Source organism: Mesorhizobium sp. GW821-FHT04C10 (assembly GCF_059420305.1).
Genome location: NZ_JBWKTL010000001.1, coordinates 285507 through 400849 on the forward strand (window position 1 = coordinate 285507; position 115343 = coordinate 400849).

Here is a 115343-nt window from a genome sequence, read left to right on the forward strand (position 1 = left end):
CGAAGAGAATCACCGATTCCGACTGCCATGCCTTGAAGATCACCGTCGAGACGTGGCCGTAAAGCGTGCGCAGCATGATCAGCGATACCATCGCCGCCCCGGTGAAGCCGAGCTCGACAAGCGCCTCGACATAGGTGTTGTGGAAATGGAAGCCGGTGCGGGTGGTGATGTAGAATTCGTTCCACAGCCGCTCGGCCTCGGCAAAACCCTGCACCCAATAGGCGGCATAACCGACGCCGAGGATCGGCGAGCGCTGCGCGGCGTTCCAGCCCTGCTCCCACAGATAGGTCCGCCCGGTGAGCGTCGAATCCTTGCCGAAAAGGCCAAGCACGAAGTCCATGAGTCCGAGATTGAGGGCAACGAAGGCGACCACGACAATCAGGCCGGCGCCGACCAGGAAAATCACCCGGCGATAGCGCCGTGACAAAAGCTTGGTCATGGCAAGAAGCGCGATCAGCGCCAGGACCGCCGGTATCGAGGCCATCGAGGTGGCGGAATGCGAGACAACCAGCACATAGGCCGACAACAGCACGACGGGCACGGTCAGGATGAAGCTCAGCCGGCCACGCCGCAGGAAAGCAAGGAACACCACGGAGAAATAGATGCCGAGGGAGCCGACAAAGCCGATCTGGTTCTTGGAGGCAAAAGCGCCGACGAAATTGTAGGTGCCATCAAGCACGTCCTCGGAATAGCCGCCGACCTTGAGCGAATAGAGGAGGACGAAGAATATCCCGATCAGCGCGCCCAGCGTCAGGGTCCGCACGCTGACGGTGCGCGCAGCGACATAGGCACAGGCGATGTGGGAAAGGTACTGGATCGCCGTCCTGGCGGTGATGCCGGGTGCCTGCGACCAGAAGACGGAGAAGCAGACATAGGCCGCGAACAGCAGCGGCAGCCACGCGCTGGACAGCTGCCGCAGGAAGCGCCGGTAGTCGACCAGAATGAGCGGAAGCCAGACGGCGTAGTAGGCCAGGACCAGCACCTGGCCGAAAATGACGGAATAGGAGAACGCCCAGATCGAGAGGGCAACGGCAAACGCGCCATAGACCGAGTTCTTCTCGGGATCGACCAGCAGGGACTTTGGAATCTTCATCTCAGAGTCCCGTCGATGCGACCCAGGCCCGGCAGGCCGCAAGCCGGCCGGCATATCCGCGAACAGGGGCGTGCAATAAACGGCATCTCCATTGTGCAGTGCAATATAACCTATCGCACCGCATGCTCAATGGCAAATCCGGTCACCTTGTCTTACATCAGAGCAGTTCACCGTTTCACGGAAACGGCGAACTTCTCTAACTCTTTGTTTTTTAAGCAATTCCGGACGAAAAACCGTTCACACTTTTCCTGGAATTGCTTTAGCGAACGGGGAGAGGTCAGCCGGTGGCCCACCCAGCACGCTCGCCCGGACCAGGCGAAGAGAACGCTACCACAGGGCTCCTCCGGTGATCTGTATGTTTTCCATGGTGATACCTTTGGCAAGATCCGAGCACAGGAATACCGCCAGAGCGGCTATCTCCTGAGGCTGCAGCATGCGCTGCTGCGGGTTGCCCCTGGCAATCTCGGCCATGGCTTCTTCCGCCGTCCGCCCCTTGCCCTCGCGCTCGACGACTTGCGCCACATTGCGCCGCATCAGTTCGGTCTCGACCCAGGTCGGGCTGATCATGACGCAGGTGACGCCGTGCGCGGCCCCTTCCAGGGCCACGCAGCGGGTGAGTCCGAGAAGTCCGGCCTTCGACGCGCAATAGGCGGGGTTGTCCTTCCAGCCGACGGAAGCGGCGGTCGAGCCGATGTTGACGATGCGCCCCCAGCCGCGCCCGATCATGCCGGGAAGCACGGCGCGGGTGGCGCGGAAGGCGCCGGTCAGGTTGGTGTCGACGATCTTGTCCCACAGCGCATCGGAATGGCCGCAGACCGGCTGCTCGGCGGTGGTGCCGGCGGCGTTGACCAGTATGTCGGCAGGGCCAATAGCGGCTCCGGCTTCGTCGATGAAACGGCTGGTGATCTCACTGTCGCGGACATCGAGATGAGCGGCCTGAACCCTGGTGCCATAGGCTGACAGGGCCGATCGCACGCGCTCAATTTCGTCGGCGCCCGGATAGTAGGCGGCGTCGGATCTGTCGGTGTCCGCTGGCGCGATGTAGGAGCCGACGGCAACATTGGCGCCGGCTTGCGCCAAGGCCGTCGCAATGGCGAAACCCATGCCTGAAAACCCGCCGGTGACGATCGCGCTGCGGCCGGAAAGGTTTGTCATCGCGTGGTTCTCCGTTGGTTTGGGCAGGCAATCAGGTCCGGGAGTGTTTGTCGACGCGGTTCGCGGCTTCACCTCCCCTCAAAGAGGCTTGTCCAGCCATTCGCGATAGAAGCCTTCAAGATCCGGTTCGAAATCGTGCACGATGGGATAGCCGGGTGCCGCAGCTTCGACCTCGTGCATGGTGCCGCACTCAGGGCAGATGAATTCTCGGATCTCCATCCATTGCGGATCGGGGATATCGCTGTTGGGATAGATTTCGCGCAGCGATTCCTCGGTGTTGCGCACGATGATCGAAGCCTTCAGCTTCCAGTTCTTGCGATAGTCGCCGAACGAATGGCCGCATTCGCAGCGTGTCACCCTCTCGTCGCCGCTCTGGCAGATGAAGAGATGATCCGAGACCGGCAACAGGATCGGATCTTTCCAGCCTACACGGTCCTGCAGCACCGCGACATATTTGAAGAAACGGTCGTCGTCCTTGTAGGCGCTCATGACGCGGCGCGTCTGCGGCCAGGGCAGCGTGCCCGCGACCAGATCGGCAATGACTTCCTTGCTGTACGAGGTCATGGCTTTGCTCCCGGCATGAAGATCGATTTGGCGTCGACGTTCCAGAAATCGCTGAATTCCCTGGTGAAGCGCGACGACAGCTTGATCGCGCTGGCATACATTTTCTTCACCTCGGGTGCGAAGTCGGCCTTTTCGACACGGCCGCGTTCGGTCGCGATCCACTCCGAGACCGGCCTTGCCTGCGCGAGCCGCCTGGCGCGCATCTCGGCGCGATGACGCTTGGTGGCCTCGAGATTGGCGACGGGGTAGCCGTCCCCGTCCTCGTCCAGCATGATGCCGAAGATGCCCTCGGCTGCTTCCTTGGTCAGATAGCCGTTCTCGACATCCATCGCCGTCTTGATCGGGTCGCGCTCCAGCACATCGCCATAACCGCCGCCGCCATTGTAGGAATGGGTGAAGACGTCGCCGGTCTTGTGCGGTGCGGTGATGTAGGGCCCTTCCATCGTGACGTGCTCGCCCTGCAGCCGGACTTCGAGTTCGGAGCGATGCGGGTTGGTGCCGGTGTGGTGCGCCAGCGGCGCCCGCTTTTCGGCGAGTTCGAAGATGTTTGAGTCGCGCACCGCGCGATGCTTCTGGCAAGTCGGCGCCGGATAGCCGCCGCACATGCCGCCATTGTCAAACACACGCGAGGAATGCTCCGATGTAACCAGCCTGAGATGGTCGGTCTTCGAGACCAGCCATGTCGACAGGAAGGAGCAGCCGCCGCGATATTTGCCGGCGCCGCCGGAATTGGGAACGATCGAGCGGCCGATATAGACCATCGGCATGTTCTGTTCCCAGATCTCGATGTTTCCCATGTCGGATTCAGGGTTCCAGCCGACATAGGCAGTGTCCAGCCCATCCTTGATCGCCAGCGCGCCGGAACCGGCGGCAGCACATTCGAAATGCGCCATGCCGAACAGCTTGCCGTACTGGCTGGTGCCGCCCATCTCGATCATCGGGCTGTTGACCTGGCCGACGAAGGCTTCCTCGACAAAACCGCGGCCGATGAAAGAGCGCGACAAAAGCCGCTGGAACACGCCATAGGCAGGAAGCAGCAGGGCCCATGAGGTGGCGGTCGCAACCATCTCGTTGTCGGGGTTGGTCCAGGTGCCGTGCGGCAGTTTCAGTTCGGTCGCCATCCAGGCGCCGTCATTGACCAGGCCTTCGAAATTCATGTGCTGGGTGAGCGTCACGAACATGCCGCCATCCATGCCGGCCGGCGTGCAGTTCATCGAATGGTAACCCCAGGGCTGCGTGCCTTCGAAGTCCATGACGATCTTGCCGTCGGTGGTGATCTCCATCTCGATCGGTATGTTGTAGAGCCAGTCGGGATCGCCGAGCGGCTGGTAGCCCGGCTTGCCCTTGGTGACGTGGCCGTAGAAGGTGTGGCCGCGATAGATGCCGGGCACTGTCAGCTGGCGCGTGCGGGCGAGCTGGGCGCGGCGGCCTTCCTCGATGAACTCCTTCGACACCTGCATCCAGTAGTCGAGGCCGATCTCGTCGATCAGCGCCTTGACGCTTTCGCGCATGTCGATGCAAGAGGCGACCTTGGCCTTCTCGTCGAGCACCCAGTAGATCGGCATTCTGAGATTGCGCTCGCAGCGGATGACATAGTCGCGGCGGATCTCGTCGTTCTCGCCGACCTTTTCGGCGCAGACGAAAAGACCCTCGGTGAAGCGCTCCTGCGCCAGTGCCACGTCGCCGCCAGGCGTGATGCCGCCAGCCTCGAGTTCGTGGCAGACCGCGCCGGCCCAACCAACCAGCTTGCCCGAATGGAAGATCGGCACAACGTCCATCACGTCGGGCACCTGCACCGTGCCGATGAAGGCATCGTTGTTGGCGAAGATATCCCCGTCGCGGATGCAAGGGTTCTCTTCGTAGCCGTTGCGGATCATCCATTTGATGAAGCGGCTCATCGTGTGCACATGCACCATGATGCCGTTGGAGAGCGCGATCGCATCGCCTTCCGGCGTGTAGATGGCGACGACCATTTCACCGACTTCGCGCACGCCGGGCGAGGCGGAGATGCGGCGGGCCATCTCGCGCGCCGAGACGCAGTAGGCGCGCAGCTTGGTGTGCAATGTTTCGAACTTCAACGGGTCCTGGTTGCGCAGTTCGAGGTCGGTGATGCCGTCATAGCAGCCGGTCTCTTCCATGAGCCGTTCGGATTCGATCAGCCGTTCGCGGATGCGCAGCGCGGAGGCGGGTTTGTCCAGCATGGTAACAGCCCTTCTCAAGCGTGGGTGTAGTGCAGCAGCGTCCATTCATCGACATGGACGCGGTCTTGCGGGTGAACGACGAGCGTTGTCGCCGGGTGTTCGATGATGGCGGGGCCGATGACCTCGTGGCCGGGCTGCAGAAGGTCCATCTCGTAGAGGTTGGCCTTGTGCCAACGTCCGCCAATATAGGCATCGCGAACGCCCTTGTGGGCGGACGCCGGATCCGACTTGCCGAGCGGGCGCTTGAGCAGCACCGGCTTGACCTTGTCGGCGGTGGCGATGAGGCCGAGTTCGGTGATCGAGAAGCCGGCCTCGCCATAGCGCGAGACGCGATGGTTGACCTTGGCATAGACCGCCTCGAACTCGTCGATGACCCTGCGCATGTCTTCGGCCGAATGGATGGCCGACAGCGGCGCCATCACCTCGACGTCCTCTAGCTGGCCGGTGTAGCGCATCATCAGGAACGGCACGGTCCTGATCTTGTCGCGCGCATGGCCGTCCTCGATCATCTCGTCGACCGCCGCCTTGGTGAGGTCGTCCCAGACATTGGTGACCTTCTTGCCGAAGGCGAGCAGTTCGTCATCGCTGGCGCGCGCGCCAATGTCGTGCTGCGTCGAAACCGAATGCCGGCGCATGAAATCGGCTGTGGTGCAGCCAAAGGCCGAGAAGGCAGCGGCGAACTGGAAGGTGATGATGTCCTTGAAGCCGATGCCCCTGGAGCAGCCGGCCAGATGCAGCGGGCCTGAGCCGCCATAGGAGAGCAGCGTGAATTCCGAGGGGTGGATGCCTTGGCCAGAGATGACGCGGCGCAACGCATTGTTGGCGTCGGCCTCCAGCATGTCGATCATGCCTTCCGCGGCCTCCTCGACACCGACGCCGAGCAGGCGTGAGCACTTTTCCTCGAAGGCGGCTCTCGCCTTCTCGACCTGCAGCACGACCTTGCCGCCGAGGAAATAGTGCGGGTTGAGGCGGCCGAGGATGGCGTCGCAATCGGCGATGGTCGGCTCCGTGCCACCCTTGGCGAAGCAGATCGGGCCGGGGTCGGAGCCGGCGCTTTCCGGCCCGAGCGAGACTTTCCTGGTCAGCGGGTCGACCTTCAGGATCATGCCGGCACCGGCGCCGATCGTATCGAGATGCAGCGTCGGGACATTGAGCTTGAAGCGGTCCATCAGCGGCTCGTTCTCGATCCGGGTCTGGCCGCGGGTGATGACGCCCATGTCGAAGGAGGTGCCGCCCATATCCGAGCAGATCAGCGAATCATTGCCGATCAGCTTGCCGACATAGGCCGCACCGAGGATGCCGCCGATCGGGCCGGAGATCATGGTCTCGTGCAGGCGCGGGTGGTTGATGGAGGTCAGACCGCCGAAGGAGAGCAGCGTCTGCACGCCGTATTTGAAGCCGTATTTCTTCGCGACGTCCTCGATGCCCTTGAGCTGCTTGCGGCCACGCGAGGTGGCATAGGCCTCGATCAGCACCGAGTTCAGCCGCGACTGCTCGCGGATGACCGGGCGCACCTCATGACTGGTGTAGACGCGGATATCGGCGCCGGCAGCAGCGACTTCCTCTCGGCAAATCTCGGCAATGCGCTTCTCGTGCACCGGATTGACGTGCGAGAAGATCGTCATGATGCAGATGCCCTCGACCTTGTCGGCGATGAGCTTCCTGGCGGCGGCAACGACCTCATGTTCGTAGAGCGGCAGGATGATGTCGCCGAACTGGTCGATGCGCTCTGTGACGCCATGGGTGCGGCGGCGCGGCACAAGCGGATCGGGATGCTGATGCGTCACCGCATGGAGGCGGTCGGCATAGGAATAGTCGGCCCAGGCCTGCAGGCCGCGGCCCATCAGGATCATGTCCTCGAGGCCCTTGGTGGTGATCAGGCCAAGCCGGCGGCCGGTGCGCGACAACAGCGTGTTGAGCATGCCGGTGCCGGAATAGAGCACCACGTTCACGCCCGAAAACAACTGTTCCAGCGAGATGCCCCAGGCATCGGCCGCATCCTCCGCCGAGGCGAGGAAGCCCTCGGCCTCGTTCTTCGGCGTGGTCGCCGACTTGCCGATCTTGAAGTGGCCGTCCTGATCGACAAGGATGGTGTCGGTCATGGTGCCGCCGGCGTCGATGCCGATGACGATGGGGTTGGTAGTGATCTGGTCCACGGGTCGCCTTCCCTCTTCGAGAATGACCGCAGGCTAGATTCGATCGCGCGGATCGCGCCATATGCCTAAAGGCACAATGACGAGCGCGGACACGTCACCGACAAAGAGGCATGCGCATGGGCAATATCTGGGCGCCGCTCGCAAGGGCGATCGCCGCCACCGGCACGGACAAGCATGTCGACTGCCTGATCGATCTGATCGGCGCCGACATCGATCACGACCTTGTCACGGTGACACGCTACTCGACGACCCAGACGCCGGAATTCGTCAAGCACCGGCGCTTCTCCGACGAGATGGTCCAACGCTATCTCGCCAGCTACTACGTCTTCGACCCGTTCTATGCCTCCTGGCGGCGCGAGCGCCGGTTGGGCATCATGCCGCTGAAGCGGCTTGCCGACGACGAAGCCAAGCGCGGCCAGTACATAGCCGGCTTCCTGACGCAATCGGACATCTGCGACGAGGTCGGCATCATGCTCGCCGATGGCGGCGACTGGTGCCTCGGCATCTTCCTCGACCGATCGGCCAGCGCGTTCAAGGAGAGCGAGATTGCCCTTCTGGACGAGCGGCTGCCGGTGTTCGAGGCGCTGCACGCGCTCGACATCAAGGCGCGCGGGCGCGAGTTCTTTCGCACGTCGGCGCCAACCGGTCCGGGCGCCTCACCCCGGCAGGAGCCGACCATCCCGACGAGCCTGTGGCCGGAACTGTCGCTGCGCGAGCGCGAGCTTGTGCAGCTGATCCTCGCCGGCCATCCGACCGCCAACATCGCCGAGCGCCTCGGCATCACCGTCGGCACCGTCAAGAACCACCGCCGGCGCATCTATGAGAAGCTCGACATCACCACCGAGCGGGAATTGTTCCTGCAGTTTTTCCAGCACCGGGTCGACCGGTAGCCGGCCTCTACTGTCTGCGCCAAGTGGCCTCAAGTGCCGCCGAAACGATCCGATCACGCGCCTCAAAATTCCACTTGCGGAACCGCGTCGTCCCAGCTTAGTCTCGGCATCGCGCAGAAAATGAAATTTAATTCCATTTACCTGTCGAACCCCGCAAGCCACTTGTCGTGCCGAGAAAATAGCCTGACACAATCGACTGAGATAATATTTGATATATCATCTACCGAAACGGAACTAGCATAAATGGTTCAGCAGACAGCGATCCAGCCATCGGCGCCCTGGTTGCGGCTCGACGTCGACGAGTCCGACTGGAACGCCGCCGAGGTGTCGAACCTCGTGCGCTGGTATCACCAGATGCTGATCATCCGCCGTTTCGAGGAAAAGGTGCTCGACCTTGCCAATGCCGGACTGGTGCATGGGCCCGCGCACGCCAGTATAGGACAGGAGGCGACGGCCGTCGGCGCCATGTCGATGCTTGGCACCGGCGACCGCATCAACGGTACGCATCGCGCACACCATCAGGTGCTGGCCAAGCTCGTCAACGCGCAAACACCGGCTGGCTTCAACCCGCTGCACGACGCTTTCAGTGCGGACATGCAGGGGTCCGTGCGGGGCCTGATGGCCGAGATCATGGGGCTCAACGCGGGTTACTGCGGCGGCCGCGGCGGCTCGATGCATATGCGCGACGATGCTTCCGGCATTCCCGGCACCAGCGCCATCATCGGCGGCAACCTGCCGCATGCGGCGGGCTATGCGCTGGCCGACAAGCTGCTTGGCACCGGCAACATTTCGGTCGCCTTCTTCGGCGACGGAACAATGATGGCCGGACCGGCCTATGAGGCGATGAACATCGCCGCGCTCTACCGGCTGCCGGTGATCTTCTTCGCCGAGAACAATTTTTACGCCGTCTCCACCCATGTCAACGAACAGACGCGCGAGACGCGGCTGGCGTCACGTGGTCCGATGCTGGGCTTTCGCGGCATCGAATGCGACGGCATGGATGTGGTGGCGGTCCATCACGCCATGCGCGAGGCGCGCCGGGCCATCGAGGAAGACGGCGGGCCGGTCCTGGTCGAGGCGCTCTGCTACCGTTTCCTGCACCAGAGCGGCGCGCGGCCGGGCAGCGAATTCGGCTATCGCACACGCGCCGAGGAGGACGTCTGGAAGGCGCGCGACCCGCTCACGACGATGGCCGCGCGGCTGAAGACGATGGGCATCCTCAATGCCTCCGACCTCGCTACGCTCGACCAGCGCGTCGTGGAGGTGGTCAATACCGCCGCCGACTCGCTGACCGAAATGAGCGGCAACGCGTTGCGCATTCCCGACCATCTGTGGCCAAGCCCTGACGAAGTCGACAACCAGATCCGCGGCGACCTTTCGGAACTCAAGGACGAACGCTTCCTGGAGATCGAGGATGTGCCGCCGGCCGAGACCAGGCCGGTCAAATTCATGGTTGCCGCATCGGAAGTGATCGCGCGCGCCATGGAGCAGGACCCGCGCATCATCATCATGGGCGAGGATGTGCACCGGCTGCGCGGTGGTGTCTCCGGCGCCACCAAGGGCGCGCTGGAGCGCTGGCCGGAGCGCGTGCTGGCGATGCCGATCGCCGAGAACGGTTTCGTCGGCGTGGCGCTGGGCGCGGCCCTGTGCGGCCTGCGGCCGATCGTCGAGATCATGTTCGGCGACTTCTGCCTGGTCGCCGCCGACCAGCTTTTCAATGCGGTCAGCAAGGTGCGGCACATGTTCGGCGGCGGCTTCCCGGTCCCGATCGTGATCAGGGTGCGCGTCTCGCCGCACACCGGCTACGGCTCGCAGCATTCTGGTGACCCGTCCGGCCTGTTCGCACTCTATCCCGGTTGGCGCATCGTCGCACCGACGACGCCCTTCGACTATGTCGGCCTGATGAATTCGGCGCTGAAATGCGACGACCCGGTCGTCGTCATCGAGCATGTCGAACTGTTCCCGAGCGAGGGGCCCGTTCCGACCGATGACCGAGACTATTGCGTGCGGCTCGGCAAGGCGAAGATCGTCAGGCCAGGCAGTGCCTGCACTTTGCTCACCTCGGCCAGCATGGTGTCCGTCGCCAGGCAGGTGGCCGAGGAGACCGGCGTCGATGCCGAGATCATCGACCTGCGCAGCCTCGACCCGACCGGGCTCGACTGGAAGCTGGTGGAAGCCTCCATCCGCAAGACCAACCGCGTCGCCATCGTCGAGCAGGTACAGCGCGGGCTGTCGCTCGGCGGACGGCTGACACAGGAGATTCAGGACCGCGTGTTCGACTATCTCGACCACGAGGTCCTGCATGTGACGGGCAGCCTTTCGGCTCCCGTCGTATCGGCCCCGCTCAACCGGGCCGCACTGGGCGGCGCTGACAAGCTCAAGGCCGCTCTTCGATCCCTCACCGGCGTGAGCGGGTAGAGCTGATGCATTGCCACAAAGATCCGACAAGAAAATGGGAGAACTGACATGAACATCCTACCGAGAACCAAGACCAGGGCGACGATGCTGGCGGCCGTGCTTATGGCCACCAGCGCCCTCTGGGCGCCGTCGACCTTCGCTCAGGACGAGAAGCCGCTGGTCATCGCGCGCAACATCGACCTCAACTCGCTCGATCCGCACCGCGCCTTCTGCGACACCTGCCAGATCTACAATTCCAGCGTCTATGAATCACTGCTGACGCTGGACAAGGACAACAAGCTGGTCCCACTCTTGGCTTCCAAGTGGGAAGGCAATGCCGACCAGACCAGCTTCACCTTCACGCTCGACCCGGCCGCCAAATTCTCGGACGGTTCGCCGGTCGAAGCCAAGGACGTGAAATGGTCGTGGGAGCGGCTGAAGAACCTCAAGGGCAGCGCCTCGTTCCTGATGGACAATGTCGCCTCGATCGAGACGCCGGACGCACATACGGTCGTCGTCAAGATGGTCGCGCCGAGCTCGGAATTCCTGAATATCGCGGCGGCGCCCTATACGGCTGTCGTCAACAGCAAGGTTGCTTCCGAGGCCGGCGCCAAGGCCGGTGCGGACGCCTCGACCACGGACAATGCCGAGGCCTGGTTCCTGGCGCATTCGGCCGGGAGCGCGCCGTTCGTGCTGAAATCCTATGAGCCCAACTCGGAAGTGCGCCTGGTGCGCAACGACAAGTACTGGCGCAAGGCGCCGGCACTGAGCGAAGTCGTCATCCGCCAGACCAAGGATGCGGTGGCGCAGGCGCAGATGCTGCAGAGCGGCACCGCCGACATCGCCATGCAGATCGACCCGGATACCGCCAAGACGATGACGGGCAGCGACGTCAAGATCGAGACCGTGCCGTCCTACAACTTCATCTATGTCGCGCTGTCGCCCGGCGCCAAGGCCAACAAGGTGCCCTTGACGCCCGAGGTGCGCGAGGCGATCTCGCTTGCGCTCGACCGTCCGAGCATCCTCGACTTCACCATCGGCTCCGAGGGCCAGCTGATCAGTGCACCGATCCCGCTCGGCTTCCCCGGCGGCTCGGGCTTCGAGGCACAGCCCTATGATCTCGACAAGGCAAAGGAACTGTTGGCCAAGGCTGGCCACGCCGACGGCTTCGAGATGGAAGCGGCGTTCCCGGGCATGAACGTCTATGGCGTCGACCTGTCGCTCCTGATGCAGAAGGTCCAGCAGGACCTGGCCAAGGTCAACATCAAGCTCGATCTGCAGCCGATCCCCTTCGCCAACTGGCGCGAACGCATCAATGGCGACGGCATCCCGATGACCGCGGTGTTCTACGCGCCGGACTATTACGGCACCTCGCAGTACATCGAGTATTTCGCCATGACCAAGGGCAGCCCGTGGGCGCGGCGCGCCGGCGCGGAACGCGAGCCTTCGGTGCTCAACCCGAGGGAGTCCGAGCTCTACAAGGCGGCGCTCGCCGCGAGCGGCGACGAGGCCGCCAAGCTCTGGCATCAAGCCGGCGAGGAGATGATCAAGGACAGGGTCATCCTGCCGCTGGTCAGCCCGAACCTGATCCTGGCCTACAAGTCCGACGTCAAGGGCGTGCGCTACAGCGCTTGCTGCAACCTGCCGCTGGCCGAACTCAGCCACTGAGCGAAAAGATGACGGGGAGGCGCAAGACCGCCTTCCCGTTTCTGCCCCTCTGGAAGATCGCAAAATCCTGTTCTTCCAGTATTCAAAACTAATATATGATATATCAATGAGTGGAGACCTCGCCATGCCTTCCCTGATCAACTCCAAGGACCAGATGCTGCGCGAGCGCGCGGCCTCGGTCATTCCGGGCGGCATGTGGGGGCACATGTCCACGCGCTATCTCGGCTCCGCCTATCCGCAATTCTTCGAGCGCGCCGACGGCTGCAGGGTCTGGGATGTCGATGGGCGCGAATACATCGACCTGATGTGCAGCTGGGGTCCCAACATCCTTGGCCATCACCATCGCGCGGTCGAGGAAGCGGCGGCGCGGCAGCGCAGCCTGGGTGACGCCATGAACGGCCCGGGCGAAGTGCTGGTCGAACTCGCCGAACTGCTGGTCAAGACCGTGGCGCATGCCGACTGGGCGATGCTGCAGAAGAACGGTACCGACGCCACCACGGCCTGCGTGACCATAGCGCGCGCCGGCACCGGCCGGCGCAAGGTGCTGGTGGCGCGCGGCTCCTATCACGGCGCGGTCCCGTGGTGCACGCCCTCGCTCGCCGGCGTCACCGCCGAGGATCGCGCCCATCTGATCCATTTCGACTACAATGACGTTGCCAGCCTGGAAGCCGCCGTCGAGCAGGCCGGCAATGATCTTGCCGCTGTCGTCGTCACCGCCTTCCGGCACGACGTCGCCCGCGACCAGGAACTGCCGACCGCCGCCTTTGCCAGGCGCGCGCGGGAACTCACCACGGCCGCCGACGCGGCGCTGATCGTCGATGATGTCAGGGCCGGGTTCCGCATCGATCTCGCCGGCAGCTGGGAGCCCCTCGGCGTGCGGCCGGACCTTTCCGCCTTCTCGAAGGCTATCGCCAATGGCTATCCGCTGGCCGCCATCACCGGCACGGACCGGTTCCGCGAGGCCGCGACAAAAGTCTATGTGACGGGCTCGTTCTGGTATGGCGCCGTCGCCATGGCCGCGGCGATCGCCACCATCAAGACGCTGCGCGACTCCAATGCGATCGCCAGCATGAATGCCGCCGGTGAGCGGTTGCGCTCCGGCCTCGACGCTGCCGCCAGGAAACATGGCCTTTCGCTTCGCCAGACCGGGCCAGTGTCGATGCCGATGGTGCTGTTCGACGGCGATGCCGAGTTCAAGAAGGCCGATGCCTTCTGTTCGGCCGCCTTGCGCGAAGGCGCCTATTTCCATCCCCGGCACAACATGTTCCTGAGCGCCGCGCACACCGCCCGGGACGTCGACCTTGCGCTTCAGGCCGCCGATGCCGGCATGGCCGCGGCTGCGCAGGTGGCGTGAGCCGGTGCCGATGCGTTTGGGGAGAAAGGATCGCTCAGCCGGCCGCCGAGACCAGGCGGCCGTTCTGCGCGGCGCGGCGCAGTTCCTCCGGCGTGACCGAACCGTCGTTCAGCCTTTCCAGAACCTTGACCAGCAGTCGGCCGCCTTCGATCATGTCCTGCTGGATGCCCTTGCGCACACCGTTCTCGTCACGCGCCCGCAGCGCGTCGAGTATGTCGAGATGACGGTGGCGGCCGTCATAGGTCGGCCTGGCGTTCGGGTACTGGTAGTTGACCAGCGGGCCGTTGCGCAGCCAGATGCCCTCGATGATGGCGAGCAGCTCCGGCATGCCCGCGGCCTGGTAGATCGAGTGGTGGAATTCCCAGTTGTCGCGGACGGCCTCGAACCAGCGGCCATTGTCCTCGTCGTCGATCAGCCTCTCATGCACCGCCGTCAGGCGGTCGATCTCGCGCGGTTCGATGCGCGTCGTCGCCGCGGCACCGGCCATGCCTTCGAGATGCAGGCGAATGCTGCGCAGCTCCAGATATTGGGCGAGCGACAGCTGGGCGACGGTGATCGACCGGCCCGCCTCCATCTCCAGGCCCTTTTCACGGACCAGTTGCATCAACGCCTCGCGCACCGGCGTTTCGGAAACCTGAAGACTGGCGGCGAGGTCACGGATCTTGAAGCGATGGCCGGGCCAGAAACGGCCTTCCATCATGGCGCGGCGCAGCTCTTCGTAGACGCGTGTCGTCAGATTGTCGCGCGCGATCGGCGCGATGGAAGCAGTCACATCCAGTCTCCGTCCTTGCAGGGGCGCAGGCGTCGCCTGAGTCGAGCGGGCTGTGTATATGATATCACAAGCCGCCTGACCATCGACGTCGGACACGCAAAAATGAGACGAAGCGCATGACCGCGTCGACGCGTACCCTGTTGTTCGGCGCCATTGCCGACGATCTGACCGGTGGCACCGAACTGGCGTCGATGCTGGTGGCCAGGGGCATTCCGACCGGCTGTACGGTCGGGCTCGAAGCGGCGATCCCGTCGGGCAATCTTGCCCATGTGATCCTGCTGAAAACCCGCGTCATCGCCGCCGGCGAGGCGGTACGCCAGGTGCTCGAGGCCGCCGACCGGCTGGCCGAAGCGGGCGCGCGGCAGATCTTCTTCAAATATTGCGCCACCTTCGATTCCACGCCCGCCGGCAATATCGGCCCCTGCGCGGAAGCGCTGCTCGAACGGCTGGGCGGCGACATGACGCTGTTCACGCCGGCGTTGTGCGAGACCGGCCGCACCGTCTACCAGGGGCATATGTTCGGCGGTGCGCAATTGCTGGCCGAGTCGCCCAAGCGCTTCGATCCGCTTACGCCGATGACGGATTCCAACCTGGTCCGCGTGCTGCAGGCGCAAAGCAAGGGCAGAGCCGGGCTGGTCCCCTGGCTCACCATCGATGCCGGCCCGGAAGCCATCCGCGAAGCCGTGCGGGAGAAAAGCGCGCGCGGCGAGACGCTGCTGGTTACCGATACGCTGCGCGAGCGCGACCTGGCGGCGATCGCGCAAGCCGCCTTCGACCTGCCGCTGATGACCGGCAACTCCTCGGTCGTGGCGCATCTGCCGCCAGCCTGGATGGCATACGGGCTGCTGAACCGAGACGATCTCGTTGCGGCCAGCCTGCCGGCAGTCAATGGGCCGGCAGCGGTACTGGCCGGCAGTGTCGCCGATCGCACCATCGAACAGCTCGAACGCTTCGCGCAAAACAATCCGGTGCTGACGATCGATCTCGCCGAGGCCTTTGGCGGCAAGGACGTCGTCGCGGAAGCGCGCGCCTTTGCAGGTCGGCATCTGCCCGGTGCGATGATCGCGATTGCCACAACCGCACCGCAAGCGACGGTCGAGACGTTGCAGCAGGCGCATGGCCGCGACGCGGTGGCGGCGCGGGCGGAAGAGATACTGGCCGGGATTGCGCAAATCCTGGTGCGCGATTTCGGCGTGCGGCGGCTGGTCGTTGCCGGCGGCGAGACAGCCGGCTCCGTGGTCAAGGCGCTCGGCATCACCCGCATAGCCATGGGCGCCTATGAAGGCCCCGGCCTGTCGCGCGCCATCGCCGACGTCCCCGGCCTGCCCGACGATCCGCTGGCGATGATGCTGAAATCCGGGAAGCTCGGCGGCCCCGACATTTTCGCCGATGTGTTGCAGGACATGACGCGGGCCACCACCATCGCGCCCGCGATCGACACATGGCCACCGGCAAAGCCAACCATCGAGCCAAGGACTGGAAAGACTTCGTGATGAATACCGAAACCGTACGCGCCAAACTGATCGCCGCGACCGAGACGCTGGACGCCAGCGGGATGAATGTCGGCACCACGGGCAATATCAGCGTACGCACGGCAAGCGGCATGCTGATCACGCCGACGGGAATTGCCACGAGCGCGCTGCGGCCGGAACAGATGGTGGCGATGCGGCTCGACGGATCCTGGGACGGCGCCTTCAAGCCGTCGAGCGAATGGGAGATGCATGCCGAGATCTACAAGGCTTTCCCGGAGGCCGGCGCCGTGGTGCACGCCCATCCCGACCATTGCGTGGCGCTGTCCTGTCTGCGCGAAGGACTGCCGCTGTTCCACTACATGGTGGCGGGTTTCGGCGGCGACGATGTGCGCTGTTCGGACTATGCGCTGTTTGCGTCAAGCGAACTGGCCAAAGTTGCCGTCGCAGCGCTCAAGGACCGCAATGCCTGCCTGCTTGCCAATCACGGCATGATCGCCTTCGCTGGCGATCTCGACACGGCGCTGATCCGCACCATCAAGCTTGAAACCCTGGCACGGCAATATCTGCTCGCACGCGGCGCCGGCACGCCGGTGCTGATCGAGGGCGGCGAGCTTGCCGCCATTCGTGGGCGCTACAAGACCTACGGCCAGCAGAAGTAACCGGTCAGGTCAGTCTCTTCGGCTCAACGCAATTCCGGACGGAAAACCGTCTCACACTTTTCCTGGAATTGCTCAGTCGACCTGCAGGTGCGAGACGAACTTCGAGTTCAGATAGCTCTCCAGCGCGTCGGCGCCGCCTTCGGTGCCGTTGCCGGAATCGTTGATGCCGCCGAACGGAACCTCCGGCAGCGCCAGGCCATAATGGTTGATCGACACCATGCCGCTGGCGATCCCCGACGACATCTTCGCGGCACTCGCCGCCGAGCGGGTGAAGCCATAGGCGGCGAGCCCATAATTCAGCCGATTGGCTTCGGCCAGAGCCTCGTCCAGCCCGCTCACCGGCGTCATCAGCGCCAGCGGGCCGAACGGCTCCTCGTTCATGGCGCGGGCGTCGGTACCGACGCCAGACAGGATGGTCGGCTCGAAGAAATAGCCTGAATTGCCGATGCGTTTGCCGCCGGTGACGAGCTCTGCGCCTTTCTGCACGGCGTCGTGGACAAGTTCTTCCATCGCCTGGACGCGGCGAGGATTGGCGAGCGGGCCCATGGTCGTGCCTTCGGCGAGGCCGTCGCCGACCTTGATCCGGCTTGTCGCCTCGGCGAAGCGGCCGACGAAATCATCATAGACGGCGTGATCGACGAGGAAGCGCGTCGGCGCGACGCAGATCTGGCCGGCATTGCGGAATTTCGACGCCACCATCGCGCGCGCGGCGCGGTCGAGGTCGGCGTCGGGCAGGACGATGACCGGCGCGTGACCGCCCAATTCCATCGTCGCGCGTTTCATGTGCAGGCCGGCGAGCGACGCCAGTTGCTTGCCGACAGGCGTCGAACCGGTGAAGGAGATCTTGCGGATCACCGGATGTGGAATGAGATAGGCGGAGATTTCCGACGGCGTGCCGTAGACGAGGTTCAAGACACCGTCGGGCAGGCCGGCATCGACAAAGGCGCGCACCAGTTCGGCGGGCGAAGCCGGCGTTTCTTCCGGTCCCTTGATGATGATCGAGCAACCGGCGGCAAAAGCGGCGGACAATTTGCGCACCGCCTGGTTAAGCGGGAAATTCCACGGCGTGAAGGCAGCCACCGGGCCGACAGGTTCCTTGACCACTGACTGGCTTACCCCCTCAAGCCGCGCCGGCACGATGCGGCCATAGGCGCGGCGCGCTTCCTCGGCGAACCAGTCGATGATGTCGGCGGCGGCGAACGCTTCCATGCGCGATTCGGCAATCGGCTTGCCCTGCTCCAACGTCATCAGCGTGGCGATATGTTCGTTGCGCTCGCGCAGGAGGTTGGCGGCCTTGCGCATCAGCTTGGAGCGGTCGAAAGGCGAGACGCGCCGCCAGGCGTCGAACCCCTTCGCGGCGGCGGCGAGCGCTTCGTCGAGATCGTCGATGCCTGCATGGGCGAGCGAACCGAGTTCGGCCTCCGTCGCCGGATTGATCACGGGCATTGTGCGGCCGTCGCGAGCGGGGCGCCACGAGCCGTCTATGTGGAGATGGACGTCAGGATACATGGCGGGCTCCGTGAAAGGTCAGGCGGGAACAGGTTCGGCGGCGGGCGTGTAGATGCCGATGGCACCGGAGCCGGCCAGTTGGTCGATGGTCTCGGGGCTGTAGCCGAGGATGTCGGTCAGCACAGAGGCTGTGTTCTGGCCGAGCATCGGCGGTGCCGTGAAGTCGGCGGTCAGCTGGGCGGCCAGCCCCTGCGCGGGGCGCACCATGGCGACGGAACCCAGATGCGGATGCGGCAAGGTCTGGACGAGGCCGCGCTCGCGGACATTGGGGCTGTCGAAAACCTCTGGTATCGACTTCACCGTGCCGGCTGGCACACTGGCCGCGGCACAGGCCGCCATCCAATGGTCGCGCGGTTTGGTCCTGAAGACCTTCGCCAATTCGGGGATCAGCGCTTCGCGATTGGTGGCACGCGCCCCCGCCTTGATGAAGCGCTGATCTTTTGCCAGGTGCGGCAAGCCGACGACCTTTTCGCACAGCGCGGCGAATTGCTTGTCATTGCCGACCGCCAACGCAAAGCCGCCATCGGAGGCTTCGAATATCTGGTAGGGCACAACAGTCGGATGCGCGTTGCCGTAGCGGGCGACCTCGCGGCCGGTGTTGAGGTAGCCGCTGCCGACATTGATGAGCAGGCTGAGCGCACAGTCGATCAGCGACAGGTCGAGGAACTGTCCCTTGCCGGTGGTGGTGCGTTCATAGAGGGCAGCCAGGATCGACTGCGTCGCGACCATGCCGCAGACGATGTCGGTGATGGCGACGCCGACGCGCATCGGCTCGCCGTCGCTCTCGCCGGTGATGGCCATCAGGCCGCTTTCGGCCTGCATGACGAAGTCATAGCCGGGCCGGCCGGCGTCGGGCCCGGTCTGGCCATAGCCGGAGATCGAGCAGTAGATAAGGCGCGGATTGGACGCGCTGAGTTCCTGAAAGCCGACGCCAAGACGGTCCGCCGTGCCGGAGCGGAAATTCTCTACGACGATGTCGGCCTTGGCCGCCAGTTCGCGTACGATCGCCAGTCCTTCAGGGCTTTTCATGTCGAGCGCGATGCTCTGTTTGCCGCGATTGGCGCAGAGATAGTAGGTCGAGACGCCCTTGTAGCTCGGCACCGACCAGGCGCGGGTGTCGTCGCCACCATCGATGTTCTCGATCTTCCAGACCTCGGCGCCGAGATCGGCAAGGCTCATCGTTGCCCATGGACCGGCGAGCACGCGCGAGAGGTCGAGCACCTTTATGCCTTCGAGCGGCAGGCGCGGACGGCTTGCCTGGCCGGCATCCTTGGAGTGGTCTTCAGTCACGATCAAAATCCTTTGCGGCGGCGGCTGGCCTTGCGGCCCGTCAGACAGCCTTGAAGGCGTTGACGGGTTCCGGAAAATGGCAGGCGACGCGGTGCCTTTCGCCTGATGGTCCGAGCGGCGGTTCGACGGACGCGCAAATCGCCTGCGCCTTGAAGCAGCGTGTGCGGAAGCGGCAGCCCGATGGCGGATTGAGTGGGCTCGGCACGTCGCCCGACAGCACGATCCGCTCACGCTTGCGTTCCTTCTCGGGATTGGCGAGCGGCACGGCCGACAGAAGCGCCTGTGTGTAGGGATGCAGTGCTCTTGAATAGAGTTCGGCCGCCGGCGCGATCTCGACGATCTTGCCGAGATACATCACGGCGACATGATGCGAGATATGGCGCACGACCGAAAGATCGTGGGCGATGAATAAATAGGACGTGCCGAAGGATTGCTGGATGTCCTTCAGCAAGTTGAGCACGCCGGCCTGCACCGAGACGTCGAGCGCCGAGACAGGCTCGTCAAGGATCACCACCTGCGGGTTCAGCGCGAGCGCGCGGGCGATGACGACACGCTGGCGCTGGCCGCCGGAGAGCTCATGCGGATAGCGACGACCGTGCTCGGGATTGAGCCGCACCAGTTCGAGCAGCTCGGCGACGCGCGCGCGACGGTCGGCCTTCGACATGTCGCTCATGCGCAGCGGCTCGGCGATGTTGTCGGCGATGCGCATGCGCGGATGCAGCGAACCGTACGGATCCTGGAAGACGAGCTGGATGTAGCGCCGCATCAGGCGCATATCCTCATGGTTCAGCGCCAGAAGATTCTGGCCGCGGAACCAGCTTTCGCCGCTGGTCGGCTCGATCAGCCGCATCAGGCAGCGTCCGAGCGTCGACTTGCCGCAACCGGATTCGCCGACCAGGCCCAGCGTCTCGCCCGGTGCCACATCGAAGGAGACGTCGGCGACCGCCCGCACATGGGCAATTGCGCGGTCGAAGACGAGGCCGCCGCGAACCGGGAAGTCCTTGACCAGATGGCGAACCGACAGCGCAGGCGCTGTGTCCGATGCCGCGTCGGTCTTGTGTTCGGCCACTGCGCTCATGGGGTCACGCTTCCAGTCTCCAGGCCTGCCGCCGCCGGCGAGACGCCGTGGAAGGGCGGCAAGGTGGTCGCGAAATGGCAGGCCGAGAAGCGGCCGCCAATATCGTGCAGCGGCGGATCCTCGATCCGGCAGCGCGCCTCGGCATGGATGCAGCGCGGATGGAAGGCGCAGCCGCCCGGCAGACGGCCGAGCGCCGGCGGTGAGCCATCGATCGAAAACAGCCGCTCGCGGCTTTCCTCCAGATTGGGGATCGAGGCGATGAGGCCGCGGGTGTAGGGGTGGCGCGGATCGGCGAACAGCTCCGACACATCAGCCTGCTCTACGACACGGCCGGAATAGACCACCGCGACCCGGTCGGCATGGCCGGCGACGACGCCGAGGTCATGGGTGATCAGCACCAGGCCGAGGCCGAGCCGCTCCTGCAGCGAACGCAGTACCGTCAGGATCTGTGCCTGCACGGTCACGTCGAGCGCCGTGGTCGGCTCGTCGGCGATCAACAGATCAGGATCGTTGGCCACCGCCATGGCGATGACCGCACGCTGGCGCATGCCGCCGGAGAATTCATGCGGGTACTGGCTGACCCTGCGCTCCGGCTGCGGGATCGCCACAAGATTGAGCAATTCGACCGCGCGCGCCATGGCCTGCTTGTGGGTCAGGCGCTGATGCAGCCTGACCGCCTCGGCGATCTGCGCGCCGACCGTCATGACAGGATTGAGCGAGGACAGCGGATCCTGGAAGATCATGGCGATGCGCGCACCCCTGATCTTGCGCATCTCGCGCGCCGGCTTGCCGACCAGTTCTTCTCCCTTGAACCGGACAGAGCCGGTCACGACCGCGTTCTTCGAGGTCAGGCCGAGAGCGGCAAGCATGCCGACCGATTTGCCCGAGCCGGACTCGCCGACGATGCCGACGACCTCGCCCTTGGCGACGTCGAGGTCGATGCCGCGCACGGCCTCGAACTGGTTGCCCGCCTTGCGGAATCCGACCCGCAGACCGCGAATGGACAGCAGCGGCTCGCGCTCACCCGCCTTGCCGGCCGCGCCGGAACGCGCTGAATATAGCTGTGCGCTCATCGTCTAGTCCGACCTTGGATCGAGAATGTCGCGCAGGCCGTCGCCGATGAAGTTGAAGCCGAGCACGATGGTGAGGATGGCAATCCCGGGGCCGAAGGCGATCCACCACTGGTAGAAATGGACGGCGCCGTCGGAGATCATCGAGCCCCATTCGGGCGTTGGCGGCGTGGCGCCAAGGCCGATGAAGGAGAGCGATGCGGCAAGCAGCACGACCTGGCCGAGGTCCATGGTCGCGCTGATCAGCACCGGCGTCCAACAGAGTGGCAATATGTGCTTGAAGAGGACGCGGCTTGGCCGAGCACCTGCGGCGATCGCCGCCTCGACATGCTCGCGCTCCTTCACTTCCAGCACCTGCGCACGCATCAGGCGGGCGTAGACCGGCCACCAGACCAGCACCATGGCGATGGCCGCATTGCCGAGGCCCGGCCCGAGCGAGGCCGCGACGGCCATGGCAAGCAGCATCGGCGGGAAGGACAGAGTGACGTCGACCAGCCGCATGATCGCCGCGCCCGTCAGGCCGCCGACGAAGCCGGAAATGGCGCCGAGCAGCGAGCCGATGACCACGGCGGAGACGACGACCAGAACCGCGATCGGCAGCGAATGCGCCGCCCCGTGCAAGGTGCGGGCCAGCACGTCGCGGCCGAGCGCATCGGTGCCCAGCCAGTGCGCCCAGCTCGGCGGCTGCAGGCGGCGCGCGACCATTTCAAGCGGATCGAACTGCACCACCAGATTGGCGAACACGGTCATGAACAGCCAGAACAGGATGACGACCGTGCCGATGACCAGCGGTGCGGTCAGCCATTCGGGAATGCCGGCGGAGCGTGATTTGGTGACGACGGCCGACATCAGCTCAACCTCACCCGCGGATTGGCCACGACATAGAGGATGTCGGTGACGAGGTTGGTGACCAGGAAGGCGAGGCCGCCGACAATGGTGACGCCGATGATGGCCGGGAAGTCGAGCGCGCGGGCCGCCTCAACGGCATAGGAACCCATGCCGGGCCAGGAAAAGATGGTCTCGGTCAGCACCGCGCCGGTGATCAGATAGGCGAAGGAATAGCCGATGACGGTCAAGGTCGGCACCATGGTGTTGCGCAGCGCATGCACGATGACGACACGGAATTCGCTTGCGCCCTTGGCGCGTGCGGTAAGCACGAATTCGCGGCTCATCACATCGAGCATGTTGGCGCGCACCAGCCGCGAGATGGTTCCAGACACCGTCCAGCCGAGCACGAAAGCCGGCAAAAGCAGATGCCACACAGCGTCCTTGAAGACGGTGAGGTCGCCGGCCAGCAGCGAATCGATGGTCAGGAATCCGGTGACGCCGGGCGGCAGCGGCAGCCGGGCATCGAGCCGGCCAGGCCCCGGCAGCCAGTTGAGCATGACCGAGAAGATGAACAGCAGGCCAAGGCCCGACCAGAACACCGGCAGCGAGGAGCCGAACAGAGCGAACAGCCGCGCGCCGTGATCGATCAGGCTGTTGCGGAAATAGGCGGCCAGCACGCCAAGCACGATGCCGAGCGTGGTGCCGAAGATCATGGCGGCGAAGACCAGCTCCAGCGTTGCCGGCAGGCGATAGAGAATATCAGTGCCGACATTGCGCTTGGTGATGAAGGATGTGCCGAGGTCGCCGCTCAGCAGATTGCCGAGATATATCATATAGCGCTCGGGCAGAGGACGATCCAAGCCCCAGCGCGCCTTGGCGGCGGCGACCACTTCGGGATTGCTCATCTGCTGTTCGGCGACGATTGCCGTCAGCGGATCGCCCTTGGTCACCGTGGTGATCAGAAAAGCGATGGTGACGATGCCAAGCACCAGGAACGGCATCGCGATAAGCCGGCGCAAAATATAGCGGGACACGTGGCTACCTTCACAAGGACGGGCTTCGTAAGATGGCACAAGGCGCTGGAAGATACCATCGAGGGGCATATTGACAGGCTGCAAAAGCGGCTGTCAATATAAATGGAATTTAATTTCATTTTTGACTGCACCGCGCCGGCAAGACCGGCCCGACAGGTGGGCATTCCGCCAGAAAGACCGCCAGCGTGCGCAAGCGAGCGACCCGGGACGAGACGGAAGTTGATGGCGAAGGCGCGCAGCTTTCGACGTCGCTGGTGCGGGGGCTCGGCATCCTGCGCGCCTTCCGGCCAGGCGACGCCTCGCTTGGCAACCAGGACATCATCGCGCGCACCGGACTGCCCAAGGCCACGGTTTCGCGCATCACCTACACACTCAGCGCACTCGGCTATCTGCTCTATGACAAGGAGCTCGGCCGCTACAGCCTGGGCCCGGCGACCGTGGCGCTCGGCTATTCGGCGCTGAGCTCCAGCGCCGTCGTCCACATCGCAAGGCCGCTGATGCAGCCGCTGGCCGACTTGACCGGTGCGGCGGTGGCGATCGGCACGCGCGACAGCCTCAACATGGTCTATCTTGCCAACTGCCGGTCGGAGAGCCTGGTCACGCTGCGGCTCAATCCGGGCTCCTATCTGCCGATCTGGAAGACCTCGATGGGGCTGGCCTATGCGGCGGGACTTCTGCCCGAGGAGCGGACCAGCCTGGTACGGGCGCTGCAGGAGGCCGAGCCCGACAAGGCAGCGATGATCGCCACGGCGATCGAGGAGGCGATCGCCCAGTACGCCCAGCTTGGCTACGTGACCTCGTTCGGCGCCTGGCACAGCTACATCCACGCGGTCGGCGTGCCGTTTCGTCCGCGAGACGGCTCGCCGCTGGTCGCCATCACTTGCGGCGGCATCGGCGAGATCATCACCGAGCAACGCGCGCATGCCGAAATCGGACCGGCACTGGTGGCGATGGTGGAAGCGCTGCGCCGAGAGCTCGAGGGAAATTCGGCCTGATCCGCATTGGCCCAGAGAATGGGGCTCCATGACGGCTTGAACTTGCCCGGCCGTGACATCACAGTCGCCGCGGCCGATCAAGCCAGTTGCGGACAAGGGAGAAGCAAATGAACTTCGCGGGGCGCTTCGACGGTCGGACGGCTGTCATCACCGGTGGCGCCTCGGGCATCGGCCTGGCGGTCGCGCAAAGGATCGTCGCGGAAGGTGGACGCGCCAGCGTCTGGGACCGCGATCCGGCCCAGATCGAACAGGCGAAGACCATCATCCCTGGCCTGCATGGTGTAGCCATCGATGTTGCCGATGCCGCCGGCGTTGAAGCCGCCGCCAGACGGACCATCGAGGCCCTTGGCGGTGTCGACATCCTGGTCACCAGCGCGGCCATCACCGGGCCGAACATGACGACCTGGGCCTATTCGGCCGAGGATTGGCAGAGGGTCATCGACATCAACATCAATGGCGTCTTCTACTGCAACAAGGCGCTGGTGCCGCACATGCTCGAGCGCAAGTATGGCCGCATCGTCAACATCGCCTCGATCGCCGGCAAGGAAGGCAATCCCAATGCCTCCGCCTACAGCACTTCCAAGGCGGCGGTGATCGGCCTGACCAAGTCGCTCGGCAAGGAACTGGCCAAGACCAAGGTGACGGTGAATTGCGTGACGCCGGCGGCCGTGCGCACCGCGATCTTCAAGCAGATGAGCCAGGAGCACATCGACTTCATGCTGTCCAAGATACCGATGGCGCGCTTCGGCGAGGTCGAGGAGGTGGCGGCACTGATCTGCTGGATCGCCTCGGAGGAGTGCTCGTTCACGACGGCCGCCGTGTTCGACGTTTCCGGCGGCCGCGCCACCTATTGACGACAACTACAAATCCGCGTGAGCAGGCAACGAATGCGGTCTGGCCGGCGTATAGTCGGCAATGCAGAGCATACGACAGGCAGACATTCCCTCGGACAATTCCAAAGACGTGACCTTTCGCTGCGATCTCAGCGTCCAGGGCGAGGACTTCCCGCATTTTTGGGAACATACGGTCGGCAGCGGCCACGCGACGCTGGCGTTGCGTGCGGACTGGCAGGCGCAGATGCACCGGGCGCATGACGAACTCGGCTTTCGCCATGTTCGTTTTCATGGGCTGCTCGATGACGACATGGGCACGCTCATCGACCAGGATGACCAGCCGCTCTATTCGTTCTTCAATGCCGACCAGATTTTCGATTTCCTGCTATCGATCGGCATGCGGCCCTTCGTCGAGTTGAGTTTCATGCCGACAATGCTGTCATCCTCCGGGCAGATCATTTTTCATTACCGCGCCAATGTCAGCGTGCCGAAGGACTACGACCAATGGTCGACACTGATCTCGAGGCTCGTCGCCCATTGGGTCGATCGCTACGGCCTGCACGAGATAAGACAATGGTTCTTCGAGGTCTGGAATGAGCCCAATCTCGAGGCGTTCGGCAGTGGCAAGCAGGAGGACTATTTCAAGCTGTATGCCTACACGGCAAAGGCGATCAAATCCGTCGACATGCAGTTGCAGGTCGGCGGACCGGCCACCGCCGCCAATGCCTGGATCGATGAGTTTGTCACCTATTGCAGCCAGAACAACCTTCCGACTGACTTCATCAGCACGCATCACTATCCAACCGATGCCTTCGGCAAGCCTGGCGACGACACCGAAACTCTGCTTTCGGAAAGCACGCGAAGTGTGTTGCGGGAGGAGGCGCGGACCGCGCGGCAGCAGGCTGGTGACCGTCCGCTCTACTACACCGAATGGTGCACGTCTTCGAACCCGCGCGACCCCATGCATGACGAGCCGTATGCCGCCGCCTTCATCGTCAAGACGGTGATGGAGGCGAGAGGACTGGTCGAGGGCTACAGCTACTGGGCCTTTTCGGATATTTTCGAGGAGAACTATTTTCCGTCCGTGCCCTTCCATGGCGGCTTTGGCCTGATGAACCTTCACGGAATCGCCAAACCAGCTTACCGTGCCTTCGAAATGCTGCACGGACTTGGAACGGAAATCCTGCCCGTGGACGGGAGCCACCCAACCGTGGACAGCTGGTGTATCCGCAACGGGAATTCGCTGACCGTGCTGATTTCCAATTTCGCCTTGCCGCGACATCCGGTCACCGACGAGACGGTCCATATCGAACTCAAGAATGCGCCGCGGCCCGCCGCCGCGATTATCCAACGGATCGGCGCCGGAAATGCCGACGCCAAGGCGGTGTGGGAGACGATGGGAAAGCCTGATTATCTGAGCCCCGCAATGGTCGAACAACTGCATGCGGCTTCGGCAATGCCGGAGCAGAAACAATCGGTCGCCTGGAGCGATCGCACCCTGGGATTCGATGTCACCGTTCCACCGCTGGGTGTGGCGGGCATCAGGCTGGAGTTCGCATCGCTTGCCTAAAGCAGATCCTGCCGCATTGTCCGATGAAGAGCTTCTGGACCGCTACCAGCGCGCCGCCTTCGGCTATTTCCTGGAGAATGTGAACTCCGACAACGGCTTGGTCGCCGATACGTCGCGGCCGAACTCGCCGGCCAGCATCGCCGTCGTCGGTTTCGCCCTGTCCTGTTATCCGATCGGCGTCGAGCGCGGCTGGATGTCGCGCACGGCGGCAGCGGAGCTGACGCTCGCGGCGCTGCGTTTCTTCTCGGCAAGCCCGCAAGGCGGCGGTGACGACGTCACCGGCCACAAGGGTTTCTACTACCATTTTCTCGACATGCGGACCGGGTTGCGCGTCTGGCGCTGCGAACTGTCGATGGTGGACACCGCCCTGCTGATGGCCGGTATCCTGGTGGCTGGCGCCTATTTCTCCGGCGAGAACGAACAGGAAGCCGAAATCCGGCACCTGGCCGAAGCGCTCTACCGGCGCGTCGACTGGCGGTGGGCGCAAGGCAGCAGTCCGACCTTGCGGCAGGGCTGGAAGCCGAAGAGCGGTTTTCTGCATTATGGCTGGGAGGGCTACAACGAGGCGACCATCCTCTATGTGCTGTCGATGGCCGCGCCGGACAACCCAACCTCCGACGACAGCTACGAGGCCTGGACGGCGACCTACCAGTGGGAGAACATCTACGGCCATGACGTGCTCTATGGCGGGCCGTTGTTCATGCACCAGTTCTCGCACGCCTGGATCGATTTCGCCGGCATCCGCGACGCCTTCATGCGCGAGAAGAACTCCGACTATTTCGAAAACAGCCGCCGCTCGACCTACCTCCATCGGGACTATGCGCGCCACAACCCCTATGGTTTCGACGGCTACGGCGAGAACCTTTGGGGCCTCTCGGCGGGAGACGGGCCCGGCGGTTTTCGCGCCAGTGTCGAGCGACGGAGACACCGGTTTTCCGGCTATGCGGCGCGCGGCGCTCCCTTCGGGCCGGATGATGGCACGATCGCTCCCTGGTCCTATCCGGCATCGCTGCCTTTCGCTCCCGACATCTGCATGGCAGCGATGCGCCATCTCGGCGAGCATTATCCCGAGGTGATCGAGAATTTCCGGCTGCCGAGCGGATTCAATCCGACCTTGGCCAACCGGCGAAAATTCGGCCGCAATGGCTGGGTGTCGGAAGGCCATTACGGGCTGGACCAGGGCATCGTGGTGATGATGATCGAGAACCACCGCTCGCGCCTGATCTGGGAGCTGATGCGGTTCAATCCGCACATCCGCCGCGGCCTGGGAAAAGCAGGTTTCACCGGCGGCTGGCTGGCGCGGCCGGCAGGCTCCACCTCAGGGGCTTACGATGCCGCGTGAACGGACAAAGGCCGCCGGCTTCCCGGTCGACCGCAACGACGTCGAACTGATCCGGGGCGCGCATCCGCCGCGCTGGAAGAACCCCACCCCCGACGGTCCCTACAATCTCGTCGTCATCGGCGCCGGGCCGGCGGGGCTGACCGCGGCGCGTGACGCGGCTAGCCTCGGCGCGAAAGTCGCGCTGATCGAGCGCGGGCTGATCGGCGGTGCGTGCGTCAATGTCGGCGGCGTCCCGTCAAAGTCGATCATCCGCACGGCAAGGCTCTATGCCGACATGCGTGATGCCGAGAATTTCGGTGGCGACACGCCGGAGCGTCTTCAGGTCGACTTCGAGCGGGCCATGACGCGGATGCGGCAGATCCGGCAGCGGATAAGCAGCGCCGAATCGGCCGCGGCCATCGCGGCCGAAGGCATCGACCTCTATTTCGGCGAAGCCCGCTTTGCCGGACCGGACACGGTGGTGGTCGCGGACAAGACGCTGCCTTTCAAGAAGGCATTGGTCGCGACAGGCGCGCATCCGAGCGTGCCGGCGATTCCAGGGCTCGCCGAGGCCGGCTATCTCGACAATGAGAGCATGTTCAACCTCACGCAACGTCCTGAGCGGCTGCTGGTCATCGGCGGCGGGCCGCTTGGCTGCGAGACGGCGCAGGCCTTCTGCCTGCTCGGCGCGAAGGTGATCCTGGCGCAGAGCGATCCGATGTTCCTGCCCGGCGAGGAACGAGACGCCGCGCAGATCCTGTCGGACGCGCTGGCGCGCGAGGGGATCGAGGTTCGCCTGAACACCGAAGTGGTGGCGGTGCGGGCGGAGGGCGGCAAGAAACTCGCCGACCTGATGCGGGATGGCGACACGACGACGATTTCCGTCGACGAGATCATCACCGGCGTCGGCCGTTCGCCCAATGTCGAAGGTCTCGGCCTGGCAGACGCCGGGGTGGCGTATGACGCCAGCGGCATCAAGGTGGACGATCACCTGAGAACCACGAACCCGCACATCTACGCGGCGGGCGATGTGTGCCTCGAATACAAGTTCACCCATACAGCCGAAGCGACGGCGCGCATTGTCGTGCGCAATGCGCTGTTTCGCGGGCGCGAAAGGCTCAGCGAACTCGTCGTTCCCTGGTGCACCTATACCGATCCGGAAATCGCCCATGTCGGTCTCTATCCGATCGAGGCGCGCCGCAACGGCATTCCGGTCAAGACCTATACGGTGCTGATGCATGACGTCGCCCGTGCCGTGATGGACGGCGAGGAGGAGGGGTTCGTCAAGATCCATGTCAGGGAGGGGTCCGACCGTATCCTGGGAGCGACTGTCGTCGCCAGCCATGCCGGCGAGATGATCAACGCAGTGACGCTCGCCATCAGGTCGGGCATGGGATTGCACGCCCTGGCCGACGTCATTCATCCCTTCCCGACTCAGGCACAAGGTATCAAGATGGCGGGCGATGCTTACAGGCGGACCCGGTTCACCTCCCTGCGCAGGCGCCTGACCGTGCGCTGGCTAGCTTGGTCCAGGCGATGAACCTCGCGGCCGCCGAGGGCTCGGGGCTGAAGTATTCAGAAATATACAGTGCTTGACGAAAGCCTTGTTCAGCTAAACAAGGTGGCATCGATGCTTGTGATCACGGAATCGTTATGAATGCCATCTGAATTGGGGCCTCTGCCTGGAATAACGCCCCAGGCGTCCGCCTTGAACGCGCGACCGGCTGTCGGCTCGCCCGAGCGGACGGCCCGGAAGCGTACGTTGATCGTGTCGCACGACCCGAGCTTCCCGCCGGCTTCGGGTTCGGATCTGAGAAACTACCGCAACGCTGAAGCGGCCGCCGGGTTCGGCCCGGTCTGCCTGGTTTCGGTGCAACCAAAGACAGAAGGGAACGTGCCTGATCCATTGATCCGCGTAGAGGCCCTGTCGGCCGAGGGAGAGCCCCGCACGGCCTCGATCGGTTGGTGGCGCTCAAGGGCGGAGAATCGCATACCGCGTTCCGCCCTGACGCGGCTTGAGACGCTGATCGGTGAATTCCGCCCGGACACTATCGTCATCGAGAGCATCAGCCTGTTCAAGCTGATGCGGCCCCTCAGACCGCTGGCGGAGCAGCTCATTCTCGACATGCACAATGTCGAATCCGACCTGGCCGGACAGATCAGGCATCTCAGCGCCAAGCGAACCGCGGCTGCATTCGGCGTCAGGTTCCTCGAGAGGAAGGCACTATCGCTTGTCGACAGGGTATGGGTCTGCTCGAACCTGGATCGCCAGAAGCTGATGACGCTTTCCCGGCACAAGATCCCGATCGACGTCGTTCCGAACGGAATTCCGCAAGCCGGCAATGGTCCCGGGCGCCTGCCTGCCGAGCCGTCAACCGGCAACGGCTTTCCGGTGATCGTGTTCATCGGCCATCTCGCCTATCCGCCAAACGTCGATGCCGCGCAGCGGTTGGCCAGTGTCATATTGCCCCGTATCCGAAACGCCCTGCCGGATGCCAGGCTCGTCCTGGGTGGACGCACCCCAAGACCGGAGGTGCGGGCACTGGCCGGATTGCCTGGTGTGGAGCTCATCGAAGATCCCGCGGATGTCGCGCCACTGTTGTCCAGCGCGCATCTCACCATCGTCCCGCTGACGGCGGGCGGCGGCACACGCATCAAGATCCTGGAAGCAATGGCCGCGGGCGTGCCGGTGGTCGCCACGCCGATCGCGGCCGAAGGCCTGGACCTGGTCGAAAATGAGGAGGTGCTGCTGTCTCACTCCGACGAAACGCTTGCCGAGACGGCCATCGAACTTTGTCTCGACCCCGAACGCAGGGCGCGGCAACGCCTTCGCGCGTATCAGGCGGTATGGGCAAGGTTCGGCCCACAAGCGATCCGCGACGCCGTTCGCAACGGGCTTGGACTAAACGGTGCGACCGTATGATCCCGCCCATCCTGCACCAGACATGGAAGACCGACAGCGTTCCCGCACGCTTCCAGGCGTATGCCGAGAGCTGGAAACGGCACAATCCACACTGGACGGTGATGTTCTGGAGCGACCGGATGCTGCTCGAATTCGTGGCCGAGCACTACCCTGATTTCCTGCCAATGTTCTGCAGCTACACGAACGGCGTGCAGCGCTCGGATGCGGCGCGCTACATGCTGCTGCATCATTTTGGCGGGGTCTATGCCGACATAGACTGCGAATGCGTCGCGGCCTTCGATCCGATCATGGACGAGACCCGTGTCGTGCTGTGCAAGGAGCCGGCTTCGCATGCGGCCGTCCAGGCGGATTTCCGGGGCCTGCCCTACCTCTTGTTCAACGGGACGATGGCGAGCCCGCCCCGTCATCCGTTCTGGATGCATCTTCTGTCGATGATGCCCGGGCTCGCCGGCGCCAAGGACATACTCGACGCGACCGGTCCTTGCCTCTTGACCTCCGCCCAGCGCAGCTACAGCGATCAGGCGGCCTTCGCCATCCATCCCTCCGGCCTGTTCGCGCCGGTGACGTCGGTCGGGAGCACCGAGCGCGAGGCCGGCGACGATACGGCGCCGCTTTCGATCCATCACTGGGCCGGCACATGGTGGACCCCGGAGCCGCCGCCGAAATGGACAACCAAGCTTCGCAACCGGGCCTATCGGCTTTGGTACCTCCTGACGCGCGGTGCGTATCTGGATGAGGCCGTGGCAAAAGCGAGCGTCGACAAGGCTGTCCTCTCGGCACCGCCGCCCCTGGGCGGCAATATTGCCGTTCTGGTGCCGCTTCGCGATGCCGCCGACCTTATCCAACCTTTTCTCGATGCGCTGGACGGGCTCGACTACCCCAAGGACAGGATCAAGCTTGTCTTCTGCGAAGGCGACAGCCTGGACGGGAGTTGGGAGCGGCTACAGGCCGCGACAGCGGGACTGGCCGGCAAATATCGCGACGTCGTGCTGCTGCAGCGACAGGTCGGCACCAAGCTCGACAGGACAAAGCGGGCAAAGCCTCGGATGCAACGCGTCAGGCGCGGCGCGATCGCCAAGGTGCGGAATTACCTGATCGATCACGGGCTGAAGGAAGACGACGACTGGGCGTTGTGGATCGATATCGACGTCTGGCGCTTTCCCGGCGATGCGCTGAACCAGTTGATCGCCACCGGGCATCGCATCGCGGTGCCCAACTGCGTGAAGATCGCCAATGGCGGCAGCTTCGACCTGAACAGCTTCATCATCAGGCGGCAGATCAAGGATTATCGCTACTACCGCGAGATACGCGGCGGCCTTCACCAGCCTTCGGCGCAGACACCAAGTCGATATCATCTCAGTGATGTCAGGCATCTCGACATCATCGACCTGGACGCGGTCGGCGGAACGATGCTGCTGGTCGATGCCGCCTTGCATCGCGGCGGCCTTCGCTTCCCTGAAATTCCCTACCGCGACCTGATCGAGACCGAAGCTTTTGGCGTGCTCGCCAACGATCTCGGCATCAGGCCGGTCGGCCTGCCGAAGCTGGAGATACTACACGTCCCCTGGTGAAGCGTCGGCCTGCCGAAGCGCCTGCCTGAGCGGCTCCAGACAGGTTTGCGGGCGCAAGCGCTCCCAGACATAGTTCGGGTCCGTCAGATGGGCGACTTCGTCGATCCAGCGTTGCGGCGCTTCTGGATCCCTGACCTCGTGCCAATCCTCGACAATGATGACAGGCAGGCCTTCGTAGAGAGGGTCCATCGGCGATGTCTTGGTCACCACGATGCAGCCGAGATAAAGCAGTTCCCATGTCCGGTGGCAGTCCAGACCGTTTCCCGTGGTCGAGAGCACGAGCGGGTATTGCGCATACAGTTCCCAGATCGCGCGCTGCGACACACGTTTCCCGAGGAAATCGACATGTGGGCATCCGTCCAGGGCATCAAGCACTTCTCGACGCTGGCTGGAGCCCCTGCTGATGCTGAAATCGCAGAACACCCTGGGTGGGCGGCGATCCGCATCCCCCTGCCGGCGGCGCAGGGCTTGCAACTGCCGCACCATTCCGGTGGGCGTGGCAAGGGAACGTGGCGTATGGAGGTCCAGCCCGATCGGGAACGGCTTGATCCTGGGATGATCGCTGTCGCAGTTCTGGCTGTACCAGGACACCAGATAGGGGTTGGCGAGAAGCCGCTCGACGGTATCTCTTGCCAGGTCCGATGGCACCGAGGCATCGCCGTCGGTGGTCAGCAGGATGAAGGGCGCCTTGATGGTCGGCAGGGCCACCCGGGCGAACGTGTCGAGATCGCAGGTTCGCGAAACCCTGGCCAAGCTGCTCAGCCGAACCCAGACGATGCCGTGCGCGCCGCTATAGTGGTTGCGGAAAAAGGCCTCGCCCTGGGTCGATTCGGTCAGTGCGCGGCGATACCAGTCGGGCCCGGCAAAATCGCAGAAATGCCCGATCCCCTGCGACCACAGTACGGGAGGAACGCTGAATAATCTCAGCGCCTTGGAATACACAGCTTTTTTGCGTTTTGCCCACCAACGCTTCACGCCCATCGGCAACGCTTAGCCCAGACGCGGTAGCGGCCGCAATGTCCTGCCGGTCTGTGCCCACAGGCCATGCGAGCGCCCGCGGTTCAACCCTTGGATACACCAATAGTCAGATGTGCAATTCCCGCGAAATCGGCGGGCCGACCGAAAATCCGGAGAATGTGACTTCGAAACCCTCGCGCTGTGGCGAGCAGCACATCATGCCGACATCGACCGTCTTCGAGATCGGGAAATAGGCGAGCCGCACCGGCTTCCAGTGACCGTCCGAAGCATCGAGATACTGGACGCGGATCGCCTCGCCATGGCGGGTCAGGCGGATGCTGACGCCATTGGGACCGGCATGAATGGCCACCAGCGACCAGTCCGATGTGTCGTTGGTGACCACGACGGAGAAATAGGCGAGGCCGTCGGTGTATTCGATGCCGGCCTTGATCCAGTGCGTTTCGCTCAGCCGGACCATCAGCCCGGCCTGGTCATAGAGCACCTTGTAGTCGCCATTGACGGTGACTTCGGCGGTGAAATCGCCCTCGACTTGCCGATGCAGGAAGTGGCCGTTGTCGCGCCAGAAGCCGTAGAAGGTCTCGCGCCAGAAATCGGTCTCCTTGCCGGTGCGCACGCGCACCGCATCACCGTCAATGGCGTGATGCGGCGGCGGGTTCAGCCAGGTCAGGTCCTGCAATGTCATTGCCTCATGCCGGTTCCATGCGAAGGCTCGCCGGCCCGACAGGCCGGCGCCTCATCAGCCCGCGAATGTATAGGCGGTCTTCACCGTGGTGTAGAACTCCATGGCATAGCGGCCCTGTTCGCGCGGGCCGTAGCTCGAGCCCTTGCGGCCGCCGAAGGGGACATGGAAATCGACACCCGCCGTCGGCAGGTTGACCATGACCATGCCGGCTTCCGAATTGCGCTTGAAGTGGGTGGCGTGCTTGAGGCTCGAGGTGCAGATGCCCGACGTCAGCCCGAAGGGCGTGTCGTTGGCGACGGCAAGCGCCTCGTCGTAGTCCTTGACGCGGATGACGCTGGCAACCGGCCCGAAAATCTCCTCGCGCGAACTGCGCATGGCATTGGTGGCCTCGGTCAGCAGCGCGGGGCTCAGATAGAAACCCGGCGTCTTGCGGTCGAGCCGCTCGCCGCCGAAGGCGAGCGTGGCGCCTTCCCTGACACCGATGGCGATATAGTCCTCGTCCTGCTTCAGCTGCGTGGCATCTACGACCGGGCCGATCTGGGTCTGCGCATCGAGCGCATCGCCGATCACCAGCTTGCCCATCCGCTCCTTCAGCGCATCGACGAAACGGTCATGGATACCTTCGGTCACGATAAGCCTCGACGAGGCCGTGCAGCGCTGGCCGGTCGAGAAGAAGGCGCCGTTGAGCGCGCAATCGACGGCGACCGCAAGATCGGCATCGTCAAGCACGACCAGCGGGTTCTTGCCGCCCATTTCGAGCTGGAACTTGCGCATGTGTTCCACGCTCGCGGCGGCGACGCGCTTGCCCGTGCCGACCGAGCCGGTGAAGGTGATGGCATTGACGTCGGGGCTGTCGAGCATGGCCTGGCCGACCACCGAACCCTTGCCCATGACGAGGTTGAGCACGCCCTTGGGCAGGCCGGCGCGATGCAGGATGTCGACGATCGACCAGGCGCTCTCGGGAACGAGTTCCGCCGGCTTGAAGACGATGGTGTTGCCGTGGGCCAGCGCCGGCGCGATCTTCCAGGCCGGAATGGCGATGGGGAAATTCCATGGCGTGATGATGCCGACGACGCCGACCGCTTCACGCGTGATCTCGACACCGACGCCCGGCCGCACGCTCGGAACCATCTCTCCGGTCAGGCGCAATGTTTCGCCGGCAAAGAAATCGAAGATCTGCGCGGCGCGGATGGTTTCGCCGATGCCTTCGGCCAGCGTCTTGCCCTCCTCGCGGGCCAGGTTGCGGCCGATTTCGTCCTTGCGCGCCATGATCTCGTCGGACGCCTTCTTCAGCACCGCGTGGCGCGCCAACGGGCCGGAGCGGGACCATGCCGGGAACGCAGCCTTGGCCGCGGCGATAGCCTGCTTGGCCTGTTCCACGCCGGCCGAGGCGTATTCGCCGACGACGTCGCCGGTGTCCGAGGGGTTGATGTTGCGGGACCCGGCGTCGCCGACCCATTCGCCATCGATGAGGTTTTTTCGAAACTGAGCCATGTCCTGGTCTTTCCTGCTGGTTGGCCGCGCGGCGGCATCTGTCCGAACTGGTATTTGCCAGACAATTGTGTTGCGGGAAAGCACGCACTGGCCGAGCCGCCGCGACAAAAACCCCGGGCCTGTCCTGGCTTTGACGGGACGGCAGGGGCCGGCACCATGAACCTGCAATCCGGCTGACATCGGCAAGATGTCATCGCGGCTTAAACGAATTGCCCTGTACATAGGTGTCCACGACCTTGATTTGCCTGATCCGGCATGTCATGCGTCGTGCTGATGGCAGCAATCGAAACGACGATCCAGCGCGCCGGCGCCACCGGCAACGTCAAGGCCACTCGTGAAGACTGGCTGAAGCTGGCGCTTGAAACACTGATCTCCGACGGTGTCGAACGCGTCCGCGTGCTGACGCTGGGCCAGCAGCTCGACGTCTCGCGCTCCAGCTTCTACTGGTATTTCAAGAGCCGGCAGGATCTGCTCGATCAATTGCTAGGCTACTGGCGGCAGACCAACACGAGGTTCATCGTCGAACGCGCCTCGCGGCCCTCGGCGACCGTCATTCGTGGGGTGATGAGCATTTTTGAATGCTGGGTGGATGAAAAGCTGTTCGACCCCCGGCTGGACTTCGCGATCAGGGCCTGGGCCCGCCGCTCTCCCGCAATCCGGCGCGCGCTCGACGAGGCCGACGAAGAGCGTGTCAATGCCATACGCGACATGTTCAAGCGCCATGGCTACGAGGAAGAAGACGCATTCGTGCGGGCCCGTGTCCTCTATTTCATGCAAATCGGCTATTACTCGCTCGAGCTCAACGAACCGATGAGCACCCGCCTCACCCACGTCGCCTCCTATCTGCGCAGCTTCACCGGCCAGGAGCCGCCGGCGGAAGATGTCGAGGACTTCGCGCGCTATGTCGAGAAGACGCTTTCCGGCAAACGGTAGGCGCGCAACCATCGGCCGCCTCGGCCTGACGATCCTGCCCGACGCCACACGAGGTTGGCCGAAGCCTCCCCAACTTCGTCATCCCCGGACGAAGCAGGAGCGAAGCTCCGTCGCGGAGACCCTGGGATCCATTCCGTGACCTTAACCGTGGAGTGCAGCAGAGCAGAATTCTGCACCGTTGCAACGCTCAGGAGTCCCTGCATGGATCCCTTGGGCTGCGGAGCAGCTCCAGGGGTCTGCGCTGCGTCGCTTCGCTCCAGGATGACGAAGCGATAAATGTTCGCCTCTCTGGACATGGCGAGAGGTCTCAGAATGATGGTGCGATCCGTTGTTTGCAACACACTGGACACATATGTACAATGCCGGTAGGGTGCGCCGCCATACCAGGTGGAGTGCAGCAGGATGAAATCCCAATACAGGGCGATCGTTATTGGCGGCGGCGTGGTTGGAGCCTCGGTGCTCTATCACCTGGCGAAGTTCGGCTGGAGTGATGTCGCACTGATCGAACGCGAGGTGCTGACAGCCGGGTCGAGCTGGCACGCGGCCGGCGGCTTCCACGCGCTGAACGCCGACCCCAACATCGCCGCGCTGCAGGCCTACACGATCGATCTGCTGTCGGAGGTCGAAAAGGAATCGGGCCAGAACATCGGCATGCACATGACCGGCGGCATTTCGGTTGCCTCGGCACCGGAGCGCTGGGAATGGCTGAAAGCCTCCTACCGCATCTTCCAGACCATGGGCATAGACGATGTCCATCTGGTCGGCGTCGACGAAATCAAGCAACGCTGCCCGATCCTCAATACCGACGGCATGCTGGGTGGCCTTTATGCGGCACGCGAAGGCCATATCGACCCCTCGGGCGTCGTCCACGCCTATGCCAAGGCGGCAAGGAAGCGCGGCGCCGACATCATCGAGCACAACCGCGTTCTGGAGCTCAATCGTCGCGCCGACGGCAGCTGGGACGTGGTCACCGAGAAAGGCACTCTCATTGCCGAGCACGTCGTCAACGCCGGCGGATTGTGGGCCAAGCAGGTCGGCCGGATGGCCGGCATCGACCTGCCGGTTTCGCCAATGGAGCATCACTATCTCGTCACCGAAGCGCTGCCCGAGATCCAGGCGCTCGACCGGGAATTGCCGCTGATCGTCGACCTCGAGGGCTTCACCTATATGCGCCAGGAGCAGAAGGGGCTGCTGCTCGGCATCTACGAGATCAACCACAAGCACTGGAACATGGACGGCGCACCCTGGGATTACGGCATCGAGCTGATCCAGGAGGATACCGACCGCATCGCCAACGAGCTGGCGCTCGGCTTCAGCCGCTATCCCTGCCTGGAGACGGCCGGCATCAAGCGCTGGGTGAACGGCGCCTTCACCTTCTCGCCGGACGGTAATCCGCTGGTCGGCCCGGTGCGCGGCGTTCCCAACTACTGGGTGGCCTGCGGTGTCATGGCCGGCTTCCTGCAAGGCGGCGGCGTCGGCAAGTCGCTGGCCGAGTGGATGATCCATGGCGAGCCGGAAGCCGATGTCTACGGCATGGACATCGCCCGCTACGGCGATTTCGCCTCCAACCGCGAATACATCAAGCAGACGACCGGGCAGTTCTATTCGCGCCGCTTCGTCATGAGCTATCCCAACGAGCAATTGCCTGCGGGACGACCGCTGAAGACAGCAGGCGCGCATGACGCCATGGATGCGGCCGGCGCGCGCTGGGGCAATTCCTGGGGCATGGAAGTGCCGCTCTATTTCGCGCCGCAAGGTTTCGTCGAAACACCGACGCTGAAGCGCTCCAATGCCTTCGACATCGTCGCCCGGGAATGCCGCAAGGTACGCGAAGGCGTTGGCCTGCTCGATATCTCCGCCTTCTCGCGCTACGAGATCACCGGACCGCAAGCGGAAGCCTGGCTCGACCGGTTGCTGGCCTGCGCCCTTCCCAAGCCGGGCCGCGCGAAACTGGCGCCGATGCTGGGCGAAAACGGCAAGCTCAAGGGCGACCTGACCGTTTTCAACTGGGGTGACGGCAGCTGGTGGATCATGGGGTCCTACTATCTGCGCCAATGGCACATGCGCTGGTTCGAACAGCATCTCGGCGAGGGCGTTGCCGTACGCGACATTTCGGACGCGGTCGTCGGCTTTTCGCTCGCCGGCCCCAATGCCCGCCGTCTGCTCGAACGGCTGACGCACCAGGATGTCTCGCACCAGGCCTTCGGTTTCCTCACCTGCAAGACGCTGGATGTCGGCCTGGTTCGAGCCAAGGTCGGGCGGCTCTCGGTCATCGGCGAACTCGGCTACGAAATCCATTGCCAGGCCAATGAGCATGCGGGGCTGCGCCGAGCGCTGCTTGCGGCAGGCAGCGATCTCGGCGTCACAGAATACGGCTTCGGCGCGGTCAATTCGCTGCGGCTTGAAAAGAGTTTTGGCATCTGGTCGCGTGAGTTCACGCAGGATTACACACCGGCCGAGACCGGCATGGACCGCTGGATCGCTTTCGACAAGGGCGACTTCATCGGCCGCGAAGCGGCGCTGAAAGAGCGGAAGGCCGGCGCCAGGCGCACGCTGGTGACGATCGAGATCGATGCCGCGGATGCCGACGCCAGCGGCTACGAACCGGTCTGGAGCGGAGGCAAGCTTGCCGGCTTCGTCACTTCCGGCGGCTATGGCCATACGGTCGGCAAGAGCCTCGCCATGGCGCTTGTCGATGGCGATGTCACCGATGTCGATACTGAGTTGACAACCCATATCGTCGGCGTCGAAAGAGGTGCGCGCGTCATCGCTTCGTCGCCTTACGATCCACTGGGCAAGGCGATGCGGGCATGACCGATCGAACCGGTGCCGTCCATGCTGAAGACCATGCCATGATCCACGCCCGCTCCCTGAAATCAGGCCTGTCCGGCACGCCATGACCAGACGCTATTCCGCTCTGTCGCTGTTCAAGGAAGGCCTGGCCGGCCAGACCGGCTGGAAGCAGGCCTGGCGCTCACCCGAGCCGAAACCGTCCTATGACGCGATCGTCATCGGCGGCGGCGGCCATGGGCTGGCGACGGCCTATTACCTGGCCAAGAATCACGGCATCGCCCGGGTGGCCGCGTTGGAAAAAGGCTGGATCGGCGGCGGCAACACCGGCCGCAACACCACGGTGGTGCGCTCCAACTACTATTATCCGGAAAGCGTCGAGCTCTACGGACTGGCGCACCGGCTCTATGAAGGCCTGTCGAAGGACCTGAACTACAACGTCATGCTGTCGCAGCGCGGCATGGTCAATCTCTGCCACTCGACCGCCGAAATGGAGATCGGCGCCCGCACCGTCAACGCCATGCAGATCAACGGCATCGATGCGGAGCTGTTTTCACCGGAGGATGTGCGCCGCGTGGCGCCGATCTACAATTTTTCCCCAGATGCGCGCTTTCCCGTGTTCGGCGGCATCTGGCAAGGCCGCGCCGGCACGGCCCGTCACGACGCCGTCGCCTGGGGTTATGCCCGGGCGGCGAGCCGGCTCGGCGTCGATATCATCCAGAATTGCGAGATCACCGATTTCATCGTCGAGGGCGGCCGCTGCCGCGGCGTCCAGACGACGCGCGGCGCGATCCGAGCCGAGCGCACCGGCATGGCGGTGGCCGGCCATTCCTCGGTGCTGGCGGCCAAGGCCGGCTTCCGGCTTCCGATCAATTCCTACGCCCTGCAGGCCTGCGTTTCCGAACCGGTGAAGCCTATCCTCGACACGGTGGTGCTGTCGCCCGGCTGCGGCGTCTATGTCAGCCAGTCGGACAAGGGCGAGATCGTCATTGGCGGCGGGCTCGACCGCATCCCCTCCTATGCGCAGCGCGGCAATTTGCCGACGCTGGAAGCCGTCATTGCCGGACTGTTGGAGATGTTCCCGATCTTCGGCCAGTTGAAGCTGATGCGGCAATGGGCCGGCATTGTCGACGTCGTGCCGGACTCTTCGCCGATCATCGGTCCCTCGCCGCTGCCCAATCTGTTCCTCAATTGCGGCTGGGGCACGGGCGGCTTCAAGGCCATTCCCGCCGGCGGCACGCTGCTGGCGAACCTGCTGGCCACGGGCAAGCACAACGACGTCAGCCGTCCCTTCGATCTCGACCGCTTCGCCAGCGGGCGGCTGATCGACGAAGCGGCCGGCTCCGGCATCGCGCACTAATGCATGTCGCCCAAAAGTGTGCAGCGGTTTGGGGCAACGACATGCATAACGACTAAAGACCAGAGGCAATCATGCAGCTCTTCCCTTGCCCGTTCTGCGGCCCGCGCGACGAGACCGAGTTCCACTATGGCGGCGATGCCGGCAATGCCAGGCCCGACGGCGCCGACGTGCCGATCGACCGCTGGGCCGGATATCTCTATCTGCGCGGCAACCCGAAAGGCGCGGCGCGCGAGATTTGGGTGCACATGAATTGCGGCGAGTTCTTCGTCATGGAACGTGACACCGTAACGCACAAGGTGCTGTCCTCGACCGCCCTTGGCGGGGAGCACGCGGCGTGACCGCCTCGCGCCTCGCCACCGGCGGCAGCGCCATCGACCGCTCGCGCCCGATCCGATTCAGCTTCGATGGCGCAACCGTGGACGGCTTTGCCGGCGACACCATCGCCTCGGCGCTGCTGGCCGGCGATGTCGCGGTCGTTGGCCGCAGCTTCAAATATCACCGGCCGCGCGGCATCTGGGGCGCCGGCGTCGAGGAGCCAAACGCGCTGGTCGATGTCGGCGGCCCGCAGGCAACGCCGAACACGCGCGCCACGACCGAGCCGGCACGCGACGGGCTGGTGGCGAAAAGCGTCAACGCGACGCCCAGCGCGCTGGCCGACCGCAACGCCTTCCTCGACCGCTTCTCGCGCTTCATTCCGGCGGCGTTTTACTACAAGACCTTCATGTGGCCGGACTGGCACATGTTCGAGCCGCGCATCCGCGCCATGGCCGGACTGGGCAAGGCCGACACCGACTGGACATCGCCGGGGATGGCTGACCAGATCAACCATCATTGCGACGTGCTGGTTGTCGGCGCGGGACCAGCCGGATTGGCGGCGGCCAGGCTGGCGGCAGGCGCCGGCCTCTCCGTCACGCTGGTCGACGACCAGCAGAGGCCAGGTGGATCCCTTGGCCACCGCGCCGGCGAGATCGACGGCAAGCCAGCTTCCGTGTGGGTCGAGGAGACGGTTGCGGAACTTGGTACGGGCGGTCACCTGGTCCTGACAGCGACCACCGCCTTCGGCATTTACGACCACAATCTGGTCGGGCTGAACCAGCGTCATTTCGATGGCCGGCGCGACACGCTATGGCGGGTCCGGCCGCGCCAGATCGTGCTGGCGACCGGCGCCATCGAACGGCCGCTGCCCTTTGCCAACAATGACCTTCCGGGCATCCTGTCGGCGGACGCGGCACTTGCCTATCTCAGGCGCCATGCGGTGCTGGTTGGGCGGCACATCGTCGCCGCCACCAACAATGACAGTGCTTACGAGGTCGCTGGTGCGCTGGCCGAGGCCGGCGCCGAAGTCACGCTCGTCGACATCAGGCGTGACGGCATGCCCGACGCACCGCCCAAGGTACGGTTGGTCAAAGGGAGGGCGCTTGCTTCCGCCAGGGGCAAACTGCGGGTCGAGGGCGTAACACTGGATGACGGCACCAGGCTCGATGCCGATTGCGTGCTGGTCTCGGGCGGTTGGACGCCGACCATTCATCTCTTCGGCCAGGCCAAGGGCAAGCTGACCTGGAGCGACGCACGCGCCGCCTTCCTGCCAGGCGATCCGGTCGACGGCATTTCGGCCGTCGGCGCCGCGGCTGGCGCGGTCTCCTTGTCGGAGGTGTTCGCCGGCTCGGAGAAAGCTGTTGGCTTGCTCGGCCAGACAAAGGCAGCCGTGCCGCGCAGCACGGGACCGGAAGCAACGGGCGGCGTAGCGGCGGCCTGGCCGGTGCCCGGTTCGAAAGGGCGCATCTGGATCGACTACCAGAACGACGTGACGGTAAAGGACGTCGAACTGGCGGCGCGCGAAAACTTCGTCTCGGTCGAGCACCTGAAGCGCTACACCACGCTCGGCATGGCAACCGACCAGGGCAAGACCTCCAACCTGCCCGGCCTGGCGCTGATGGCCGGCATCACCGGCCGCACGGTGCCGGAAGTCGGCACCACCACCTACCGTCCGCCCTTCACGCCGGTGCCGCTGGCAAGCTTTGCCGGCGCGCGCGTCGGCGAGCTGATGGCACCGGTGCGCAGGCTGCCGCTGGAGAGCGTGCACCGCGCCGGCGGCGCCGTCTTCCAGGAATATGGCGGCTGGCTGCGGCCGGCCCATTATGGCGGTCGCGGCGCTGACGCGGATCGCGCCATCCAGGGCGAGGCGTTGCGCGCGCGCCAGTCGGTCGCGCTGTTCGACGGTTCGACGCTGGGCAAGATCGAGGTGATCGGCCCGAAGGCGGCCGAGTTCGTCGATTTCCTCTACTATAACACCATGTCGACGCTGAAGCCGGGCCGCTGCCGCTACGGCTTCATGCTGTCGGAGAACGGCGTGGTCTTCGATGACGGCGTGCTGGTTCGGCTGGACGAGCATCGCTTCGTCGTGTCGTGTTCATCCTCGCATGTCGCTGCCGTGCATGCGCGGCTGGAAGAATGGCGCCAGGACCGATTTGGCCGCGACGCGGTCTATATCCACAACGCCACATCGGACATGGCGACGCTGACCGTTTCGGGGCCGAACGCCCGCAAGCTGCTCCAGACACTCGATCTCGGCCTCTCGCTCGACGAGGCCGACCTGCCGCATATGGCGATCGGCCATGGCAGCTATGACGGTGACGAGGTCCGCGTCGCCCGCGTCAGCTTCACCGGCGACAGGAGCTATGAGATTTCGATCCGAGCCGATCGCGCCGAGCCGCTATGGGCGCATCTGCGCCAGGCCGGCCAGGCGTTCGACGCCGTTATCATCGGCCTCGAGGCGCTGATGATCCTGCGCGCCGAGAAAGGTTTTATCGTCATCGGCAAGGATACCGACGGCACCACGCTGCCGCACGACCTCGGCAGCGAAGCGCCCCGCACCAAACGACAGACCGAATATGTCGGCCGCCGTTCGCTGTTCACCGAGGAGGCCTCGCGCGGCAACCGCCTGCAGCTTGTCGGACTGACAGTGCCGTCTGGCGAAGCGCCGCTCCCAACTGGCGCTCACGGCATCAAGCGGAACGACGGCAGACTGCACAGCCAGGGCTTCGTCACCTCGAGCTACCAGAGCCCGACGCTTGGCCGGCCTGTCGCGCTTGGCCTGATCGAGCGCGGCGCGGCCCGCCACGGTGAGACGATCGAAATCCAGCATCTCGGCAAGGTTCGGACGGCGACGATTGCCGCCCCTTGTGCCTTCGACCCGGCGGGAGAGCGGCTCCATGCGTGATCTGGCGGAAAAATGGTCGGTTGCACCTGACTGGCGGAACGCCACGATCGAGGTGCCGGGGCTCAGGATAGGTGCGGTAGCCGGGCTGCACCAACGTCTGGTTAGCGGCGACCTTGCGGCATGGGCCGAGGCATCCGGCTTCGATGGAACGGCCGTCGGTGCGTTCGGCCTGGCCGAGGGCGCACGCTATTCGGTTCGTCTGGCACGCGACCGATTGCTTGCCGTGTCGGCCACGCCCATCGGCATGGCCACGGGGTGGTTCAGCCAAGGGTTCGCGGTGACGGAGATCAGCGCCGGGCTAAAGGTGTTCGAGGCAGAGGGTGCGGCGCTTGACGCTTTCATCGCCCGTGGAACGACGCTCGATCCCGGACAGTCAAGCGCCAGTGCGGCACTGTCCTTCGCCGGCATCAGCGCCATCGTCTATCGCCATGAAAGCAAGCTGCGCATCCATGTCGACCGCGGTCTCGCGGCCTATCTCTGGACGTGGGTGACGCAGGCTGCGGGCCACATCGCGGCCGGCAAATAGCCAGGTCAGAGCGTGAACGACCAGAACAGGCAGGCCAGCGTCGCGGCGGCGAAGATCACGAAGAACAGGCTGCGCAACAGCACGTTGCGGCGCAGTTCGTTCATGACGAAGTGGCAACCGACGACCGCCACGGCAAACAGGAAGCGCCAGTTCAGCAACGCCATGAGAGCGTTGCCCTGACCGAAAGCCCATCGGGCGAGCAGGCCGCCGACGATGGTGGCGAACAGCACGATCACCGTCCAGAAGATCGCGTCTGCGGCATGGGTCAGCACGATGCTGGCCGCCCTGATCGGCAGGATCATCATCAACAGCGCGCTGAAGAAAAAGACGGCAGCCAGCGGAATGAAGGTTCCAGCATCGGCAATGCCGTCGAGGCGCCTGACGCCGATCGCGCCATAGGGATAGCCATGCCGCGCCACCGCCAGGCTCAACGCCATCAGCAAGGCGGTCAGCACCGCGACGAGTGCGAAGGTCGTGAGGGCTTTGCTCATGGTGTTCCCGTCCCGGACGAATCAGACAGGAACTTTGTAGCGGGCGGTCGTAAATGGCACGTAAGCGAGGGTGCCGCCCGTGCGGGTTTCGATCGGTTGCTATTCGGCGGCGATCCTGCCGGCCGAGCGGTTGGCGAGCACGAAGCCGACCTCGTCGACCGCCTGCGCCGCGCGCTTCAGTATGGCCTCGGAGCGCAGCACGCCGTCGGTGAAATCCTTGTCGGTGGCATAGACGGCGGTCGGCAGGGCAAAGGCCTCGAAGAAGCCGAACAGCGGCCGCAGCTGATGCTCGACGATCAGGGCATGGCGCTCGCCGCCGCCGGTCGCGGTCAGCACGATGGGCTTGCCCCGGAGCGCGGCCGGATCGATCAGGTCGAAGAAATGCTTGAACAGGCCGGTGTAGCTGCCCTTGTAGGTCGGCGAACCGACCACCAGCACATCGGCCGCGAGGATCTGGGCCAGGATCGGTTGAGCCTGGCCGTCGAGGTCGCGCGCCCACCTTGCCGTGCCCAGCGATGGGCCGACATCCTCTATGTCATAGGTGCTCGCCGACAGGCCATGGCGCGCGGCGATGTCCCTGGTGACCAGATCGACGAAGGCGCGCGTCTTTGACGGCCGGGTGATGTTGCCGGAAAAGCCGACGACTGTTGGGTTTGACATGGCAGTGGGCCTCTTGATGGTCGAAGTTTTGCTGTGCGGACCGTCCGCCCGCCGGTGGGAAATCAGCTCCAGGCGTGCAGCGGCGGACTGTCGCCACTAGGGATATATTTTCGGAGGATCGAGTCCTTCCATCGCACCGGATGGTGCAGCATGTCGGCGGCTTTCGCCACCTCTATCGGATAGGGGAGATCGACGGCCCTGCCGCCTTCGGTCGTGCCGGGATAATGGCTGTCGCCAAGCGTCGGCGGGAAGCGGAGAAGCTTGTTGCGATCGGAAACGTCCCCGGTCACGGCCGGCCTCCCGCGATCCAGCGGCGGGCTATACCTGACGGCGTTGAAAGCGGGCGCAGAAGGGCTGGCATGGCGTGGTCCTGTCCGGAAAACAGATCGCCGATGCAGATTGCTTATTCTATAAATTCTGTAGAGTTAGTTTATTCTAAATCGTTGCCCACGATTAGATTTTTTCTCTTCGGACCATAAGGGCGGAGACGCCCGAAGGGCCGGCCCGGGTGAGCCGGGCTCCCACGCGCATTGGGTGCATTCCAATTTACATTCTAATATAATCTGATCATTTCCGGTGAACGAAGCTACGGATCTGCCATGGACCTGGACCCCACGACCCTCAATCGGGCTCTGCCGCTCCGCGATCAGATCTATCAGAAGATCCGTAATCTGATCGTCGTCGGACAGATGAAGCCGGGGGAAGTGATCAACGAGGTGGCCATCGCGGAGGCACTCGGTGTCTCACGGACGCCGGTTCGGGAAGCGGTCAAGCGCATCAGCGACGAGGGCCTGGTCAAGATCCTGGCGCAGACCGGCACCTATGTCGCGCCGATCAGCCGGGCCGACCTGGAAGAGGCCTATGTGATCCGCCGGGCGCTCGAGATGGAGAGCGCCAGGCGTGCGGCCGTGAAGTTGACGCCCGCAGCCGCCGAACTGCTTGAGGACAACATGGCGGCGCACCGGCTGGCCATATCGCGCGGGCGGTACGCCACCGCGATCCAGCTCGACGACGTCTTCCATCGTACCATTGCCGAGATCTGCGGCCTGCCGATGATCTGGCGGGCCGTCGACATTTCCAAGGCGCAGATGGATCGTGGCCGTTATCTCGCCATTCCCAAGCCCGGCTATGGCGAACAGACGATCGAGCAGCACGAGGCCATCCTTGACGCGCTGAAGCGACACGATGCCGAAGGCGCCGCGAAGGCAATGGAGCACCATCTCGAGACGTCATTCCGCAACACGCTCGAAGTCGCCGCCGACCTTCTCGGCTGAACCCGCACCGGAGACGGCCCGCACATGCGGAGAATGGGACTTTGCATCGGCCTGAAGGCCTAGGCGATCGCCGAAGACAAGCGCGTTCACGCCGCCGTCTGGCCACACGTGCTGGAAAGTCATCAGCCGCGCCAACATCCGCAACTACTCCATCTTCCTGCGTGAGCCCGAGAACCTGCTTTTTCGCCTATTGGGAGTATCACGGCAGCGATTTCTCCCAGGATGCCGGCGAATGGGCGAGTCGCGCATGGCGGCCGCGATGCCGAGAATGTGACCGGAGCCGAGAAGCAGGCCGAGGAGAGCCCGGCGCGAGGCGTCGTCATCGATCTCGCCCAAATGGGCAGCAGACGGCGAGCGCTGTTTGGGGAGGAGCGGCGCGGCAGCGAGGCGGAGACCCGCATCGAGAACCGGCTCTATCCCGGCAATCACCCCGGATTGTCGGCGAACCATGGTGAGCGGAGCTTGTTTCCGGATCGCCTGAGGCGAGCGCGAACGGGGCCGTGCGACCCATTTTCACCGGTTGCGGTTGGCTGAGAGACTGTTTGGTGGAGCCAATCGGAATCGAACCGACGACCTCTTGAATGCCATTCAAGCGCTCTCCCAACTGAGCTATGGCCCCACTTCCGGCAGTCAACCGGCGCCGTTTCCGGCGAAGAGATCAGCGCGGGTTGGAACACCGCGCCGTTAGTGCAGGCGGCTTCTAACCCCGCCTTTCCCAGATATCAAGCCTTCAATGCCGGCTTTTTGTTCACAGGCCAAGAAAGCCTGCAAACGCCTGTCCCTCGGGTCGATCAGACCTCGTCGTCGTCGTCGCCGACGCCGATCATGTCGGCAACGTCGTCGTCTTCTTCCTCTTCGTCGGCAAGGAAGGTGTCATCCTCGTCGTCGCCGAGATCAACGTCCTCGTCATCGCCGAGATCCGGCAGGTCGTCACCCTTGACGTCCTCGTCGGCCTCTTCGAGCGAGACGACTTCAACGCCCTCTTCGTCCTCGGCGTCCACTTCCTTCTCGGCCACTTCCTCTTCCTCTTCGATGGCGGCGATCTTGCCCTCCTCGAAATAGGAACGCGGATAGGTCTTGCCGGTATAGGGCGAGACGATCGGGTCCTTGTTCAGGTCGTAGAATTTTCGACCCGTTTCGGGATCGATACGCTTTGTGCCAAGTTCGGTTTTTGCCACGGCAAGCCTCGTGAATAAAAGAGTGGTCCCCTTAACCACTGTTTGCGGCGCTGTCAAAGCCAAAAGCCGGCGTCACAAAACCAAGTCCTGAAAGGCCTCGCGGCAAGTGACGACCATGGGGATGACCATTTCGCCCCGCCGTGATACGAGACCGCCGCAACAAATGAAAAGCGCCGGCCCGCCGGCATTCCGTCCAGGGAAATTCCATGTCTCACGCCGCCGCTGCCAAGCCGGCCACCGCCCGCAAATCTCAAGCCCTTTCCGGCACGGCCCGGGTGCCGGGCGACAAGTCGATCTCGCACCGCTCTTTCATGTTCGGCGGTCTCGCCTCCGGCGAAACCCGCATCACCGGCCTGCTGGAGGGTGAGGACGTGATGCGCACGGGCGCGGCCATGAAGGCCATGGGCGCGCATATCGAGAAGCGCGGCGCCGAGTGGGTGATCCGCGGCACCGGCAACGGCGCGCTCTTGCAGCCGGAAGGCCCGCTCGACTTCGGCAATGCCGGCACCGGCTCACGGCTTACCATGGGCCTCGTCGGCACCTATGACATGGAAACCACCTTCATCGGCGACGCCTCGCTGTCGGGCCGGCCGATGGGCCGCGTGCTGGAACCCTTGCGCCAGATGGGCGTGCAGGTGCTGAAGGCAACGCCGGGCGACCGCATGCCGATCACGCTGCATGGCCCCAAGCACGCCGCCCCGATCACCTACCGCGTGCCAATGGCCTCGGCGCAGGTGAAGTCGGCGGTGCTGCTTGCCGGCCTCAACACGCCCGGCATCACCACGGTGATCGAACCGGTGATGACGCGCGACCACACCGAAAAGATGCTCAAGGGGTTTGGCGCCAACCTGTCGGTCGAGACCGACGAACGCGGCGTGCGCCACATCTTCATCGAGGGCCAGGGCAAGCTGACCGGCCAGACCATCGCCGTGCCCGGCGACCCGTCCTCGGCCGGCTTCCCGCTGGTCGCGGCGCTGATCGTGCCGGGTTCGGACATTGTGATTGAAAACGTGCTGATGAACCCGACCCGGACCGGACTTTTGCTGACGCTGCAGGAAATGGGCGGCAAGATAGACATCTTGAACCCGCGCAATGCCGGCGGCGAGGATGTCGCCGACCTGCGCGTGCGCTATTCCGAGCTTAAAGGCGTCGCCGTGCCGCCCGAGCGGGCACCGTCGATGATCGACGAGTACCCGGTGCTGGCCGTGGCCGCCAGCTTCGCCGAGGGCGAGACTCTGATGCAGGGCCTGGAAGAACTGCGGGTCAAGGAATCCGACCGGCTGTCGGCCGTCGCCAACGGGCTGAAGCTCAACGGCGTCGACTGCACCGAGGGCGAGGCGTCGCTTGCCGTGCGCGGCAGGCCGGGCGGCAAGGGCCTGGGCGGGCATCCCAACGGCCAGGATACGACGGTGCAAACCCATCTCGACCACCGCATCGCCATGAGCTTTCTGGTCATGGGGCTAGCGACGGAAAAGCCTGTCACCATCGACGATCAGGCGATGATCGCGACGAGCTTTCCGGAGTTCATGGATTTGATGAAGGGGTTGGGGGCAGAGATTTCCTAAAGCCAGGATTGTCGTCAGATTCGGCTATCAACTCAATTGTTCTTTAAGGCCCGTCCTTCAAGGTCAAGCAGATGTTGGGGAGAGCCATGGGTATTCTTGCCTCGATTTTGCTTGCAGTAGCAGGAAGCGTCGTTTTGACCATCGCGAAGGCGATATCAGTCGCCAAGATGATCCACGAGCGGAACTACTCACTCGTGCGCTTCGGTTTGATCGCGGCATTTTGGGTCGGCCTAACCATTGCGAGTATAGGTTCCTCCTGTGGACCGATAGGCTGTGCCCACGGCCTGCATTTTGGTTGGCTGCTTGAACCTATCAAAGCCGACGTGCCCTCAAATGCGATATTCTTCGTAATGGGCGGCTATGCGATCCTCAGCGTTTATTTTTTCGGCCATGCGCTGGGATGGTTGTTTTCTTTATCCCGGGCGCTTGTCTGGCCTGCCGCGCGTTAACTGAGAATTTCAATCAAATATGCGCAACGGGTCGAAAACGGACGACGGCTTCATCATCGTCTCCTTTCGCAGGGGAACCGGCTCCTACAAGATTACGCCCGAGCAACATGAGTTCATAAAAAAGCGACTCGATCGCGAGTATTGGGTCGCGATTGTAACCGCGATCCCACTCGCCGGTCTCTCGCTGCTTTGGTATGCCGGACACGTCGCCACACATTGGCTCGTACTCGCGGCGATAGTCTATGCGGCAGGCAACACGGCCCTGAGCATCGCCCGCTTTCAGGCGATTGCTCACGTCAAAAGGTTTGCCGCCCGATCTTCGATACCGGTAGAATTTCCTGGCCTTTCCGACTTCAAGGAGGTGTTTGTCAAAGCATGGCGAGACAGTCGCGCTGACGCCGCCGTTGAACGCAGACACAATTTGACTTTGATGTGCTGGGTATTCCTCAGCTATGGCGGTCTTAGTTTGGTACTTGCGCGATTTGGCATGGAAAAACTGGCCGGATTGCCTGTCCTCAGCACGGGTCTTGCCGCAAGCGCGATGTTCGTCGGCATCGTGCCCTTGTTGATAGCGCGCGTATTTGGGAAGCAAAACAAGCCCGACGGCTAAGTCGCCCTTGTCAACTTTTTCCCCGACAGCTTTAAGGGGCCATGACACACACCTTCACCATCGCCATCGACGGCCCCGCCGGTGCCGGCAAGGGCACGCTGGCCCGGCGGCTCGCTGACCATTACCGGCTGAACCTGCTCGACACCGGCCTCACCTACCGCGCGGTGGCCTATGCGCTGATCCAGCATGCGCTGCCGCTCGACAATGTCTCGGCGGCCGAAACCGCCGCCCGTCAGGTCGATCTGGCAAAGCTCGACCGCGCGGTGCTGTCGGCGCATGCCGTCGGCGAGGCGGCCTCGAAGGTCGCGGTGTTCCCGACGGTGCGGCGCATCCTCGTCGAGAAGCAGCGCGCGTTTGCCAAGACGCCGCCGGGCGCGGTGCTGGACGGGCGCGACATCGGCACTGTCGTCTGCCCCGACGCCGACATCAAACTCTATGTGACGGCGAGCGCCGAAGTGCGGGCCAAGCGCCGGCTGGCCGAGATCGAAAGCATCGGTGGCACCGCCAATTTCGCCGAAATCCTCGCCGACATCGTGCGCCGCGACGAGCGCGACATGGGCCGTGCCGACTCGCCCTTGAAGCCGGCCGCCGACGCGCACTTGCTTGATACCAGCGAAATGGCTATAGAAGCCGCGTTTCTCGCGGCCATGGCTGTTATCGACGACGTGCTGGCCAGGAGAAACAAGGCCTGATCCGGGTTTTCGTGCTGTTTCCGTTGCCGGAAGCGAAGAAAATACCCATATCGGGCACGAACCAGCCTGCCAGCATTCTTCATGCGCCGGAATTGCCGCTTCAAAGCGGCCCAGGGCTTTTTAAAGCCCGGAACGCCGGCAGGCCAACGCAACGCTAACCCACGGCGCCCGTCCCGCTTAGAGATGCGGGGCACTCCAGGAGAAACAATGTCAGCTGCAAATCCCACTCGCGACGATTTCGCGAGCCTGCTCGAAGAATCATTCACCACCGGCCATTCCGGCGAAGGTCAGGTCGTCAAGGGCACGATCACCGCGATCGAAAAGGACATGGCCATCATCGACGTCGGCCTCAAGGTCGAAGGCCGCGTGCCGCTGAAGGAATTCGGCGTCAAGGGCAAGGACACCACCCTCAAGGTCGGTGACACCGTCGAAGTCTATGTCGAGCGCATCGAGAACGCGCTTGGCGAAGCGATGCTTTCGCGTGAGAAGGCCCGCCGCGAAGAGAGCTGGGTCCGCCTCGAAGAGAAGTTCACCAAGGGTGAGCGCGTCGAAGGCGTCATCTTCAACCAGGTCAAGGGCGGCTTCACCGTCGACCTCGACGGCGCCGTGGCCTTCCTGCCGCGCAGCCAGGTCGATATCCGCCCGATCCGCGACGTGTCTCCGCTGATGCACAACCCGCAGCCCTTCGAGATCCTCAAGATGGATCGCCGCCGCGGCAACATCGTGGTATCGCGCCGCACCGTGCTCGAGGAAAGCCGCGCCGAACAGCGTTCGGAAATCGTGCAGAACCTCGAAGAAGGCCAGGTTGTTGAAGGCGTGGTCAAGAACATCACCGATTACGGTGCGTTCGTCGACCTCGGCGGCATCGACGGCCTGCTGCATGTCACCGACATGGCATGGCGCCGCGTCAACCATCCGACCGAAATCCTCAACATCGGTCAGACGGTCAAGGTGCAGATCATCCGCATCAACCAGGAAACCCACCGAATCTCGCTCGGCATGAAGCAGCTCGAGAGCGATCCGTGGTCCGAGATCGGCACGAAGTTCCCGATCGGCAAGAAGATCAAGGGCACCGTCACCAACATCACCGACTACGGCGCGTTCGTCGAGCTGGAGCCGGGCATCGAAGGCCTCATCCACGTTTCGGAAATGTCGTGGACGAAGAAGAACGTGCATCCCGGCAAGATCCTGTCGACGACCCAGGAAGTCGACGTGGTGGTGCTCGAGGTCGATCCGGCCAAACGCCGCATCTCGCTCGGCCTCAAGCAGACGCTTGAGAATCCGTGGGAAGCCTTCGCGCGCAACCATCCGGTCGGCAGCCAGGTCGAGGGCGAGGTCAAGAACAAGACCGAGTTCGGCCTGTTCATCGGCCTGGAAGGCGACGTGGACGGCATGGTGCACCTCTCCGACCTCGACTGGACCCGTCCGGGCGAGCAGGTCATCGAAGAGTACAATCGCGGCGACATCGTCAAGGCGCAGGTGCTCGACGTCGACATCGAGAAGGAGCGCATCTCGCTCGGCATCAAGCAGCTGGCCCGCGACTCGGTCGGCGAAGCGGCGACTTCAGGCGAACTGCGCAAGAACGCCGTCGTCACCTGTGAGGTCATCGGCGTCAAGGATGGCGGTCTGGAAGTGCGGCTGGTCGACAGCGGCATCGAGACCTTCATCAAGCGCTCGGACTTGAGCCGCGACCGCGACGAGCAGCGCCCCGAGCGCTTCACCGTCGGCCAGAAGGTCGATGCCCGCGTCATCGCCTTCGACAAGAAGACCCGCAAGCTGCAGGTCTCGATCAAGGCGCTGGAAATCGCCGAAGAGAAGGAAGCGGTCGCCCAGTACGGCTCGACCGACTCCGGCGCTTCGCTGGGCGATATCCTGGGTGCCGCGCTGAAGAAGCAGGGCAACTAAGCCTCTTCTTCCACCCCCAAAACAAAACCCCGCCGGAGCGATCCGGCGGGGTTTTTCTTTGGCGAAAGCCTGGTCGTTCGATAACGGAGCTACGCCCGACCGTAGAGCGGCACCAGCGTTCCGCTCATTGCCTGGTTGGCGGGCGAGGCGAGATAGGCGATGGCTTCGGCAGCCGCTTCGAGGCTGACCCATTTGGTGAAATCGGCATCCGGCATGTCGGCGCGGTTTGCCGGCGTGTCGAGCGTCGACGGCGCCACGGCATTGACCAGGATGCCCTTGGCCTTGAGCTCTTCGGCCATCGCCACCGTCATGGCCGCGACCGCCGCCTTGCTGGCCGTGTAGGCGACCATGCCGGCGCCGCGCCTGGGGTCAAGCCCGGCGCGCGCGGCGACATTGACGATGCGGCCTGATGTGCCCGAAGCCAGCATCGAACGAATAGCCGCGCGGCTGCACAGGAAGGTGGTGCGGGCGTTGGTGTCCATCATCTCGGCAAAGGACGCCGATTCGATCTTTTCCACCGGCGCCATGGCGAAACCGCCGGCGAGATGGATCGATCCCCACAAGGCGGGAACCTGGGCGTAGAAGCCTTCAACCTTGGCGGAGTCCGACAGGTCGACATTGTGCGCCAGCTTGACGCTCTCGTGCGCGGCGAAAGGAAAATGCTGGGGTGCCGCGGCATGTGCGTTCGGCACATGGCAGATCGCGCCCTGCTCCAGCAACCGGCCAACCACAGCGCCGCCGAGCGCACCGGTTCCGCCGGTCACGACGATATGCCTGCCTTGAAGTGTTTCCGTCATCCTGGATCGCTCCTGTCGTATTCTTATAATTATTTCGCTTGTTGCGCCGCGCCGACGCGAAGCGTCGCGCCTTTCGGGCGATCACTCAACTGATATCTCGACATGGCAGTTGTAGCGTCTTTGCATGCGTCAGTTCGCTGGCCATCGCGATTCGCCGGCCCTGCGGCTCGCACCGTGCGACAGGCAAGCCGGCGAATGGCCGATACAGGTTGAAAAATCAACGCCGGCCTTGGCGCTCAATCGACCGTGATTTCGATGACACGCGGCAACCCGGTCGCCCGCGCCTGCCTCAACGCCTGCGGCAAGGCGCCGATGTCGGCCAGCCGCTCGGCGCCGATGCCATAGGCTTCGGCCAGCTTGCAGAAATCCGGCGGCGCCGGCGACACCCCGACAGGTTCCACACCGACGTCGAGCATAGAGGTCTCGATCTCGCGATAGCCCCTGTTGTTCCAGACCACGAAGATGACCGGTGCCTGGGCATCGAGTGCCGCGCCGAGTTCGGGCAGCGTGAACTGGAAACCGCCGTCTCCGGTCAGGCAGACAACCGGCGCGTCGGGCACCGCAAGTGCCGCGCCGATCGCCGCCGGTGGGCCGTAACCAAGCGCGCCGAAGCCGGTGGCGGCGTTGAACCAGCCGCCTGGCCGGTCGTGGTCGTAGTAGAGGTTGGCGGCATAGACCGGCTGCGTCGAATCGCCGACGACAATGGCGCCCGGCAAGGCGTCACGGATCATTTCCACCGCGTGCACCTGCGCCACATACGCCGGGCTGAGCTCGGCGAACGCCGACCTCCGCGCCGCGGCGGCGCGTGCCTCGCCGTCTGGCGCCGCAGGATGAGCGGAGCCGGTCGCGGCGAGCAAGGCCTCGATCGCCTCGGCGCAGTCGGCCTGGATGCCGATCGTCACCGGCCGGCGCGCGAGCTGGTCGGCGCCGATGTCGATGCGGATCAGGTTGGAAGGCAGAACGAAGCCGCCATCGCCGTAGCCGTCATAATCCGTCGGACCGAATTCGGTGCCGGCGGCAATCACCAGATCGGCCTCGGCCATCAGCGCGCGGACCGCCTTCAGGCTGGGGCTTGCCGGCACGCAGAGCGGGTGGCGGTGCAGCAGACCCCGCGCATTGGTGGTCTCGACGACGGGCGCACCGAGTTTCTCGGCCAGGCGCCGCAATGGCGCTTCGGCACCCTTGGCGCCGCCGCCGGCCAGGATCAGCGGCCGGCGCGCTGCCGCGATGAGTTTGGCTGCACCGGCAATTGCCGCGCCGTCCGGCGCCGGCGGTGCCGCATTGCTCAGCAGCGCCGCGATATCGTCAGCCGGCTTGACCATGACATCGGTCGGGATCTCGATATGCACCGGACCCGGCCGCGAGGACGAAAACAGGGCGAAGGCCCGTGCCAACGCCCCGGGCAGTTCGCTGGCCTCGGTGACACGCTGCGACAACAGCGCCACCTTTTCCATCATGCCGCGCTGATCCGGCAGCTCATGCAGGAAGCCAAGCCCCTTGCCCAGTGTCGGCGTGGCGTTGACACCCGAGATGACCAGCATCGGCACCGAATCGGCGCGCGCCTGGCCCATGGCGGTGATCGTATTGGTCAGCCCCGGTCCGGTGATGACGAAGGCGACACCCGGCCTGCCGCTGGCGCGGGCATAGCCGTCGGCCATGAAGCCGGCGCCCTGTTCGTGGCGCGGCGTGACATGGCGGATTTTCGAGCGCGCCAGGCCACGGTAGAGCTCCACCGTGTGGACGCCGGGAATGCCGAAGACGGTGTCGACGCCGTGGGCTTCGAGCAGCGTGATGAGGGCCTCGCCGATGGTCGGCCCAATGGTCGTCCCAGCTGTCGTCATTGGCGCAGCACCGGACGTGTCAGGCAGGTCGGGCCGCCCTCGCAAGCGATGCACAGAGCATCCGCCTCGAAGGTGGAGACCGTGCAGCCGGCCGCCTCCATGGCCGCCGCCGTCTTGGGAAAACCTGCGACGGCGATCACCTGATGCGGCGCGGTCGGCAGCACGTTGAGGCTGAGCCCGCTGGAAGCCATGAATTCATCGGCATCGCCCTCGACCAGCTTGATGCCGCGTGCCCGCAGCATCTGGTAGAAAGCCGCCGGCAGGAGCGGCGAATAGACCAAAGCCAGATCGTCGGCGAGCGGGCTGATCACCGACATCAGATGCAGGCAGGCCTCTTCGCCGTGCCACAGCGGCAGATCGAAGCCATAGACCTGTATGCCCTTGGGCGAGAGCAGGTTGGCGAGCTGCTGGATGCCGTCCTGGTTGGTGCGTACGCCGCGGCCGATGGCCAGCGTGCCGGCATCGACCCAAACGCAGTCACCGCCTTCCACCTGGCCGGGATGCTCGATGCGGCCAAGGATCGGAATGCCCATGCTGGTGTAGGCGGCCTCGTGCAGGCCGGGCTCCGGCCTGCGCAGTGCCTTGCCCATGGACAGGATGATAGCGCCGTGATCGGTCATCAGCGAAGGGTCGTGGGTGAAGACGGAATCGGCCAGCCCGTCATCGGCGTCCGTCAGCCATTCGATCTCGGCACCTGAAGCCGCGACCAGCTGCGTCAGCCGCTCATGCTGGGCGGCGGCTTTTTGCGGGTCAAAGCCTGGGCCATAGTGCCATTCCCGCGCCTTGGCGTGGCGCATGGCACTGGACGCGGACCGCATCAGCACGCGTTTGAGCGGTCCTGCCATGGACTGCGAACCGTATGTTTTGCCCACTAAATTCTCCCGAAACATCCCTTCCGCCACTAACCACTACAGCAAGCCGTGATCAATGGTCCAAAAACCATGGTTGACGGAGGCAAGCGGAACGGTCCATCTTGAGAATGGGAACTCTGTCCAGTGATGGGTAATGGGTAAAACAATCCAGCAGCGATGGGCTCGACCGCTCCGCGGAGCGTCGAAGGGATGATGGCGCAGGGCGCCGCATCCGTCCTCGAACAAACGGCGCAGGACGGCGCCGCCGAAGCCATCCATGTCGAAAACCTGCACAAGAAATTCGGCGAATTGCATGTGCTGAAGGGCGTGTCGCTGTCGGCGCGCGATGGTGAGGTGATCGCCATCATCGGTGGCTCAGGCTCGGGCAAATCGACACTGCTGCGCTGCATCAACTGCCTCGAAAATCCGACCAGCGGCATCATCCGCGTCAATGGCGAGGAGATCAAGCTGAAGGCGGACAGCCACGGCCACACCGTTCCGGCCGACCGCAAGCAGATCGAGCGCATCCGCTCCAAGCTCGGCATGGTGTTCCAGAATTTCAATCTGTGGAGCCACATGACGCTGATCGAAAACGTCATCGAGGTTCCGGTGCATGTGCTGGGCGTCAGGCGCGACGAGGCGATCGCCCAGGCCGAAAAGCTGCTGGCGCGCGTCGGCCTTGCCGAAAAGCGTGACGTCTATCCCGCCTATCTGTCGGGCGGCCAGCAGCAGCGCGCCGCTATCGCGCGCGCCTTGGCCATCAATCCGCGCGTCATGCTGTTCGACGAGCCGACCTCGGCGCTCGACCCCGAACTGGTCGGCGAGGTGCTGAAGGTGATCGGCGACCTTGCCCGCGAAGGCCGCACCATGGTGCTGGTCACCCACGAGATGAAATTCGCCCGCGAGGTCGCGACCCATGTCGTCTATCTCTACAACGGGCTGGTCGAGGAAGAAGGCCCGCCGGAACAGATCTTCGGCGCGCCGAAATCCGAAAGGCTCAAGCAGTTCATCCGCAACATCGGCTAGGGACAGGCCGGGACGGAAGAAAACCGGGAACCAACAACAAACTGGGAGTCACGAAATGAAGACTGTTCTGAAGACATTCGCCGCGGCACTGCTGCTCGGCGTCGCCGCCATGGGCGTGGCCAAGGCCGACCCGGTCAAGATCGGCGTCGCCGCCGAGCCCTATCCGCCCTTCACCTCGCCGGATGCTTCGGGCAAATGGGTCGGCTGGGAGATCGACTTCATCGACGCCGTCTGCGCCGAGGAGAAACTCGACTGCGTCATCACGCCCGTTGCCTGGGACGGCATCATTCCGGCGCTGACCACCAAGAAGATCGATCTCATCGTCTCGTCGATGTCGATCACCGACGAACGCAAGAAGACGATCGACTTCTCGGACAAGTATTACAACACGCCGACGGCGATCATCGGACCGAAGGACCAGAAGTTCGGCTCGACGCCGGATGACCTCAAGGGCAAGGTCGTCGGCGTCCAGGTATCGACCGTGCACGCCGTTTACGCCAAGAAGCACTTCGGCGCCACGGCCTCCGAAATCAAGGAATACCAGACCCAGGACGAAGCCAACCAGGATCTCGCCGCCGGCCGCCTCGATGCGGTGCAGGCAGACTCCATCGCTCTTGGCGAATTCCTCAAGTCCGACCAGGGCAAGGCCTGCTGCGACCTGAAGGGCATGGTGGCTCCGGACGACGAAGTGCTCGGACCGGGCGTCGGCGCCGGCGTGCGCAAGGAAGACACCGCCCTGAAGGAAAAGATCAACGCCGGCATCAAGGCGATCCGCGCCAACGGCAAGTATGACGAAATCTCGAAGAAGTACTTCGATTTCGACATTTACGGCGGCTCGACGCAGTCGAACTGACGCCCCTCGCACTGGCCGGAGGGCATGACGCCAGGGTCATGCTCTCCGGCCGACCCTTCCCACGCGTGCTTGCCGTCGGCCACTGACGTCGGCGGATAGCGCCAGCAATCCGGGGGCGAAGCTGATCGACGCGTTTCTTCAGGCCTCGGCGGCCGGTATCATCGAACTCCTCTCGCCCGCGCCGGTCGGCTGGGGCGGGACACTCATGCTCGGGCTGCTGCATTCGATCGAGATCGCCGTCGGCGCCACGATCGTCGGCCTGTTCATCGGAACCTGCGGTGCCTATGGCAAGCTCTATGGCGGGCCTGTCGTGCGCGACCTGCTTGCGGTCTACACCACCGTGGTGCGCGCCGTGCCCGAACTGGTGCTGATCCTGTTGCTCTATTATGCCGGCACCGACCTGATAAACCAGGTGCTCACCGCGATCGGCTACCAGCGTGTCGATATCAACGGGCTGGTGGCCGGCATAGCCGTGCTTGGCTTCGTCCAGGGCGCCTATTCGACGGAAGTCATGCGCGGCGCGATCCTCGCCATACCGCAGGGTCAGATCGAAGCCGCCCGCGCCTACGGCATGTCGCCCGGCCTTCTCCTGCGGCGCATCACGCTGCCGGCAATGCTCCCCTTTGCCATTCCGGGTCTGGCCAATCTGTGGCTGATCGCGACCAAGGACACCGCGCTGCTGGCCGTCGTCGGCTTCTTCGAACTGACGCTTGCGACACGGCAGGCGGCAGGCGTCACCAAGGCCTATCTGATATTCTATCTCGCCGCCGGCGTGCTCTATCTCGCGGTAACGCTGTTTTCCAACCTCCTGCTCAGCCGCGCCGAGAAATGGGCGCGACGCGGCATGCCTTCGATCAAGGATGCACGCTGATGGTGGGCGAGGCTGCCATCATCAACACGGCGGCGCGCGCCTCGCTATGGCTGCAGCCGCATCGCATCGTCCTCATCGTGATTGCTCTGGGGCTGGTGCTGTCAGCCGCCTTTTTCATGCGCTGGGACTGGCTGCCGCAATATTGGGCACTGGGCCTGATGGGCATCTGGCGCTCCCTGTGGATCCTGGCCGTCACCTGCGTGCTCGGCTTCCTGATCGCCGTGCCGGTCGGGCTGGCGCAGGCCGCCGGTTCAATCTGGGTTGCGGCGCCAGCGAAGGTTTTCTGCACCATCATCCGCGGCACACCGCTGCTTTTGCAACTGTGGCTGCTCTACTACGGGCTGGGTTCGCTGTTCCCGCAATATCCATGGATCCGCGAATCCTGGATGTGGCCCTATCTCAGACAGGCCTGGCCATATGGCGTGCTGGCGCTGACCCTGTCCTTCGCCGGTTACGAGGGCGAGGTGATGCGCGGCGCCTTTGCCGGTGTGCCCAAGGGACAGCTGGAAGCCGCCCGCGCCTTCGGTATGAGCCGCTGGAAGATCTTCCAGCGCATCTGGCTGCCACAGGCCTTCTACCGGGCACTGCCGACTTTGACCGGTGAGACCGTGCTGCAGTTGAAGTCGACGCCGCTGGTGGCGACGATCAGCGTGATCGATATCTTCGCCGTCTCGTCCAAGGTGCGACAGGATACCTACCTCACCTACGAGCCCTTGCTGCTGCTGGCGTTGATCTATATGGCGATCACCGGAATTCTCGTCCTGGCCTTCAGCCGGATCGAAGCGCGGATACCGGTCAAGGTCGGCTAGAGGCGCACCGATCGCACACGGCACGATGGAGATATCCGCCGCTTTTCTTGCAGTTGCGGACGATTTTCAACACAAACGCCGGCTCATCTGCTGCTACGCACGGACCCGACCAACTCAACCAGTTCTCGCGACCCCAGGACGGCCATAATGCAACTCAGTCTCGACCAGGCAAGAGGACTGTGCCGGATGGCGGCACTCGGCGCCGGCGCCAATGAAGAGGCCGCGCAATCGCTCACGGCCTCGATCATCGCAGCCGAGGCGGAAGGGCTTTCGGCCGTCGGGCTTTCGCATTTCATCGACTATCTCGAGGCCCTCGAGGCCGGCCGCATCGACGGCAATGCCGATCCGGTGATTACCAGGCCGGCGCTGGCCGTCTATCTCTCCGACGCACGCGGCGGGCTGGCGCATACCGGCTTCGACCGGACGATCGACGATCTCGCCAAGGCGGCAAGACTGTTCGGCGTTGCCATCTTCTCGCAGAAGAACGCCTATACATGCGGCGCGCTTGGCTATTTCACCGGAAGGCTGGCTGCACAGGGACTGGTATCGTTCGCCGCCACCAACGGCCCGGCCATTCTCGCCGGCTCGGGCTCGGTCAAGCCGGTCTATTGCACCAACCCGATGTCGTTTGCCGCGCCGGCCGCCGACGGCGCGCCGCTTGTCATCGATCAGTCCTCGAGCGCCACCGCCTTCGTCAACATCCGCAAGGCGGCCGAGGACGGCAAGAAAATTCCCGAAGGCTGGGCGCTGGACGCCAGCGGCAACCCGACCACCGATCCGGCAGCGGCCATGAAGGGCGCCATGCTTGCCTTTGGCGGCCAGCGCGGGGCCAACATCGCGCTGATGGTCGAAGTGCTGGCGGCGGGCATTTCCGGGGCCAACTGGTCGCTCGACGCGCCATGGTTCACCGGTGGGCCGGACAGCCCCGGAACCGGCCTGTTCGTGCTGGCCATCGAGCCCAAGCTGCTTGACCCGGATTTCGAGCAGCGCATGAAGGACCAGCTTGACCGCCTGCGCCGCCGCTTTGGCGTGCATGTGCCGGGCCGCGCCCGGGCCGAGGCGGCCGAGAAGGCACAGGCGCGCGGCATTACCGCGCCCAAGGCGGTGGTGCAGCGGATTTCGGAATTCGCCGAACGTTATTCGGCCTGAAGAAATCGACGATTTTTTCCGCGCCTTGGTGAACCTTTGCGCGCGTCGCGGCGACCCATGACTGTCCGGGTTGGGGTGCCCGGTCGGTGTCTTCTGTCGGATGCGTCCAGGGCTGGGGCGGGCGTGCTTGCTTCACGCCAAGCTGATACCGTCTCAGGTCAGGCCGCCTCGTCGGACCCTGGTTTCGACATGAGCTTCACCCGGAAAACCCCGCCTCGGCGGGGTTTTCTGCGTTTCATCTTGCGCACATAAACATGATTGTGAAAGTTAACTTTTGTTAACTTGACTTGATGGAAACCATCGGGCGTTTGCAAGGGGATCATCACAACAACAGGAGCCACGATGTCCGCAACCACCGACGCTTCCCACGGCAAGCTGATCATTCCGGCGCTTGGCCGCCTGTATTCGTCGCTGCACGATGCCGGCGAAACCCTGCTGCGCGCCGTTGCCGGCATCTTTCTCACCATCCACGGCTCGCAGAAGATCACCAATCCGTTCGGCGCCGCCGAGATGGTCGAAGGCCTTGGCTTCTATCCCGGCGCCTTCTGGTCGTTGCTTCTGGCCTGCACCGAATTTTTCGGCGGCATTTTCATCGCCATCGGGTTTTTGACGCGCCCCGCCGCTTTTGCCGGCCTGTTCGTGCTGCTGGTCACCGTCTGGTTCCACTGGGTGACCATGGGCCAGGGCTTTTCCGGTGCCGAGAAGTCGCTTCTGTGGGCGGCGATCCTGCTCTTCTTCGTCATTCGCGGCGGCAACCGCCACTCGGTCGACGCCCGTATCGGCAAGGCATTCTAACAAGCTTTCGAGAGCGGTGACGCGACGACGCGTCACCCTTTGCCTTTGGCGCAAAACGGACTATGAAACGGCTTCAGCCAAGCCATCTGGAAAGTGCGCCGGAGCCCGCCATGACCGAAATCCTGCAGACCCCAAAGCTCGTCGTCGTCTTTGGCGGGTCAGGCTTTGTCGGCCGCCATGTCGTGCGCGCGCTGGCCAAGCGCGGCTACCGCATCCGGGTCGCCTGCCGGCGGCCCGACCTTGCCGGCCATTTGCAGCCGCTCGGCAATGTCGGCCAGATCCAGCCGGTGCAGGCGAATGTGCGGGTGCGCTGGTCGGTCGACCGCGCCGTGCAAGGGGCCGACCATGTCGTCAATCTCGTTGCCATCCTGCATGAGAGCGGCCGGCAGAGATTCTCCGCCGTGCATGAATTCGGCGCCCGCGCCGTCGCCGAGGCCGCGCGCTCCGTTGGCGCCGGGCTGACGCATGTTTCGGCGCTTGGCGCCGATGCTGGCTCCGAATCGGGTTACGCACGCACCAAGGCGCTTGGCGAGAAGGCGGTGCTGGAGACGATCAACGACGCCGTGATCTTCCGGCCGTCGATTAATTTCGGACCCGAAGATAGCTTCTTCAACCGCTTCGCCAACATGGCGCGCTATTCGCCGGTGCTGCCGCTGATCGGCGGCGGCCAGACCAAGTTCCAGCCGGTCTATGTCGGCGACGTCGCCGAGGCGGTGGCACGCTCGGTCGATGGCAAGATCAATGGCGGCCAGATCTACGAGCTCGGCGGCCCCAACGTGCTCACCTTCAAGGAGTGCATGGAAGAGTTGCTCGCGGTGATCGAGCGCAAGCGCCTGCTGGTCCCGGTGCCGTGGTGGGTGGCCAACATCCAGGCCTCGATCCTCGGCCTGTTGCCCAATCCGCTGCTGACCAAGGACCAGGTGATGCAGCTGCGCGAGCACAACATCGTTTCGGACGCCGCCACCAAGGCCAACCGGACACTTGCCGGGCTTGGCATCCAGCCGCAGTCGATCGCGACGATCCTGCCGAGCTACCTCTGGCGCTTCCGCGCCGCCGGCCAGTTCCAGCAGCGCAAGCCCGCGGCATAAGCCCAAGGTGCGTTGATATTCAGGTCGGGCCGCCATCGTTCGCAGGCCGGCATCACCTGAATATCAGCATGCCTAGAGCGGCTCAGCGTTTCACGGAATCGCAGAACCGCTCTAACTATTTGTTTTTACGCAATTCCGGACGGAAAACCGTTATACACTTTTCCTGGAATTGCTCTAGCGAGGCGTGACCTGCATCGGCAGCCCGCCTTGCGGCTGGGTCGTCAATTTCTGCACCGGCCAGGGTTTCGTTTCGGCCGTGGTGTCGAAGCGGAAGCGCGACAAAAGGATGGCGAGCGCGATGATCGCCTCCTGCATGGCGAAACTGGCGCCGATGCAGACGCGCGGGCCGGCTCCGAACGGCAGATACTGGAAACGGTCGATCTTTTCACGGTTCCCCGGGTGGAAGCGCTCGGGCAGGAAGGCATCTGGCCGGTCCCACAGCTTCCGGTGGCGATGGACGACCCACGGCATCACCAGCACCGCCGCGTGCTTGGGGATATAAAGATCCTTCCACATCTCGGGCACGATCGGCTCGCGGTTGATCGACGGCGCCGGCGGATAGAGCCGGAGCGCCTCGTCGAAGGCGGCGCGGGTCAACGGCATGGCGTCGAGCCACTTTGTCGGATCGGGCTCGCGCGCCAGAACCTGGTCGATTTCCTGCTCGACCCGGTTGCGCTCCCATGGCGATTCGGCGAGGCAATAAAGCGTCCAGCCAAGCGCACGCGCCGTCGTCTCATGGCCGGCGCCGATGAAGGTGATGATGTTGTCCTCGACTTCCGGGCGCGTCAGCCCCTCCGGACCTTCGGCCTTGAGCAGCAGCGTCAGGAAATCCTGTGGTACGGCATCGGGATCACGCCTGAATCTCTCTTCGCGCATCTTGACGGTATCGGTCACGATCTTGCGGAAATAGGCCATGGTCTTGCGGCCGCGGATGCGGGTGAGCCGCGGCAGCCAGTCGGGCGCGCGCAACAGGTCGAGCGGATCGACACGGCCCATGGTCTCGAACAAACGGTCGATCTCGTTGGCGAAACTGCCCGGTTCGCCCGCGATCTCACCGGAGAACAGCGTCTCGGCCAGGATGTCGTAGGTGAGCAGTGTCATGTCATGGGCGATGTCGGATGTGCCGCCCTGCTCGTAGCGGGTGACGAACTCGAGCGTGCGTTTCAGCATCGGCTGGGCAAAGCCGAAGATGTGGCGCGGCGTGAACACCGGCGCCATTGCCTTGCGCGACCGCTTCCAGACTTCGCCCTCGGCGGTCAGCAGGCCATCGCGCAGGATCGGGCGCAGGATCTTCTGGCGCACCGTCGCCATCTTGTAGTTCTTGGCGTTGTCGACCAGGACATGGCGGATGAGGCCGGGATCGTTGGCGATGACCAGCGGGCCGCCGGCGCCCTTGGCCGAAATCCAGGGTTCGTTGTAGGTCGGCTCGCCCCAGAGTTCGAGCGGATTGCGGTAGACGATGCGGATCATCTCCAGCGTCGAAGGCGGCGACGTGCGCGGCTTCGGTGCGGGAGGAACAAAGGGGGCGGGCTGAGTGTCCATGAAGTGCTCCGCTGCTGCTTCAATGTAGTGGCTGGCACCCCGGACGTCCATGTGACCGAACGGCAGGCAATTCTCGGCACGAAGCAGACAGTCTGTTCATCCGATCGTGACCGCTGCGCCTGGCGTCCAAGCTTGTCCGACGGGACGCTCTGCCGTAGTGACAGTCACCAACAGATACCGCCGACAAAGGAGCCTGTCTTGAAGCACCAGTTGAACATCATCATCGGCAGCACGCGGCCAGGGCGCGCCGGTCCTGTTTTTGCGGAATGGCTGGAGACGTTCGCGCGCGAGCACGGGAAATTCGAACCGGTGCTGACCGACATCGCCGCATTTCACCTGCCGGTGCTCGACGAGCCGCATCATCCGAGGCTGGGCAACTATCAGAACGACCACACCAAGGCATGGTCGAAGGCGATCGACGCCGCCGACGCCTTTGTCTTCGTGGCTCCCGAGTACAATTATTTCGCGGCGCCCGCGATCATCAACGCGATCGACTACCTCGCGCGCGAATGGAAGTACAAGCCCGCCGCCATTTTCAGCTATGGCGGCGTATCCGGCGGCCTGCGCGCGGCGCAGGCGCTGAAGCCTCTGTTGGCCGCCGTGGGGATCATGCCGATCCCCGAGGGCGTCGCGCTGCCGATGTACCAGAAGCTGCTCGACGAGAACGGTGCCTTCAGCGCCAGCGACCAGGTGGCCGGTGGCGCCAGGACCATGCTGGACGAGCTGTTGCGCTGGAGCGAGGCGTTGAAACCGATGCGCGCCGGCTGAAGGAGCCGGTTTGGCCAAATGCCAGGCTTGCCCGCGCCATGAAGAGGTGGAATGGTCGGCAAAGGACTGAGCCGGGGGCGGTTCGACTTGCGTTTGCTGTTTGCCTTGCTGCTGATGCTTGCGACCACCGCCACCGCGGTCGCGGAACGGCGCGTGGCGCTGGTCATCGCCGAGGATGACTACCGGCTGGTCCGGCCGCTTGCCAATCCCCTTCATGATGGCGAGGCCATGCAAGCCGCGCTGAAGAAACTCGGTTTCGAGGTCGTGCTCGAAACCAATCGCGACCTCAGGCGCATGCGCCGCGCCCTCGACGATTTTCGCGAGGATGCCAAGGGCGCCGATGTGGCCTTGGTCTATTTCTCCGGCCATGGCGTCGAAATCGCCGGCGACAACCGGCTGCTGCCGGTCGATGCCGACGCCTCCTCGCTCGACCAACTGGACAAGACCAGCCTGCCGCTGGAAGAGGTGCGCGACGCCGTCGCCGCCACCGCCAAGGTCGGGCTGATCGTGCTCGACGCCTGCCGCAGCGATCCATTCTCGGGGGGCAGCGGTGACGGGCGCGGCGCTACCTCGCTGGCGAAGGATGTCGCCGAAAAGGTCAAGCCAGGCCTCGGCCGCGTCGGACGAGCGGAAAACATCCTGTTCGCCTTTTCGGCCGCACCCGGCGAAACGGCCGCCGACGGCACTGGGCAAAACTCACCCTTCACGACGGCACTCACCAAATATCTCGGCACGGACGGGCTCGAGATCCGCTCGGTGCTGACCTTGGTGCAGCAGGAGGTCTATGACCTCACACGCGGCAAGCAGCTGCCCTATGTCGAGAGCGGCCTGCCGAAGCTGTTCTTCGCCACTGCCGCCAAGGAACAACTGCCGGAGCGCGAACGCCTGCTGCTGGCCATGGCCGATGTGACTCCGGAAATGCGCGGCGAGGTCGAGCAGATCGCCAGCGACGCCGACATGCCGCTGGCGCCGCTCTATGGCGCGCTGATCAGCGCCGACGCCAGCCATCTCTCCGCCGACAGCCTGAACGCCCGGCTGCGCGAGGCTGCCGACGCCTTCGTCAAGGTGCGCGGCGAAATGAAGACGCTCGCCTCCGACGACCCGCGGGTGGCGGAGTTGCGCCGGCAGGCCCAGGAACAGCTTTCGCTCGGCGCCTTCGATGGCGCCCGCGCCCTTCTCGCCAAGGCAGCAGACATCGACAATGTCTCGCGCCAGGCGCTGAAGGTCAATTTCGTCAGCCGCACCCTGTCCGAGGCCGCGACGCTTTATCTGTCCGGCGGTGCGGCGCGCGCCGACCTCGACTACGCCACCGCCATCAAGGACTATGAAACGGTGCTCTCGCTCTATGGCGAGGCCGGGCAGTCCTCATTGGCGCTGGAGGATGCCGACCGCCAGATCCGCACCCTGGACGAACTCGGCAAGCTCTACACCCTTGTCGGCAACACCGACGCCGCGGGCCGCGCCTTCTCGGCGCTCGTATCCAATCTCGAATTGCGCTCCGCCCGGGAAACCGATCCGAGCGTCAAGCGCGACTTTGCCGTCAGCCATATCAAGCTAGGCAATATCAGGATGGCGCAAGGCGACCTGCCGGCCGCGCTGGAGAATTACCGGACCGCCAGAACCATACTCATGGATTTGACCGCGGCCGAGCCCGGCCGCCTGCCATGGTTCGGCGATTTCGCCATGGCCGACGACAAGATCGGCAACGTGCTGGTGACGCAAGGCGATCTGGCGGGCGCCTCGCAGGTCTATCAGGAAAGCCTGTCGATCAAGAAACAGCTCGCCGCCAACGAACCCGAGCGCGCCGACCTGCAACGCGACCTGACCATCACCTATGACGAGATCGGCAATCTGGCGCACAGCGCCGGCCATTTCGACAATGCCGAGGCGGCCTATGAGGAGAGCCTGAAGATCCGGCTGGCGCTGGCCGAGAAGAAGCCGCGGGATGCCGAGCGCCAGCGCGACGTCTCCGTCAGCCATGAGACGATCGGCGATCTCAAGCGCGAACGCGGCGATGCCGCCGGTGCGCTCGCGGCCTACCAGGCGAGCCACGCGATCGTCGACCAACTGGTCAGCCGCGATCCCGACAACAGCGAGTTGAAACGCGACCTTTCGGTCGGCAACGCCAAGATCGGCAATGCGCTGAGCGACCAGGAGAAATGGCCGGACGCACTGGCCGCCTATCAAGAGGCGCTGCGAATATCCCGCGTTCTGGCAGCCGGCGACCCGAACAACACCGACTGGCAGCGCGACCTTTCGGTATCCATCGAAAAGGTCGCCGGAGTTCTCGCCATTCAGGGCGACCAGAACGGGGCGCTCAAAGCCTATATGGACAGTTTCGCCATCGCCGACAGGCTGGCGAAGCTCGATCCGGCGAATGCCGACTGGCAACGCGACCTGTCGATCACGCTGTCCGAGATCGGCATGCTCAAGGTCAAGCAGCGCGACGTCAAAGGTGCACGGCAGGGCTTTCAGGACAGCCTCGACATCCGCCAGCAGCTTGCCCGGTCCGACCCTGACAACGCGACATGGCAGCGCGACCTGGTGGTCGCCATGGTCGACTACGCCCAGGTCGCCAAGAACCCCAAGGCGGTGCTTTCCCAGGCGCTCGACATGACGCTGGAACTCGACCGGACCGGGCGGCTGGCGCCGCGATACAAGTTCATGATCAAGTTTCTCAGGGAGCGCGTGGCCAAGGCGAAATAGCGCCCGGCGGGAGCCAGCCATGGACAGCCGGCTCATCCCCGGGGAAATGCCCGCAAACCTTGGAAAAACCGCCTTTAGCGCCTATATCTAGTGCATATCAGACGCGCGATTCGGGGCCGATTTTTCGCGCTGTACAAGCGGCATCTAGACAATAGGTTTTCATGAGCGACCAGACCGAGAACACCAACGGCGCCGAGGCCGAATACGGCGCCGATTCCATCAAGGTTTTGAAGGGGTTGGATGCTGTCCGCAAACGCCCTGGCATGTATATCGGCGACACCGACGACGGTTCCGGCCTGCATCACATGGTCTATGAGGTGGTCGACAACGCCATCGACGAGGCCTTGGCAGGCCACGCAGATCTCGTCACTGTGACGCTCAACCCCGATGGTTCGGTGACGGTAATCGACAATGGCCGCGGCATTCCGACCGATATCCACACCGGCGAAGGCATTTCGGCCGCCGAAGTGATCATGACGCAGCTGCATGCCGGCGGCAAGTTCGACCAGAACTCCTACAAGGTGTCGGGCGGCCTGCATGGCGTCGGCGTCTCGGTGGTCAACGCCCTTTCGGCATGGCTGAAGCTCAAGATCCGCCGCAACGGCCAGATCTTCGAGATGAGCTTCACGCACGGCAATGCCGATGCGCCGCTGAAGGCGACGGGCAGCTACGAGCAGGACAAGCAGCCAGGCACCTATGAGGGCCGCAGCGGCAGCTCGATCACCTTCTTTCCGTCGGCCGAGACCTTCACCATGGTCGAGTTCGACTTCGGCACGCTGGAGCACCGGCTGCGCGAGCTCGCCTTCCTCAATTCCGGCGTGCGCATCGTTCTGACCGATGCCCGTCACGCCGACATCGTGCGGCATGAACTGCACTATGATGGAGGCCTCGAAGAGTTCGTCAAATATCTCGACCGGGTCAAGAAACCGCTGATCGAAAAGCCGATCGCCATCAAGGCCGAGCGCGACGGCATCACCGTCGAAGTGGCGATGTGGTGGAACGACAGCTACCACGAGAACGTGCTGGCCTTCACCAACAACATCCCGCAACGCGATGGCGGTACCCATCTGGCCGGCTTCCGCGGCGCGCTGACGCGCCAGATCACCGGCTATGGCGAATCCTCGGGTCAGACCAAGAAGGAAAAGGTCTCGCTGATCGGCGACGATTGCCGCGAGGGCCTGACGGCGGTGCTGTCGGTCAAGGTTCCCGACCCGAAATTCTCCTCGCAGACCAAGGACAAGCTGGTCTCGTCGGAAGTGCGGCCGGTGGTCGAGGGGCTGGTCAACGAGGCGCTCGGCACCTGGTTGGAAGAGCATCCCACCGAAGGCAAGGTGGTCATCGAGAAGGTGATCCAGGCCGCGGCGGCGCGCGAAGCCGCGCGCAAGGCGCGCGACATCACCCGCAAGACCTCGCTCGGCGTCACCTCGCTGCCGGGCAAGCTGGCCGACTGCCAGGAGCGCGACCCGGCAAAATCGGAAATCTTCATCGTCGAGGGTGACTCGGCCGGTGGCTCGGCCAAGGGCGGCCGCTCGCGCCAAAACCAAGCCATCCTGCCGCTGCGCGGCAAGATCCTCAATGTCGAGCGCGCCCGCTTCGACCGCATGCTTTCGTCCGACATGATCGGCACGCTGATCACCGCGCTCGGCACGTCGATCGGCAAGGACGAGTTCAACGCCGACAAGCTGCGCTATCACAAGATCATCCTGATGACCGACGCCGACGTCGACGGCGCCCATATCAGGACCTTGCTGCTCACCTTCTTCTTCCGGCAGATGCCGGAGCTGATCGAGCGCGGCCATCTCTACATAGCCCAGCCGCCGCTCTACAAGGTGACGCGCGGCAAGAGCTCGCAATACATCAAGAATGAAAGCGCCTTCGAGGAGTTCCTGATCGATTCAGGGCTGGAGGAGGCCTCGCTTACGCTGGGCTCGGGTGAAGTGCGGACCGGACAGGATTTGCACAGTGCCGTGGCCGATGCGCTGGCTGTGCGCCAGCTCATCAACGGCCTGCACACACGCTACAACCGCAACGTCGTCGAGCAGGCTGCGATCGCCGGCGGGCTCAACCCCGAGGTCTTCGGCGATCTCGGCGGCGCCAACGCCATGGCGGAGCGGATCGCGCAACGCCTCGACATCATCGCCGAGGACACCGAGCGCGGCTGGACCGGCCGCATGTCGACCTCGAACGACGGCAGCGGCGGCTATGTCTTCGAGCGCACCGTGCGCAGCGTCAAGGAATATGCCCATCTCGACATGGGGCTGATCAATTCGGCCGACGCCCGTCAGCTAGACCGCTACGCGCAACGCCTCAGTGATGTCTATGGGACGCCACCGGTGCTGCGCCGCAAGGATGTGTCGGAAACCGTTTCGGGGCCGCTGGCGCTGCTCAACGCGGTCTTTGCGACCGGCCGCAAGGGCCTGACCATGCAGCGCTACAAGGGTCTCGGCGAGATGAATGCCGAGCAGCTCTGGGAGACCACGCTCGACCCGAATGTGCGTTCGCTGCTGCAGGTCAAGGTCAACGATGCGACCGATGCCGACAGCCTGTTCTCGCGGCTGATGGGCGACGAAGTCGAGCCACGGCGCGAATTCATCCAGGACAATGCGCTGTCGGTGGCCAATCTGGATATTTGATGCATGTTCCCCAAAACCGCACGGCGGTTTGGGCAGAGCGAGATGCACAAGAACTCAAGGCCGCGTCGTCTGAATCCGCTTCAGTGCGACGCGCTTTGAGACTGTAGCGATGCGCTGAAGAAACTTGCCAGGGCGGCGTTCAGGCGCTGATGGAAAGCGGCCCTGTCGAAGCCGGGTTCGTCGATGCAAATCTGGGGGGCAGCGCCGCGCAATTGCGCGCTGCATGGCGGCAAGAACGCATAGTGACCGGCCAGGGGTTCGACATGATACTCCGGCGGTCGAGGCAGCGCCGAACGAAGGTGTTCTTCATACCAGGGGTCGGGCTGATGCCGGTCGTCGGCCGCGCGCCACAGGAGCACCGAAGCGAGGCCGGTACGGTCAAAGGTGAAGCCGAACGCCGGCGCGGCAGCCGCGATGGCGCGGATCCGCCGATCCGGCTTCCACGCATCCGGCGGTGTTTGGACCGTTTTTGCAACAGAATGGACCCCCGCCTTGGCCAGCGCGATGCAAAGATCGTGCCGAGGATTTTCCGCGCAGTATGGGTCGATCTTGTCGAGGTCGGGTATTCCGCCCGCTTCGACGAGCACGGTGAAGCCGCCATTCGAGAATCCGAAGGCGCCGATGCGCTGGGGATCGATGTCGGCGTGCGCCTGCCAGTCCTTCAGCATGAAATCGATCAGCCGGCTTAGCTGGGCTGGCCGGCGCCATGGCATCAGCACCTTGCTCTGGTCGTCGAAAGTATCGCCGGCATGGCTGACCGCGGCGACGATGAACCCGGCTTTCGCCAAGGCGATCGCGGTATCATAGTGGCCGGCATAGGATCCGCCGCCGCCATGCGAAATCACGATGAGTGGCAGCGCATGGCCCTTTAGTGGCCCCGAAGGCGCGACGTGCTGGGTGTAGCTTCCCAGCGGCACATCGCGCGGCTCGGCTGAAGTCGGGTACCAGATACCGGCGGCCAACGGCGGTTCGCCGCCATTGGGAATTCGAACGGCTTCGAAGCCCGCTGGAGAATGCGCGGTATCTTCGGCGGCTGAACCGGCCGACGGCGCGCCAATCGGCGTGCCGGCTGCGGCGGCAGGAATCCAGGCCCCGATAAACAGACCAGAGAACAAGACAAGGCCGGCGAAAATTGCTGAGCGCGGCCGGCTAACTGGGGCCCAAATGCGCCGGGCCTTTGCTTCTTGCTTCTTCTGGAATTTCCTTGGAGTCATTTGTCTTCCTGCTCGGCAAGGCACTTCGAAGAAAATTCGTAGGGCTGACGGTCGGATCCAGCGAGACTTGTGAGAGGCAAGGACGAAGCCGGATTTCCGCTTTTGCCCGGCTCGGCCTATGGGTCAAATCACAACAACATGATCGCTTGAGGCATTTGTGCGAAGCGGCGCTCTGAATTGTTCCATCGCCCGCAAACAAAATCATTTTATAGCCCGCCGGAACGGAAGTCCTCCCGGGACATTGTGACAACATCGATCACAGTTTCTCACAGGAGGCCTTCATGGGACGTGGCATTTTGCTCTGGTTGCTCGGCATTCCGATTCCGATCATCATTCTCATCATGCTGTTCGTACGGTAGGGGGCGTTGATGCAGCCCACCTTACCGGCTATCGACCTATCCGCCTCGGAAGAATCCTCCGCTACAGCCGTCAGCTGGGGCCCTATCATTGCTGGTGCCTTCGCGGCCTCGACGCTGACTTTCATCCTCATGCTGCTTGGCTCCGGACTTGGGCTCAGCATGGTTTCGCCATGGTCGGGGTCCGGCGCCTCGATCACCACCTTCGCTGTGTCGACCGCGATCTGGCTGATCATCGTGCAGTGGCTGTCCTCCGGCGTCGGCGGCTATCTTGCCGGACGCCTGCGCACCAAATGGGTCGGGATCCACACCGACGAGGTCTATTTCCGTGACACAGCGCACGGTTTCCTCGCCTGGGCATTGGCCACCTTGCTCGTCGTCGGCGTGCTTGGCTCGGCGCTCTCGGCGGCACTTGGTTCCGGCGTGCAGGCGGTCTCCACGGTGGCGTCGGGCGCTGCCATGGGTGCTTCGGCTGGCGCCTCCGCCAATGCCGGTGGCGCGTCGGCCAACAATGCGACTTCCTATCTGGTGGATTCGCTCTTCCGTCCGGCCGATCCGGCCAAGCTCGCGGGAGCCAATCCAGACAGCGACGCTGCCGCGGTCGGGCAGGCCTCGCGCATCCTGGTCGCCAGCGCCGCCGCGGGCGAGATTTCGGCCGACGACAAGACTTATCTGTCGCAACTGGTTGCTGCCCGCACCGGTCTTTCGGAGGCCGACGCCAAGGCGCGAGTCGATGCAATGGTCGCCAAGGTCGAAGACGCCAAGGTCAAGGCCAAGCAAGCGGCCGACACCGCCCGGAAGGGCAGCGCGACCTTTGCCTTGCTCGGCGCTTTGTCGCTGGTCATCGGCGCCTTCATCGCCAGCGCCGCCGCGGCCCTCGGCGGCAGGCAGCGCGACGAAGAGGAAGCGGTTTTCCTGACCAGCCGCTGAACCGCCATCCCTACTGCAGTTCAGGGCAGTTCCGGTAGATCAGGGCACGGCGGCAACGCCGTGCTCCTTTGCTTGAAACAGCGGGGGTTACTTCCAGCAACCATGAAGTCCACCACCTGACTATTTTTGGGAGGGGTTCGGCGACCCTCAACATCTTGGTGGCGTTGGCAAAAATTTGGGCTATCTGAATGATCCCTGTCAGCATGGAGAGACAGGGGCTTGCCGAATACCACCACTTCAATCCTTTTCCGTTCTCTTATGGCATGCACGGCGCTGGTTGGCCTGCAGGCCCAGGCGAGAGCCGCCGATATCATGGTCAGCGATGCCGCCGGCCTCTCCAGCGCGATCAGCAATGCGTCGAGCGGCGACCGGATAATCCTGCAGAACGACATCGCGCTCGGCACAACGCTGCTGCCGCCCGTATTGACCAACATTTCCATCGACGGCCAGGGCCACACGATCGATGCGCAAGGCAACAACCGCATCTTCTTCCTCGACAGCAAGGATGCCATGCCGGCTGTGTCGATCGAAAACGTCACGCTGAAAGGCGGCGCGGCCAAGGGCGGCGATGGCGGCAATGGCAATGGCGCCAGTTATGACGGCGGTGGCGCGGGCGGTGGCGGCGGCATGGGTGCCGGCGGCGCGATCTTCGTCAACAACGGCTCGCTGACGATCGCCAATGTCGACTTCGCCGACAACAGTGCCACCGGCGGCAATGGCGGCGTCCGTGTGCCGGGTGGCGGAACATCCGGCGGCGGTGGCGGCGGCGGACTGGGTGGCGGTGGCGGCGGGGGCGGTCAGAGCTCAGGCGGCGGCGGCGGCGGTTACAGCGGCGGCGGCGGCGCTCCCGTAGCACTTTATGGCAGCCCGCCGTCCGTTGGCGGCACCGGCCCCGGCGGCGACGGTGGCTCCAATGGAGCGGGCCAGGGCGGCGGCATCAATGGCGGCGCCGGCCCCAATGGCGGCGGCGGCGGACTGCCGACCGGCATGGGCGGCAACCCCAACAGCGATGGCACGGAAGGCGGCGGTGGCGGCGGCGCGTCAGACTCCGGCCGTGCCGGCAACGGCGGCGACTTCGGCGGCGGCGGCGGCGACACCACCAGCTTCGGTGTCGCCGGCAGTGGCGGCTTCGGCGGCGGCGGCGGCGGCATGGGCGCGTGGGGCAACGGCGGCAATGGCGGCTTCGGCGGCGGCGCAGGCGGCGGTTATGGCTACATGCGCGGTCCCGGCACCCCCGGCGCCGGCGGCGGGTATGCCTACCAGTCGGGTGGCGGCGGCGCTGGTTTCGGCGGCGCCGTTTTCGTGCGTTCCGGCGCCTCCATCACCATTGCCGACGGCTCGTTCGAGGGCGGCACCGCCACCGGCGGGAGTGGGTATACAGCCGGCGCGGGCGCCGGCGGCGATCTTTTCCTGATGTCGGGCACTGTGACCACCTTCAATCCGATCGGGACACTCACCATCAACGGCACGATCGCGGACGACAGCCAGTCGAGCCTGCCGACCGGCCAGAGCTATGGCGCGGGCTGCGTGATCGGCCCGGGCTGCGGCGCGGCGATCGCGATCACAGGCGGCACGGTTGTGCTGAACGGCGCCAACACCTTCGCCGGCGGCATGTCGGTCCAGAGCAGGGTTCGCCTCGGCAACAGCAGCGCGGCGGGCACGGGCACCATCACCGCACTGGGCGCCACGATCGACTATGCCGACGGCATCACCGTCGCCAACCCGATCGAACTCGACGCCGACGGCACCAAGCTCAACGTCGACACCGGCTCGGCCGAACAGTCAGGAGCAATTTCCGAATCCGGCGGTTCCTTCTCGCTGGAGAAGACCGGCGCCGGCGCTCTGACGCTCTCGGGCGCGAACACCTATTCGGGCGGCACGCTGATCAGTGCCGGCACGATCGTCGTCGGTGTCGACACCGTCGGCAGCCACGGCGCGATCATGTCCTCGGCGCTTGGCACCTGCGATGTGACCCTGGACGGCGCCACCTTGCAGGCGGGCGGATCCTTCACCGTCGCCAACGATATCGCGCTCACCGCCAAGGGCGGATCCATCGACAACAACGGCAACTTTTTCGGGCTGAACGGGAACATCACGGACGCCACGAGCGGGGGCGGCACACTGACCTTCCTGGGCTCGGGGACAACCGACCTCGCCGGCTCCAACACCTATTCCGCAAACACGGTCATCAAGTCCGGAATCGTCCAGGCGCTGTCGACCTCGGCGCTGTCGGCCAGTTCCGCGTTCTCGATCGCGAGCGGGGCCGAACTGCAGCTCAATGGATTTTCGAACACGGTCGCGTCGCTCTCGGACGACGGATCGGCAGGCGGCGGTACGGTCTCCAACGGCGCGGCGACAAACGCCACGCTGACGCTTGGCGCGACGAGCGGCACGGCGACCTTTTCCGGCAGTATCGAGGATGGCAGCGGCGGTGGCTCCCTGAAACTCGCCAAGACCGGCGGCGGCACACAGGTGCTGTCCGGTGCCAACAGCTATACAGGTGGAACCAGTGTCAGCGGCGGCACGCTGAAGATCAGCGGCGGCGGAACACTGGGGGCTACCACCAACAGCCTTGCCGTGAACGGCGGAACACTCGACCTCGGCGGCACGACCCAGACACAGGATGGCGGCGTGTCCCTGGCCGGGGGCTCGATCGAGAACGGCACGTTGAGTTCTTCGGGAATTTTCGACCTGCAGGCGGGGGCGATCTCGGCGGCATTGACCGGAACAGGCAAGCTCGAAAAATCCACGACCGGCACCGTGACGCTCGGTGGGCAAAACAGCTACTCCGGCACGACGACAATCACCGGCGGCACGTTGGCGGCAGGCATTGCCGGCGCCTTCTCCGCCAGCAGCGCGTTTTCCGTGGACAGCGGCGCGACGCTGGATCTCGGCGGATTCGATCAGGAAGCCGGCTCGCTGACGGGCCAGGGAACGCTCACCAATGGCGGCACGACCAACGCGATACTGACCACCGGCGGCGACAACTCCTCCACCGATTTCGAAGGCCTGATCGAGGACGGCGCGCACGCCACGACCGGGTTGACCAAGACCGGTACCGGAACATTCACCCTGAAGAGCAGCCAATCCTATTCCGGCGCCACCAGGATCGAAGGCGGCACGCTTGCTCTCAGCCACGCCGGCGGCATTGCCAATTCCAAAGTCACAGTCGAAGATGGCACGTTCGATATCTCGGGAACGATCTCCACCAGCTCGACCATCGTCGATCTCGCGGGGTCGTCTTCCGGCGCTGTCTATCTCGGAGCCAAGCGTCTGATCATCGGCAATGCGGGATCCGAATTCGCCGGAACGATCAGTGACAGCGGGCTTCTCGGCCAGTTGGAGATCGCCGGCGGCACGCTGACCCTGTCGGGTGAGAACACCTATACGGGTACGACGTTCATCGATAGCGGTGCGACGCTGGCCATCAAGGGCAAAGGCTCAATCGCCGATTCGGCCGCCATCAGCTTCGGCAAGGGCGGCGCAACCCTGGACATTTCGCAGGCCGACACCAACACCAGCGTCAATGGCATTGGCGACCTTGCAGGAAGCTCCATTGTCGCCCTTGGCGCAAAGACCCTGACGGTTACCGGCAATTCCCAGTTCGCCGGCGTGATCCAGGACGGCGGTCTGGGCAACGGGACCGGTGGCAGCCTGGTGGTGGCCGATGGCGCCTTGCTGGACCTGTCGGGAATCAACAGCTTCACCGGGTCCACCACGATTGAGGATGGCGGCACGCTCCGCCTCTCGGGTGACGGCGGCCTGGCCACCTCGAGCGGAATCACAGCCGATGGCGTCCTCGACGTTTCGGCAAGCACGGCAACGGCGGGCGTATCGGTCAAGTCGCTGACAGGCAGCGGCGCTGTCTATCTCGGCGGCACCAAATTGCATGTGACCAATGCGAATGGCGTCTTCGACGGATCGATCAGCGACTGCGGCACGGACGGAGCAAGCTGCGCCTCGGCCTCATCGGGTGGTCAGCTGGCACTCGAGGGCGGCACGCTGACGCTCAACGGCATCAACACCTATACTGGCGAAACCGTGGTGAGCGGCGGCAAGCTGATCGTCGGCGACGACAGCCATGCCGGCGCCAGCCTCGCCGGTGCCGTGACCGTCAACAACGGTGGAGCACTCGGCGGCATCGGCACGATCAACGCACTGACGGTCAACGCCGGAGGCACAGCCGCGCCGGGCAATTCCATCGGCACGCTGACGGTGAACGGGGATGTGACGATGACAGCAGGATCGATCTTCGCGGTCGAGCTTGCCGGCAACGGCTCGAGCGACAGGATCGCCGCCGGCGGCAAGGGGACGCTTGGCGGCGGCAAGGTCGAAGTGAAGGCGCTGGACAGCCAGACCAGCTACACGACAGGCAAGACCTACACGATCCTGACCGCCGATGGCGGCATCGATGGCAGCTTCGATCCGGTCGTGCTGTCCAACTCGGCCTTCCTGTTCGGGCAGCTTTCGCAGGACACCGACAGCGTCGACCTCAAGATCGCCGTGAAAGGCGTGTCCTTCGCCGGTGTCGCCGACAGCCCGAACAGCAAGGAGACGGCCGGTGCGCTGGACACGCTGCAGCAGAGCGGCCCGTCGCTGGCATTGTACAACAAGCTGCTGTTTCTGTCGGCCGACGAGGCGCGTGCGGCATTCAACGGGCTGTCAGGCGAAATCCACGGCTCGACCGCGACCGGCCTGATCGCGGACAGCCAGAAACTGCGCGATGCGATCGACAACCGGCTGCAGTCGGCTTTTGCGAACCCGAGCGAGGCGCCCTTGCCGGTGATGGCCTACGGCGACGATGCGAGCCTGTCGACCGGCTCGATCTCGACCCAACGCTTCACAGCCTGGGGTTCGGCCTTCGGCTCCTGGGGCAGTATCGACGGCAACGGCAACACCGCAAAACTCTCGCACTCGACCGGTGGCTTCGTCACTGGCGCCGATGGCTTCGTCACCGACAACTGGCTCGCCGGCATGCTCGCCGGCTACAGTCATTCCAGCTTCAATACCGACCAGGGCTCGGCATCGAGCGACAATTATCATCTCGGCATCTATGGCGGCGGCGAATGGGGCGCGCTCGCCTTCCGCACGGGCCTTGCCTACACATGGAGCAACATCGACACTGGCCGTTCGGTCGCCTTCCCCGATTTCACCGACAGCCTGAGCGGCAGCTACCGGGCAGGCACAAGCCAGGCCTTCGGCGAGTTCGGCTACACCATCAAGGCAGGCGGCATCGGGTTCGAGCCCTTCGCCAACCTCGCCTATGTCAACCTGGGTACCAGCGGCTTCCATGAGACGGGAGGCGCTGCCGCTCTGGCCGTGGAGGGCGGCTCCAACGACGTCACCTTTACCACATTGGGGCTGCGCGCTTCCGGCGACTTCGCCATTGGCGGCCTGAAAGCCACCGCGCGCGGCACGATCGGCTGGCAGCATGCCTATGGCGATACGACGCCGACGATCACCCAGGCTTTCGCAGGCTCGTCCGCCTTCACCATCGCCGGGGCTCCGATCGCCAGCGACAGCGCCATCGCCGAAGCTGGACTCGACCTTGCCGTTACGCCCGGCGCGACGCTTGCCCTAGCCTATAACGGCCAAGTCGCAAAACAGGCTCGCAATCATGCATTCCGGGCCGACCTGAACATCAGGTTCTGACGGTGCCCTGCCCGCCTGCAAGAAAAAAGCCCGGCGCCAGCCGGGCTTTTGCATCGCGACGTTGCCGCCGGATCAGTGATCCATGGCCTTGACGATTTCCTCGGTCATCTTCTTGGCGTCGCCGAGCAGCATCATGGTGCCGTCCTTATAGAACAGCGTGTTGTCGATGCCGGCATAGCCGGAGCCGAGCGAGCGCTTGACGAACAGGCAGGTACGCGCCTTGTCGACGTCGAGGATCGGCATGCCGTAGATCGGCGACGACTTGTCGTCGCGAGCCGAAGGATTGGTGACGTCATTGGCGCCGATGACATAGGCGACGTCGGCCTGTGCGAACTCGGAGTTGATGTCCTCCAGTTCGAAGACTTCGTCGTAAGGCACATTGGCTTCGGCGAGCAGCACGTTCATGTGACCGGGCATGCGGCCGGCAACCGGGTGGATAGCGTATTTGACGTCGACGCCGTTGGCCTTGAGCTTGTCGGCCATTTCGCGCAGCGCGTGCTGCGCCTGGGCGACCGCCATGCCGTAGCCCGGCACGATAATGACCTTCTGTGCGTTCATCATCAGATACGCCGCATCGTCGGCCGAGCCCTGCTTGACGGTGCGCTCGATGCCGTCATCCGCCGCAGCGGCCGTCTCGCCGCCGAAGCCGCCAAGGATGACCGAGATGAAGCTTCGGTTCATGCCCTTGCACATGATGTAGGACAGGATGGCGCCGGAGGAGCCGACCAGCGCGCCGGTGATGATCAGCGCCAGATTGCCGAGTGTGAAGCCGAGTGCCGCGGCGGCCCAGCCTGAATAGGAATTCAGCATCGAGACGACGACCGGCATGTCGGCGCCGCCGATCGGGATGATCAGGAGGATGCCGAGCACCAGCGAGGCGGCGACGATCAACCAGAAGACCAGTTTCGATTCGGTCGTGACCAGCAGCACGATCAGCACGACAAGCGCGATGCCAAGGGCGGCGTTGATGAAGTGGCGGCCGCCGATCATGATCGGCTTGCCCGACATGCGGCCATCGAGCTTCAAGAAGGCGATGACCGAGCCGGTGAAGGTGATGGCACCGATGGCGACGCCAAGGCTCATTTCGACCAGGGCCTGGGCATGGATGTCGCCCGCCGTGCCGATGCCGAAGCTTTCCGGCGCATAGATGGCGGCAGCCGCCACCATGACGGCGGCAAGGCCGACCAGCGAGTGGAAGGCCGCGACCAGCTGCGGCATCGAGGTCATGGCGATGCGGCGCGCGGTGACGGCGCCGACACCACCGCCAATGGCGAGGCCCAGCACGATCAGACCGAAGCGGCCGGCCGACGGGGTTGCCAGTGCCAGCGTGGTGGCGATGGCGATGCCCATGCCGATCATGCCGTAGAGATTGCCCTGGCGGCTGGTGGTCGGATGCGACAGGCCGCGCAACGCCAGGATGAACAGGATGCCGGAGACGAGGTAGAGGAAGGAAGCGAGATTGACGGTCACGTCACTTGTCCTTCTTCTTGTACATGGCCAGCATGCGCTGGGTGACGAGGAAGCCGCCGAAGATGTTGACCGAAACCAGCATCAGGGCGACGAAGCCGAAACCGGCGGCAACGCCGGAGGCAGCAATGCCGACAGCCAGCAGCGCGCCGACGACGATGACCGACGAGATGGCGTTGGTGACGGCCATCAGCGGCGTGTGCAAAGCGGGGGTCACCGACCAGACCACGTAGTAACCGACGAAGATCGCCAGCACGAAGATGGCGAAACGGAAGACGAAGGGATCGATGGCGCCGCCGGAGAGTGCGTGCGCGGCATCACCCGCCGCCTCGGCACCGCCTGGAGCATTTGCCAGGTTCTGCACCGCCAGCCGGACGGCAGCACTTGCCTGATCGAGCTGTTCGAGGGCTTTCTGCAAGGTCTGATCCATCACGCGGTCCCTTTCGACTTGGGCGAGGGCGACTTGGATGCGGCGGTTTTCCTGGGCGCGGCCTTTTTCGGCGCGGCAGGCGTGGAAGCATCAGCGACCATGGTCGTGGCCGGGATCGCGGCCGGCTCGACATGGGGCTGCTGGTCGGCCTTGGCGAAGGCCGGATGAACAACCTTGCCGCCGTCGGTCAGCATCGTCGCCTTGACCAGGTCGTCATCCCGGTTGATGGCAAGCGTCTTCGTGGTCTTGTCGACCAGAGTCTCGAGGAAAGCGAACAGGTTCTTGGCATAGAGCAGCGAGGCTGATGCGGCGACGCGGCCCGGCACATTGAGGTGGCCGACGATCTTCACATTGTTGGCCGTGGTGACGACCTTGCCTGGCTCAGCACCTTCGACATTGCCGCCGCGCTCGACGGCGAGATCGACGAGCACCGAGCCGGGCTTCATCGAGGCGACCATCGCCGCCGAGACCAGCTTCGGCGCCGGACGGCCGGGGATCAGCGCCGTGGTGATGACGATGTCCTGCTTGGCGATGTGCTCGGCGGTGAGCGCCGCCTGCTTGGCCTGGTATTCCTTCGACATTTCCTTGGCGTAACCGCCCGCGGTTTCCGCGGCTTTGAACTCGTCATCCTCGACGGCCAGGAATTTCGCGCCGAGCGAAGCGACCTGTTCCTTGGCGGCGGGGCGCACGTCGGTGGCGGTGACGACCGCGCCGAGGCGGCGCGCCGTGGCGATCGCCTGCAGGCCGGCGACGCCGACACCCATGATGAACACCTTGGCCGCCGGCACGGTGCCCGCCGCCGTCATCATCATCGGCAAGGCGCGATCATATTCCGAAGCGCCGTCAATCACTGCCTGGTAACCGGCAAGGTTTGCCTGCGAGGACAACACGTCCATCGATTGGGCGCGGGTGATGCGCGGCATGAATTCCATCGAGAAGGCGGTGACACCGGCCTTGGCCAGGGCTGCCACGGCGGCGTCATTGCCGTAAGGATCCATGATGGCGATCACGGCGGCGCCGGATTTGTAACTCTTGAGCTCGGCATCCGTCGGCCGGCGAACCTTCAGCACGACATCGGCCTTGGCGACATCAGAGGCCTTGCCGATGGCAGCACCAGCCTTGGCAAACTCCTCGTCGGGGATGCGCGACCTCGTGCCGGCGCCGGTTTCGACAATCACATCGAAGCCGAGCCCCGCCAGCCGCTTGACCGTATCGGGCGAGGCCGCGACACGCGGCTCGTTCGCGTCAAGCTCACGAGGGATGAAAACCGTCTGTCCCACCGCATGATCCTTTCGGCTGGAACCTGTTTGCGCAAAGTGTCGGCCGGAACATCCGGCGACGTCAATGGCAACGGGGTTTTGGAAGGTTTATCGCAGAATGAAGGCGCCGGCGGCCATGATCAGGAAGAACAGGATAAGCGCCGAGAAGAAGCCGCCAGCGAAGAAGCCGAAAGCCATCGCCAGAAGAAGCGCGCCGCAGAAAAGCGACCCGTATTTAGCCAGCATGAGAAAGCCCGCATAGGTGCGGTCATGCTCGGCATAGTCCATCTTCGCGCCCAGTTCGACAGGACCGGTCGGCGAGTGATCAGCCATAGGAATACCCCTTCGAAGACATCTTTCAGGCACATAGCGAAAAGCCGGGCCGAGGGCAATGGCGCTATTGCCGCATCGCGGCCGACAACTGCCTCAAGGGAAAATTGAAACTGCGGGCGTATCCCGGCGAGGGACAGCCTTCGCGCCAGGCTTGATCGGCGGCCTCAGCCGGCGAGGTGCGGAAAAAGACCGAGCAATCCGACGACGATCAGATAGAGCGCGACGATGTAGTTCAGCAGCCGCGGCATGATGAGGATCAGCACGCCGGCGATCAGCGAGATAAGCGGCGTGAGCGCGAGCTGGGAAATATGCATGTCGGGGTCCTTTCCAGAAGCGATGCCCACCAACTTACGGCGATGTCGCCCTATACAACGCCTTCACGCTGGGAAAGCTCCATCGTGATGCACGTTGCCCAAAAACCGAGGCCGGTTCATAGCGAGGACATGCCCGAGGACGCGGCCAAAGTGCGTGGGATCAGGCTGCTTCGAAGTACTTGGCGGTGGGCAAGATGGTCAGCGGTGCCAGCTCGCCCCTGCCGGGGCGCTGGAAGAGCATGCGTTGCTCGAATGCCGTCGAGTTGAAGAATGGAAAGCGATCCAGCGTCGCCTGCATGTTCTCGGAGCACTTCGACTGGAAGAGATGCACGGGGACGGTGAGACCAGGATAATTTCGCGGAGGCACCGCCTGCTCCGATCGGAAGATGCGATGGTAGAAGGCGGAGTGCTCTTCCTTGATCGCCGTCAGGCAATAGGTCGGCTTGAAATGGCTGCAAGCAACCACCGCCAGCCTGAGAGTGACATACGGCAGCACGCGCAAGCTGCTCGACCATTCGAGATCGGCCGCGAACCGGCTTGGATCGACGAAAGTCTCGCCAGTCGCCAGTCGCCGCGCCAGCACGTCGCCGAAAACATCGGTGCTGGGCGACACTGGATATCTCGCGCTGGCGTAGTGGATTCTGATGGTACTGACGAGCGCGCCATCGAAGAAGACGCCGAAGCGGTATGAATTGGGCAGGTCGTCGAAGTCGTCCTTCACCATGCGGGAGGCATCCGGCTTCACCATGCCGGCGTGAAGATAGGAATTATAGCGAAGCCTATAGATCGCCTCTAGATCCTCGGCGCCATCGCAAAGGCGATACTCCACATGCTCCAGAACATCCATGACGTGATCTGAAAACACTGAGGGGCTATTCTTGTCCTTGCCCGCAGTCGCCGCCACGGGCGTACCCAACAACTTGTTTTCCATTCTGTCCTCGCACCGCCGCATAACGACAATAGCGAAGCACAGAAGGAACCAGAAGCAAAATTCCGAGCTTTTGCGTTTACCCTAAATTAACGTTAACAAATGGTAAATTGCGGCCACGCGAAGATCTGGGTCTTGATGACTGGATTTCAGGGGGCGGCGCGCTTGGCGATCGGCTGCAATTCGGCGGCGAAAGGCCAGGTCACATTGGACATGGTTTCGATGCCCGACGCGCTGAGTGCGGCGCCGAAGAGGAAGCCCTGGACAAGATCCGGTTTCACCGAATGCAGCAGGATCTTGAGCTGCTCGAATGTCTCGACGCCTTCGATGGTGACGGTGAGACCCAGGATACGGGCCAGGTCGACGACGCCCTTCAACAGTTCGAGCGAGCGTGGATTCTGGGTAACATCCATCACGAAAGAGCGGTCGATCTTGATCTTGTCTAAAGGCAGCTTGTGGAGATAGCTCAGGCTGGAATAGCCGGTGCCGAAATCATCGAGGGCGATGCGCACGCCAAGCCGCTTCAGTTCCTCGATATATTGACGCGTCTGCGACTTGTCGTCGAGCAGCGCGGTTTCGGTGACTTCGATCTCCAGCCGGCCGGCGGCGAGGCCTGAACTGGCCAACGCGTCGCGGACCTTCTGGATGACATCGCCATTGCGGAAATCCCTGGCGGAAAGGTTGACCGAGACGCTGGTCTGGTCAGGCCATTTGGCGCATTCGGCGCAGGCCGCCTGGAGCACGAAAGTGCTGATCTCGGAAATGATGCCCATCTCCTCGGCCAGCGGGATGAAGACGCCGGGCGAAATCGGCCCGAGATCGGGATGGTCCCAGCGGCAGAGCGCCTCGCAGCTGGCGATGCGCATGGTCTTCATGGCCACGATCGGCTGATAGACGACCCGCAGGTTCTTGCTTTCCACGGCGGTGCGCAGATCCGCCTTCATCAGCTGACGGTTGCGGAACGCGGCGTCCATCGCCGCCTCGAACAGCCGCCAGCCGTTCTTGCCGAGCTCCTTGGCCTTGTAGAGCGCCAGGTCCGCCTTGACGATCATGGCGTCGACGTCGGTCCCCTCGACCTTCGACAGCACCGCGCCGGCGCTGGCCTGGATCCGCAAGCCGTGGCCGGCGACGTCGACCTCACCCTGCAGGTCGGCGAAAATCTGGTCGAGCAGGCTGGCGAGATGGCTTTCGTCCTCGACGCGGTCGAAGAACATCATGAATTCGTCGCCGCCGAAGCGACTGACGGTGATGCCTTGCCCAGCGATCGCCGCGAGCCGTTCCGCCACGGCATAGATCAGGCCATCGCCGACAGGATGGCCGAGCGTGTCGTTGACGCTCTTGAAATCGTCGAGGTCGACCACCGCCAGGCCGCACAGGCGGTCGCGCTCGCCGGAGGCCATCAATTCGCCGACCAGTTCGTGGAAATAGGCGCGGTTCGGCAGGCCGGTGAGGTTGTCGTAGCGCGCCATGAAACGGATTTTTTCCTCCGTCTCGACACGCGCCGTCACGTCTTCAAAGGTGATGACGCCCAATTCCTGGTTGCCTTCGCGGGCGGAGAATTCAAAGTGCTGGCCATTGGAAAAGGAAACCAGCACCTTGCGGTCACGCCCCTCGCGCAAGGCGCGCGTCAGCTGCGCCTCGACATAGCGGCAGTCCTTCGGTGCCAGCATGCCGCCGGCAACGCCGCGCAGCAGCAGTGAATGGATCGACCGCCCGAGCAACTGGTCGGGCGATTTCAGCGACATGAGACGGGCGGCCTCGGCGTTGCCGACAACCACCTTGCCGTCCGGGCCGAGCATGACCAGGCCATGCGACATGGTGTTGAGGGCGCGGTTGAAGCGCTGCGCGATCTGCCTCGCCTGCTTGTGTCCGACAACGGCCGAAAACAGCACATTGCGGACGTGGTCGGCGCTGCCCTTGATGATGAACATGAAGGGGATGATCAGCAGGCCCAGCACGACATAGGGCAAGTCGAACCTGAGAATGAGCGCCGCGGCGATCGGCCCGACGAAGGTGACCGCGAAGATCATGACCATGCGCGGCGAGCCGTAATTTCGGCCGACGACAGTCACCAGGGAGGCCATCGTCACCGACAGCGCCCCGATCTCGGCATAGGAATCCGAGTAGACATAGATGGAAATGAAGCAGAAGAACCCCAGCAACAGCCCTTGAAGGCTACCCTTCAGGATGTATTCGCGCTCCCACTTCGTTGCATCGGCGGCGTCCCGGATCTCACCGCCCGAGCGGTGGAACCGCCGCAGGCTGAAGTAACGCCAGACGCCGATGCCGAGCAGCGCGCCGGCGAGAGCCAGGAAAATAGGTTGGCCGTGGCGCCAGTAGACCATGAGGCTGATCGTGGCGTGGCAAAGCGCGCCGATCACCAGCATATGCGCGTTGTCGAACAACGAGCGCACAAACTGGATATAAACATCCACTGGGATGTTATCGGTCTTTGTTTTGCCCATTACTGGCGCCCAATGAGCCCCAGCCTTGGCATAGTCCCATTAAAAAACCTTTAGCCTGGGCCGAAACGCCTGGTTTTAGGCGCTTTTTGGATCATTCGGCGGCCTGAAGTTCCGGCCTTGCCGGTGCGTTTGCCAGGCGATCGAGCAGTCTTTGGCGCTCACCCAGGGCCTTTTCGGCGCTGGCCTGTCGGACATGGCCATAACCGCGGATGAGCGCGGGAACCGAAACGAGAGCGACCGCCGCATCGGCCTTGCCAGGCGCCAGCGACTTGGCGACAAGCTGCAGATCACCCTCATACTGTGCCAAAAGCCGCCGTTCCGCACGCCGTTCGGCGGTGTAGCCGAACAGGTCGAAAGCAGTGCCGCGCAAGCCCTTCAGCGCCGCCAGCAGGCGAAAACCCTTCATCATCCAGGGGCCAAAGCTCGACTTCCGAGGGCTTCCGTCATTGCCGCGACGTCCCATGAGCGGCGGCGCGAGATGGAATTCGAGCTTCTCGTAGCTCTGGAACTGCTTTCCAAGCTCGGCGGCAAAGGAGCCGTCGGTGTAGAGCCGGGCCACCTCGTATTCGTCCTTGATCGCCATCAGCTTGAACAGGTTCCTCGCCGCCGCCTCGGTCACGGCGGTCGAGCCGGGCACGGCCTTGGCCTCGGCGGCGCGCAGCAGCGCCAGCCTGTCGGCATAACGCTTGCCGTAGGCGGCGTTCTGATAGGAGGTCAGGAAGGCGACACGGCGGGCAATGATCTCGTCCAGAGTCTGCGCGACCGGGGCGGCCTGTCCCGCCTTGCCCGGCTGGGCGACAAGGCCGCGCACGAAATCCGGCTGGTGTGCCGCGCGGCGGCCCCAGCGGAAGGCGGCGATGTTCATCGCCACCGCTTCGCCATTGAGCTCGATGGCCTTTTCGACGGCTTCGGCCGCTAGCGGCAGGCCGCCATGCTGGAAGGCAAAGCCGAGCATGAACATATTGGCGCCCAGCGAATTGCCGAACAGCGATGTGGCGGTGCGGGTGGCGTCAAAGAAATGCGCCTTGTCCTCGCCGGCGGCGGTGCGGATCGCTTTCTTGAGGCGTTCGATGGGCAGCGAAAAATCCGCCGAGCGGGCAAACTCGCCGGGCATGATCTCGGCGGTGTTGGCGAGGAAGATGGTATGGCCCTCGCGTACCGCCGTCAGCACCTTCTTGGCGCCCGACACGACAAGGTCGCAGCCAAGCACGAGGTCGGCCTTCCCCGCCGAGACGCGAATGGCATGGATATCGTCCGGCGTGCGGGCGATGCGGACATGGGTGAACACCGAGCCGCCCTTCTGGGCGAGGCCGGCCATGTCGATCATGCCGCAGCCCTTGCCCTCGAGATGAGCCGCCATGCCGAGCACGGCACCGACGGTGACGACGCCGGTGCCGCCGACGCCATCGATGATCGCCGCCCAGCCCTCGGCACCCAGAGGAAATTCGGCCGGTGCCGGCACGCCGTCGAGCGGATCGGTCTTGCCGGCCAGGCCCTCGGCTTTCCTGATCTTGGCGCCATGCACGGTGACGAAGGACGGGCAGAAGCCGTTGACGCAGGAGAAGTCCTTGTTGCAGCTGGACTGGTCGATCTTGCGCTTGCGACCGAATTCGGTCTCGACCGGCTGGATCGAGACGCAGTTCGACTGCACGCCGCAATCGCCGCAGCCTTCGCAGACCAGCTCGTTGATGAAGACGCGCTTGTCGGGATCGGGAAAGGTGCCGCGCTTGCGGCGCCGGCGCTTCTCGGCCGCGCAGGTCTGGTCGTAGAGCAGGATCGAAACGCCCTTGACGTCGCGCAGCTCGCGCTGGACGAGGTCGAGGTCGTCTCGGTGGTGGATGGTGGCGCCGGCGGGGAATTCGGCCTTGCCGGCATATTTGTCGGGCTCGTCGGTGACGATGGCGATCCGGTCGACGCCCTCTGCCCGCACCTGCCTGGCGATCATGTCCACCGTCAGGCCGCCCTCGTGCGGCTGGCCGCCGGTCATGGCCACGGCATCGTTGTAGAGGATCTTGTAGGTGATGTTGGCCCCGCTCGACAGCGCGAAGCGGATCGCCAGCGTGCCGGAATGGTTGTAGGTGCCATCGCCCAGGTTCTGGAAGATATGACCGCGCTTGGAGAAAGGCGCCTGGCCGACCCATTGCGCGCCTTCGCCGCCCATGGCCGTGAAGCCCAGCGTATTGCGGTCCATCCACAGCGCCATGAAATGGCAGCCTATGCCGGCGGCGGCGATCGAGCCGTCCGGCACCTTGGTCGACGAATTGTGCGGGCAGCCGGAGCAGAAGAAGGGCGTGCGCGAACCAATGTCGGTGGCGTCCGCCAGCATCGCCTGGAACTGGCGCAACTTCGCCACCCGCGCCGAAATCTCTTCCGACGGACCGATGGTTTTCACGATCCGCTCGCCGAGCGCAATGGCGATCTCGTTGGGGTCGAGCGCGCCCTTGGCGGGAAACAGCCAGTCGCCGCGCTCATCCTTCTTGCCGACGATGACCGGCTGGATGGCGGTACCGTAGAGGTTCTCGCGCAGCTGCACCTCGATCAGCGAGCGCTTCTCCTCGACCACGACGATGGCGTCGAGGCCTCGGGCAAAGTCTGCGATGTGCTGCAGGTCGAGCGGCCAGGGGCAGCCGACCTTGAACAGCCGCACGCCGATGCGGTTGGCGGCCGCCTCGTCGATGCCGATATCCTCCAGCGCCTGGCGGACATCGAGATAGCTCTTGCCCAGCGTGATGATGCCGAGCTTCGGGTTGCGGCCGCCCGAATAGACGATGTGGTTCAGCCCGTTGGCGTGGATGAAGGCGGAGGCCGCGGCACGCTTGTATTCATGCAACCGCTCCTCCTGGCCGAGCATGTCGATCTCGTGGCGGATGTTGAGGCCGCCCGGCGGCATGTCGAATTCCGGCAGGACGATGTTGAGCCGTTCGAGCGAGGCGTCCACCGAGGCCGTCGATTCGATGTTGTCCTTGACGCATTTGATCGCCGCCCAGGTGCCGGCGAAACGCGACATGGCAAAGCCATACAGGCCGTAGTCGATGATCTCCTGGACGCCGGCCGGGTTGAGGATCGGCACCATTGTGTCGACGAAGAGGAATTCGGTAGCGTGCGCGTTGGTCGAGGATTCCGCCATGTGGTCGTCGCCCATGAGCGCGAGCACGCCGCCGTGTTTCGACGAGCCGGCGAGATTGGCGTGACGGAAGACGTCGCCTGAACGATCGACGCCCGGACCCTTGCCATACCAGACCGAAAAGACCCCGTCATGGGTGCCCTCGCCCAGCAGTTCCGTCTGCTGCGATCCCCAGCAGGCGGTGGCGGCAAGCTCCTCATTGAGGCCGGGCTGGAAGACGATGTCGGCCCCGGCGAGCTGCTTCTTCGCCTTCCACAGCTGCATGTCGAGGCCGCCGAGCGGTGAGCCGCGATAGCCGGAGACGAACCCAGCCGTGTTCAGGCCGGCGCGGCGGTCGCGCTCGCGCTGCATCAGGAGCATGCGGATGACGGCCTGCGCGCCGGATAGGAAGATGCGCTCCTTTCCAAGGTCGAACTTGTCGTCGAGCGCGACATCATGCAGCGTCATGGGGCATTTCCTCTGCGAAGGCCGCGGGCAGCAGCCAACGTCGGGATCGGATGGCGCATCCTTTCTCCCCTTGCAAGGCAGGTCAAACAAAATCGAAGGGACCAGGCCACGCGCAACAAACAGTCCGGCAGGCGCCTGAGCGCGTATGAAACCGTGCGCCAATAGCGCGATGGCGCACTAAAATTCCAGCCGAGACCGGCTCGGTCGGAAGGTGTCAGCCGGCTTTCGAGCAGTCGGGCTTCGGCTCGCCCGGCAGTTTGCCGTCAGGATGGCCCGCGAGGTCGGGATTGGCCGTATAGAGCTGGTCGATGACCAGCGGCCGGTCGGGCAGGATCGACTGGTCCTCCGTCGACATCAGCGTGGTGTCGATCGTCTGCAGGACGGCGCCGTCGGCGCCCTTGATGCTGATGGCGATGGCGTAGGGCTTGTTCTTGACGATGCAGGTCAGCGCCGGGCTCTCCAGGCTCACCTTGTCGAGCTTCGGCCAAACCTTCTGTTCGACCACCAAAGGCGCACCGCCGGCGGGATTCTGGAAGCTGGCGACCGCCACCTGGCCCTCACCCATCGGCCGCAAGGGCCGCAGCGTCACGACGTAGGTCGCCCTGGCGAGGCGGTAGTTGAAGACGAATATCTTGCCGGAAACCTCGAACAGCTTACCCTCGCCGCCGGTATCGCGGCAGGCGCCGAGCGCGGCGGCGGCGATCAAGATCGCGCCGGCAACCAACGCGCGTGAAAATCCCCTAGGCATCCTTGACCTCATGGGCCGCCATGCGGCGGCGGCGATAGTGACGACTTGCCTTCTGCCGGTTGCCGCACACCGACATGTCGCACCAAAGACGGCTGGAATTGCGGCTTCTGTCGACAAACAGCCAGGTGCAGTTGGGACAGATCCTGAGCCTCGCGACCGTGTCGTCACGCAGCAGCGAGAGTGCCGAAACCGCCAGCGCCGCCTCGAAAGCGATCGGCGTCGAGGGATTCCCGAACGGCTTTCCCGGCAACCCGATTTCGGTGCCGCTGTCGGCAAGGCCCTCGGCACAGGCCCGCAGGAAATCCGGCAGGTCGGCGGTGGCGAGCGCGCCCTTCGACACCGCGCCGCGAAACAGCCGGTCGGTCGTCTCGCGGATCGACAGCACGACAGGCGCGATTGCCGCCGGTGAGGATACCGCCAGCCGCCTGTCGCCAAGCTCGGCGGAGCGGAAGCCGCTGGCCGCATCGGCAAAGCGGGCGATTTCGACCGGATCGTCGAAGCGGTCGAATGTGCGTTGCGGATCGCCACGCAGCACGACGGTGTTCGCCGTGTCGAGCGCGAGCAGGCCGCCGGTGAAGCGGTGCGGGGTCCAGGCAACTGTCATATCGTAAAATCTAACCGATAAATCGCATTTGACAAGTTAGATTCTACGATGCAAACCTCCGATGCGCACGGTATCGTCGCCTTTGTCTTGAGCATTTTCGTCGTCCCGGACCACCGCGCATTCCGGGCGAGACGCTTCTGGTGTTGAGCATGCTCTATTTCTTTCAGCAGGTGCTGAACGGGCTGCATTCGGGCGCGCTCTATGCGCTGCTCGCCTTCGGCTACGTGCTGACCAACGGCATCCTGCACCGCACCAACCTCGCCTATGGCGCGCTGTTCGCGTTCTGCGGCCAGGCGATGATCCTGAGCGTCGCCTTCGGCTACCAGGTTCTGTGGCTGACACTGCTGGCGTCGGTGCTGTTCGGTGTCGTCGCGGCGTTCCTCTATGCCGCGCTGATCAGCCATGTCCTGTCGCGCAGCATCTTCGAACCGCTGGCCGACCGCTCGCCCAATGCCATCGTGGTGACCACGCTCGGCATCCTGCTCGTGCTGTCGGAGGCGAGCCGTATCGCGGCCGACACGCATGATCTGTGGCTGCCGCCAATGTTGGCCCAGCCCATCGTCTTCGCCGAAGGCTCCGGCTTCAAGGCGACGCTGACGCTGATCCAGGTGCTCGACTGCGCGGTGGTGCTGGCGGCGGTCGCACTCGCCACCTCAGCATTTGCCCACTCCAACTTCGGCCGGTGCTGGCGCGCTGTCTCCGATGATCCGCGCGCCGCTGCCCTGTGCGGCGTCGACGTGCGCGGCGTGTTCCGGCGCGCCGTGCTGCTCGGCGGATTCTGCGCCGCGCTGGCCGGCGTCATGGCCAGCCTCTACTACGGCAATGTCAGCTTCGGCTCAGGTCTGGTCTACGGCCTGAAGATCCTGTTCGTGACAGCGGTCGGCGGCTACCTTTCGCCGCCGCGGGCAGCACTGGGCGCGGCTGCCTTCGGCATGGCCGAATCACTGTGGGCCGGCTATTTCCCGGTCGAATGGCGCGATGCGTGGATGTACCTGTTCCTGGTGGCCATGCTGATCCTGATCGGCGCCGGCCGCGATACCGGCAAGGTCGTCTGAGCCCATCAGACTTTGGTTGCATGACGCCGGGGCAGACCGCCCTTGTCCCGCGCCGCCCTTCATCCGATACCGTTTTGCAGCCGCCATCCGTGTTGACCCGTCCGGCCACGCGCGGCATACCGTTGGGCCACGCGGCGTGACGGCAAAAAAGGGGGAGCCGGCACGCCTCGGATACAAGGGAGGACTGCATGGAAGGGCCGCTCGCTCTGTCGCGGGGCATCGACCGCCTCAACGAATTCATCGGCAAATCGGTATCCTGGCTGATCCTGCTGGCTATCCTGGTGAGCGCGGCCAACGCCGTCATCCGCAAGATCTTCGACATCTCGTCGAATGCGTGGCTGGAGCTGCAATGGTACCTGTTCGGCGCCGCCTTCATGCTGGCGGCGGCCTATACGCTGAAGCAGAACGAGCATATCCGCATCGACATCGTCTACGGCCTGTTTTCACGCCGCGTGCAGCACTGGATCGACCTTCTCGGCCATATCCTCTTCCTGATGCCGTTCGTGACGCTGATGGTCGTCTATTTCGTGCCCTACGTGTCGCTGTCGTTCCACAGCGGTGAAATGTCGACCAATGCCGGCGGCCTGATCGTCTGGCCGGCCAAGGCGATCCTGCTGGTCGGTTTTTTCCTACTGGCGCTCCAGGGCATTTCCGAAATCATCAAGAAGATCGCCATCATGCGCGGCGTCATGGACGATCCCAACCCCTTCGTTTCCGTGCACGAACAGGCTGAGCTCGAAGCCAAGGCGCTGGCCGACGAGGTGCGCTCGTGATGGAGTTCATCGCCCAGAACATGGCGCCGATCATGTTCGCCTCGCTGATCCTGTTCATGCTGATCGGCTATCCCGTCGCCTTCTCGCTGGCCGCCAACGGCCTGATGTTCTTCTTCATCGGCGTGCTTTTGACGCCCCATTCGGGTGGGGCGATCAACCTCGCCTGGCCGCTGCTCTATGCGTTGCCGGACAATTTCTACGGCAGCCGGGTGATGTCGAACGACACGCTGCTGGCCATCCCGTTCTTCACCTTCATGGGCATCGTGCTCGAACGATCGGGCATGGCCGAGGACCTGCTCGACACGATCGGCCAACTGTTCGGACCGATCCGCGGCGGCCTCGCCTATGCGGTGATCTTCGTCGGCGCGTTGCTGGCGGCGACCACCGGCGTGGTGGCTGCATCGGTCATCGCCATGGGGCTGATCTCGCTGCCGATCATGCTGCGCTACGGCTACGACCGCCGTCTGGCGTCCGGCGTCATCGCCGCCTCCGGCACGCTCGCCCAGATCATCCCGCCCTCGCTGGTGCTGATCGTTCTGGCCGACCAGCTCGGCCGTTCGGTCGGAGACATGTATGCGGGCGCTCTGATCCCGGGCCTCGTGCTCACCGGTCTCTACGCACTCTACATTCTCATCGTGTCGATCTTCCGGCCGAAGATGATGCCGGCGCTGCCGCTCGAAGCGCGCACGCTCGGCCATGGCGTGATTTCGCTGCTGGTGGCGCTGGCGGCGGCGGTAGCCATCTCCTATGCGGCGTACAGCTATCTCGCGCCGACCCATGGCGACGATGCCGACATTCTTGGCGCTTGCGTCGGCGTGATCCTGATCTATGTCGTCGCGATCGCCGACAGAAGGTTGAACATCAATATGATGTCGCGGCTGGCGCAGCAGGTCGTCATCGTGCTGATCCCGCCGCTGGCGCTGATCTTCCTGGTGCTGGGCACCATTTTCCTCGGCATCGCCACGCCGACGGAAGGCGGCGCCATGGGCGCGGTCGGCGCGCTGGCGATGGCCGCGGCAAAGGGCCGGCTGTCGCTGGATGTGATCAAGCAGGCGCTGGCCTCGACGACGCGGCTGTCGTCTTTCGTGCTGTTCATCCTGATCGGCGCGCGCGTCTTCTCGCTGACCTTCTACGGCGTCAACGGCCAGATCTGGGTCGAGCATCTTCTGACCTCGCTGCCGGGCGGCGAAATCGGCTTCCTGATCGGCGTCAACATCCTCGTCTTCTTCCTGGCCTTCTTCCTCGATTTCTTCGAACTGGCCTTCATCATCGTGCCGCTCCTGGCGCCGGCGGCCGACAAGCTCGGCATCGACCTGATCTGGTTCGGCGTTCTGCTCGGCGTCAACATGCAGACCAGCTTCATGCACCCGCCCTTCGGCTTCGCGCTGTTCTACCTGCGCTCGGTCGCCGCGCGCGTGCCCTATCTCGACCGCATTACCGGCAAGCAGATCGCGCCGGTCACCACCGGCCAGATCTATTGGGGCGCGGTGCCTTTCGTCCTGATCCAGGTGGTGATGATCGGACTGACCATCGCCTTCCCGCAAATGGTGATGCGCTACAAGGGAACGGCGATCGATCCGGGCACGATCGACTACAAGGTGCCGGAAGTGCCCGGCCTGTCGCCGCTCGGCGCCCCGCAGGATGGTGGCGCGCCCGCCAATGGCGGCAGCGCTCCGGCCGCGCCCGGCACGCCAGACCTGTCGCAACCGCCGAGCTTCGGCGATGCGCCGCCGGCCAAGCCGGCGACACCGACGCCGGACCTCTCGCAACCGCCGAGCTTCAATTGAGAGGGACGACGCCATGAAAGCGGTACGGCTGGAGGCAGTGGGCAGGATCGCGCTGCGCGAGGTCGTCAAACCTGTCCCCGGCCCGGACGAGCTTCTGGTACGGATCGAAGCCTGCGGTGTCTGCGGCACCGACCGCCACCTCTTCCATGGCGAATTCCCCTGCCGGCCACCGGTGACGCCCGGGCATGAATTTTCGGGCATCATCGAGGCGGTCGGCGACACGGTCTCCGGCTTTGCCGTCGGTGACCGCGTCACCGGCGATCCCAACATAGCCTGCGGGCGATGTCCGTATTGCCATGCCGGCCGGGTCAACCTCTGCCGCAATCTCAACGCCATCGGCATCCATCGCGATGGCGGCTTTGCCGAGTATGTCGTTCTGCCGCGGAAGCAGGCCTTCATCCTGCCTGCCGATCTGCCTCCAACGCATGGCGCGTTCTGCGAGCCGCTCGGCTGCTGCCTGCATGGCGTCGATCTTGCCGCGATCAAGCCCGGCAGTTCGGTGATAGTGCTGGGCGGCGGCGTCATCGGCCTGCTCACCGTGCAATTGGCAAGACTGGCCGGTGCCGCGACCATCATCCTGTCGACCAGACAGGCCTCACGGCGCGCGCTTGCCGAGGAGCTCGGTGCGACGGCGACGGTCGACCCCACCGCCGCAGATGTCATCGATGCCATTTCCGGACCGGCGGGCCTGATGCCGGGCGGCGCCGACGTGGTGTTCGAATGTGCGGGCGTGCGCGAGACCGTCGAGCAATCGATGCGGCTGGCAAGGGCCGGCGGCACGGTCGTCATCGTCGGCGTGACGCCGCAAGGCATGAAGGCGGAGTTCGAGCCCTTCGACCTGCTGTTCCGGGAATTGAAGGTGGTTGGCTCCTTCCTCAACCCCTATACGCATCGCCGCGCCGCCGAGCTGATCGCGTCAGGCGCGATCGAGATCGACCGGCTGATCTCCAGGCAGGTGCCGCTCGAAGAGGCGGCCGACGTGATCGCCAATCCGCCGGCGCCGGGCGAGGTCAAGGTGCTGGTGGTGCCGGGTCGAAACTAGGCGGCGGGCCCTTCCGGGATCACCACGCGGCCAAATGAAAGACCCGGGTGAGCCGAGCTCCCCGGGTCTCTTGAGCCGATGTTCGCCTCTTACAGCTTGCCGTTGCGCTGCTGGACCATCATGAAGGTGTCGTAATTGTACTCGGCCACCTGCGCCCAGAGATAGTGCTCCTTGCGGAAGCCCTTGATCGATTCCCAGATCTTCTTGAACGGCGCGTTCGAGGCCTCCATCTCGGCATAGACTTCGTTGGCCTTTTCGAAGCAGGCGGCCATGATCTCCTGGCTGAACGGACGCAGTTTCGCGCCGCCGGCCACCAACCGCTTCACCGCCGCGGGGTTCACATAGTCGTATTTCTGCAGCATGTCGGCATCCGTGGCTTGCGCGGCGGTGTGCAACAGCGATTTGTAAGCCGGCGAAAGCTCTTCGTATTTCGCCTTGTTGAACATCAGGTGGACGGTCGGACCACCCTCCCACCAGCCGGGATAGTAGTAGTAGGGCGCGACCTTGTAGAAGCCGAGCTTCTCGTCGTCATAGGGGCCGACCCATTCGGCGGCGTCGATGGTGCCCTTTTCCAGCGCCGGATAGATGTCGCCGCCGGCGATCTGCTGCGGCACGACGCCGAGCTTCTGCACCACCTTGCCGGCAAAACCGCCAATGCGCATCTTGAGGCCGGAGAGGTCGGCGACCGTGTTGATCTCCTTGCGGAACCAGCCGCCCATCTGCACGCCGGTGTTGCCGCCCGGCAGCCCGAAAAGACCTTGCGTGGCGAGAAACTCGTTGAACAGGTCAATGCCGCCGCCATGGTAATGCCAGGCGTTCATGCCGCGCGCGTTGAGCGAAAAGGGAACCGCCGCACCGAGCGCCCAAGTCGGGTCCTTGCCCCAGTAATAATATGCCACCGTGTGGCAGGCCTCGACCGTGCCGGCCGTGGTGGCGTCGGCGGCCTGCAGGCCGGGCACGAGCTCGCCGGCGGCAAAGACCTGGATCTGGAAATTGCCGTCGGTGGCTTCCGACAGCATCTTGGAGAAGACCTCGGCGCCGCCATAGATGGTGTCGAGCGATTTCGGGAAGGACGACGCAAGCCGCCATGTCACCTTGGGATTGGACTGGGCGATTGCCGGAGCGGCCAGCGTTGCCGCCGCCGCCGCAGCGCCGACACCGGTCACGCCGGCCTTGCGAATGAACGAACGACGATCCATGCAGTTCCTCCCTTTTGGATCAACAGACCAACATTCGGGAAATCCTCGGCTTCCCGTATCGGTTGGCCGAAACAATACACGGGCAAGAAGCCTAGTCCAGCACGGCGGCCTGATTTGGTAACCAAGCCTTGCCGCCCTGCAACTATAGTCTAACGAGGAATTTGGTGGCCCATGCGACACGCTGAAACTTGCCATGGAAAAACCACAGCGGATCGCCTATTTTGAAGGCAGGACATACCTTGCCAGATGGAAACCAGAGCCAAAATGCAGCAGCCGCTCGTCGCCATATCGACCGACGTCCGTCAGTTCGACAACTACACCTGGCATGCCGCCCCTCAGCAATATCTGGAAGCCGCCATCACCGGTGCGGGCGTGTTCCCGCTGCTGGTGCCGTCGTTCGGCGACAGGCTCGACTTCGACGAACTTTTGTCCTCGGTCGACGGTGTCATGGTCACCGGCTCGAAATCCAACGTGCACCCCTCGCTCTACGGCGGCGATGCCAGCGAAGCCAACGGCCCTTATGATCCGGCGCGCGACGCCACCACGCTGCCGCTGATCCGCCGGGCGATCGAGCGCGGCGTGCCGCTGCTCGCCATTTGCCGTGGCATTCAGGAGCTGAACGTCGCGCTCGGCGGTACACTGGGCACCGAGATCCAGGAGCGCGAGGGTTCGCTCGACCACCGTGCGCCGGTGAGCGACAAACAGGATGAGCGCTTCGCCATCCACCAGACCATCTCGATCAAGCCAGGCAGCTGCCTGGCTGGCGTGTTCGGCGCCGGCGACATCAAGGTCAACTCGCTGCACCGGCAAGCGATCGACCGGTTGGGATCGAAGCTTGAGATAGAGGCTGTCGCCGCCGACGGCACGGTCGAAGCGGTTTCGGTCAAGGGCGCCCGTGCCTTCGCCGTCGGCGTCCAGTGGCACCCCGAATACTGGGTCAAATCGGACAGCAACTCGGCCAAGATCTTCCGCGCCTTCGGCGATGCGGTGCGCCTGCATGCCGCCGCGAAGGCTGGCGCGCGGGCCGCGGCGGAATAATCAGTCGTCGGTCTTCCGGTCGCCCGCCAGCGACAACAAGGGCGTGGCCGGTGCGTAGGATTCGTAACCATCCCCGTCGGCAACGCTGAAAGCGACAATCGGATCGATGCCGTTGGCGCTGAAGGCGACCGTGCCGTCGTTCTGGTCGCGCCAGAATTTCGCCCGCTCGATGCCCGGCAAGAGCCGGCGGCAATTTGGTGCCACCGTCAACAGCGACAGCCCATCCGAAATCGTGGCTCCGCGCGTCACCGCGCAGGCTCCCTCGTCGCCATTGGCGACCAGTTTGTAGCTGTTGGATGGCACGGTTTCGTCGGCAACGCTTTCACCGCCGCCGCCTTGAAACATTTGAACGCCGCCAAACAGCGCGGTGGCAGCGATCAGGACGGAAAGCGCTTTCATCATTGTTCATCCATTCTTGCGGACGGGATGAATAATGATTTCAAAGGGTTAAGCTGGCGTTAATAAGTGTGGCAAACTGCCACTCAGCCGCGATCCTTGACATGCGCCGTCTCCGGCACCGGTGTCAGCGGCCGGCGTTCGGTGAACCAGGAAACCAGATTGTCGACGCACAGATCGGCCATGGCGCGGCGCGTGTGCTCCGAGGCCGAGCCGACATGCGGCAAAAGAGAGGTGTTGGGGGCGTCGAGCAGCGCCTTGGGCACGTTCGGCTCGTCGGCGAAGACATCGAGCCCGGCTGCAGCGATGGTGCCGTCGGCAAGGGCTGCCGCCAGTGCTGCCTCATCGACCGTGCTGCCGCGGCCGATGTTGACGAAGACCCCGTTGGCGCCGAGCGCCGACAGGATCTCGGCATTGATCGCCTTTTGCGTCGAAGCACCGCCGGGCGCCACCGAAATCAGCGTGTCGACCGCTTCGGCAAGACCTTTCAGCGTCGGATGGTAGTGGTAGGAAAGGCCTTCGACACGGCGCCGGTTGTGGTAGGCGACCGGCAGTCCGAACGCCTCCAGCCGCCGGGCTATGGCCCGCCCGATACGGCCCATGCCAAAAATGCCGACGCGGCGTGCGCGCAAGGTCAGCCGGCTCAGCGGATAGTTGCCCTTGCGCACCCAGCTGCCATCACGCAGCCAGTTTTCCGCGCGCGGCAGGTCGCGGATCGTGTTGATCAGCAGCCCGATCGCGGTGTCGGCGACCTCCTCGGTCAGGACGTCGGGCGTGTTGGTGACCATGATGTTCTTCGCCGCCGCATGGCCGACATCGACCGAGTCATAGCCGACGCCGAAGGAAGCGATGAGCTCGAGATTGGGCAGCGCATCCATCATCGCCGCGCTGATGCCGGCAAAGGAGGCAATGCCACGCACCGTGCGGCGCATCTCCTCGGTGACCAGCGCCGGATCGGCGCGCTCGATCCTCAGCTGTTTGAAGGTGCGGTCGATGCGCCCGACGGCATGGTCGCTGAAGCCCGCCGGCACCAGAATGGCAACGGCTTGCAGCTGTTCGGCCCTGGTCATGCGCGCTCCACCGGTCTGCCGGTCGACTGGCGCACATGCAGCTCCGGCTTGATCAATTCCTGCGAGGGCCGCACTGTCTGCCCGTTGAGCTTGTCGAGCAGCGCGCTGGCGGCGCGTCGGCCAACCTCGCGCTGTCCGTTCCAGACGGTGGTCAGCGCCGGCGTGGCGATCGCCGCCTCCTCCAGATCGTCATAGCCGGTGACCGAGATGTCGATGCCCGGCACCAGGCCGGCTCGCGCAATGCCGTTCATCAGGCCGATGGCGACGAGATCGTTCCAGCAGCAGGCGGCGGTCGGCCTGTCCTTCAGCGCCAGGAACTGTCCGGCCGCCTCGAAACCGGCCTGCTTGGTGCGCGGGCCGGCGATGCGCCAGGACGGCCTGACCTCGAGCCCGGCCGCCTCCATGGCATTGACATAGCCCTGGTAGCGGTCGCGGCCGGTCGAGGTCTGGTCGGTGCCGCCGATCATGGCGATGCGCTTGTGGCCGAGCGAGATCAGATGGTTGGTGGCAAGCCCGGTGCCATAGGCGTCGTCGCCGCGAAAGACCGGCACGTCGGCACCCTCGACGGTGCGCGCGATCAGCACCGCCGGCAGGCCGTTCTCCTCGGCCATCAGGATGTCGGAAGCAGGCGTGCCGATGGCCGGCGACATGATGACGCCGTCGGCGCCAAGCTGCAGCAGCGTATCGATGAAGGTGCGCTGCTTCTCGAGCTGGTCATAGTGATTGGACAGGATGAAGGTCTGCCGGCTGCGGTCGAGTTCGCTTTCGATCGAGCGCAATATCTCGGCGAAGAACGGGTTCATGATGTCGTGCACGACGACACCGACAATGCCCGAGCGCGAGGTGCGCAGGCTGGCGGCGCGGCGGTTGTAGATATAGCCGATGGCGCGCGCATGTTCCTTGATGCGGTCGCGCGTGGAGCCGGCAACCAGCGGGCTGTCGCGCAGCGCCAGGGACACGGTGGCCGTGGACACGCCGAGTGCATCGGCGATCGTCGAAAGCTTGATTTTTTGTGCCAGCGCCTTGCGCTCCCCGAACGACCTGAATTGCGACCTAAACTGTTTAAAGGCGGCGTTATGCCACCGATCGGGAGCAAATCAAAGTTTTTTTGCCAGCGCTTCCGCCTCGACATCGGAGGCCGCGCGGCTCCGCAGCCGGAGCCGGTGCTCGCGATGGACGATGTAGAGGCCGCTGGCAACGATGATGGCCGCGCCGACCAGTGTCCATCGGTCGGGAAACTGCTTGAAGACGATCCAGCCGGAAATGATCATCCACACCATCTGCGAGTAGGGATAGGGGGCGAGCGCGGTGGTCGTCGCCAGCCGATAGGCCTGCACCAGCAGCCAATGCCCGACACCGCCGAACACGCCAAGCATGAGCAGGACGAACCAGTGCCAGCCATCATGCGGCAGCGAGAATGAGAACGGCAGCATGGGCAAAAGCAGCACCGCCGGCGCCAGCGCCGAGAACAGGATCAGGCTTTCCGACGTCTCGGTGGCCGACATGCGGCGCGTCATGATGACATAGAAGCTGTTCGACAGCATCGAGCCGAGCGCGAAGAGATGCCCGATACCGAAAACGCCGACACCCGGCCTTGTGATGATCAGAACTCCGGCGAAGGCGGCGAGGATGGCCAGCCAGCGCCGCCAGCCCGCCCATTCGCCAAGCAGCGGCCCGGCAAGTGCGGTGATCACCATCGGCCCGAAGAAATAGATCGACGTCGTCTCGGCCAGTTGCAGGGAGCGGAGCGCAAGGATGTTGCACATGGTCGAGCCGAACAGGAACACACCGCGCAGCACATGCGCCGGCAGGTTGACCGGGCGAAACCGCATGGGTTGCCGCCAGCCGCGCAGCAATGCGCCGACCAGCACGACATGCACGGCAAAGCGAACCCAGGCGACGATCAGCGCGGAAACGCCGGCCAGGACGAGATATTTGCTTGAGGTGTCGAGGAAAGTGAAGAAGACATAGGTGGCAAGCATGCACAGGATCGCCACCGGCGGCGTCGCGCTTTCGACATATCTCTGGGAAGCACTCACTTGCAGGCCGGGGAAAAGCTGGGCTGGAACCCACCTTTGCGGGAATTGTGGCTTGCCGGCAAGCCAATTGTCGCCCGCTGCTGCGCCAAAGCCGGCTGGCACAACAACAGAAGCCGGCAGGCTTAGGCCAGGCTTCCCCTGCTATGCGTGCATGCGGGCGCCTTTGGTGATCTTGTCGACGAGCTTCTTCTCGGCGCGCAGCGCGACGCCGACCACCTTGGCGTCCTCGGGCGCGAACTCGGCGAAGACGGCGCGGTTGGCGGCATCAAAGCCGGTCGAGAACATCTCCTCGACATAGAGCGAAGTCGTCACGCCGCGCTCCAGCGCGCGCCGTTGGATCGCGCCTACCGTCGCCTGGTCGGCCGACAGCACGATGACCGGCTGTATCGACAGGGGGTTGTAGAGATTGCCGGCGCGGTCGCGATAGGGCTCGCCGATGATGTCGGGAAACTGCGCGACGATGCCGCTGGTCAGGAAGGCGGTGACATTGAGTTTCTGCCAGACGGGCAGGTCTTCCCGCAGGACGATTGCAAATTTCGTATCGAACATGAGAAAATGGACCATTCGAGGTTGGGCCTCGACTGCGAGGCCGAAGGAGACGATGGCGTTGGAACTAGACCGCCAGGCCTTCGAGGGTCTTGGACGTTTGTGCGCCGATGCGGCTGAGAACTGCATCATTTCCGCTCCCGACCCCGCGGGGATGGAGCGGATCGAGGCGCGGTTCCACGGCAGTGCCTTCGATCTGCATCGCCATGACACCTACGCGATCGGGGTGACGATGCAGGGCGTGCAGACATTTCGCTATCGCAGTGCTGCGCGGATAAGCCTGCCCGGCCAGATCATCGTGCTGCATCCCGACGAACTGCATGATGGCGGCGCCGGCACCGAGGACGGGTTGCGCTACAGGATGCTCTATCTCGAACCGTCGCTGATGCTGGACTGCCTTGGTGGCGCGTCCCTGCCCTTCGTCGGCGATGCCGTGGTGAGCGACGACACCTTCTGCGCAACGCTGCTCTCGGCACTGGGGCCGCTGCAACAGGAACTCGACGAGTTGTTTGTCGACGACTTCCTGACGCAATTGATGCAGAGCCTGGCGCGGCATGCCGGCCAGCCGGCGAAGCCGATGGCCAGGACGGCCTGGCGGGCCGCCGCCCTGGCGCGGGACTATCTCACGGAGAACGTCACGCGCCCCGTGCGTTCCGGCGAACTGGAAGCCATCACCGGACTCGACCGCTACGCCTTGTCGCGGCATTTCCGCGCCGCTTTCTCGACCAGCCCGCATCGTTTCCTGGTGATGCGCCGGCTTCAACACGCGCGGCGGATGATCACCGCCGGCGAACCCCTGGCGCAGATCGCCGTCGAGGCCGGCTTCACCGACCAGAGCCACTTCAACAGGCAATTCAAGAAGGCGTTCGGCATGACGCCGGGACGCTGGTCCTCGCTGATCCGGGATTCTATCCCGGCGGCAGCCTGACCGCTGCGATCAGTCGTCCGACTCGGCGTCGTCGTCGATCAGCACCAATTCCTCGTTGGAGAGGTTGGCCTCGATGCGGGCAAGCAGCTTGAACAGCGCCTTCTGATCCTTCTTGTCGAGGCCCTTCAGCGCCTGCTTTTCGGTCTTCTTCACCGACTTCTCGATGGCGCGGATGGTTTCCCGGCCGGTGTCGGTGAGAAAGATGTGCGCCTGGCGGGCATCGGCTTCCGATGCGCGCTTTTCCAGAAAACCCTGCGCCTGCAGCCGGTTGATGGTCTTGGTAATGGTCGGCGGGCGCACGCCAAGGCGACCGGCAAGATTACCCGGCGTCTGGCCGTCCTCGCGGTCGAGCGCCAGCATGATCTGGTCCTGGCCGGCATAGAAGCCGTGCGCGAGAAGCCGGGCCGCCAACGCGGTTCTTGCCAGCCTGGCCGCCGAATGCAGCCGGCTCATTGTTGCAGTCTTGTCCGCCTTGGCCATGGTCATCCCTCTTCGGCCGTGCCGGTGCGTGGAGCATAGACGCAGCCGGCCGGTTGGCAATCGACGATAGAAAAGATTCCGGCGCTCCAAACAGCTTTGCCGGCAAGCATTGCGGTGTCCGCCGTGGTGATGCCAGATGTTTATTTCAGTTAGATGACAAACGAGTTTCTGAAATACCGGATTCACGGCGACCGCGTCCCAGGCGCGACGTGACATTGACAGCCCCTGCCAAGACGCCTCCCTTGTCGTTCCCGCCTTTCAGCATCGCCGAGGCGCGGATCTTTCCCCCGACAGTAACCACAGGGATAGTCATGGCCGGCCGCTTTGGCCCATTGGTTTACCCCGTGCAAAAGCCCGAAACACACCCTATATGGGACCAACAATCCCTTTTTCACGGCCTGGATTTTCAAGGCCCGGTCATTCGAGGCAAGCCATGAGCGACGCACAGACGCAGATCCCCGTAACCGTTCTCACCGGCTATCTCGGCGCCGGCAAGACGACGCTGCTCAACCGCATCCTGTCGGAGAACCATGGCAGGCGCTACGCCGTCATCGTCAATGAATTCGGCGAAATCGGCATCGACAACGACCTGATCGTGGAATCCGACGAGGAAATCTACGAGATGAACAATGGCTGCGTCTGCTGCACGGTGCGTGGCGACCTGATCCGCGTCGTTGAGGGCCTGATGCGCCGCCCCGGCCGCTTCGACGCCATCGTGGTCGAGACCACCGGTCTCGCCGATCCGGTGCCGGTGGCACAGACCTTCTTCATGGACGACGACGTGCGCTCCAAGACCAAGCTCGACGCCGTGGTGGCGCTGGTCGACGCCAAGCATCTGCCGCTCAGGCTCAAGGATTCCAAGGAGGCCGAGGACCAGATCGCCTTTGCCGACGTCGTCGTGCTCAACAAGACCGACCTTGTCACTCCGGAAGAACTCGCCAAGGTCGAGGCGACGATCCGCGCCATCAACCCGGCGGCCAGGATCCACCGCACCACGCGCGCCGGCGTCGCCCTGTCGGAAGTGCTCGACCGCGGCGCCTTCGACCTGTCCCGGGCGCTGGAAAACGATCCGCATTTCCTCGAGGCGCATGACGACCACCATCATCATGACCACGATCACGATCACGATCATCATGACCATGATCATGACGGGCATGACCATCATCACCATGACCACGCGCACGCTTCCGACATCCATGACGTGACGGTGCAGTCCGTGTCGTTGCGCGGCGGCGAGATGGACCCGAAGAAGTTCTTTCCGTGGATCGAGAAGATCACCCAGATGGAAGGTCCGAACATCCTGCGGCTGAAAGGTATTATCGCGCTCAAGGGCGATGACGAGCGCTATGTCATCCAGGGCGTGCACATGATCATCGAAGGCGACCACCAGCGCGCCTGGAAGGATGGCGAGAAGCATGAGAGCCGGCTGGTGTTCATCGGCCGCGAACTGGATGCCGAGCGGCTGAAGAAGAGTTTTGATGCCTGCCAGGCGGCTTGATTTCCAAGCCTTATAACGCTAGCGCTGCCTTTTTTCCTTCTCCCCTTGTGGGGGAAGGTTGGCGCCACACCTGGCCGCGCTGGCGACTTCCAGGGATGGCGACAAATCTCATTGGAACGGTTCTGATGCCCACAGTCGCCCCCCTCGATCTCGAAGGCCATTGCCTCGCCGCCGTCTTCCTTGGCGATGTGCCGCATTTCGCGCTCGCCGATGGCGCCATCCATCGGCTCGACAACGGCCACAAGACAACGCAGGCGAATGACGGGTTGCTCGCCACCTTCCACGATGCGGCGAACGATCGGCTGATCACCGGCGGCGAGGACGGCAAGGTGTTTTCCGTTGCTGCGGGCGGCAATGTCGGGGAATTGGCCAGCGCCGGCAAAAAGTGGATCACCAGCGTCGCCGCCGGGCCGCAGGGCGCCATCGCCTATGCCACGGGCAAGACCGCCTTCGTGCGCTTCGCCGATGGCAAGACCAGGGAATTCGCCCATCCGCGTTCGGTCGAGGGTCTGGCGTTTTCGCCCAAGGGCATGCGCTTCGGCGTCGCCCGCTACAATGGCGCGACGCTGCATTTTCCGGCCGCCGAGGGCAAGCCGGTGGAGCTCGAATGGGCCGGCGCCCACACCGGCATCACCTTCTCGCCCGATGGCGCCTTCCTCGTCACAACGATGCAGGAGAACGCACTGCATGGCTGGAAGCTGGCCGACGGCAAGCACATGCGCATGAGCGGCTATCCCGGCAAGGTCAAAAGCCTGTCATGGAGCGTCAAAGGCAAATGGCTGGCGAGTTCCGGAGCCCCGGCGGCGATCGTCTGGCCATTTTCCGGCAAGGACGGGCCGATGGGCAAGGCGCCGCTTGAACTCGGTACGCGCGGCAATACGATGGTGACCTGCGTCGCCTGCCATCCAAGCCAGGATGTCGTGGCGATCGGTTATGACGACGGCATGGTGATCGCCGCCCGTTTCGCAGATGCCAAGGAAGTGTTGTTGCGCCGGCAGGGCAAGGGCGCCATCACATCGATGATGTGGGACAAGGAAGAACGCCGCATCGCCTTCGGCAGTGCCGCCGGCGACTGCGGGGTTATCGACATCACGGCCTGACCTCACCGCGCCCGCGCGGCCAGCCGAAGAGGCTTGCGGCGCAGCGACAGCCCATCGCGCATGTTGAGCGACAGCAGTGCGATGTTCGTCGCGCCGGCTACCAGTTCGATCGTCTGGACGATCACGAAAAGGCTGTCGAAGCGACCGGCCGCGGCAAAGCCGCTGAGCAGGAAGGCCGAGGGCACGAGCACCAGCAATCCATTGGCGGCGATGATGCGCATGCGCCGCGCTTTGCGTGCCACGACCGGGCTCTTCCAGCCTTTGCCGAGTGAGAAGCCCGACGCGCCGGCGATGATCATCGCCGGTATGAGCACAGCCATGCCGGCCAGCACGTAGTTCTTGACCGCTGTAATCGCGGCCGTGTCGCCGAGCAGTTCAACAGTGGCCGTCGACAGCCAGAAAGCAGAAACCGTGATGAGGGCGACGGCGCCCGCCGCTGCATGAATTTTGGTTTTCATCTTCATCTCCATAGCAAGCTATATATCATTGCATAGCATGCTATTCAACCATTATCTGGTGGGCATGGCATTTCAGAAGGAACGATCCGCCGGATTCCTGGCCAACCACATGGCGCGGTTGTTTGCCAACGGGCTGCAGCAGCGCATCCGGCCGCTTGGCCTGGCGCCCGCCCAGTTCATGACGCTGCTGGCGCTGTGGGATGAAGATGGCCTCACCCAACGCGAGCTCGTGCGGCGTCTCAACGTGGAACAGGCGACAATGGCCAACACGCTGATCCGCATGGAACGTGACGGGCTGATCGAACGACGCTTGCACCCCGAAGACGGGCGCTCGCAGTCGATCCATCTCACCGCGAAGGCGGTTGGCCTGCGCGAGCCGGCGACACAGGCCGCGCGTTTACAGAACGAGGTCGCCCTGACCGGCTTCAGCGAAGACGAGCGGCTGGTGTTTCTCGACCTGATGCGACGCGCCATCGCCTCGATGCAGGCAGGCTGACACGACCGATCGGCGAGTCTACTCGGCTCCGCACGACACCTTGCCCGTCAATTCAGCCGGCTTGCCATCCTTGTCCTTGTCGGCGGTGCTGTCATAGACGGCAAGCGTGTACCGGCCGTCATAGACGCCTTCGTCACTCGCCTTGGTCAGGATCGTCAGTTCGACTGAATCGAAGGTGTCCGCCACCTCGTGCTCGTGGTAGATGTTCAGCCGCAGTTCCTTGTCGTCCAGCCAGTACTGGGTCAGGTTGGAATCCTCGAACGCCGTCTTGCGCAATCCATCGCCAGCCGGCCTCGCCTTGATTTCGAGATCGCCGCGAAAGTTGAAGGTCGGGCCGCCCATGCCCCTGGTGACGCCGGCGCCGACGTCGAATGTCACCGCCGTATCGTCGACGTTGCACCAGATGCCGCCAGAGGCGAAGGCCGGGGCGGCCGACGCCAGAAGCATTGCCACACAGATGATTGTTCGCATCCTTGGTCCCCCACACCAATTCCCGCTCATATTGGCGCTGACTTCGACAGCACGGTCAAGCGGCGCTGCCAGACGCTGAGCCAATGCAGAACAGACGCGCGGCCAATTGCGGTTGCGGACATGGATTGGCTAAGAGGGACCAGCCAGAGGGGTTTCCATGCACAGCAGCGACAGTTCAACGACGTCCATCGGCGGCATCAGCCGTGACCGAATCGCACAATTGCGCGAGACCGAGGGGGCGGCCTTCCGCGCGGCGCGGCCGAAATCGCAAGCCAAGGTCGGTAACGGCCTGCCGGGCTTCTTCGGCGGCGTGCCGATGCACTGGATGAATGACTGGCCGACACCGTTTCCGATCCTGGTCGACAGCGCCAGGGGCGCCACGATCACCGACATAGACGGCAACAGGCTGGACGATTTCTGCCTTGGCGATACCGGTTCGATGTTCGGCCATTCGCCGCCGCCGGTGGGGCGCGCCATCCGCCGCCAGGCCGGGCGCGGCCTGACCTACATGCTGCCTTCGGAAGACGCGCTTGCCATTGGGCCGCTGCTGCAGCAGCGCTTCGGCCTGCCGTTCTGGCAGATTGCGACAACGGCGACCGACGCCAACCGCTTCGCGCTGCGCGTTGCCCGCGCCGTCACCGGGCGCGAAAAAATCCTGGTCTTCAACGGCTGCTATCACGGCTCGGTCGACGAGACGATGGTGCGGCTGGTCGACGGCAAGCCGGTCAACCGGCCGGGGCTGGCGGGCGAATTCCGCGACCTGACGCGCACGGCCAAGGTCATCGAGTTCAACGACGTCGCCGCGCTTGAGGCCGCGCTGAACGACCGGGACGTCGCCTGCGTCATCGCCGAGCCGGTGCTGACCAATTCCTGCATGGTGCTGGCCGACCCCGGATTCCATGACGCGCTGCGCAAGCTGACACGCGAAACCGGGACGCTGCTTTTGATCGATGAGACGCACACCATCTCGACCGGCCCCGGCGGCTACACCAGGAAATACGGGCTTGATCCGGACTTCTTCGTGCTGGGCAAGCCGATCGCCGGCGGCGTGCCGGCAAGTGTGTGGGGCATGAGCGAGGAAGTCGCTTCCCGCTACGCCGACTACAACCGGACGAAAGAGCCCGGCTATTCCGGCATGGGCACGACGCTGTCGGCCAACCCGCTGCAATTCGCCACCATGCGCGCCACGCTCGAGGAGGTGATGACGCCGGAGAACTATGACCGCATGGATCATCTCGCCCGGCGTCTGGATGCCGGGCTGACCGGGGTGATCGACCGCTACCGCCTGCCCTGGCATGTCGCCCGTGTCGGCGCCCGCGTCGAGTTCATCTGCGCACCCGGCCCGTTGCGCAACGGTGCGGAGGCGGAAGGCGCGCACGCGCCGGAACTGGAAGCCGCCATCCATGTCGCGCTGGTCAATCGCGGCGTGCTGATCGCGCCCTTCCACAACATGATGCTGATCTCGCCGGCGACCAAAGGCAGCCAAGTGAACCGGCTGATCACCGCCTTCGGCGCGGTTGCGGCAAAGCTTGCGGCATGAGACAAGCGGCCATGGACAATGCCATCGTGACCTCGCCTTCGGGCTCCTCGCCCACCGAGGCGCAAGCCTTTCTCGACGCCCATCCCGAGATCGAGGCCTTCGATATCGTGCTGACCGACGCCAATGGCGTCGGCCGCGGCAAGATCGTGCGCCGGCATGAACTTAAAAGCATTTTCGAGGGCGGCCGGCACATGCCGATCTCGATCCTCGGCCTCGACATCACCGGCGAGGATGTGCACGAGACCGGGCTGATCTGGACCACAGGCGACGGCGACCTCCGGGCCTGGCCGATCCCCGGCACGCTGGTGCCGCTTTATGGAACCAGCCCGCCGCGCGGCCAGGTGCTGATGGCGATGTACCATCTCGATGGCCAGCCCATGTCTTCGGATCCGCGGCTGGCGCTGGCACGGCAGGTCGATATCCTCGCGGCCAAGGGCCTTTATCCGGCCGGTGCCTTCGAACTGGAATTTTTTCTCCTGGCCAACGAGCGCGATGCCGACGGCAAGGTGCAGCCGGCGCGTGCCGTGCTCGATGGCCGCGTGTCCGGCAAGACGGAAGTCTATTCGGTCGACCATCTGCACGGCATGGAGCCGCTGTTCTCGGACATCTATGCCGCGGCCAAGGCGCAAGGCATTCCGGCCGAGACGGTTATTTCCGAATATGCACCGGGCCAATACGAGTTGACGCTGAACTACCGCAAGGACGTGATGCGGGCGGCCGACGATCTGGTCATGCTGAAGCGACTGGTGCGGGCGCAGGCGCGCCGCCATGGTGTCACCGCCTGTTTCATGGCCAAGCCGATCGAGAAATATGCCGGCTCGGGCATGCATTTCCATGTCTCGCTGCAGGACAAGGCCGGCCGAAACGTGTTTGCCGAGGCCGGCGGCGAGAGCTGGTCGCTGCCCCTGCTGCAGGGGCTCGGCGGCCTGATCCAGACGATGGCCGAATCGATGCTGGTGTTTGCGCCGCACGCCAATTCCTGGCGGCGCTTCGTTTCGCAGTCCTATGCGCCGGTGGCACCGACCTGGGGCGTCAACAACCGCTCGGTGGCGCTACGCGTGCCGGCTGGCGACGCCAGGAACCGGCGCATCGAGCACCGGCCGTCCGGCGTCGACGCCAATCCTTACCTGATCGCCGCAACCGTGCTCGCCGGCATCATCAAAGGCCTCGATGAAGGGCTCGATCCCGGCCCCGAAACGACTGGAAATGGCTATGAAGCGGCCGTCACGCGTACGACGATGCCAGCGGATTGGCGCGCGGCGATCGAAGCGGCCAAAGCCTCCAGCTTCCTGAGAGGCGCGCTCGGCGAGGACCTGCACCGCACCTTCGTGGCAATCAAGCAATCCGAATATCTGCGCGTGGCGCGCACGGTCAGCGAACTGGATTATCATCTCTACCTGCACGAGGTCTGATGGCTGAGTGACCCGGCGGCGATCACTTTTTCGCCGCCTGCATCAAATGAGGTAGCATACTGCCTCTCTAGAACATATCATGAACATATGAGCGCACTCACTGTTCGTGAAAAACTTGCGATCCTGTCCGACGCCGCCAAATATGACGCTTCATGCGCCTCTTCCGGCTCGGCGAAAAAGGATTCGCTGACATCCGGCGGCATCGGCTCCACGGAGGGGATGGGTATCTGCCATTCCTACGCGCCGGACGGGCGCTGCATTTCGCTCTTGAAAATCCTTCTCACCAATTTCTGCATCTACGATTGCAGCTATTGCATCAACCGTTCGTCCTCGAATGTGCGGCGCGCCCGCTTCAGCATCGACGAAGTGGTGAAGCTCACCATGGATTTCTACCGGCGCAACTATATCGAGGGCCTGTTCCTGTCCTCAGGCGTCATCCGCTCGCCCGACGAGACCATGGGCGAGATGGTCGAGGTGGCGCGACGGCTGCGGCTGGAGGAGAAATTTTCCGGCTATATCCATCTCAAAACCATTCCGGAAAGCTCTGCCGAACTGGTCGAGAAGGCCGGCCTCTATGCCGACCGGCTGTCGATCAATGTGGAGCTGCCGACGGACGAAGGCGTGAAGAGGCTGGCACCGGAAAAGAAGCCGGAAACGATCCGCCTTTCCATGGCAAAGTTGCGCCAGAAGATGGAGGAGAAAGCCGAGCCGACACTTCGGACCAAAAAGCGCGAACGCTTTGCTCCCGGTGGCCAGTCGACGCAGATGATCGTCGGCGCCGACAAGACATCCGACGACGGCATATTGCATACCAGCGCCCGGCTCTATGGCAGCTATCATCTGCGGCGCGTCTATTATTCGGCCTTCAGTCCGATCCCGGATTCATCGTCGTCCCTGCCCTTGCAGAAGCCCCCATTGATGCGTGAGCATCGGCTTTACCAGGCCGACTGGCTGATGCGGTTCTACGGCTTCTCACAGCCGGAAATCCTGGCCGGCAGCAGCGACGGCATGCTCGATCTCACCATCGATCCAAAGCTCGCCTGGGCACTGCGCAACCGGGGGCGGTTCCCAGTCGACATCAACCGCGCCGACCGCGAAGCGCTGCTTCGAGTTCCCGGTCTCGGCACCAAGGTGGTGGCGAAAATCCTGGAAACCCGCCGCCACCGGCGCATGCGGCTCGAAGATGTCGGGCGGATTTGCCAGTCGATCGCCAAGCTCAGGCCGTTCATCATCGCCGAGGGTTGGTCACCGGGAGCGCTCACCGACAAGCTGGGCTTGCGCGGCAAGATCGTGCAACCTTGCGAACAACTGGCGCTGTTTTGACCATGCGGCCGGCCGAGTTCAACCTAGCCCGGTATAGTGTGCGGCTCGACAGCGAGACTGATTTTGCCGGCTGGCGCGACGCGGCACGGCGGCTGGCATTGAACGAGGTCAGGCCAGAAGACATCAGCTGGCATGTCGTATCCAACTCGGACCAGGGCCAGACGGGCTTGCCAGCCATTCCTGCCGGTGTGCAGCTGGTCGTATCACGTGACTTCATCGCGCGTGCCGAAACCGCCTTCTGCCATTCCGACCCCGGCCGGTTCGCCTTTCTTTACCGGATGCTTTGGCGGTTGCGCATGGAGCCGAAGCTGCTGGCGATCGCATCGGATCCCGATACCAGGCGGCTTGAATCCATGGAAAAGGCGGTGCGGCGCGACAGCCACAAGATGCATGCCTTCGTTCGCTTCCGGAAGATCGGTGACGGCGACGAGGAGCGCTATGTCGCCTGGTTCGAGCCCGATCATTTCATTGTCGAACGCAACGCGGATTTCTTCGTCAGGCGCTTCACCGGCATGCGCTGGACGATCCTGACGCCGCACGCCTCGGCCGACTGGGACGGCGAAAGGCTGGCGATCGGACCGGGCGCCGCCAAGGCCGATGCCCCATCACAAGACGACACCGAAGCGCTGTGGCGCACCTATTTCGAGAACATCTTCAATCCGGCACGGCTGAAGGTGAAAGCCATGCAGAAGGAGATGCCGAAGAAATATTGGCGGAACCTTCCCGAGGCTTCGCTCATTCCAGACCTGATCGCAGGAGCGGACAAGGCCGCCAAGGAGATGATTGCCAGAATGCCGACGAGGCCAGCGCCGCATCACGCCAAGGTGCAGGCAAAGCATTGGCCGAAGCATGAACCAACGCAGGCGCAGGACGATGACGACGCCAGCAGCATTTCAGAGTTGCGCGAGGCCGCGAAAGGCTGCCGCCGCTGCCCGCTCTGGCGCGACGCGACGCAGGCCGTGTTCGGCGAAGGGCCTGACAACGCCAGCGTCATCTTCGTCGGCGAACAGCCCGGGGACCAGGAGGACCTCGCCGGCAAACCTTTCGTCGGCCCGGCCGGCAAGGTGTTCGATTCGATACTGGACGATGCGGGCGTCGATCGCCAGAAAGTCTACGTCACCAACGCGGTGAAACACTTCAAATTCGAACCGCGCGGCAAGCGGCGCATCCATTCCAAGCCGAATGCAGGTGAGGTGCAGGCTTGCCGCTGGTGGATCGACAGGGAATTCGCGCTGATCAAGCCGGAGCTTGCCGTGGCGCTCGGCGCAACGGCTGCGTTGTCTTTGCTGGGTAAAGCCATTCCGGTGACCAAAATGCGCGGCCAGGTGATCGAGCGTGAGGATGGATTGAGGGTTTTCATCACGATCCATCCGTCCTTCATCCTGCGCATTCAGGAGCCGGCGGAGAAGGAAGCCGAGCGCGAGCGGTTTTTGCAGGATATGAGAGAGGTGAAGCGGCTGATGGCGGCTTGATCTGGCTGTCGGTCGGCGCCGCCCCTCATTGCCCTGCCGGGCATTTCTCCCCGTATAGTGACGGGGAGAAAGACGCGGTCATCGGCGCTTTCGCAAACTATTAACGTGGCAAGAAGGGTGCGCTTAGCTTCCTTCTCCCCGTCACTATACGGGGAGAAGGTGCCGGCAGGCGGATGAGGGGCAGCGCCAACGTTTGTGTGAAGAGCGCTGCATGCCCTCTACCAGATCAGGATTGCCCTGAGATCATTGACATTCGTGCCGGTCGGCCCAGGCACAAACAGATCGCCAACCGCATTGAAGGCCGTCCAGGCATTGTTGCCCGCCAGCATCGCTTTGGCATCCACACCCGCCGCGCGCATGCGCGAAACCGTCGAACCATCGGCGAAGGCGCCGGCATTGTTTTCCGAGCCATCGATGCCGTCCGTATCGGCGGCCAGCGCATGGATATTTTCGGCACCGTTGATGCCGATAGCGAAGGCGAGCAGGAATTCCGAGTTGCGGCCGCCCTTGCCCTTGGCGCGCAGCGTTACCGTGGTTTCGCCGCCGGACAGGATCAGCACCGGCTTTGGAAAAGGCCGGTCGCGCGTCGCGACTTCGCGCGCGATCGCGGCATGAACTCCACCGACCTCACGCGCTTCGCCCTCGATGGCATCGGAGAGGATGACGGCCTCGATACCTTGCCGCCTGGCTTCTGCTGCGGCCGCATCGAGCGACACGCCGGCCGAGGCGATCAGATGCACCTCATTGCGCGAAAAGCGCGGATCGCCGGGATCGGGTGCATCGGCCGCCGGCGAATTGATATGCGCCATCACCGAGGCCGGCAGGTTCATGCCATAGGCCGATATCGACGCCAGCGCGTCTTGACGGCTGCCGGTATCCGGCACGGTCGGGCCGGAGGCGACAAGGGCCGGATTGTCACCGGGAATGTCGGAGACAACCAGCGACACCACCTTGGCCGGCCATGCAGCGGCGGCCAAGCGGCCGCCCTTGATGGTCGAAAGATGCTTGCGGATGGTGTTCATCGCCGCGATCGGCGCTCCGGAGGCGAGCAGGGCCTCGTTGACGGCGATCTCGTCGGCCAGCGTCAGGCCGGCGGCCGGCGACGGCAGCAGCGCCGAGCCGCCACCGGAAATCAGCGCCACGACCAGATCGTCCTCAGTGAGACCCTGGACCTTGGCGAGCAGGCGCCGCGAGGCCTCGAGGCCGGCGGCGTCCGGCACCGGATGCGCCGCCTCGATGATCTCGATGCGCTCGCATTTGGCGCCATAGCCGTAGCGGGTAACGACCAGCCCTTCGATCGGCCCATCCCAGATTTTCTCAAAGGCCGCCGCCATCTGCGCCGAGCCTTTGCCCGCGCCGATGACGATGGTGCGGCCCTTAGGCTTCGCCGGCAGATGGTCCCGGATGGTCCGCTCCGGATCGGCGGCGGCCACCGCGGCTTCGAAGATGGAAGTGAGAAAGGCCTTGGGATCGAGCACAGTCATTCGGATTCCGAAGGTAATGCCAGCCCACGACTGTCGATACCGAGATGGTCGCACAGCGCATCGACCACAACGCCGTGATCCTCACGCTCCGGCAGACCGGACACAGCAATCACGCCAATGACGCCGGCGCCCTTGACGGTGACCGGAAAGCCGCCGCCGGCGAGCACATAGTCCGAGATGTCGAGGCCCTCGCCGACCTTGAAGGTGCGGTCCGGGCGCTGCTGTTCCAGCACGATGCGATAGGTGCTTCTGAGGAAACGCCTGACGACATTGATCTTGCGCCGCGCCCAGTCGGGATTGGAAGCGTTCGACCCCGGCATGGCAGCATAGAACAGCGGCCGGTCCCACAGCCTGATGTCGACGATGATAGGCAGGTTTTCGGCGAGCGCACGCTCGCGGATGGCTGAACCGATCTTGAAGGCGCCGGCCTCGTCGAAGGCGGGAAAGACAAGGGTTTCTTCCTGTCTCCTGATCAGTGCGATGTCGTCAGCAACGGCCATGTCGTTCCCCTGTCAACTTCGCCGCA

The 115343-nt window shown here is 64.1% G+C and carries 96 protein-coding genes, 1 tRNA gene and 1 pseudogene (1 of these 98 only partly in view); 52 read left to right on the plus strand and 46 right to left on the minus strand.

Features of this window, described 5'->3' with window-relative positions; genetic code table 11:
* From AC07UC_RS01310 to AC07UC_RS01330, 5 genes are all read right to left on the minus strand, one after another.
* Window positions 1–1093 carry the 5' portion of an O-antigen ligase family protein gene (locus AC07UC_RS01310; RefSeq protein WP_494903569.1) on the minus strand. The gene continues 218 nt to the left of window position 1, outside the view, so the window shows 1093 of its 1311 coding nt (coding positions 1–1093); the start codon lies at window positions 1091–1093; its stop codon lies off the left edge, out of view.
* A 327-nt stretch (window positions 1094–1420) separates the two neighbouring features.
* Complete coding sequence (locus AC07UC_RS01315) at window positions 1421–2248, minus strand: SDR family NAD(P)-dependent oxidoreductase (protein WP_494903570.1); 828 nt, start codon at window positions 2246–2248, stop codon at window positions 1421–1423.
* A gap of 78 nt (window positions 2249–2326) precedes the next feature.
* A complete protein-coding gene (locus AC07UC_RS01320) occupies window positions 2327–2812 on the minus strand; it encodes an acetone carboxylase subunit gamma (protein WP_494903571.1) in 486 nt (161 codons plus the stop codon).
* Window positions 2809–5013, minus strand: a complete 2205-nt coding sequence (locus tag AC07UC_RS01325) for a hydantoinase B/oxoprolinase family protein (protein WP_494903572.1) — start codon at window positions 5011–5013, stop codon at window positions 2809–2811. Before AC07UC_RS01325 ends, AC07UC_RS01320 begins: the two co-directional genes overlap by 4 nt.
* A gap of 14 nt (window positions 5014–5027) precedes the next feature.
* The gene (locus AC07UC_RS01330) at window positions 5028–7169 is read right to left on the minus strand and encodes a hydantoinase/oxoprolinase family protein (protein WP_202324834.1); all 2142 of its coding nucleotides are present in this window, start codon (window positions 7167–7169) and stop codon (window positions 5028–5030) included.
* Window positions 7170–7279: 110 nt separating this feature from the next.
* Between AC07UC_RS01330 and AC07UC_RS01335 the strand changes: the two genes are divergently transcribed.
* The 4 genes from AC07UC_RS01335 (at window position 7280) to AC07UC_RS01350 (ending at window position 13478) form a co-directional block, all read left to right on the plus strand.
* Entirely contained in the window at window positions 7280–8059 is a 780-nt protein-coding gene (locus AC07UC_RS01335; protein ID WP_494903574.1) for a helix-turn-helix transcriptional regulator, read from the plus strand.
* Window positions 8060–8302: 243 nt separating this feature from the next.
* Complete coding sequence (locus tag AC07UC_RS01340) at window positions 8303–10477, plus strand: alpha-ketoacid dehydrogenase subunit alpha/beta (protein WP_494903576.1); 2175 nt, start codon at window positions 8303–8305, stop codon at window positions 10475–10477.
* A gap of 48 nt (window positions 10478–10525) precedes the next feature.
* Window positions 10526–12124 carry an ABC transporter substrate-binding protein gene (locus AC07UC_RS01345; protein WP_494903577.1) on the plus strand — a complete coding sequence of 533 codons (1599 nt, stop codon included), beginning with the start codon at window positions 10526–10528 and terminating at the stop codon, window positions 12122–12124.
* Between the two features lie 124 nt (window positions 12125–12248).
* Entirely contained in the window at window positions 12249–13478 is a 1230-nt protein-coding gene (locus tag AC07UC_RS01350; RefSeq protein ID WP_494903579.1) for an aminotransferase class III-fold pyridoxal phosphate-dependent enzyme, read from the plus strand.
* Window positions 13479–13512: 34 nt separating this feature from the next.
* Here AC07UC_RS01350 and AC07UC_RS01355 read toward each other — a convergent pair whose 3' ends face one another.
* The gene (locus AC07UC_RS01355; protein WP_065005413.1) at window positions 13513–14250 is read right to left on the minus strand and encodes a GntR family transcriptional regulator; all 738 of its coding nucleotides are present in this window, start codon (window positions 14248–14250) and stop codon (window positions 13513–13515) included.
* A gap of 116 nt (window positions 14251–14366) precedes the next feature.
* Here AC07UC_RS01355 and otnK point away from each other — a divergent pair, with 116 nt between their 5' ends.
* Together otnK and AC07UC_RS01365 are read left to right on the plus strand one after the other, a co-directional pair.
* A complete protein-coding gene (gene otnK / locus AC07UC_RS01360) occupies window positions 14367–15743 on the plus strand; it encodes a 3-oxo-tetronate kinase (protein ID WP_494903581.1) in 1377 nt (458 codons plus the stop codon).
* Complete coding sequence (locus AC07UC_RS01365) at window positions 15743–16381, plus strand: class II aldolase/adducin family protein (protein WP_494908876.1); 639 nt, start codon at window positions 15743–15745, stop codon at window positions 16379–16381. The genes otnK and AC07UC_RS01365 overlap by 1 nt, the downstream gene beginning before the upstream one ends.
* 72 nt (window positions 16382–16453) lie before the next feature.
* On the opposite strand, the gene AC07UC_RS01370 is transcribed toward AC07UC_RS01365, so the two are convergent.
* From AC07UC_RS01370 to AC07UC_RS01395, 6 genes are read right to left on the minus strand one after another with little or no spacing between them, the layout of a single operon-like run.
* Window positions 16454–17890, minus strand: a complete 1437-nt coding sequence (locus AC07UC_RS01370) for an NAD-dependent succinate-semialdehyde dehydrogenase (RefSeq protein WP_494903583.1) — start codon at window positions 17888–17890, stop codon at window positions 16454–16456.
* A gap of 18 nt (window positions 17891–17908) precedes the next feature.
* Window positions 17909–19180 carry a CaiB/BaiF CoA transferase family protein gene (locus AC07UC_RS01375; RefSeq protein ID WP_494903584.1) on the minus strand — a complete coding sequence of 424 codons (1272 nt, stop codon included), beginning with the start codon at window positions 19178–19180 and terminating at the stop codon, window positions 17909–17911.
* 40 nt (window positions 19181–19220) lie between these two features.
* Entirely contained in the window at window positions 19221–20258 is a 1038-nt protein-coding gene (locus tag AC07UC_RS01380; RefSeq protein WP_494903585.1) for an ABC transporter ATP-binding protein, read from the minus strand.
* Window positions 20255–21331 (minus strand): ABC transporter ATP-binding protein, encoded by a 1077-nt coding sequence (locus tag AC07UC_RS01385; RefSeq protein ID WP_140770044.1) that lies wholly within the window; start codon window positions 21329–21331, stop codon window positions 20255–20257. Before AC07UC_RS01385 ends, AC07UC_RS01380 begins: the two co-directional genes overlap by 4 nt.
* A 3-nt stretch (window positions 21332–21334) precedes the next feature.
* A complete protein-coding gene (locus tag AC07UC_RS01390; protein ID WP_494903586.1) occupies window positions 21335–22177 on the minus strand; it encodes an ABC transporter permease in 843 nt (280 codons plus the stop codon).
* Complete coding sequence (locus AC07UC_RS01395) at window positions 22177–23190, minus strand: ABC transporter permease (RefSeq protein ID WP_202324840.1); 1014 nt, start codon at window positions 23188–23190, stop codon at window positions 22177–22179. The genes AC07UC_RS01390 and AC07UC_RS01395 overlap by 1 nt, the downstream gene beginning before the upstream one ends.
* Window positions 23191–23375: 185 nt before the next feature.
* Here AC07UC_RS01395 and AC07UC_RS01400 point away from each other — a divergent pair, with 185 nt between their 5' ends.
* From AC07UC_RS01400 to AC07UC_RS01430, 7 genes are all read left to right on the plus strand, one after another.
* Window positions 23376–24185 (plus strand): IclR family transcriptional regulator, encoded by an 810-nt coding sequence (locus tag AC07UC_RS01400; RefSeq protein WP_140770050.1) that lies wholly within the window; start codon window positions 23376–23378, stop codon window positions 24183–24185.
* Between the two features lie 107 nt (window positions 24186–24292).
* On the plus strand, window positions 24293–25039 hold the full coding sequence (locus AC07UC_RS01405) for an SDR family NAD(P)-dependent oxidoreductase (protein WP_494903587.1): 747 nt from the start codon (window positions 24293–24295) through the stop codon (window positions 25037–25039).
* 109 nt (window positions 25040–25148) lie between these two features.
* Window positions 25149–26588, plus strand: a complete 1440-nt coding sequence (locus AC07UC_RS01410) for a GH39 family glycosyl hydrolase (RefSeq protein WP_494903588.1) — start codon at window positions 25149–25151, stop codon at window positions 26586–26588.
* Window positions 26581–27930: a glucoamylase family protein gene (locus tag AC07UC_RS01415; protein WP_494903589.1), complete on the plus strand. Its 1350-nt coding sequence runs from the start codon at window positions 26581–26583 to the stop codon at window positions 27928–27930. The genes AC07UC_RS01410 and AC07UC_RS01415 overlap by 8 nt, the downstream gene beginning before the upstream one ends.
* The gene (locus tag AC07UC_RS01420) at window positions 27920–29449 is read left to right on the plus strand and encodes a mercuric reductase (RefSeq protein ID WP_494903591.1); all 1530 of its coding nucleotides are present in this window, start codon (window positions 27920–27922) and stop codon (window positions 29447–29449) included. The genes AC07UC_RS01415 and AC07UC_RS01420 overlap by 11 nt, the downstream gene beginning before the upstream one ends.
* A gap of 168 nt (window positions 29450–29617) precedes the next feature.
* Window positions 29618–30832, plus strand: a complete 1215-nt coding sequence (locus tag AC07UC_RS01425) for a glycosyltransferase family 4 protein (protein ID WP_494903593.1) — start codon at window positions 29618–29620, stop codon at window positions 30830–30832.
* A complete protein-coding gene (locus tag AC07UC_RS01430) occupies window positions 30829–32403 on the plus strand; it encodes a glycosyltransferase (protein WP_494903595.1) in 1575 nt (524 codons plus the stop codon). The genes AC07UC_RS01425 and AC07UC_RS01430 overlap by 4 nt, the downstream gene beginning before the upstream one ends.
* Here AC07UC_RS01430 and AC07UC_RS01435 read toward each other — a convergent pair.
* The 3 genes from AC07UC_RS01435 to AC07UC_RS01445 form a co-directional block, all read right to left on the minus strand.
* Complete coding sequence (locus AC07UC_RS01435; protein ID WP_494903596.1) at window positions 32386–33384, minus strand: hypothetical protein; 999 nt, start codon at window positions 33382–33384, stop codon at window positions 32386–32388. The two genes, AC07UC_RS01430 and AC07UC_RS01435, sit on opposite strands and share 18 nt — an antisense overlap.
* A 103-nt stretch (window positions 33385–33487) precedes the next feature.
* The gene (locus AC07UC_RS01440; protein WP_494903598.1) at window positions 33488–34063 is read right to left on the minus strand and encodes a DUF1349 domain-containing protein; all 576 of its coding nucleotides are present in this window, start codon (window positions 34061–34063) and stop codon (window positions 33488–33490) included.
* A gap of 54 nt (window positions 34064–34117) precedes the next feature.
* Window positions 34118–35557, minus strand: a complete 1440-nt coding sequence (locus AC07UC_RS01445; RefSeq protein WP_140770068.1) for an aldehyde dehydrogenase family protein — start codon at window positions 35555–35557, stop codon at window positions 34118–34120.
* A gap of 273 nt (window positions 35558–35830) precedes the next feature.
* On the opposite strand from AC07UC_RS01445, the gene AC07UC_RS01450 reads away from it, so the two are divergent.
* The 6 genes from AC07UC_RS01450 (at window position 35831) to AC07UC_RS01475 (ending at window position 44386) form a co-directional block, all read left to right on the plus strand.
* The gene (locus AC07UC_RS01450; RefSeq protein ID WP_494903600.1) at window positions 35831–36490 is read left to right on the plus strand and encodes a TetR/AcrR family transcriptional regulator; all 660 of its coding nucleotides are present in this window, start codon (window positions 35831–35833) and stop codon (window positions 36488–36490) included.
* 402 nt (window positions 36491–36892) lie between these two features.
* On the plus strand, window positions 36893–39304 hold the full coding sequence (locus AC07UC_RS01455) for a GcvT family protein (protein ID WP_494903602.1): 2412 nt from the start codon (window positions 36893–36895) through the stop codon (window positions 39302–39304).
* An 82-nt stretch (window positions 39305–39386) separates the two neighbouring features.
* Window positions 39387–40640, plus strand: a complete 1254-nt coding sequence (locus AC07UC_RS01460; RefSeq protein WP_494903604.1) for a sarcosine oxidase subunit beta — start codon at window positions 39387–39389, stop codon at window positions 40638–40640.
* 71 nt (window positions 40641–40711) lie between these two features.
* Complete coding sequence (locus AC07UC_RS01465; protein WP_494903606.1) at window positions 40712–40978, plus strand: sarcosine oxidase subunit delta; 267 nt, start codon at window positions 40712–40714, stop codon at window positions 40976–40978.
* On the plus strand, window positions 40975–43860 hold the full coding sequence (locus AC07UC_RS01470) for a sarcosine oxidase subunit alpha family protein (protein WP_494903608.1): 2886 nt from the start codon (window positions 40975–40977) through the stop codon (window positions 43858–43860). Before AC07UC_RS01465 ends, AC07UC_RS01470 begins: the two co-directional genes overlap by 4 nt.
* Complete coding sequence (locus AC07UC_RS01475) at window positions 43853–44386, plus strand: hypothetical protein (RefSeq protein ID WP_494903610.1); 534 nt, start codon at window positions 43853–43855, stop codon at window positions 44384–44386. Before AC07UC_RS01470 ends, AC07UC_RS01475 begins: the two co-directional genes overlap by 8 nt.
* A gap of 5 nt (window positions 44387–44391) precedes the next feature.
* Here AC07UC_RS01475 and AC07UC_RS01480 read toward each other — a convergent pair whose 3' ends face one another.
* The 3 genes from AC07UC_RS01480 to AC07UC_RS01490 all read right to left on the minus strand — a co-directional run bounded on the left by AC07UC_RS01480 (window position 44392) and on the right by AC07UC_RS01490 (window position 45827).
* Window positions 44392–44877: a hypothetical protein gene (locus AC07UC_RS01480; RefSeq protein ID WP_140770084.1), complete on the minus strand. Its 486-nt coding sequence runs from the start codon at window positions 44875–44877 to the stop codon at window positions 44392–44394.
* A gap of 99 nt (window positions 44878–44976) precedes the next feature.
* Window positions 44977–45537, minus strand: a complete 561-nt coding sequence (gene msuE, locus AC07UC_RS01485) for an FMN reductase (protein ID WP_483121208.1) — start codon at window positions 45535–45537, stop codon at window positions 44977–44979.
* A 62-nt stretch (window positions 45538–45599) separates the two neighbouring features.
* Entirely contained in the window at window positions 45600–45827 is a 228-nt protein-coding gene (locus AC07UC_RS01490) for a hypothetical protein (protein WP_140770088.1), read from the minus strand.
* Between the two features lie 309 nt (window positions 45828–46136).
* On the opposite strand from AC07UC_RS01490, the gene AC07UC_RS01495 reads away from it, so the two are divergent.
* The 3 genes and pseudogenes from AC07UC_RS01495 (at window position 46137) to AC07UC_RS01505 (ending at window position 47345) form a co-directional block, all read left to right on the plus strand.
* Window positions 46137–46811, plus strand: coding sequence for a GntR family transcriptional regulator (locus tag AC07UC_RS01495; RefSeq protein ID WP_056569295.1), 675 nt, complete (start codon window positions 46137–46139; stop codon window positions 46809–46811).
* Between the two features lie 66 nt (window positions 46812–46877).
* Window positions 46878–47098, plus strand: a pseudogene (locus AC07UC_RS01500) (L-rhamnose mutarotase); the annotation flags it as partial.
* The gene (locus AC07UC_RS01505; RefSeq protein WP_494903614.1) at window positions 47034–47345 is read left to right on the plus strand and encodes a hypothetical protein; all 312 of its coding nucleotides are present in this window, start codon (window positions 47034–47036) and stop codon (window positions 47343–47345) included. The pseudogene AC07UC_RS01500 and the gene AC07UC_RS01505, both read left to right, overlap by 65 nt.
* Before the next feature lie 9 nt (window positions 47346–47354).
* Here the strand turns inward: AC07UC_RS01505 and AC07UC_RS01510 are convergent.
* Window positions 47355–47430: transfer RNA gene (locus AC07UC_RS01510), tRNA-Ala, on the minus strand.
* A 172-nt stretch (window positions 47431–47602) separates the two neighbouring features.
* Window positions 47603–47989 (minus strand): TIGR02300 family protein, encoded by a 387-nt coding sequence (locus tag AC07UC_RS01515; RefSeq protein ID WP_140770089.1) that lies wholly within the window; start codon window positions 47987–47989, stop codon window positions 47603–47605.
* A gap of 206 nt (window positions 47990–48195) precedes the next feature.
* On the opposite strand from AC07UC_RS01515, the gene aroA reads away from it, so the two are divergent.
* The 5 genes from aroA to rpsA all read left to right on the plus strand — a co-directional run bounded on the left by aroA (window position 48196) and on the right by rpsA (window position 53210).
* Window positions 48196–49554 (plus strand): 3-phosphoshikimate 1-carboxyvinyltransferase, encoded by a 1359-nt coding sequence (aroA, locus tag AC07UC_RS01520; RefSeq protein WP_494903616.1) that lies wholly within the window; start codon window positions 48196–48198, stop codon window positions 49552–49554.
* A gap of 86 nt (window positions 49555–49640) precedes the next feature.
* Window positions 49641–50003 carry a hypothetical protein gene (locus AC07UC_RS01525; RefSeq protein ID WP_494903618.1) on the plus strand — a complete coding sequence of 121 codons (363 nt, stop codon included), beginning with the start codon at window positions 49641–49643 and terminating at the stop codon, window positions 50001–50003.
* 19 nt (window positions 50004–50022) lie between these two features.
* Window positions 50023–50613: a hypothetical protein gene (locus tag AC07UC_RS01530; RefSeq protein WP_494903620.1), complete on the plus strand. Its 591-nt coding sequence runs from the start codon at window positions 50023–50025 to the stop codon at window positions 50611–50613.
* Between the two features lie 41 nt (window positions 50614–50654).
* Window positions 50655–51305, plus strand: a complete 651-nt coding sequence (gene cmk / locus AC07UC_RS01535) for a (d)CMP kinase (RefSeq protein WP_494903622.1) — start codon at window positions 50655–50657, stop codon at window positions 51303–51305.
* Between the two features lie 207 nt (window positions 51306–51512).
* Entirely contained in the window at window positions 51513–53210 is a 1698-nt protein-coding gene (rpsA, locus tag AC07UC_RS01540; RefSeq protein ID WP_140770095.1) for a 30S ribosomal protein S1, read from the plus strand.
* Window positions 53211–53299: 89 nt separating this feature from the next.
* Here the strand turns inward: rpsA and AC07UC_RS01545 are convergent, their stop codons facing one another.
* The 3 genes from AC07UC_RS01545 to AC07UC_RS01555 form a co-directional block, all read right to left on the minus strand.
* Window positions 53300–54007, minus strand: coding sequence for an SDR family NAD(P)-dependent oxidoreductase (locus AC07UC_RS01545; protein WP_494903624.1), 708 nt, complete (start codon window positions 54005–54007; stop codon window positions 53300–53302).
* A gap of 236 nt (window positions 54008–54243) precedes the next feature.
* A complete protein-coding gene (locus AC07UC_RS01550) occupies window positions 54244–55848 on the minus strand; it encodes a 5-guanidino-2-oxopentanoate decarboxylase (protein WP_494903626.1) in 1605 nt (534 codons plus the stop codon).
* Window positions 55845–56693: a dimethylarginine dimethylaminohydrolase family protein gene (locus tag AC07UC_RS01555; protein ID WP_494908877.1), complete on the minus strand. Its 849-nt coding sequence runs from the start codon at window positions 56691–56693 to the stop codon at window positions 55845–55847. The genes AC07UC_RS01550 and AC07UC_RS01555 overlap by 4 nt, the downstream gene beginning before the upstream one ends.
* Before the next feature lie 216 nt (window positions 56694–56909).
* Here AC07UC_RS01555 and AC07UC_RS01560 point away from each other — a divergent pair, with 216 nt between their 5' ends.
* From AC07UC_RS01560 to AC07UC_RS01590, 7 genes are all read left to right on the plus strand, one after another.
* Window positions 56910–57725 (plus strand): ABC transporter ATP-binding protein, encoded by an 816-nt coding sequence (locus AC07UC_RS01560; RefSeq protein ID WP_494903628.1) that lies wholly within the window; start codon window positions 56910–56912, stop codon window positions 57723–57725.
* 55 nt (window positions 57726–57780) lie between these two features.
* Window positions 57781–58578 carry a transporter substrate-binding domain-containing protein gene (locus AC07UC_RS01565; protein ID WP_056569263.1) on the plus strand — a complete coding sequence of 266 codons (798 nt, stop codon included), beginning with the start codon at window positions 57781–57783 and terminating at the stop codon, window positions 58576–58578.
* A 205-nt stretch (window positions 58579–58783) separates the two neighbouring features.
* A complete protein-coding gene (locus AC07UC_RS01570) occupies window positions 58784–59449 on the plus strand; it encodes an ABC transporter permease (RefSeq protein ID WP_140770101.1) in 666 nt (221 codons plus the stop codon).
* Window positions 59449–60258 carry an ABC transporter permease gene (locus tag AC07UC_RS01575; RefSeq protein ID WP_202324861.1) on the plus strand — a complete coding sequence of 270 codons (810 nt, stop codon included), beginning with the start codon at window positions 59449–59451 and terminating at the stop codon, window positions 60256–60258. The genes AC07UC_RS01570 and AC07UC_RS01575 overlap by 1 nt, the downstream gene beginning before the upstream one ends.
* Before the next feature lie 147 nt (window positions 60259–60405).
* Window positions 60406–61407 (plus strand): Ldh family oxidoreductase, encoded by a 1002-nt coding sequence (locus AC07UC_RS01580; protein WP_181179702.1) that lies wholly within the window; start codon window positions 60406–60408, stop codon window positions 61405–61407.
* Between the two features lie 342 nt (window positions 61408–61749).
* The gene (locus AC07UC_RS01585) at window positions 61750–62202 is read left to right on the plus strand and encodes a DoxX family protein (protein WP_140770107.1); all 453 of its coding nucleotides are present in this window, start codon (window positions 61750–61752) and stop codon (window positions 62200–62202) included.
* Window positions 62203–62312: 110 nt separating this feature from the next.
* Complete coding sequence (locus AC07UC_RS01590; RefSeq protein ID WP_494903633.1) at window positions 62313–63290, plus strand: complex I NDUFA9 subunit family protein; 978 nt, start codon at window positions 62313–62315, stop codon at window positions 63288–63290.
* Between the two features lie 174 nt (window positions 63291–63464).
* On the opposite strand, the gene AC07UC_RS01595 is transcribed toward AC07UC_RS01590, so the two are convergent.
* Window positions 63465–64832: a cytochrome P450 gene (locus AC07UC_RS01595; RefSeq protein WP_140770111.1), complete on the minus strand. Its 1368-nt coding sequence runs from the start codon at window positions 64830–64832 to the stop codon at window positions 63465–63467.
* A gap of 198 nt (window positions 64833–65030) precedes the next feature.
* Between AC07UC_RS01595 and AC07UC_RS01600 the strand changes: the two genes are divergently transcribed.
* The 3 genes from AC07UC_RS01600 to gyrB all read left to right on the plus strand — a co-directional run bounded on the left by AC07UC_RS01600 (window position 65031) and on the right by gyrB (window position 70939).
* Window positions 65031–65600 (plus strand): NADPH-dependent FMN reductase, encoded by a 570-nt coding sequence (locus AC07UC_RS01600; RefSeq protein ID WP_202324864.1) that lies wholly within the window; start codon window positions 65031–65033, stop codon window positions 65598–65600.
* Window positions 65601–65687: 87 nt separating this feature from the next.
* Window positions 65688–68306 carry a caspase family protein gene (locus AC07UC_RS01605; protein ID WP_494903636.1) on the plus strand — a complete coding sequence of 873 codons (2619 nt, stop codon included), beginning with the start codon at window positions 65688–65690 and terminating at the stop codon, window positions 68304–68306.
* A gap of 161 nt (window positions 68307–68467) precedes the next feature.
* A complete protein-coding gene (gene gyrB / locus AC07UC_RS01610; protein WP_140770117.1) occupies window positions 68468–70939 on the plus strand; it encodes a DNA topoisomerase (ATP-hydrolyzing) subunit B in 2472 nt (823 codons plus the stop codon).
* An 80-nt stretch (window positions 70940–71019) separates the two neighbouring features.
* On the opposite strand, the gene AC07UC_RS01615 is transcribed toward gyrB, so the two are convergent.
* Window positions 71020–71901: an alpha/beta hydrolase family protein gene (locus AC07UC_RS01615; protein ID WP_494903638.1), complete on the minus strand. Its 882-nt coding sequence runs from the start codon at window positions 71899–71901 to the stop codon at window positions 71020–71022.
* Between the two features lie 620 nt (window positions 71902–72521).
* On the opposite strand from AC07UC_RS01615, the gene AC07UC_RS01620 reads away from it, so the two are divergent.
* Window positions 72522–73439 (plus strand): hypothetical protein, encoded by a 918-nt coding sequence (locus AC07UC_RS01620; protein WP_494903640.1) that lies wholly within the window; start codon window positions 72522–72524, stop codon window positions 73437–73439.
* 219 nt (window positions 73440–73658) lie between these two features.
* Entirely contained in the window at window positions 73659–79091 is a 5433-nt protein-coding gene (locus AC07UC_RS01625; protein WP_494903642.1) for an autotransporter domain-containing protein, read from the plus strand.
* 72 nt (window positions 79092–79163) lie between these two features.
* Here AC07UC_RS01625 and AC07UC_RS01630 read toward each other — a convergent pair whose 3' ends face one another.
* The 10 genes from AC07UC_RS01630 to AC07UC_RS01675 form a co-directional block, all read right to left on the minus strand.
* Entirely contained in the window at window positions 79164–80561 is a 1398-nt protein-coding gene (locus tag AC07UC_RS01630; RefSeq protein ID WP_056569240.1) for an NAD(P)(+) transhydrogenase (Re/Si-specific) subunit beta, read from the minus strand.
* Window position 80562: 1 nt separating this feature from the next.
* On the minus strand, window positions 80563–80988 hold the full coding sequence (locus tag AC07UC_RS01635) for a proton-translocating transhydrogenase family protein (RefSeq protein WP_095771599.1): 426 nt from the start codon (window positions 80986–80988) through the stop codon (window positions 80563–80565).
* A complete protein-coding gene (locus AC07UC_RS01640) occupies window positions 80988–82268 on the minus strand; it encodes a Re/Si-specific NAD(P)(+) transhydrogenase subunit alpha (RefSeq protein ID WP_140770122.1) in 1281 nt (426 codons plus the stop codon). The genes AC07UC_RS01635 and AC07UC_RS01640 overlap by 1 nt, the downstream gene beginning before the upstream one ends.
* 87 nt (window positions 82269–82355) lie before the next feature.
* A complete protein-coding gene (locus AC07UC_RS01645) occupies window positions 82356–82580 on the minus strand; it encodes an aa3-type cytochrome c oxidase subunit IV (RefSeq protein ID WP_140770124.1) in 225 nt (74 codons plus the stop codon).
* Between the two features lie 164 nt (window positions 82581–82744).
* Window positions 82745–82894 (minus strand): DUF3096 domain-containing protein, encoded by a 150-nt coding sequence (locus AC07UC_RS01650; RefSeq protein WP_019862764.1) that lies wholly within the window; start codon window positions 82892–82894, stop codon window positions 82745–82747.
* A 160-nt stretch (window positions 82895–83054) separates the two neighbouring features.
* Window positions 83055–83825 carry an N-acyl amino acid synthase FeeM domain-containing protein gene (locus tag AC07UC_RS01655; protein ID WP_140770125.1) on the minus strand — a complete coding sequence of 257 codons (771 nt, stop codon included), beginning with the start codon at window positions 83823–83825 and terminating at the stop codon, window positions 83055–83057.
* A gap of 146 nt (window positions 83826–83971) precedes the next feature.
* Window positions 83972–86287: a putative bifunctional diguanylate cyclase/phosphodiesterase gene (locus AC07UC_RS01660; RefSeq protein ID WP_202324868.1), complete on the minus strand. Its 2316-nt coding sequence runs from the start codon at window positions 86285–86287 to the stop codon at window positions 83972–83974.
* Window positions 86288–86378: 91 nt separating this feature from the next.
* On the minus strand, window positions 86379–89858 hold the full coding sequence (locus AC07UC_RS01665) for an indolepyruvate ferredoxin oxidoreductase family protein (protein WP_494903647.1): 3480 nt from the start codon (window positions 89856–89858) through the stop codon (window positions 86379–86381).
* A gap of 214 nt (window positions 89859–90072) precedes the next feature.
* Window positions 90073–90606, minus strand: coding sequence for a hypothetical protein (locus AC07UC_RS01670; protein WP_172347307.1), 534 nt, complete (start codon window positions 90604–90606; stop codon window positions 90073–90075).
* Window positions 90599–91210 (minus strand): CGNR zinc finger domain-containing protein, encoded by a 612-nt coding sequence (locus AC07UC_RS01675; protein WP_494903649.1) that lies wholly within the window; start codon window positions 91208–91210, stop codon window positions 90599–90601. The genes AC07UC_RS01670 and AC07UC_RS01675 overlap by 8 nt, the downstream gene beginning before the upstream one ends.
* Window positions 91211–91359: 149 nt before the next feature.
* On the opposite strand from AC07UC_RS01675, the gene AC07UC_RS01680 reads away from it, so the two are divergent.
* The 4 genes from AC07UC_RS01680 (at window position 91360) to AC07UC_RS01695 (ending at window position 95867) form a co-directional block, all read left to right on the plus strand.
* Window positions 91360–92265 (plus strand): branched-chain amino acid ABC transporter permease, encoded by a 906-nt coding sequence (locus AC07UC_RS01680; RefSeq protein WP_494903651.1) that lies wholly within the window; start codon window positions 91360–91362, stop codon window positions 92263–92265.
* Between the two features lie 188 nt (window positions 92266–92453).
* On the plus strand, window positions 92454–93038 hold the full coding sequence (locus AC07UC_RS01685; protein WP_494903653.1) for a TRAP transporter small permease subunit: 585 nt from the start codon (window positions 92454–92456) through the stop codon (window positions 93036–93038).
* On the plus strand, window positions 93038–94825 hold the full coding sequence (locus AC07UC_RS01690; protein ID WP_140771346.1) for a TRAP transporter large permease: 1788 nt from the start codon (window positions 93038–93040) through the stop codon (window positions 94823–94825). Before AC07UC_RS01685 ends, AC07UC_RS01690 begins: the two co-directional genes overlap by 1 nt.
* Before the next feature lie 13 nt (window positions 94826–94838).
* Window positions 94839–95867, plus strand: a complete 1029-nt coding sequence (locus AC07UC_RS01695) for a zinc-dependent alcohol dehydrogenase family protein (RefSeq protein ID WP_494903655.1) — start codon at window positions 94839–94841, stop codon at window positions 95865–95867.
* Between the two features lie 89 nt (window positions 95868–95956).
* On the opposite strand, the gene AC07UC_RS01700 is transcribed toward AC07UC_RS01695, so the two are convergent.
* Window positions 95957–97066 carry a TRAP transporter substrate-binding protein gene (locus tag AC07UC_RS01700; RefSeq protein ID WP_140770138.1) on the minus strand — a complete coding sequence of 370 codons (1110 nt, stop codon included), beginning with the start codon at window positions 97064–97066 and terminating at the stop codon, window positions 95957–95959.
* A gap of 264 nt (window positions 97067–97330) precedes the next feature.
* Here AC07UC_RS01700 and AC07UC_RS01705 point away from each other — a divergent pair, with 264 nt between their 5' ends.
* Entirely contained in the window at window positions 97331–98104 is a 774-nt protein-coding gene (locus AC07UC_RS01705) for a gamma-glutamyl-gamma-aminobutyrate hydrolase family protein (protein ID WP_494903656.1), read from the plus strand.
* On the opposite strand, the gene AC07UC_RS01710 is transcribed toward AC07UC_RS01705, so the two are convergent.
* The 5 genes from AC07UC_RS01710 to AC07UC_RS01730 form a co-directional block, all read right to left on the minus strand.
* Window positions 98105–98503 carry a hypothetical protein gene (locus tag AC07UC_RS01710; RefSeq protein ID WP_246682857.1) on the minus strand — a complete coding sequence of 133 codons (399 nt, stop codon included), beginning with the start codon at window positions 98501–98503 and terminating at the stop codon, window positions 98105–98107. It abuts the gene before it with no gap.
* Between the two features lie 83 nt (window positions 98504–98586).
* Window positions 98587–99570 (minus strand): 2-hydroxyacid dehydrogenase, encoded by a 984-nt coding sequence (locus AC07UC_RS01715; RefSeq protein WP_494903657.1) that lies wholly within the window; start codon window positions 99568–99570, stop codon window positions 98587–98589.
* Window positions 99567–100589, minus strand: a complete 1023-nt coding sequence (locus tag AC07UC_RS01720; protein ID WP_140770146.1) for a LacI family DNA-binding transcriptional regulator — start codon at window positions 100587–100589, stop codon at window positions 99567–99569. The genes AC07UC_RS01715 and AC07UC_RS01720 overlap by 4 nt, the downstream gene beginning before the upstream one ends.
* A 78-nt stretch (window positions 100590–100667) precedes the next feature.
* Complete coding sequence (locus AC07UC_RS01725; RefSeq protein WP_081295048.1) at window positions 100668–101609, minus strand: DMT family transporter; 942 nt, start codon at window positions 101607–101609, stop codon at window positions 100668–100670.
* A gap of 141 nt (window positions 101610–101750) precedes the next feature.
* Complete coding sequence (locus AC07UC_RS01730; RefSeq protein ID WP_140771348.1) at window positions 101751–102158, minus strand: DUF2000 family protein; 408 nt, start codon at window positions 102156–102158, stop codon at window positions 101751–101753.
* Window positions 102159–102210: 52 nt separating this feature from the next.
* Between AC07UC_RS01730 and AC07UC_RS01735 the strand changes: the two genes are divergently transcribed.
* Window positions 102211–103083 (plus strand): AraC family transcriptional regulator, encoded by an 873-nt coding sequence (locus tag AC07UC_RS01735; protein ID WP_494903658.1) that lies wholly within the window; start codon window positions 102211–102213, stop codon window positions 103081–103083.
* Window positions 103084–103092: 9 nt separating this feature from the next.
* On the opposite strand, the gene AC07UC_RS01740 is transcribed toward AC07UC_RS01735, so the two are convergent.
* Window positions 103093–103563: a MarR family winged helix-turn-helix transcriptional regulator gene (locus AC07UC_RS01740; protein WP_056569192.1), complete on the minus strand. Its 471-nt coding sequence runs from the start codon at window positions 103561–103563 to the stop codon at window positions 103093–103095.
* Window positions 103564–103996: 433 nt separating this feature from the next.
* Here AC07UC_RS01740 and AC07UC_RS01745 point away from each other — a divergent pair, with 433 nt between their 5' ends.
* Window positions 103997–105061 (plus strand): CobW family GTP-binding protein, encoded by a 1065-nt coding sequence (locus AC07UC_RS01745; RefSeq protein WP_494903660.1) that lies wholly within the window; start codon window positions 103997–103999, stop codon window positions 105059–105061.
* A 125-nt stretch (window positions 105062–105186) separates the two neighbouring features.
* Complete coding sequence (locus AC07UC_RS01750) at window positions 105187–106161, plus strand: WD40 repeat domain-containing protein (RefSeq protein ID WP_494903661.1); 975 nt, start codon at window positions 105187–105189, stop codon at window positions 106159–106161.
* A 2-nt stretch (window positions 106162–106163) separates the two neighbouring features.
* Here AC07UC_RS01750 and AC07UC_RS01755 read toward each other — a convergent pair whose 3' ends face one another.
* Window positions 106164–106631, minus strand: coding sequence for a hypothetical protein (locus AC07UC_RS01755; RefSeq protein ID WP_244735269.1), 468 nt, complete (start codon window positions 106629–106631; stop codon window positions 106164–106166).
* Between the two features lie 52 nt (window positions 106632–106683).
* Here AC07UC_RS01755 and AC07UC_RS01760 point away from each other — a divergent pair, with 52 nt between their 5' ends.
* The gene (locus AC07UC_RS01760; RefSeq protein ID WP_140770154.1) at window positions 106684–107115 is read left to right on the plus strand and encodes a MarR family winged helix-turn-helix transcriptional regulator; all 432 of its coding nucleotides are present in this window, start codon (window positions 106684–106686) and stop codon (window positions 107113–107115) included.
* An 18-nt stretch (window positions 107116–107133) separates the two neighbouring features.
* On the opposite strand, the gene AC07UC_RS01765 is transcribed toward AC07UC_RS01760, so the two are convergent.
* A complete protein-coding gene (locus AC07UC_RS01765) occupies window positions 107134–107586 on the minus strand; it encodes a hypothetical protein (RefSeq protein WP_140770156.1) in 453 nt (150 codons plus the stop codon).
* A gap of 157 nt (window positions 107587–107743) precedes the next feature.
* On the opposite strand from AC07UC_RS01765, the gene AC07UC_RS01770 reads away from it, so the two are divergent.
* The 4 genes from AC07UC_RS01770 to AC07UC_RS01785 all read left to right on the plus strand — a co-directional run bounded on the left by AC07UC_RS01770 (window position 107744) and on the right by AC07UC_RS01785 (window position 113333).
* Entirely contained in the window at window positions 107744–109126 is a 1383-nt protein-coding gene (locus tag AC07UC_RS01770) for an aspartate aminotransferase family protein (protein ID WP_494903663.1), read from the plus strand.
* Between the two features lie 11 nt (window positions 109127–109137).
* The gene (locus tag AC07UC_RS01775) at window positions 109138–110538 is read left to right on the plus strand and encodes a glutamine synthetase family protein (RefSeq protein ID WP_494903665.1); all 1401 of its coding nucleotides are present in this window, start codon (window positions 109138–109140) and stop codon (window positions 110536–110538) included.
* A gap of 87 nt (window positions 110539–110625) precedes the next feature.
* Complete coding sequence (locus AC07UC_RS01780; protein WP_494903667.1) at window positions 110626–111861, plus strand: putative DNA modification/repair radical SAM protein; 1236 nt, start codon at window positions 110626–110628, stop codon at window positions 111859–111861.
* A gap of 2 nt (window positions 111862–111863) precedes the next feature.
* Complete coding sequence (locus AC07UC_RS01785) at window positions 111864–113333, plus strand: UdgX family uracil-DNA binding protein (RefSeq protein WP_494908878.1); 1470 nt, start codon at window positions 111864–111866, stop codon at window positions 113331–113333.
* A 218-nt stretch (window positions 113334–113551) separates the two neighbouring features.
* Here the strand turns inward: AC07UC_RS01785 and AC07UC_RS01790 are convergent, their stop codons facing one another.
* Both AC07UC_RS01790 and AC07UC_RS01795 read right to left on the minus strand, forming a co-directional pair.
* Window positions 113552–114817, minus strand: a complete 1266-nt coding sequence (locus AC07UC_RS01790) for a glycerate kinase type-2 family protein (protein ID WP_494903669.1) — start codon at window positions 114815–114817, stop codon at window positions 113552–113554.
* A complete protein-coding gene (locus AC07UC_RS01795; protein ID WP_494903671.1) occupies window positions 114814–115317 on the minus strand; it encodes a heme-degrading domain-containing protein in 504 nt (167 codons plus the stop codon). The genes AC07UC_RS01790 and AC07UC_RS01795 overlap by 4 nt, the downstream gene beginning before the upstream one ends.
* Window positions 115318–115343: the final 26 nt, after the last annotated feature.

What these genes read in the sequence shown, in the direction of transcription:
- AC07UC_RS01320 (WP_494903571.1), bottom strand. Translation starts at nt 2,812, where the DNA reads ATGACCTCGTACAGCAAGGAAGTCATTGCCGATCTGGTCGCGGGCACG.
- AC07UC_RS01435 (WP_494903596.1), bottom strand. Translation starts at nt 33,384, where the DNA reads ATGGGCGTGAAGCGTTGGTGGGCAAAACGCAAAAAAGCTGTGTATTCC.
- aroA (WP_494903616.1), top strand. Translation starts at nt 48,196, where the DNA reads ATGTCTCACGCCGCCGCTGCCAAGCCGGCCACCGCCCGCAAATCTCAA.
- AC07UC_RS01350 (WP_494903579.1), top strand. Translation starts at nt 12,249, where the DNA reads ATGCCTTCCCTGATCAACTCCAAGGACCAGATGCTGCGCGAGCGCGCG.
- AC07UC_RS01585 (WP_140770107.1), top strand. Translation starts at nt 61,750, where the DNA reads ATGTCCGCAACCACCGACGCTTCCCACGGCAAGCTGATCATTCCGGCG.
- AC07UC_RS01525 (WP_494903618.1), top strand. Translation starts at nt 49,641, where the DNA reads ATGGGTATTCTTGCCTCGATTTTGCTTGCAGTAGCAGGAAGCGTCGTT.
- AC07UC_RS01570 (WP_140770101.1), top strand. Translation starts at nt 58,784, where the DNA reads ATGCTCGGGCTGCTGCATTCGATCGAGATCGCCGTCGGCGCCACGATC.
- AC07UC_RS01745 (WP_494903660.1), top strand. Translation starts at nt 103,997, where the DNA reads ATGAGCGACGCACAGACGCAGATCCCCGTAACCGTTCTCACCGGCTAT.
- AC07UC_RS01660 (WP_202324868.1), bottom strand. Translation starts at nt 86,287, where the DNA reads ATGGGCAAAACAAAGACCGATAACATCCCAGTGGATGTTTATATCCAG.
- AC07UC_RS01450 (WP_494903600.1), top strand. Translation starts at nt 35,831, where the DNA reads ATGGCAGCAATCGAAACGACGATCCAGCGCGCCGGCGCCACCGGCAAC.
- AC07UC_RS01690 (WP_140771346.1), top strand. Translation starts at nt 93,038, where the DNA reads ATGGAGTTCATCGCCCAGAACATGGCGCCGATCATGTTCGCCTCGCTG.
- AC07UC_RS01770 (WP_494903663.1), top strand. Translation starts at nt 107,744, where the DNA reads ATGCACAGCAGCGACAGTTCAACGACGTCCATCGGCGGCATCAGCCGT.
- AC07UC_RS01550 (WP_494903626.1), bottom strand. Translation starts at nt 55,848, where the DNA reads ATGACGACAGCTGGGACGACCATTGGGCCGACCATCGGCGAGGCCCTC.
- AC07UC_RS01710 (WP_246682857.1), bottom strand. Translation starts at nt 98,503, where the DNA reads ATGAAAGCGCTTTCCGTCCTGATCGCTGCCACCGCGCTGTTTGGCGGC.
- AC07UC_RS01760 (WP_140770154.1), top strand. Translation starts at nt 106,684, where the DNA reads ATGGCATTTCAGAAGGAACGATCCGCCGGATTCCTGGCCAACCACATG.
- AC07UC_RS01380 (WP_494903585.1), bottom strand. Translation starts at nt 20,258, where the DNA reads ATGAGCGCAGTGGCCGAACACAAGACCGACGCGGCATCGGACACAGCG.
- AC07UC_RS01785 (WP_494908878.1), top strand. Translation starts at nt 111,864, where the DNA reads ATGCGGCCGGCCGAGTTCAACCTAGCCCGGTATAGTGTGCGGCTCGAC.
- AC07UC_RS01370 (WP_494903583.1), bottom strand. Translation starts at nt 17,890, where the DNA reads ATGTATCCTGACGTCCATCTCCACATAGACGGCTCGTGGCGCCCCGCT.
- AC07UC_RS01590 (WP_494903633.1), top strand. Translation starts at nt 62,313, where the DNA reads ATGACCGAAATCCTGCAGACCCCAAAGCTCGTCGTCGTCTTTGGCGGG.
- AC07UC_RS01730 (WP_140771348.1), bottom strand. Translation starts at nt 102,158, where the DNA reads ATGTTCGATACGAAATTTGCAATCGTCCTGCGGGAAGACCTGCCCGTC.
- AC07UC_RS01685 (WP_494903653.1), top strand. Translation starts at nt 92,454, where the DNA reads ATGGAAGGGCCGCTCGCTCTGTCGCGGGGCATCGACCGCCTCAACGAA.
- AC07UC_RS01775 (WP_494903665.1), top strand. Translation starts at nt 109,138, where the DNA reads ATGGACAATGCCATCGTGACCTCGCCTTCGGGCTCCTCGCCCACCGAG.
- AC07UC_RS01755 (WP_244735269.1), bottom strand. Translation starts at nt 106,631, where the DNA reads ATGGAGATGAAGATGAAAACCAAAATTCATGCAGCGGCGGGCGCCGTC.
- AC07UC_RS01735 (WP_494903658.1), top strand. Translation starts at nt 102,211, where the DNA reads ATGGCGTTGGAACTAGACCGCCAGGCCTTCGAGGGTCTTGGACGTTTG.
- AC07UC_RS01715 (WP_494903657.1), bottom strand. Translation starts at nt 99,570, where the DNA reads ATGACCAGGGCCGAACAGCTGCAAGCCGTTGCCATTCTGGTGCCGGCG.
- AC07UC_RS01655 (WP_140770125.1), bottom strand. Translation starts at nt 83,825, where the DNA reads ATGGAAAACAAGTTGTTGGGTACGCCCGTGGCGGCGACTGCGGGCAAG.
- AC07UC_RS01555 (WP_494908877.1), bottom strand. Translation starts at nt 56,693, where the DNA reads ATGGCAGGACCGCTCAAACGCGTGCTGATGCGGTCCGCGTCCAGTGCC.
- otnK (WP_494903581.1), top strand. Translation starts at nt 14,367, where the DNA reads ATGACCGCGTCGACGCGTACCCTGTTGTTCGGCGCCATTGCCGACGAT.
- AC07UC_RS01465 (WP_494903606.1), top strand. Translation starts at nt 40,712, where the DNA reads ATGCAGCTCTTCCCTTGCCCGTTCTGCGGCCCGCGCGACGAGACCGAG.
- cmk (WP_494903622.1), top strand. Translation starts at nt 50,655, where the DNA reads ATGACACACACCTTCACCATCGCCATCGACGGCCCCGCCGGTGCCGGC.
- AC07UC_RS01780 (WP_494903667.1), top strand. Translation starts at nt 110,626, where the DNA reads ATGAGCGCACTCACTGTTCGTGAAAAACTTGCGATCCTGTCCGACGCC.
- AC07UC_RS01455 (WP_494903602.1), top strand. Translation starts at nt 36,893, where the DNA reads ATGAAATCCCAATACAGGGCGATCGTTATTGGCGGCGGCGTGGTTGGA.
- AC07UC_RS01765 (WP_140770156.1), bottom strand. Translation starts at nt 107,586, where the DNA reads ATGCGAACAATCATCTGTGTGGCAATGCTTCTGGCGTCGGCCGCCCCG.
- AC07UC_RS01390 (WP_494903586.1), bottom strand. Translation starts at nt 22,177, where the DNA reads ATGTCGGCCGTCGTCACCAAATCACGCTCCGCCGGCATTCCCGAATGG.
- AC07UC_RS01705 (WP_494903656.1), top strand. Translation starts at nt 97,331, where the DNA reads ATGCAGCAGCCGCTCGTCGCCATATCGACCGACGTCCGTCAGTTCGAC.
- AC07UC_RS01575 (WP_202324861.1), top strand. Translation starts at nt 59,449, where the DNA reads ATGGTGGGCGAGGCTGCCATCATCAACACGGCGGCGCGCGCCTCGCTA.
- AC07UC_RS01530 (WP_494903620.1), top strand. Translation starts at nt 50,023, where the DNA reads ATGCGCAACGGGTCGAAAACGGACGACGGCTTCATCATCGTCTCCTTT.
- AC07UC_RS01545 (WP_494903624.1), bottom strand. Translation starts at nt 54,007, where the DNA reads ATGACGGAAACACTTCAAGGCAGGCATATCGTCGTGACCGGCGGAACC.
- AC07UC_RS01345 (WP_494903577.1), top strand. Translation starts at nt 10,526, where the DNA reads ATGAACATCCTACCGAGAACCAAGACCAGGGCGACGATGCTGGCGGCC.
- AC07UC_RS01340 (WP_494903576.1), top strand. Translation starts at nt 8,303, where the DNA reads ATGGTTCAGCAGACAGCGATCCAGCCATCGGCGCCCTGGTTGCGGCTC.
- AC07UC_RS01580 (WP_181179702.1), top strand. Translation starts at nt 60,406, where the DNA reads ATGCAACTCAGTCTCGACCAGGCAAGAGGACTGTGCCGGATGGCGGCA.
- AC07UC_RS01325 (WP_494903572.1), bottom strand. Translation starts at nt 5,013, where the DNA reads ATGCTGGACAAACCCGCCTCCGCGCTGCGCATCCGCGAACGGCTGATC.
- AC07UC_RS01790 (WP_494903669.1), bottom strand. Translation starts at nt 114,817, where the DNA reads ATGACTGTGCTCGATCCCAAGGCCTTTCTCACTTCCATCTTCGAAGCC.
- AC07UC_RS01750 (WP_494903661.1), top strand. Translation starts at nt 105,187, where the DNA reads ATGCCCACAGTCGCCCCCCTCGATCTCGAAGGCCATTGCCTCGCCGCC.
- AC07UC_RS01795 (WP_494903671.1), bottom strand. Translation starts at nt 115,317, where the DNA reads ATGGCCGTTGCTGACGACATCGCACTGATCAGGAGACAGGAAGAAACC.
- rpsA (WP_140770095.1), top strand. Translation starts at nt 51,513, where the DNA reads ATGTCAGCTGCAAATCCCACTCGCGACGATTTCGCGAGCCTGCTCGAA.
- AC07UC_RS01405 (WP_494903587.1), top strand. Translation starts at nt 24,293, where the DNA reads ATGAACTTCGCGGGGCGCTTCGACGGTCGGACGGCTGTCATCACCGGT.
- AC07UC_RS01475 (WP_494903610.1), top strand. Translation starts at nt 43,853, where the DNA reads ATGCGTGATCTGGCGGAAAAATGGTCGGTTGCACCTGACTGGCGGAAC.
- AC07UC_RS01440 (WP_494903598.1), bottom strand. Translation starts at nt 34,063, where the DNA reads ATGACATTGCAGGACCTGACCTGGCTGAACCCGCCGCCGCATCACGCC.
- AC07UC_RS01740 (WP_056569192.1), bottom strand. Translation starts at nt 103,563, where the DNA reads ATGGCCAAGGCGGACAAGACTGCAACAATGAGCCGGCTGCATTCGGCG.
- AC07UC_RS01665 (WP_494903647.1), bottom strand. Translation starts at nt 89,858, where the DNA reads ATGACGCTGCATGATGTCGCGCTCGACGACAAGTTCGACCTTGGAAAG.
- AC07UC_RS01460 (WP_494903604.1), top strand. Translation starts at nt 39,387, where the DNA reads ATGACCAGACGCTATTCCGCTCTGTCGCTGTTCAAGGAAGGCCTGGCC.
- AC07UC_RS01670 (WP_172347307.1), bottom strand. Translation starts at nt 90,606, where the DNA reads ATGCCTAGGGGATTTTCACGCGCGTTGGTTGCCGGCGCGATCTTGATC.
- AC07UC_RS01445 (WP_140770068.1), bottom strand. Translation starts at nt 35,557, where the DNA reads ATGGCTCAGTTTCGAAAAAACCTCATCGATGGCGAATGGGTCGGCGAC.
- AC07UC_RS01430 (WP_494903595.1), top strand. Translation starts at nt 30,829, where the DNA reads ATGATCCCGCCCATCCTGCACCAGACATGGAAGACCGACAGCGTTCCC.
- AC07UC_RS01385 (WP_140770044.1), bottom strand. Translation starts at nt 21,331, where the DNA reads ATGAGCGCACAGCTATATTCAGCGCGTTCCGGCGCGGCCGGCAAGGCG.
- AC07UC_RS01365 (WP_494908876.1), top strand. Translation starts at nt 15,743, where the DNA reads ATGAATACCGAAACCGTACGCGCCAAACTGATCGCCGCGACCGAGACG.
- AC07UC_RS01595 (WP_140770111.1), bottom strand. Translation starts at nt 64,832, where the DNA reads ATGGACACTCAGCCCGCCCCCTTTGTTCCTCCCGCACCGAAGCCGCGC.
- AC07UC_RS01650 (WP_019862764.1), bottom strand. Translation starts at nt 82,894, where the DNA reads ATGCATATTTCCCAGCTCGCGCTCACGCCGCTTATCTCGCTGATCGCC.
- AC07UC_RS01680 (WP_494903651.1), top strand. Translation starts at nt 91,360, where the DNA reads ATGCTCTATTTCTTTCAGCAGGTGCTGAACGGGCTGCATTCGGGCGCG.
- AC07UC_RS01495 (WP_056569295.1), top strand. Translation starts at nt 46,137, where the DNA reads ATGGACCTGGACCCCACGACCCTCAATCGGGCTCTGCCGCTCCGCGAT.
- AC07UC_RS01560 (WP_494903628.1), top strand. Translation starts at nt 56,910, where the DNA reads ATGATGGCGCAGGGCGCCGCATCCGTCCTCGAACAAACGGCGCAGGAC.
- AC07UC_RS01645 (WP_140770124.1), bottom strand. Translation starts at nt 82,580, where the DNA reads ATGGCTGATCACTCGCCGACCGGTCCTGTCGAACTGGGCGCGAAGATG.
- AC07UC_RS01635 (WP_095771599.1), bottom strand. Translation starts at nt 80,988, where the DNA reads ATGGATCAGACCTTGCAGAAAGCCCTCGAACAGCTCGATCAGGCAAGT.
- AC07UC_RS01620 (WP_494903640.1), top strand. Translation starts at nt 72,522, where the DNA reads ATGCAGCCCACCTTACCGGCTATCGACCTATCCGCCTCGGAAGAATCC.
- msuE (WP_483121208.1), bottom strand. Translation starts at nt 45,537, where the DNA reads ATGTCAAACCCAACAGTCGTCGGCTTTTCCGGCAACATCACCCGGCCG.
- AC07UC_RS01700 (WP_140770138.1), bottom strand. Translation starts at nt 97,066, where the DNA reads ATGGATCGTCGTTCGTTCATTCGCAAGGCCGGCGTGACCGGTGTCGGC.
- AC07UC_RS01695 (WP_494903655.1), top strand. Translation starts at nt 94,839, where the DNA reads ATGAAAGCGGTACGGCTGGAGGCAGTGGGCAGGATCGCGCTGCGCGAG.
- gyrB (WP_140770117.1), top strand. Translation starts at nt 68,468, where the DNA reads ATGAGCGACCAGACCGAGAACACCAACGGCGCCGAGGCCGAATACGGC.
- AC07UC_RS01420 (WP_494903591.1), top strand. Translation starts at nt 27,920, where the DNA reads ATGCCGCGTGAACGGACAAAGGCCGCCGGCTTCCCGGTCGACCGCAAC.
- AC07UC_RS01505 (WP_494903614.1), top strand. Translation starts at nt 47,034, where the DNA reads ATGCCGGCGAATGGGCGAGTCGCGCATGGCGGCCGCGATGCCGAGAAT.
- AC07UC_RS01335 (WP_494903574.1), top strand. Translation starts at nt 7,280, where the DNA reads ATGCGCATGGGCAATATCTGGGCGCCGCTCGCAAGGGCGATCGCCGCC.
- AC07UC_RS01480 (WP_140770084.1), bottom strand. Translation starts at nt 44,877, where the DNA reads ATGAGCAAAGCCCTCACGACCTTCGCACTCGTCGCGGTGCTGACCGCC.
- AC07UC_RS01315 (WP_494903570.1), bottom strand. Translation starts at nt 2,248, where the DNA reads ATGACAAACCTTTCCGGCCGCAGCGCGATCGTCACCGGCGGGTTTTCA.
- AC07UC_RS01675 (WP_494903649.1), bottom strand. Translation starts at nt 91,210, where the DNA reads ATGACAGTTGCCTGGACCCCGCACCGCTTCACCGGCGGCCTGCTCGCG.
- AC07UC_RS01565 (WP_056569263.1), top strand. Translation starts at nt 57,781, where the DNA reads ATGAAGACTGTTCTGAAGACATTCGCCGCGGCACTGCTGCTCGGCGTC.